The organism is Mucilaginibacter glaciei, from assembly GCF_014773245.1.
In the GTDB taxonomy this organism is placed as follows: domain Bacteria; phylum Bacteroidota; class Bacteroidia; order Sphingobacteriales; family Sphingobacteriaceae; genus Mucilaginibacter; species Mucilaginibacter glaciei.
The window spans coordinates 1-115343 of the sequence record NZ_JACWMX010000006.1 but is presented as its reverse complement, the minus strand read 5'-3'; the positions used below and the strand labels follow the sequence as shown (position 1 = coordinate 115343).

77 protein-coding genes are annotated in these 115343 nt (G+C 44.8%); 57 read left to right on the top strand and 20 right to left on the bottom strand.

All coding sequences use genetic code 11. The annotated features are described in order from the left end of the window. The first annotated feature begins 125 nt into the window (after positions 1 to 125). Complete coding sequence (locus IDJ76_RS15080; protein WP_191164177.1) at positions 126 to 311, top strand: hypothetical protein; 186 nt, start codon at positions 126 to 128, stop codon at positions 309 to 311. A 9-nt stretch (positions 312 to 320) separates the two neighbouring features. On the opposite strand, the gene IDJ76_RS15075 is transcribed toward IDJ76_RS15080, so the two are convergent. Then, positions 321 to 1583, bottom strand: coding sequence for a serine hydrolase domain-containing protein (locus tag IDJ76_RS15075; protein ID WP_191164176.1), 1263 nt, complete (start codon positions 1581 to 1583; stop codon positions 321 to 323). Between the two features lie 16 nt (positions 1584 to 1599). On the opposite strand from IDJ76_RS15075, the gene IDJ76_RS15070 reads away from it, so the two are divergent. The 5 genes from IDJ76_RS15070 (at position 1600) to IDJ76_RS15050 (ending at position 7535) form a co-directional block, all read left to right on the top strand. Further along, entirely contained in the window at positions 1600 to 1782 is a 183-nt protein-coding gene (locus tag IDJ76_RS15070) for a hypothetical protein (protein ID WP_191164175.1), read from the top strand. 96 nt (positions 1783 to 1878) lie between these two features. After that, entirely contained in the window at positions 1879 to 2424 is a 546-nt protein-coding gene (locus IDJ76_RS15065; protein ID WP_191164174.1) for a hypothetical protein, read from the top strand. A gap of 193 nt (positions 2425 to 2617) precedes the next feature. Next, complete coding sequence (locus tag IDJ76_RS15060; RefSeq protein ID WP_191164173.1) at positions 2618 to 5191, top strand: FtsK/SpoIIIE family DNA translocase; 2574 nt, start codon at positions 2618 to 2620, stop codon at positions 5189 to 5191. Between the two features lie 76 nt (positions 5192 to 5267). Next, entirely contained in the window at positions 5268 to 5942 is a 675-nt protein-coding gene (locus IDJ76_RS15055; RefSeq protein WP_191164172.1) for a LolA family protein, read from the top strand. A gap of 714 nt (positions 5943 to 6656) precedes the next feature. Beyond that, positions 6657 to 7535 (top strand): diiron oxygenase, encoded by an 879-nt coding sequence (locus IDJ76_RS15050; protein ID WP_191164171.1) that lies wholly within the window; start codon positions 6657 to 6659, stop codon positions 7533 to 7535. A gap of 174 nt (positions 7536 to 7709) precedes the next feature. Here IDJ76_RS15050 and IDJ76_RS15045 read toward each other — a convergent pair whose 3' ends face one another. Together IDJ76_RS15045 and IDJ76_RS15040 are read right to left on the bottom strand one after the other, a co-directional pair. Further along, positions 7710 to 8567, bottom strand: a complete 858-nt coding sequence (locus IDJ76_RS15045) for a YitT family protein (RefSeq protein WP_191164170.1) — start codon at positions 8565 to 8567, stop codon at positions 7710 to 7712. Positions 8568 to 8643: 76 nt separating this feature from the next. Then, complete coding sequence (locus tag IDJ76_RS15040) at positions 8644 to 9405, bottom strand: NUDIX hydrolase (protein WP_191164169.1); 762 nt, start codon at positions 9403 to 9405, stop codon at positions 8644 to 8646. Between the two features lie 185 nt (positions 9406 to 9590). Here IDJ76_RS15040 and bglX point away from each other — a divergent pair, with 185 nt between their 5' ends. The 8 genes from bglX to IDJ76_RS15000 all read left to right on the top strand — a co-directional run bounded on the left by bglX (position 9591) and on the right by IDJ76_RS15000 (position 26425). Next, positions 9591 to 11897, top strand: coding sequence for a beta-glucosidase BglX (gene bglX / locus IDJ76_RS15035; protein ID WP_191164168.1), 2307 nt, complete (start codon positions 9591 to 9593; stop codon positions 11895 to 11897). A gap of 825 nt (positions 11898 to 12722) precedes the next feature. Continuing rightward, entirely contained in the window at positions 12723 to 15917 is a 3195-nt protein-coding gene (locus IDJ76_RS15030) for a SusC/RagA family TonB-linked outer membrane protein (protein WP_224746347.1), read from the top strand. A gap of 27 nt (positions 15918 to 15944) precedes the next feature. Continuing rightward, positions 15945 to 17762, top strand: a complete 1818-nt coding sequence (locus IDJ76_RS15025; protein ID WP_191164167.1) for a RagB/SusD family nutrient uptake outer membrane protein — start codon at positions 15945 to 15947, stop codon at positions 17760 to 17762. 86 nt (positions 17763 to 17848) lie between these two features. Beyond that, on the top strand, positions 17849 to 21424 hold the full coding sequence (locus IDJ76_RS15020) for an FG-GAP-like repeat-containing protein (RefSeq protein WP_191164166.1): 3576 nt from the start codon (positions 17849 to 17851) through the stop codon (positions 21422 to 21424). A gap of 21 nt (positions 21425 to 21445) precedes the next feature. Beyond that, positions 21446 to 22765, top strand: a complete 1320-nt coding sequence (locus IDJ76_RS15015) for a vanadium-dependent haloperoxidase (protein ID WP_191164165.1) — start codon at positions 21446 to 21448, stop codon at positions 22763 to 22765. Between the two features lie 25 nt (positions 22766 to 22790). Beyond that, positions 22791 to 24356, top strand: a complete 1566-nt coding sequence (locus IDJ76_RS15010; RefSeq protein WP_191164164.1) for an FG-GAP repeat domain-containing protein — start codon at positions 22791 to 22793, stop codon at positions 24354 to 24356. A 13-nt stretch (positions 24357 to 24369) separates the two neighbouring features. Then, positions 24370 to 25917, top strand: a complete 1548-nt coding sequence (locus tag IDJ76_RS15005; RefSeq protein ID WP_191164163.1) for an FG-GAP repeat domain-containing protein — start codon at positions 24370 to 24372, stop codon at positions 25915 to 25917. A 124-nt stretch (positions 25918 to 26041) separates the two neighbouring features. After that, entirely contained in the window at positions 26042 to 26425 is a 384-nt protein-coding gene (locus tag IDJ76_RS15000; RefSeq protein ID WP_191164162.1) for a hypothetical protein, read from the top strand. Here IDJ76_RS15000 and bla read toward each other — a convergent pair. The 3 genes from bla to IDJ76_RS14985 all read right to left on the bottom strand — a co-directional run bounded on the left by bla (position 26422) and on the right by IDJ76_RS14985 (position 28243). Next, complete coding sequence (gene bla / locus IDJ76_RS14995; protein ID WP_191164161.1) at positions 26422 to 27144, bottom strand: subclass B1 metallo-beta-lactamase; 723 nt, start codon at positions 27142 to 27144, stop codon at positions 26422 to 26424. The genes IDJ76_RS15000 and bla overlap by 4 nt on opposite strands. Then, complete coding sequence (gene pgmB / locus IDJ76_RS14990; protein ID WP_191164160.1) at positions 27145 to 27798, bottom strand: beta-phosphoglucomutase; 654 nt, start codon at positions 27796 to 27798, stop codon at positions 27145 to 27147. It abuts the gene before it with no gap. A 190-nt stretch (positions 27799 to 27988) separates the two neighbouring features. Further along, positions 27989 to 28243 carry a (2Fe-2S) ferredoxin domain-containing protein gene (locus IDJ76_RS14985; RefSeq protein ID WP_224746346.1) on the bottom strand — a complete coding sequence of 85 codons (255 nt, stop codon included), beginning with the start codon at positions 28241 to 28243 and terminating at the stop codon, positions 27989 to 27991. A gap of 170 nt (positions 28244 to 28413) precedes the next feature. Here IDJ76_RS14985 and IDJ76_RS14980 point away from each other — a divergent pair, with 170 nt between their 5' ends. The 4 genes from IDJ76_RS14980 (at position 28414) to IDJ76_RS14965 (ending at position 32448) form a co-directional block, all read left to right on the top strand. After that, entirely contained in the window at positions 28414 to 28986 is a 573-nt protein-coding gene (locus IDJ76_RS14980; RefSeq protein ID WP_191164158.1) for a thermonuclease family protein, read from the top strand. Positions 28987 to 29069: 83 nt separating this feature from the next. Next, positions 29070 to 31502, top strand: coding sequence for a penicillin acylase family protein (locus IDJ76_RS14975; protein WP_191164157.1), 2433 nt, complete (start codon positions 29070 to 29072; stop codon positions 31500 to 31502). 3 nt (positions 31503 to 31505) lie between these two features. Then, a complete protein-coding gene (locus IDJ76_RS14970) occupies positions 31506 to 31844 on the top strand; it encodes a hypothetical protein (RefSeq protein ID WP_191164156.1) in 339 nt (112 codons plus the stop codon). 1 nt (position 31845) lies between these two features. Beyond that, positions 31846 to 32448 carry a hypothetical protein gene (locus tag IDJ76_RS14965; protein WP_191164155.1) on the top strand — a complete coding sequence of 201 codons (603 nt, stop codon included), beginning with the start codon at positions 31846 to 31848 and terminating at the stop codon, positions 32446 to 32448. Positions 32449 to 32892: 444 nt separating this feature from the next. Here the strand turns inward: IDJ76_RS14965 and IDJ76_RS14960 are convergent, their stop codons facing one another. Then, on the bottom strand, positions 32893 to 33567 hold the full coding sequence (locus IDJ76_RS14960) for a lipid-binding SYLF domain-containing protein (RefSeq protein ID WP_191164154.1): 675 nt from the start codon (positions 33565 to 33567) through the stop codon (positions 32893 to 32895). A 110-nt stretch (positions 33568 to 33677) separates the two neighbouring features. Between IDJ76_RS14960 and IDJ76_RS14955 the strand changes: the two genes are divergently transcribed. Together IDJ76_RS14955 and IDJ76_RS14950 are read left to right on the top strand one after the other, a co-directional pair. After that, entirely contained in the window at positions 33678 to 34664 is a 987-nt protein-coding gene (locus IDJ76_RS14955; RefSeq protein WP_191164153.1) for a LuxE/PaaK family acyltransferase, read from the top strand. A 58-nt stretch (positions 34665 to 34722) separates the two neighbouring features. Continuing rightward, entirely contained in the window at positions 34723 to 35385 is a 663-nt protein-coding gene (locus IDJ76_RS14950; protein WP_191164152.1) for a PH domain-containing protein, read from the top strand. Positions 35386 to 35454: 69 nt separating this feature from the next. Here IDJ76_RS14950 and IDJ76_RS14945 read toward each other — a convergent pair whose 3' ends face one another. Genes IDJ76_RS14945 through tyrS form a run of 3 tightly spaced genes read right to left on the bottom strand, consistent with a single transcriptional unit; the run spans position 35455 to position 37723 of the window. Then, positions 35455 to 35907, bottom strand: a complete 453-nt coding sequence (locus IDJ76_RS14945) for an RES family NAD+ phosphorylase (protein ID WP_191164151.1) — start codon at positions 35905 to 35907, stop codon at positions 35455 to 35457. Continuing rightward, on the bottom strand, positions 35908 to 36402 hold the full coding sequence (gene parS / locus IDJ76_RS14940; RefSeq protein ID WP_224746345.1) for a type II RES/Xre toxin-antitoxin system antitoxin: 495 nt from the start codon (positions 36400 to 36402) through the stop codon (positions 35908 to 35910). Positions 36403 to 36439: 37 nt separating this feature from the next. Beyond that, positions 36440 to 37723: a tyrosine--tRNA ligase gene (gene tyrS / locus IDJ76_RS14935; protein WP_191164150.1), complete on the bottom strand. Its 1284-nt coding sequence runs from the start codon at positions 37721 to 37723 to the stop codon at positions 36440 to 36442. A gap of 179 nt (positions 37724 to 37902) precedes the next feature. On the opposite strand from tyrS, the gene IDJ76_RS14930 reads away from it, so the two are divergent. Continuing rightward, positions 37903 to 38568 carry a hypothetical protein gene (locus IDJ76_RS14930; RefSeq protein ID WP_191164149.1) on the top strand — a complete coding sequence of 222 codons (666 nt, stop codon included), beginning with the start codon at positions 37903 to 37905 and terminating at the stop codon, positions 38566 to 38568. Positions 38569 to 38929: 361 nt separating this feature from the next. Further along, positions 38930 to 40942: a 30S ribosomal protein S1 gene (gene rpsA / locus IDJ76_RS14925; protein ID WP_191164148.1), complete on the top strand. Its 2013-nt coding sequence runs from the start codon at positions 38930 to 38932 to the stop codon at positions 40940 to 40942. A 66-nt stretch (positions 40943 to 41008) separates the two neighbouring features. Here rpsA and IDJ76_RS14920 read toward each other — a convergent pair whose 3' ends face one another. Continuing rightward, on the bottom strand, positions 41009 to 42634 hold the full coding sequence (locus tag IDJ76_RS14920) for an aminopeptidase P family protein (RefSeq protein ID WP_191164147.1): 1626 nt from the start codon (positions 42632 to 42634) through the stop codon (positions 41009 to 41011). A 173-nt stretch (positions 42635 to 42807) separates the two neighbouring features. Between IDJ76_RS14920 and pyrR the strand changes: the two genes are divergently transcribed. Together pyrR and IDJ76_RS14910 are read left to right on the top strand one after the other, a co-directional pair. Further along, positions 42808 to 43359 (top strand): bifunctional pyr operon transcriptional regulator/uracil phosphoribosyltransferase PyrR, encoded by a 552-nt coding sequence (gene pyrR / locus IDJ76_RS14915; protein WP_191164146.1) that lies wholly within the window; start codon positions 42808 to 42810, stop codon positions 43357 to 43359. A gap of 123 nt (positions 43360 to 43482) precedes the next feature. After that, on the top strand, positions 43483 to 44406 hold the full coding sequence (locus IDJ76_RS14910; protein WP_191164145.1) for an aspartate carbamoyltransferase catalytic subunit: 924 nt from the start codon (positions 43483 to 43485) through the stop codon (positions 44404 to 44406). Positions 44407 to 44632: 226 nt separating this feature from the next. Here IDJ76_RS14910 and IDJ76_RS14905 read toward each other — a convergent pair whose 3' ends face one another. Beyond that, complete coding sequence (locus IDJ76_RS14905) at positions 44633 to 45934, bottom strand: flavin monoamine oxidase family protein (protein WP_191164144.1); 1302 nt, start codon at positions 45932 to 45934, stop codon at positions 44633 to 44635. Between the two features lie 233 nt (positions 45935 to 46167). Here IDJ76_RS14905 and IDJ76_RS14900 point away from each other — a divergent pair, with 233 nt between their 5' ends. Continuing rightward, positions 46168 to 48480 (top strand): glycoside hydrolase family 65 protein, encoded by a 2313-nt coding sequence (locus IDJ76_RS14900; RefSeq protein WP_191164143.1) that lies wholly within the window; start codon positions 46168 to 46170, stop codon positions 48478 to 48480. A 146-nt stretch (positions 48481 to 48626) separates the two neighbouring features. Then, a complete protein-coding gene (locus IDJ76_RS14895) occupies positions 48627 to 50339 on the top strand; it encodes an alpha-amylase family glycosyl hydrolase (protein ID WP_191164142.1) in 1713 nt (570 codons plus the stop codon). Here the strand turns inward: IDJ76_RS14895 and IDJ76_RS14890 are convergent. Further along, positions 50334 to 51053: a class I SAM-dependent methyltransferase gene (locus IDJ76_RS14890; protein WP_191164141.1), complete on the bottom strand. Its 720-nt coding sequence runs from the start codon at positions 51051 to 51053 to the stop codon at positions 50334 to 50336. The genes IDJ76_RS14895 and IDJ76_RS14890 overlap by 6 nt on opposite strands. A 200-nt stretch (positions 51054 to 51253) precedes the next feature. Here IDJ76_RS14890 and IDJ76_RS14885 point away from each other — a divergent pair, with 200 nt between their 5' ends. The 5 genes from IDJ76_RS14885 to IDJ76_RS14865 all read left to right on the top strand — a co-directional run bounded on the left by IDJ76_RS14885 (position 51254) and on the right by IDJ76_RS14865 (position 58149). Continuing rightward, a complete protein-coding gene (locus IDJ76_RS14885; protein WP_191164140.1) occupies positions 51254 to 53731 on the top strand; it encodes a glycoside hydrolase family 31 protein in 2478 nt (825 codons plus the stop codon). A gap of 297 nt (positions 53732 to 54028) precedes the next feature. Beyond that, entirely contained in the window at positions 54029 to 56209 is a 2181-nt protein-coding gene (gene glgB, locus IDJ76_RS14880) for a 1,4-alpha-glucan branching protein GlgB (RefSeq protein ID WP_191164139.1), read from the top strand. Positions 56210 to 56218: 9 nt separating this feature from the next. Next, positions 56219 to 56410, top strand: coding sequence for a hypothetical protein (locus IDJ76_RS14875; RefSeq protein ID WP_191164138.1), 192 nt, complete (start codon positions 56219 to 56221; stop codon positions 56408 to 56410). A 62-nt stretch (positions 56411 to 56472) separates the two neighbouring features. Next, on the top strand, positions 56473 to 57372 hold the full coding sequence (locus tag IDJ76_RS14870) for an AraC family transcriptional regulator (protein WP_191164137.1): 900 nt from the start codon (positions 56473 to 56475) through the stop codon (positions 57370 to 57372). A gap of 51 nt (positions 57373 to 57423) precedes the next feature. Then, positions 57424 to 58149 carry an SDR family NAD(P)-dependent oxidoreductase gene (locus IDJ76_RS14865; RefSeq protein ID WP_191164136.1) on the top strand — a complete coding sequence of 242 codons (726 nt, stop codon included), beginning with the start codon at positions 57424 to 57426 and terminating at the stop codon, positions 58147 to 58149. A gap of 126 nt (positions 58150 to 58275) precedes the next feature. Here IDJ76_RS14865 and IDJ76_RS14860 read toward each other — a convergent pair whose 3' ends face one another. After that, a complete protein-coding gene (locus tag IDJ76_RS14860; RefSeq protein ID WP_191164135.1) occupies positions 58276 to 59658 on the bottom strand; it encodes an alpha-L-fucosidase in 1383 nt (460 codons plus the stop codon). Positions 59659 to 59971: 313 nt separating this feature from the next. On the opposite strand from IDJ76_RS14860, the gene IDJ76_RS14855 reads away from it, so the two are divergent. From IDJ76_RS14855 to IDJ76_RS14845, 3 genes are all read left to right on the top strand, one after another. Next, entirely contained in the window at positions 59972 to 60775 is an 804-nt protein-coding gene (locus IDJ76_RS14855; protein ID WP_191164134.1) for a GH12 family glycosyl hydrolase domain-containing protein, read from the top strand. A gap of 218 nt (positions 60776 to 60993) precedes the next feature. Continuing rightward, a complete protein-coding gene (locus tag IDJ76_RS14850; RefSeq protein WP_191164133.1) occupies positions 60994 to 61431 on the top strand; it encodes a MerC domain-containing protein in 438 nt (145 codons plus the stop codon). Between the two features lie 15 nt (positions 61432 to 61446). Continuing rightward, positions 61447 to 61896 (top strand): Fur family transcriptional regulator, encoded by a 450-nt coding sequence (locus IDJ76_RS14845; RefSeq protein ID WP_191164132.1) that lies wholly within the window; start codon positions 61447 to 61449, stop codon positions 61894 to 61896. Here the strand turns inward: IDJ76_RS14845 and IDJ76_RS14840 are convergent. Further along, on the bottom strand, positions 61893 to 62597 hold the full coding sequence (locus IDJ76_RS14840; RefSeq protein ID WP_191164131.1) for an NUDIX hydrolase: 705 nt from the start codon (positions 62595 to 62597) through the stop codon (positions 61893 to 61895). The two genes, IDJ76_RS14845 and IDJ76_RS14840, sit on opposite strands and share 4 nt — an antisense overlap. Before the next feature lie 126 nt (positions 62598 to 62723). Between IDJ76_RS14840 and pfkA the strand changes: the two genes are divergently transcribed. The 4 genes from pfkA (at position 62724) to IDJ76_RS14820 (ending at position 67046) form a co-directional block, all read left to right on the top strand. After that, positions 62724 to 63710, top strand: a complete 987-nt coding sequence (pfkA, locus tag IDJ76_RS14835) for a 6-phosphofructokinase (RefSeq protein ID WP_191164130.1) — start codon at positions 62724 to 62726, stop codon at positions 63708 to 63710. Beyond that, positions 63711 to 64559: a hypothetical protein gene (locus IDJ76_RS14830; RefSeq protein WP_191164129.1), complete on the top strand. Its 849-nt coding sequence runs from the start codon at positions 63711 to 63713 to the stop codon at positions 64557 to 64559. It abuts the gene before it with no gap. Between the two features lie 6 nt (positions 64560 to 64565). Next, positions 64566 to 65561: a type I glyceraldehyde-3-phosphate dehydrogenase gene (gene gap, locus IDJ76_RS14825; protein ID WP_191164128.1), complete on the top strand. Its 996-nt coding sequence runs from the start codon at positions 64566 to 64568 to the stop codon at positions 65559 to 65561. 153 nt (positions 65562 to 65714) lie between these two features. After that, positions 65715 to 67046, top strand: a complete 1332-nt coding sequence (locus IDJ76_RS14820; protein WP_191164127.1) for a zinc dependent phospholipase C family protein — start codon at positions 65715 to 65717, stop codon at positions 67044 to 67046. On the opposite strand, the gene IDJ76_RS21160 is transcribed toward IDJ76_RS14820, so the two are convergent. The 4 genes from IDJ76_RS21160 to IDJ76_RS14800 form a co-directional block, all read right to left on the bottom strand. Continuing rightward, the gene (locus IDJ76_RS21160; RefSeq protein ID WP_191164126.1) at positions 67002 to 67763 is read right to left on the bottom strand and encodes a 4'-phosphopantetheinyl transferase family protein; all 762 of its coding nucleotides are present in this window, start codon (positions 67761 to 67763) and stop codon (positions 67002 to 67004) included. The two genes, IDJ76_RS14820 and IDJ76_RS21160, sit on opposite strands and share 45 nt — an antisense overlap. Beyond that, the gene (locus IDJ76_RS14810; RefSeq protein ID WP_191164125.1) at positions 67763 to 71809 is read right to left on the bottom strand and encodes a non-ribosomal peptide synthetase; all 4047 of its coding nucleotides are present in this window, start codon (positions 71807 to 71809) and stop codon (positions 67763 to 67765) included. The genes IDJ76_RS21160 and IDJ76_RS14810 overlap by 1 nt, the downstream gene beginning before the upstream one ends. 2 nt (positions 71810 to 71811) lie before the next feature. Continuing rightward, on the bottom strand, positions 71812 to 78816 hold the full coding sequence (locus IDJ76_RS14805; RefSeq protein ID WP_224746344.1) for a polyketide synthase: 7005 nt from the start codon (positions 78814 to 78816) through the stop codon (positions 71812 to 71814). A 307-nt stretch (positions 78817 to 79123) separates the two neighbouring features. After that, positions 79124 to 79465 carry a hypothetical protein gene (locus IDJ76_RS14800; protein ID WP_191164124.1) on the bottom strand — a complete coding sequence of 114 codons (342 nt, stop codon included), beginning with the start codon at positions 79463 to 79465 and terminating at the stop codon, positions 79124 to 79126. A gap of 201 nt (positions 79466 to 79666) precedes the next feature. On the opposite strand from IDJ76_RS14800, the gene IDJ76_RS14795 reads away from it, so the two are divergent. Next, positions 79667 to 81793 carry a tetratricopeptide repeat-containing sensor histidine kinase gene (locus IDJ76_RS14795; RefSeq protein ID WP_191164123.1) on the top strand — a complete coding sequence of 709 codons (2127 nt, stop codon included), beginning with the start codon at positions 79667 to 79669 and terminating at the stop codon, positions 81791 to 81793. A gap of 107 nt (positions 81794 to 81900) precedes the next feature. Here the strand turns inward: IDJ76_RS14795 and IDJ76_RS14790 are convergent, their stop codons facing one another. Continuing rightward, positions 81901 to 82731 carry an alpha/beta fold hydrolase gene (locus tag IDJ76_RS14790; protein WP_191164122.1) on the bottom strand — a complete coding sequence of 277 codons (831 nt, stop codon included), beginning with the start codon at positions 82729 to 82731 and terminating at the stop codon, positions 81901 to 81903. A gap of 234 nt (positions 82732 to 82965) precedes the next feature. Here IDJ76_RS14790 and rhaT point away from each other — a divergent pair, with 234 nt between their 5' ends. The 18 genes from rhaT to IDJ76_RS14700 all read left to right on the top strand — a co-directional run bounded on the left by rhaT (position 82966) and on the right by IDJ76_RS14700 (position 114667). Beyond that, on the top strand, positions 82966 to 84048 hold the full coding sequence (gene rhaT / locus IDJ76_RS14785) for an L-rhamnose/proton symporter RhaT (RefSeq protein ID WP_191164121.1): 1083 nt from the start codon (positions 82966 to 82968) through the stop codon (positions 84046 to 84048). Positions 84049 to 84152: 104 nt separating this feature from the next. After that, complete coding sequence (locus tag IDJ76_RS14780) at positions 84153 to 86273, top strand: bifunctional aldolase/short-chain dehydrogenase (protein ID WP_191164120.1); 2121 nt, start codon at positions 84153 to 84155, stop codon at positions 86271 to 86273. A gap of 54 nt (positions 86274 to 86327) precedes the next feature. Next, positions 86328 to 87602 (top strand): TIM barrel protein, encoded by a 1275-nt coding sequence (locus IDJ76_RS14775; RefSeq protein WP_191164119.1) that lies wholly within the window; start codon positions 86328 to 86330, stop codon positions 87600 to 87602. A 1-nt stretch (position 87603) separates the two neighbouring features. Next, entirely contained in the window at positions 87604 to 88989 is a 1386-nt protein-coding gene (locus IDJ76_RS14770; RefSeq protein WP_317173971.1) for an FGGY-family carbohydrate kinase, read from the top strand. Continuing rightward, positions 88986 to 89720: a (Fe-S)-binding protein gene (locus IDJ76_RS14765; protein ID WP_191164118.1), complete on the top strand. Its 735-nt coding sequence runs from the start codon at positions 88986 to 88988 to the stop codon at positions 89718 to 89720. Before IDJ76_RS14770 ends, IDJ76_RS14765 begins: the two co-directional genes overlap by 4 nt. Position 89721: 1 nt before the next feature. Next, positions 89722 to 91098, top strand: coding sequence for a lactate utilization protein B (locus IDJ76_RS14760; protein WP_224746343.1), 1377 nt, complete (start codon positions 89722 to 89724; stop codon positions 91096 to 91098). A 3-nt stretch (positions 91099 to 91101) separates the two neighbouring features. Continuing rightward, a complete protein-coding gene (locus IDJ76_RS14755) occupies positions 91102 to 91695 on the top strand; it encodes a LutC/YkgG family protein (RefSeq protein WP_191164117.1) in 594 nt (197 codons plus the stop codon). A gap of 66 nt (positions 91696 to 91761) precedes the next feature. Continuing rightward, positions 91762 to 92793, top strand: coding sequence for a GntR family transcriptional regulator (locus IDJ76_RS14750; RefSeq protein ID WP_191164116.1), 1032 nt, complete (start codon positions 91762 to 91764; stop codon positions 92791 to 92793). A 63-nt stretch (positions 92794 to 92856) separates the two neighbouring features. Further along, positions 92857 to 96060, top strand: a complete 3204-nt coding sequence (locus IDJ76_RS14745; protein ID WP_224746342.1) for a glycosyl hydrolase — start codon at positions 92857 to 92859, stop codon at positions 96058 to 96060. Between the two features lie 5 nt (positions 96061 to 96065). Continuing rightward, positions 96066 to 97835 carry an alpha-L-rhamnosidase-related protein gene (locus IDJ76_RS14740; protein WP_191164114.1) on the top strand — a complete coding sequence of 590 codons (1770 nt, stop codon included), beginning with the start codon at positions 96066 to 96068 and terminating at the stop codon, positions 97833 to 97835. A gap of 430 nt (positions 97836 to 98265) precedes the next feature. Beyond that, a complete protein-coding gene (locus IDJ76_RS14735) occupies positions 98266 to 98799 on the top strand; it encodes an RNA polymerase sigma-70 factor (protein WP_191164113.1) in 534 nt (177 codons plus the stop codon). Between the two features lie 87 nt (positions 98800 to 98886). Next, positions 98887 to 99981, top strand: coding sequence for a FecR family protein (locus tag IDJ76_RS14730; protein WP_191164112.1), 1095 nt, complete (start codon positions 98887 to 98889; stop codon positions 99979 to 99981). A 250-nt stretch (positions 99982 to 100231) separates the two neighbouring features. Continuing rightward, positions 100232 to 103531 carry a TonB-dependent receptor gene (locus tag IDJ76_RS14725; RefSeq protein ID WP_191164111.1) on the top strand — a complete coding sequence of 1100 codons (3300 nt, stop codon included), beginning with the start codon at positions 100232 to 100234 and terminating at the stop codon, positions 103529 to 103531. 4 nt (positions 103532 to 103535) lie between these two features. After that, positions 103536 to 105011 (top strand): RagB/SusD family nutrient uptake outer membrane protein, encoded by a 1476-nt coding sequence (locus IDJ76_RS14720; RefSeq protein ID WP_191164110.1) that lies wholly within the window; start codon positions 103536 to 103538, stop codon positions 105009 to 105011. Positions 105012 to 105141: 130 nt separating this feature from the next. Further along, positions 105142 to 107304: an alpha-N-acetylglucosaminidase gene (locus IDJ76_RS14715; protein WP_224746341.1), complete on the top strand. Its 2163-nt coding sequence runs from the start codon at positions 105142 to 105144 to the stop codon at positions 107302 to 107304. 5 nt (positions 107305 to 107309) lie between these two features. Then, complete coding sequence (locus IDJ76_RS14710) at positions 107310 to 110255, top strand: beta-galactosidase (RefSeq protein ID WP_191164108.1); 2946 nt, start codon at positions 107310 to 107312, stop codon at positions 110253 to 110255. 13 nt (positions 110256 to 110268) lie between these two features. Then, the gene (locus IDJ76_RS14705; protein WP_191164107.1) at positions 110269 to 111396 is read left to right on the top strand and encodes an acyltransferase family protein; all 1128 of its coding nucleotides are present in this window, start codon (positions 110269 to 110271) and stop codon (positions 111394 to 111396) included. A 16-nt stretch (positions 111397 to 111412) separates the two neighbouring features. Continuing rightward, positions 111413 to 114667 (top strand): GH92 family glycosyl hydrolase, encoded by a 3255-nt coding sequence (locus IDJ76_RS14700; RefSeq protein WP_191164106.1) that lies wholly within the window; start codon positions 111413 to 111415, stop codon positions 114665 to 114667. The last annotated feature ends 676 nt before the right edge of the window (positions 114668 to 115343 follow it).

The following is a 115343-nucleotide window of genomic DNA, read 5'->3' as shown; positions in this document are numbered from 1 at the left end:
TAAGAGTCATGGTGAGCTTGTCGAACCATATATCTGCCTAAGTCTTCGACAGGCTCAGACTGACAGAGAAAGCAGTAGAAACTTATTCGCCGCTCCCTTGTTAACCCATCATAATTAAAAAACCTATGAAAACTTTAACAGCCCCCGGCGATCCGCATTCTATCACCGTTATCATGGTCCCTAAAACTCTGGAATTTCACGATCATGAGATTGTCCGCATCGATTCTACCGACAGCGATAAAACCGTCGAGAAAAAGATCTTTCGCATTGTTGACGGCGGCGAAGACCATTGGGAACTGCAATTTGAATAACAGTGGGCTTTATTCCCTGGTAAACACAATGATTTTTCCGCGCTGGGTTAAAGTGAACTGCCCTTTAACAGTATTAAATTCCATGTGGATATCGGCCGGCGCATGTTCAAATTTATCTTTAGCAACTGCATCCAACTGAAGCTGGGATTGCCCTGCAGCCTGTCCATATAGTGTATTATCACTATTTTTGCCTACCGTAATTTTGAGCGGGAATGCCGGGCTGGTATATACACCTATGTATTTGTCCAGATCTTCCGCTTTCAACGTTATCAACTTAAAAGTAGGTAACTCAAACGGCTTGTTTAAAACGATATTGGTAACGCCTTTCAGCACTTTATCTGTTAAGTAAATACCACCGTTTGATGTATAGGAAATAGCAAGTTTATGCGCAGGGAAGTAAGAAAGCTCCGCCCGGAAACCATCTATCGCGCCATTATGACCGTAACTTGCTTCATCACCCTCGCCCGATTTTCGCATGGCCAGGCCATACCCAGCCTGAAAGGGCTGCATCTGCGCCAGGCTTGTTTTACTCACTAGTTTCCCGGCAAATAATGCTTCAATAAACTTCACCAGGTCGGCAGGGGTTGAAACCATTGCCCCGGCCCCCGCGGGGATGCTCATATCTGTCTGCGGCAATTGCTTCCATTTATCCGCAAAATCGTAAGATAGTGCCTCATTGTTGGCCGGGTTTATTTGCCCGCCATAGTAGGTGTCATTTAATCCCAATTTATTAACGATTCGTTGTTTAACTAATTCGGGGTAGGGTTTGCCGGTTACCTTTTCTAAAATATAACCCAATAAAATAAAATTGGTGTTGCTGTATTCATATTTAGCGCCCGGCTCAAAAGCAGGTTTAAGGGCGGCCATTTTGGCTACCATTGCCTCATGCGTTTGGGGCAGGGTCATATAGGTACCAAAATCGGGCGCATTTGTAATATTGAATAAGCCCGATTTGTGGCCCATTAACTGGGCTATTGTGATCCTGGCTGCGTTAGGCATCTGCGGGTAAAACTGATCTAAAGTGGTTGCTAAGGATAGTTTCCCTTCTTCTATTAGTTGCATCACCATTACGCCGGTAAACATCTTACTTATAGAGCCTACGCGATACTTAGTTTTAGCGGTCGCCGGTATTTTAAGGTCGTCTTTTAAAGCCGCAAACCCTACAGCTTTTTGATAAACTATTTTGCCGTTTTGCGCTATGGCTAAACTACCCATCGCCTTATTATTAGCTGCTAATACATTTAAAAAGCTATCTAATTTGGCAGTGTTCATTTGCTGTGCGTTGGAGATGCAGTTTATTGAAAGTGTGATCACTAACAAACTGAGTATTTTTTTGATCATGGCGATAACGGGTTTGGTAAAAGTATGTGTTGGACTACTGCCTTACACCGCAGGTTACGGTATAAGAAAAATATATATTCCTTACGATAGCTGCCTGGCAGGTTTTACAGAAATCTGTTCTGAAGTTTAGCCGCCCGGTGTTTAACCATTTTGTTAAATAAAGTTAAACGACACAATTTTTAATTTTTTAGCCGTTTCAGGCTGATAATTTAAAACCAAACACACTATGAACACCCAAAAAAAATTCTTCGCAATCCTTTTGACCGCGTCAGCTTTATTTGTCGGTCTCCAGTCGAATGCGCAATCTATTGAAAAAAGCAAGCTCCGGTTCGGTATCGGCATAGACGGATTATTACCTGTCGGCAGTCTTACTAACACTACTAACTTCGGCTTAGGCATAACGCCCCGACTGCAGTATGGCATTTCAGATCGTTTTGCCTTAACCTTTACGTCGGGTATTTACCACTTTTTCCCAAAGGATGTTCTTATTCAATATGGCTCGCAATCCTATAAAGCACGTTATGATTTAGATGTTATCCCGGTAAAGGTGGGTTTTAAAGCATTTGTAACCTCAAATATTTACGTCGGCGCAGAAGGGGGTATAGGGTTTCAGGTTGATAATGGCGGCGGCGATACAAAATTTTTGGGCTCCGGAGGCATCGGTTATGCATCAAAAAAATGGGACGTAGGAGTGCGTTATGAAAATATACCGGGTAATGGTTATAGAAACGGTATCATAGGCCTACGTTTAGCTTACGGATTCGGCCTGTAATAAAAACACATTTATAATAAAGCCCTTATCGTAACGGTTAAGGGCTTTTTATTTTTTATAGTATTTGTAATACTGTGGTTTGGGAAGTTGCTTTTAAACCCATGAAACATAACACGAGCTCTTCATCAAAAAATTAAAAAATATCTGTTTAATCTAATAACTTTATATTTGCAATCAAACGCCCATACTCAGGATGCCGACTAAAGGAAACCAGTTCAGATCAAATAGTTTTAAGGAAGAGAATATCCCGCGCGAACCTGGTGCCAAACCTAAAAAAGAACGCGCCGCGGTAAAAGATCTGGGCGAGCGCCTGCAGTTATTTGACCTGCGCGACGGCCGCGCCGTTAAAATTGCCGGCTTGTTTTTCCTGGTACTGTCGGTATTTTTCCTGATTGCTTTTACATCGTACCTGTTTACCTGGGAGCAGGACCAAAGCTACGTATCAAAAGCTAACGGTGGTTGGGGCAACCTGTTTAAAACCACTAAAGAATTATTAGAGAACGGCGTTAACAACCCCATGATTGATAACTGGCTGGGCAAATTTGGCGCGCTGCTTTCTAACCAGTTCATCTTCGAGTGGTTTGGTGTGGCATCGTTTGCCTTTGTGTTCATTTTCTTTGTGATAGGTTACCGCCTGTTATTTAAAATAAAATTATTTTCGGTAAGTAAAATGCTGGCATACACGTTGTTCAGCATGGTGTTCGTTTCTATCGCTATCGGCTTTTTTCATGCCTTTATGATAGATTACCCACACTTTTTAGAGGGTGAATTTGGTTTTTGGACCAACCGTTTACTGAGCGCACAAATAGGCCAATCGGGCACGGGCGGCATCCTTATCTTTGCCGGGCTAACCGTTTTGATCATCGCTTACAATATCGATTTTAAGATCCCTAAACTGCGCGACCGTATGGTTGAGCCTGTAGCGGTTGACCAGGTATCGCCCGAGCCGGTTGAACTGGTTGAAGAAGAGATTTCCCTGCCTGTAGAGTGGCCGCGCAACGGCAATCGGGTTAAGGATACCCTTGCCGAAAGGATGGCAAAAGTTGAGCCGGTAAAGCAGGAACCTATCCTGCAAACATCAACCTTTCATGAGCCGGTTGTGCTTACGCCCGAGCCTTATGTAAGTAACGAGCCTGAAGAAGATAACGAGATCCCGCTGACGATTAATGTAGAGCGCCCGCAAGCAATTTTAAGCATTGAAGAAAGCGATGACACCAAGGCTAAAAGCCTGGTTGAACAGTTTGGCACTTATGATCATAAGCTGGAACTGGCATCGTACAAATACCCGACTATCGACCTGTTAGAGAATTACGGCACCAACAAGATCTCGGTAGACTCGACCGAACTGGAAGCAAATAAGAACAAGATTGTGGAGACGCTTAACCACTACAATATTGAGATTGATAAGATCAAAGCCACCATCGGCCCAACTGTTACGCTCTATGAAATTATCCCCGCGCCAGGGGTGCGCATCTCCAAGATCAAGAACCTCGAGGACGATATCGCACTGAGTTTAGCGGCATTGGGTATCCGTATCATTGCCCCTATGCCGGGTAAGGGTACTATCGGTATTGAGGTGCCTAACCAAAACCCCGAGATGGTGTCTATGCGGTCAATCCTCGCTACTGAAAAATGGCGCGATAACACAATGGACTTGCCTATCGCATTAGGTAAAACGATCAGTAACGAGGTCTTTATCGCCGATTTGGCTAAGATGCCCCACTTACTCGTTGCGGGTGCTACTGGGCAGGGTAAATCGGTAGGGATCAACGCTATATTGGTATCGCTACTTTATAAAAAACATCCTGCGGAATTAAAATTTGTACTGGTCGACCCTAAAAAGGTGGAGCTTACACTCTTCCGCAAGATAGAGCGGCACTTCCTGGCTAAACTGCCCGATGAGGCAGATGCTATTATCACCGATACTAAAAAGGTGGTGAACACGCTCAATTCGCTTTGTATAGAGATGGACCAGCGTTATGACTTGCTGAAAGATGCACAGGTACGTAACTTAAAAGAATATAATACCAAGTTTGTAAACCGCAAAATAAGCGACCCGGAGAAGCACCGTTACCTTCCGTTTATTGTACTGGTAATTGACGAGTTTGCCGATTTGATGATGACTGCCGGTAAAGAGGTTGAGCAGCCCATAGCGCGTATAGCCCAACTGGCGCGTGCAGTAGGTATCCACCTGGTTATTGCTACGCAACGGCCATCGGTTAACGTTATTACCGGTACTATTAAGGCCAACTTCCCGGCGCGTTTAGCGTTTAGGGTACTGTCTAAGATAGATTCGCGTACCATATTAGATGCCGGTGGTGCCGATCAGCTGATCGGTCGCGGTGATATGCTGCTCTCAACCGGCAGCGACCTGATCCGCCTGCAGTGTGCCTTTGTTGATACACCGGAGGTAGAGCGCATCTCCGACTTTATCGGCAACCAGCGTGGCTATCCATCGGCCATGTTCCTGCCGGAGTATGTGGGCGAGGGTGAGGCAGGCAGCAGTGCAAAAGATTTTGACCCGGATGACCGCGACCCGATGTTTGAGGATGCCGCGCGATTGATCGTGCTGCACCAACAGGGATCCACCTCTTTAATTCAGCGTAAAATGAAGTTAGGTTATAACCGTGCAGGCAGGATCATTGACCAGCTGGAAGCCGCCGGTATTGTTGGCCCGTTTGAAGGCAGCAAGGCCCGTGAAGTGCTATATCCCGACGAATACAGCCTGGAACGCCACTTGGAAACCCTGCAAAAACCGCGCGATTAAACTAATCAGGGTTAAATTGCTCTAAACTATTACAAGCCATAGCGGTTATTGTTATCACGCTTGAATTAATCTGCACATGAAAAAATTAACACTATTGATACTGGCTTCGGCCCTGACTATTACCGGAGCGTTTGCCCAAAAGGATGGCGATGCTAAAGCGATTCTGAGTAAATTGAGCACCCAATACCGCAGCTATGATGCCGTTAAAACCGATTTTAGCTTAACGATTGATAACCAAATGGCGGGAATACAGCAAAAACAAACAGGTACGCTGATCGCCCGTTCAAAAACGAACAAATATAAGGTGACCATGCTCTCTAATACGGCGAAACCAACCGTTATGCAGGAGATCATCAGCGATGGTAAAAGCCAGTGGACTTACCTTAAAGATGCTAACGAAGTACAGTTAAGCGACGCAGATAACAGCGAAGAGAGCTTTAACCCGGCCAAGATCTTTACGCTATATGAGAAAGGATATAAATACCTGTACACCGGTCAGCAGAAAATTGGTGGCAAGATATATCAGGTGATAGACCTGACACCCGAGGATGCCAAGAAAAGCTTTTTTAAAGTACGGCTGATGGTTGATAAGGTCAAGAACCAACTGTACAGCGCCCAGATCTTTGACAAGAACGGCAGCAAGTACACCTACACGCTGCGCACTTTTACACCAAACTACAAAGCAGCCGAAACTGTATTTGCCTTTGATAAAAAAGCACACCCCGGCGTTGAATTGGTGGATTTAAGGTAATTTCAAATACAACAAATGATATTTTCAGCGATGGGTTTTACTCATCGCTTTTTTTATTTTTAGCATTCGCTCGGCTCCGGCCGAGTGACGATTATCTTACGGCCTCCGGCCGACGAGATATTTAACTGCGGCCAGATGCCTGACAATAAGCCTCACTCGGCTGTGCAGAACGAGTGCAGTAAATATGAGCGCTATCCCCAATATGCTGGTCGCCGACTTTTCTATCGGGGATTGCTTTGTCGCTATCGCTCCGCGCAATGACGTGCATGGTTGGAGTAAACTTTAGCAGTCGCTCGGCTCCGGCCGAGTGACGATTATCTTACGGCCTCCGGCCGACGAGATATTTAACTGCGGCCAGATGCCTGACAATAAGCCTCACTCGGCTGTGCAGAACGAGTGCGGTAGATATGAACGCTATCCCCAATATGCTGGTCGCCGACTTTTCTATCGGGGATTGCTTTGTCGCTATCGTTCCGCGCAATGACGTGCATGGTTGGAGTAAACTTTAGCAGTCGCTCGGCTCCAGCCGAGTGACGAATATCTTACGGCCTCCGGCCGACGAGATATTTAACTGCGGCCAGATGCCTGACAATAAGCCTCACTCGGCTGTGCAGAACGAGTAGGTAGATAATCAACTGAATTTCAAAATCATTTAAATCAGTGGTCAAAACTAAATGGCTGCTGTAATCGTTATTGATGTTGTAAATCAAAACAATGCAGGCAGAAGAGATTGAGCGCTTAATCAAAATAAGTAAGGAACGGCCGCTAATGCCCGAAACTTACGTGCCTTGGGCGGAATTAGCTACGCCCGAAGATCTGTACCTGCCCGAAGTTTTAACATCCTTGCAAGGGCTGCCTATTTACGATACTTTAACCCCTTTACAAAAAGCTGATCTTGGCCGGCACGAGGTAGTGCAGGTGCTCTATTCATACGGGTGGGGCGAAGCGTTGTTCTGCGTTTTCATGGCCAAGTTTGCCTTGGAATTGCCGCCCGAAAGCCCCGAGCACCGTTTCCTGATCCGCGAGATCATTGAAGAATACCGCCACCAGGAAATGTTTGCGCAAGCCATAGCGCAATTGAACGGTAAACCACTTACCCAAACAACGGCTCATCGTTTAAGTGGTAAAATAAGCACCAACCTGCTCCCTGCCGATTACCTTTTTATGGGCAGCGTTGCTGTCGAACTGATTACCGATAAATACGGTAACTACGCCCGCCGCGCACCGGAGATTTACGTGGTTTTAAGAAAGGTTTTCGAACTGCATAACATTGAAGAAGGCCGTCATATCCATTTCACTAAGGGCTTATTGGAACGCTACACAGCAAAAGCCGGGTTTATTAAAAAATCGGCTTACAGCTTTGTGATCCTGATCAATATCCATTTTGTGCGTACCATGTACGTACGTAAAGAAATTTACGAGCGTTTAGGCATCACTAATGCCGATGCGGTTTTTAAAGAAGCGAAGCAAAACTTTCATAAAAAATTCAGTCAGAACTGCCTGGGCGATATCATCAAGTTTGTGGATAGCTGGGGCGGTTTTAATTTTGCCACCCGCTGGGCCTGGCGTTTGTTGCTAGGGGCGAAGGTTTAATATTAAAAGTTTTCCATGTCATTGCGAGAAGCGCAGCGACGCGGCAATCTTAGCATATCCGCTTGTCCTCTGAGATTGCCGCGCTACCGCTCGCAATGACACGTTTTGGAATATCTCGCCCTCTGCTTCACTCTCAGCTCAATCACTCCGCGTAATTTATCGAGGATAAAACCTTTAATGTTCCTTCCGCTTCAATAACCCACCCGTAGTATCATCCACACTGGTTTGTACAATGAACGCGGCGGGGTCTATCCTCAGGATCTCTTTCTTTATCAAGGGTACTTCCAGGCGGGTGGCAACGGTGAAAATGATCTCGCGCGGCGAGTTGATGTGCCCATCTTTACCGTAGCCGCTTTTACCCTGGTAAACGGTAACACCGCGTCCCAGATTTTGGGTGATCGCTTCGCGGATCTCTTCGCCCTTTACCGATACTACCGTCATTCCGGTATATTGCTCCAAACCATTCAGTATCAGGTCGATCATTTTTGAGGCCGACAGATAGGTAAGGATGGAGTACAAACCAGACTCTACACTGATAATAAATATGGCAGCGATGAAAATGAATACGTTTAAGATCAATATCACATCGCTCACACGTACAAATTGTGTTTTTTTATTGACCAGTACTGCGGCGATTTCGGTGCCGTCCAATACTGCCCCGGCACGGATGGCCAGGCCTATACCCGCACCAATAAATACCCCGCCAAATACAGCGGTGAGCAATTTATCGGGTGTAACATCAGGGAAGGTGACAAAGGCTAAGCACAGGGACAGCCCTGCTATGGCCACCGCACTTTTTAAGGCAAATTTCATCCCCAGTTTGCGGTAACCCAATACCAAAAACGGCAGGTTAATAACAAATATTAAAACGGATAATGGCAAATGGGTAACATCGGCAACTAACAGTGAAATCCCGGTTACGCCCCCATCAATAAAATGGCTGGGTAATAAAAAGCCTTTTAAACCAAACGCGGCAGAAAGTATCCCCAGGATGATCATCGTAGAATCGATGATGACAGATCGGAATTTCATAGTGGTATATATTAGGATGCGGCGTTAAGATAACAAAAAATCAACAACCCCGGCTAATCCGATAGCTTGGAGGCGTTTACCATCCGCTCTTTAAACCTTCCTTCAAGGCGGCCTGATAATTGTCCAGATCGAAGGAGTAGAGGTAGGGGGCTTTGTGCGCTCCGCCCTTGCGGGTTGCTTCCAGTTTGTTTAATATGCCGAAGCCCAGCATGCGCCGTTGAAAGTTGCGGCGGTCCAGCTTGGTGCCCAGTATAGTTTCGTAGAGTTTTTGCAATTCGGGCATGGTAAACTCTTTGGGCATCAGGTTGTAACCAATCGGTTGATAGTTAAGTTGCAGGCGCAGGGTATCTAAAGCGGTTTTAAAGATCTGTTCATGGTCCAGCAAAAATGGCGGCAAATCGTCCAGGTCACGCCAGGTGCATAGTTCAGAGAACGCATCAGGGGTAGGGTTAACGTCAATAAAATCTACGAGGGCATAGTAACCGATAGAAATAAACCGATGGCTAAAAAAGTTCTTTTCGGGCGCCACAACCTTGTTATACATTTCGTTATGTTGCCGGTTACGGTCCGCGTCGCCAAAAACATGAAACTGCTTTAAAAATATTTCGTCTATCCCGGTGCGTGTTGCTAATATCCTGGTTGCGGCTACATCAATAGGTTCCTCTTTTTTTACAAAACCACCCGGCAGCTGCCAACCGGCCTCGTTCTTGCTTTTAAGCATCAGTACCTTCATTTGCCCCTCATGGAAACCAAATACCACACAATCGATAGATATATGGTCCAGATATAACAAGTTTGCCTCGGCCGAAAATTCTTCCAGTTCCTGTTTAGTCAGCATTTACGATTCTAATAAAAATTACTTTGAATGTTTAGATTTAATATCTACAATTGTGTACCAATTACACCCGTTGTTAACATATTATTAATAACCAATTATAGTTAATAAGTTTAACATACTTTAATAATGTAAAAAATTACATTTTTAATTGTTGTGGTAACTTTTAAATAAACCCCTTTGCTCTAATGAAAACATTTTTTACCAATAAGCCCGTTTTAAAGTTTGCCGCCGCTGCTTTACTGGTTATGCCTTATGGGGCAATGGCACAACAGCCTGCTGCCGACGCCAAGATGAACACCTTTGTTAGTACACTGATGAAGAAGATGACTATTGACGAAAAGATTGGGCAGCTTAACCTGGTAACCGGCGGTATGGCCATTACCGGCTCTGTTACCAACAGCGGGATAGACAATGGCATAACCAAAGGTAGCATCGGTGGGATATTTGGCTTATACGGAACCGACAACGTACGCAAGGCGCAGGATGCTGCGGTAAAGGGTACCCGCCTGCATATCCCTTTAATATTCGGGTTGGACGTGATCCATGGTCACCGCACTATATTTCCAATTCCGTTGGGCATGTCGGCAACATGGGATTTGGGCCTGATAGAAAATGCCGCTCACATTGCCGCGAAAGAGGCCACTGCCGAAGGGCTGAACTGGGTGTTTTCGCCCATGGTTGATATTGCCCGCGATGCCCGCTGGGGCCGCATCTCTGAAGGCAGCGGTGAAGACCCGTGGCTAGGCGGTAAAATTGCCGGTGCTATGGTACGTGGCTACCAGGGTACTAATATGAAAAATGCTGATGCCGTTATGGCCTGCGTAAAGCACTTTGCATTATACGGCGGTGCCGAAGCCGGCCGGGAGTACAACACCGTTGATATGAGCCGCCTGCGCATGTACCAGGATTATATGCCGCCGTACAAAGCCGCTGTTGATGCGGGTGCAGGGAGTTTCATGAGCTCGTTCAACGTGGTGGATGGTGTGCCCGCTACAGGTAACAGGTGGTTACTAACCGACCTGCTGCGCAATCAATGGGGCTTTAAAGGTTTTGTAGTGTCAGATTATACCGCCGTTAACGAAATGACCAACCATGGCATGGGCGACTTGCAACAGGTATCGGCCCTGGCGTTAAAGGCCGGCTTAGATATGGATATGGTGGGCGAGGGCTTTTTAACGACACTTAAAAAATCACTGAATGAAAAGAAGATAAGCCTTGCCGATATCGACCTGGCTTGCCGCCGCGTGTTAGAGGCTAAATATAAATTAGGGTTGTTTGATAACCCTTACAAATCCATCAACCCGGCAAAAGAAAAAAGCGACGTGTTTAATGACGAGAACCGCAAAGCGGCCCGCATCACTGCCGAGCACTCTTTTGTACTCTTAAAAAACAATAACCAGATCTTGCCACTTAAAAAATCGGGTGGCAGTATTGCGGTGATTGGGCCACTGGGCGATAATAAACGCGACATGCTGGGCACTTGGGTAATTGCCGGCGAATGGGAAAAATCGGTAAGTGTATTAGAAGGTATCAAACATATAGTTGGCGATAATGTAAAATTAAACTACGCCAAAGGAAGCAACATCACCGATGATGCTGAATTTATGAAACGCCTTAACTTCGGCCCGGATATGGTTAGCCTGGATAAAAAGTCGCCCGATGAGATGATAGAAGATGCGGTTAAAGCGGCCAAGAAATCAGACATCGTGTTAGCCGTAGTGGGAGAATCGCAAAGTATGAGTGGCGAATCGTCGAGCCGGTCGGATATCAATATCCCCGAAAGTCAGCGTAAATTATTAAAGGCGTTGTATTTAACCGGCAAGCCCGTGGTGATCGTATTGTTTAACGGCCGCCCGCTTACCTTAACTACCGAGAATGAGAATGCAGCCGCTATATTAGATGTATGGGCACCCGGCACAGAGGCAGGCAACGCCATTGCCGAAGTGTTATTTGGCAACTACAACCCCGCAGGTCGCTTAACAGCCACCTTCCCGCGTAGCGTGGGCCAGATACCAGTTTATTACAACCATTTAAATACAGGCCGACCGTATACCGATGGGCCTACCAAATTCAAATCCAACTACCTGGATATCGCAAACGATCCGTTGTTTCCGTTTGGTTATGGTTTGAGCTACACTAAATTCACTTATAGCGATATTAAACTAAGCAAAACCAATTTAAAGGGTAACGATGCGGTAACCGCTACCGTTACTGTAACCAACGCAGGCCCATACGCCGGCGAAGAAGTGGTACAGTTATACATCAGCGACCCTGTGGCCAGTGTGAGCCGTGCGGTTAAAGAATTGAAGGGCTTTAGAAAAGTGATGTTGCAGGTAGGGGAGGCGAAAGAGGTAAGCTTTACCATTACCCCGGCGCAGCTTAAATTTTATAACAGCCAGTTGAAATATGATTGGGAGCCAGGCGAGTTCGGTATCCAGATAGGAACGAATTCCGCAGATGTGAAAACAGCCAAAGTGCAGTGGACGAAGTAGTAAGTAAGGTGAATTAAATAATAAACCCGGCTAAATTTGCTTTATATAAAACAGATTGTAATATGCCTTAGCGGTTAGCTAAGGCATATTTTTTTTATACAAAAACTAAATTAGCCAAATAAAATCCTCTTAACTTACTGTGTTGATACATAGATTGGCAGTGAATTCTGATGCAATAAATGATAACATAAGGTTAACGTGAGGTTAACACAGCACTTGTTCACTACGTGTTTTTTAGGCAGAAAGTGATGGCAAATTCTAAAATTTTTATGAATGGTTGCTGATATGCAACTTCCATAAAAAATAATGTGGGCTTTTTACTCTAAAAAGTATTGTATAACAACTTTTTTACATTGCTAAGTTTTTATTAAAGAAGGGTATTTGTTAATATTTATTTAATGGACAATTAATTTAATATAAACTATAACGGTTTTTAATTGAAATAATAAATAATTTACAATTCTATTAGCGGTGCTTGTGTAACCTATACACACTATTTATATTAGTGCATTACCATTATAAACTTTTCATCACACGAAAAGAAAACAAACTTAACGAACAACAGCACGATTAATGATCCATCAAAATAGTTGGGTACGTTAGGATGGCGGGCGAAATAAATTTTAACAGGTGATTGCCACTATATGATAAAACTTTTACATTTTTTTCTTTTAAACTTCTCAGCCAAAGGGTATCTCACCCCTTTCTCAAAAGAAAATCATTTAGGTTTTGTCTTGTTGCCCATTCCGGTAAGTGTCAATCGTTTATTCAAGCATTGAACTAAAGTCTTAAATCAAATATATTAATCAACTAAATCTCAATCTCATGTTTAAAAGTTTACTCCTTAAGGGAAGAACGCTATGCCTGCTACTATGCTGCATGGTTTCTTCATTGGTAGTTACAGCCCAAACAAAACGCACAGGCCGTGTTACTGGCAGCGACGACAAGTTGCCGGTAGTTGGCGCCTCGGTGCGTATCAAGGGCACTACTACCGGAACACAAACAGACGTTAACGGGCAATTTACATTAAGTGTAAGCTCGGGCAGCGTACTGGTTGTATCGTACATCGGGTATACCCCGCAAGAAGTTACTGTAGGCTCAGGCGACCAGATCTCAGTGGTTTTACAGGCAGCAAGTAACAGCTTAAATGAAGTAGTGGTAACAGGCTACACTTCGCAACGTAAAAAAGACATCTCTGGTGCGGTTGCAACAGTTGATGTTGCACAAGCCATTAAAGTACCTGCAAGTAGCTCAGACCAATTATTACAAGGTCAGGCATCGGGTGTTACGGTGGTAACACAGGGTGCGCCGGGTGCAGGTGCCCAGATCCTTGTTCGTGGTATCTCTAACTTTGCTAACTCTTCTCCGCTGATCATCATCGATGGTGTACAAGGTGGCGATTTAGGTAACGTTAACCCTAATGATATCGAATCTATCTCGGTATTAAAGGATGCGGGTGCTGCTGCTATCTACGGTATTGCGGGTGGTAACGGTGTTGTTATCGTAACTACTAAAAAAGGTAAACAAGGCAGGTCAACAATAACCTATGATGGTTATTATGGTACGCAAAGGCCTTTAGGTGGTAACCCTTTCAATGTATTAAATGCAAAGGATTATTTGACACTTGTAAAACAGGTTGACCCTAAAAGCAGTTTGTTTTTGCCAAGCGGTGCCATTGCCGATTTTGGTGCACAGGGGCCCGGTGTTAAAGGTGTGTTTGCAGCGGGTGCGCCTGAGGTTGATCCATCTCGTTACAGGTTTGATACCTTTAACCCAAACAATGATTACCTGATCCAGAAATTTGACAACAACCAGGGTACTGATTGGTTCCATGCTGTATTCAAACCTGCATCTATGCAACAGCACACTATCAGTGCGCAAGGTGCTAATGATAAGAATTCTTACTACCTGTCTGCAGGTTACCAAAATACACAGGGTACTCTTATAAATACCTATTTTAAAAGGGCTACTACACGTATTAATACTACATTTAATATTAAAGATCACTTCCGTGTAGGTGAAAATGCTTCGTTATATTACACCTTATCTCCAACAGGTCAGGGTAACATCCCTGGTGGTAACCAAGGCGAGGGTAACTCTATCTCTGAAGTTTACCGTATAGAGCCGCAGATCCCTATCTACGATATCTCTGGCAAACAATATGCCGGTACCTGGGCAGGCCCTACCGCATTAGGTAATGCCGTTAACCCGGTTGCTACACAAGACAGGCAAAAATTCAATACTAATAAAGCCTGGAATATTTCGGGTACAGTATTTGCTGAAGCGGATTTCCTGAAACATTTCACAGCGCGTACAGCGTTTAGCGGTACGGTTAACAACTTCTCTAACTATACCATCAACTACCGCCCTTATGATAGCGGTGAAGGCCACGGTGGTACAGAAAGCTTCAGCGAAAATGCAGGTTACTACAACAACTACAACTGGAGTAACACTGTAGTTTACAACCAGATAATTGGTAAACACAGCATCAATGTTTTAGCCGGTTATGAGCAAAGAGAAGAATTTGGACGCGGTGTTGGTGGTAGTGTTACCAGTTTGCCATCTCTTGATCCTGCATTCGTAACTTTATCAGGCGGTACAGGTTCATTAACTGCTTTCAGTTACAATGCCCAGCCTATTACGCACCAATCTTTTTTTGCTAAGGTAGACTATGTATTCAATGACAAGTATATTTTATCGGGATCAATACGTCGTGACGGTTCTTCAAGATTTGCACCAGGCAAAAACATCGGTTACTTCCCATCAGGGTCAGCTGCATGGCGCGTAACTCAGGAAGAGTTTGCCAAAGGCATCAGCTGGTTAAATTCGTTAAAGATCCGTGGTAGCTACGGTGTTGCCGGTTTTGACAATAACGTATCACCATCGAATGCTTTTTCACTTTATGGTTTGGATAAAGGTGCATCTTTCTATGATATCGGCGGTACAAGCAGCAGCATCCAACAAGGTTTCTACAACCGTACCATTGGGAACGCTGCAACTACCTGGGAAAGGGATTACATCGCTAACGTAGGTTTCGATGCAACCTTGTTCAATAAATTAGATCTATCGGTAGAATATTACCAAAAACGATCTACAAACTTGTTGTTTGCCCCGGCATTGCCTGCAACAACAGGTGGTGCTTCGCCACCGTCAATCAACACTGGTGAGGTGCGTAACAGAGGTATCGACGCGTCGTTAAATTACCGCGATAAAATCGGAAGCGATTTTGGCTTTAACTTAGGCATTCAGTTTACTACTTATAAAAACAAAATTTCCAATATTCCGGCACCTTTCACCGTTGTTGGCAGCCGTATAGGCGATATCTCTCGTCAGCAATCAGGCAACCCGATTGGTTCTTTTTACGGGTATGACGTAGTTGGTTATTTCTCGTCTGCGGCTGATGTTAGTGCTTCTCCTACTCAGGATGGTGCTGCACCGGGCCGTTTCAAATACCGTGACGTTAATGGTGATGGTAAAATTACACCGGATGACCGTACTTTCTTTGGTAACCCAAACCCAGACTTTACTTACGGTATCAACTTAGGTTTTACTTACAAGAATTGGGATCTGAGTACCAACCTGTATGGTTCACAGGGTAACGACAACTTTAACTATGTTAAATACTGGACTAACTTCTACAGTTCATTAACCGGTAACAAAAGTAACGACCTGTTATTTAACTCATGGACACCAACTAACCTTAACCCTAAAGCGCCAATTGCCGAAGCAACAAGCAGCTTTAGTACAAGTGGTGTAGTTAACTCATACTATCTTGAAAATGGTTCATTCCTGAAAATGCGCCAGGTACAGTTAGGTTACACATTTAAAAATGGTATCAAGACAATCGGTGCTGATAGGTTAAATTTATACATCCAGGTAGTTAATCCTTTCGTAATTACTAAATACACCGGTTTAGATCCTGAATTGCAGGCAGTTACTGGTAACAGTAACGGTGTTGATTTTGGTAACTATCCAAGTACCGAACGTAAGTTTATCTTCGGTGTACGCGTAACGTTTTAATTAGAAAGAATTTAAAAAGTTTTAAAGATGAAAATATTAAACAACAAACTAATTATTGTGGGTTCCATAGCCACGCTTGCCTTCTCTATGTCGTGTAAGAAGTTCCTGGAAAAAACGCCTACAGGTTCATTAAACCAAATCGTATTGGCTAACAAAGCCGGTGTTGACGGTTTACTGATAGGAGCCTATTCACTTGTTGATGGTGTGTACAACGGCCAGGCGGGTGCTACATGGTCTACCGGTACAGATAACTGGATCTATGGTAGCGTTGCTGCAGATGATGCGCACAAAGGTTCAACCCCCGGCGATCAGCCAAGTGCTGCGGATATCGAGTCGCGCACTATGACAGGTGTAAACGATTACCTGGATCCAAAATGGAGAATGAACTTTGCAGGTGTACAACGTGCAAATGATGTACTACGTGAGATCCCTTTGGTAAAAGATGGTTCATTATCAGCAGATAATATTGCACAAGCAACTGCCGAAGCGCGTTTCCTGCGTGGTTTTTATCACTTCGAATTAGCCAAATTATGGAGAAATGTGCCCTATGCTGATGAAACCGTTACTTATGATGCAGGTAACTACACCATTGGTAACCCTGGCCCCATTTGGGATAAAATAGAGGCTGATTTTGCAGCAGCAGCTGCTGTATTGCCTGCTACACAACCGCAAGTCGGCCGTGCAAATAAATCTGCTGCAAGAGCTTTTCTTGCCAAGGCTTATATGTATGATCATAAGTACACTGAAGCAAATGCAATCCTGAAAGATTTGATCGCTAACGGTGTTACTGCCGGTGGTGCCAAATATGCCTTGGGTAAATACTCAAATAACTTTAACCCGTCAACCAAAAACGGCCCCGAGGGTGTGTTTGTGGTACAAACATCTGTTAAGGATGGTGCAAACGGTTTAAATGGTAACGCAGGTAGCACACTGAACTTTGGTGCAGGTGGCCCGGCTTCATGCTGTGGTTTCTTCCAGCCGTCATTCAGTTTAGCAAATGCTTTCAAAACTGATGCAGTTACAGGTTTACCTTTGTTAGATACTTATAACAATTCTGATATCAAGAATGACCAGGGTATCAGCGAGGCATCACCGTTTACGCCAGAGACAGGTACTTTAGATTCACGTTTAGACTGGACGATAGGTCGCCGTGGTATCCCTTATCTTGACTGGGGTTTACACCCGGGTAAAGCATGGGCACGTGACCAGGATGACGGTGGACCATACACCGCTATCAAAAACGTTTATTACCAGGCCGCACAGGCTACAACATCAGATACTTATGGCGGTTGGGCTGCAAACCAGGCTACATCTAACAGCTACAATGCTATCCGTTTTGCCGATATTATTTTATGGGCTGCAGAGTGCGAAGTTGAAGTTGGTACGTTAGAGCAGGCACGCGTTTATGTAAACCAGATCCGTACACGTGCTGCTGATGCTACAGGTTGGGTTCATACTTACATCGATGCTACTAAACCTACAGGCGGTTACACCAGCACACCTGCTGCTAACTACAAAGTTGGTTTATATCCTGCTACGGCATTTACAGATAAAGCTACTGCACGTAAGATCGTTTATTTCGAGCGTCGTTTGGAGTTTGGTATGGAAGGCCACCGTTTCTTCGACTTACAGCGTTGGGATGGTGTGACAGGTGGCCCACAAGGTGCCGGTTACATGGGCGCGCAAATCAATGCTTACTTAGCACATGAAAACGCTGTTCCTAACTTCCCTATCTTGTTGATCAAACAAGCTAAATTTACAGTTGGTAAAAACGAGTTATACCCTATCCCGCAAGCGCAGATAGATATCACTCAGGGTAATATCAAACAAAACCCGGGCTACTAATTTTTAGCTTAGGTTCTTATAAAAAAGAGGGGGAGAGTTAATCTCTCCCTCTTTTTTTATTATATATTTGTTTCAGACCTATTATAATGAGAGCTTTAAGATTCCCCATATTAATTGCCATTGCGCTATTTGCGTTCTCCTGTAAAAAAGCCACGCTTTTTGAAAAAGTAGCCTCGTCACATTCCAACATCAAGTTTAATAATAACATTGTAGAGAACGATTCTATCAACCCGCTGGATATGCTCAATATTTATAACGGCGGGGGCGTAGGCGTGGGCGATTTTAACAACGATGGCCTGCAGGATCTTTACTTTGTGGGTAATGCGGTATCAAACAAATTGTATATCAACAAAGGCGATATGGTTTTTGATGATGTGACCGATAAGGCCGGTGTAGGCGGTAAAGGAGGCTGGGGAAGGGGCGTGGCCGTGTTTGACATTAATAACGACGGCTTTAAAGATATTTACGTTTGCAATACGCTTTTAAACAATCCGGTAAAGCGAGTGAACCTGCTGTATATTAACCTGGGCCCGGATAAAGACGGCGTTCCGCATTTTAAGGAGCAGGCGGCAGCATACGGCCTGGATATTAATGTACACTCCACAATGGCTTCGTTTTTTGACTACGATAATGACGGCGACCTGGATATGTACCTCACCGTAAACGAAGCCAAATCGACAGATAATACCAGCGCTTTCAGACCGATAATTACCGATGGCAGCGCCCGCAGCACGGGCAGGCTTTACCGTAACGATTACAACGCCGCGTTAAAACACGCGGTTTACACGAACGTTTCCAAACAAGCGGGCATTCTGATAGAAGGCTACGGACACGCAACCAGCATAGCCGATATTAACCGAGATGGCTGGAAAGATATTTACGTTACCAACGACTTTTTACCCAGCAATATCCTGTACATCAACAATCACGATGGTACTTTTACCGACCGCACACGTGAGTATTTTAAACATACCGCCACCAGTGCTATGGGGCAGGATATACAGGATATTAATAACGACGGACTTGCCGATGTTTTTGAACTGGATATGGACCCCGAGGATAACTATCGTAAAAAGATGTTTATGCCGGGCACGCAATACCAGCTTTATCAAAATTTTGACAACTACGGCTACCAGTATCAGTACAATCACAATACCTTACAACTTAACCAGGGCCCGCGCCTGGGGCAAAATGATTCGATAGGTGCACCTGTTTTTAGCGAAATAGCATTTTTGAGCGGCGTAGCCCAAACAGACTGGAGCTGGGGCCCTATGATAACCGATTTTGATAACGATGGTTTTAGGGATATTGTAGTTACCAACGGATACCCCCGCGATGTTACCGATCATGATTTTATCACCTTCAGGGAAGAGTCGTATGCCGTAGCCACCAAAAAACAAGTGTTGGATCAGATCCCGGTGGTGAAGATCCCTAACTACGCGTTCCGTAATACGGGTACCCTGCAATTTGAGGATGTTTCAAAAAAATGGGGGGTAGACGAGCCGAGTTTTTCTAATGGTGCCACCTACGCTGATTTGGATAATGACGGCGCTATGGATATGATCATCAATAATATTAACAGCGAGGCATCGATATACCGCAACACCCTGCGCGAAAATAATAAAGACGACAGCCACTACCTGCATATTCAATTTAAAGGCGACGAACAAAATAAGGACGGTATAGGTGCCTGGGCCGATATTTATTACAATAATGGCAAGCACCAGGTTTATGAGAATTCGCCTTTCAGGGGATACTTATCAACTATTCAAAACATAGCCAATTTTGGTTTGGGAAAAGTAACCCGGATAGATTCGGTGGTGATCAAATGGCAAAACGGTAAACAGCAAAAATTGCAAAATGTAAAGGTCGACCAAACACTCACTGTTACCATAGCTGATGCAAAAATCGGCTATAGCTTTGATGCGCCGAAGATCAACACACAATCCCTGTTTACCGAAGTAACCAAAAACGCGGGTATTAACTACATCCATAAGTCGGACGATTTTATAGATTTTAACATCCAGAAACTCATTCCACATAAATTATCGGAATATTCGCCGGCCATTGCTGTAGGCGATATCAACGGCGATGGTTTTGATGATATGGTGGTTGGCGGCACTTCCAAATATCCGGCACAGTTGTTTCTACAACAGGCCAGCGGCAAATTTATTCAAAGGGAGATGCTTGCAACGGTACCATCGGGCGGCACCAAATTTAAAGACGAAGGACTGCTGCTATTTGATGCAGACGGCGATGGCGACCTTGACCTTTACGTTGCCAGCGGTGGTTACGAGCAGGAACCAGGGTCTATATCCTACCAGGACAGGGTTTATATGAATAACGGGAAAGGGGATTTTACCTTGCAACCCGACGCTTTGCCCGCTAACTTTACCAGCAAGTTATGTGTGAAGGCAGTTGATTACGACAAGAACGGCAAGCTTGATCTGTTTGTATCGGGCAGGGTGCAACCATGGGAATACCCTAAACCGGTATCGAGTTTGATATTACGGAATGACAGCAAGCCCGGCCAGATAAAATTTACAGACGTAACACCAACCGTTGCCAAAGGCTTAACCAATATAGGCCTGGTATGTGATGCCGCATTTACAGATTATGATAACGATGGCTGGCCAGATCTGGTAATTACCGGCGAGTGGATGCCCGTTAAGTTTTTTAAAAACGACCACGGTATCTTTAAAGATCAAACGGAGGGAACGGGAATTGCTAATCAGTTAGGTTGGTGGAACACCATTACCGGTGCCGATTTTGACCACGATGGTGATATAGACTACATTGTTGGCAACACTGGTTTAAATACTTTTTACAAGGCTACAGATCAGTACCCCATGTATATTACCGCTAAAGACTTTGATAACAACCACAGTTATGATGCCTTCCCATCTGTTTTCCTGAAAGATAAGAAGGGGGTAATGCAGGAGTTCCCGGCACATACGCGCGAGGATATTGTGAAACAGATGATCAGCATGCGGATCAAGTTCCAGAACTTTAAATCGTACGCGGTAGCGACAATGGATAGCGTAATAACGCCCGAAATGCGTAAAGGTGCTATCAGGTTAAAGGCTAACATGTTGCAGTCGTGCTATCTGCGTAATGACGGCAAGGGTAAGTTTACGATGATACCATTGCCTGAAGCCGCGCAGATTTCGCAATTAAGCGGTATGGTGGTTGATGATTTTGACGGCGATGGTAATTTGGACGTAGCCTTAAGCGGAAACGATTTTGGCACCGAGGTAAGCACCGGCCGGTACGATGCCTTTAATGGCTTGTTATTAAAGGGCGATGGCAAAGGCGGTTTCAAGCCACTCACCATTCAGCAAAGCGGGATTTATATCCCCGGCGATGGTAAGGCTTTGGTGAAACTGCGCGGCGCTAAAGGGCAGTATTTACTGGCGGCATCGCAATATAAGGCTGCGTTAAAATTGTTTGAATTGAAAAAGCCGGTAAGCACTGTTAAACTGCAGCCTTTAGATATGTTTGCCACCATTAAATACAAAAATGGTAAGGCTGAAAAAAGAGAGTTTTATAACGGTGGATCGTTCCTGTCGCAATCTGCAAGGTTTTTTAACACCGACAAGTCAATGGCCTCGGTTACGGTGACGGACAATACAGGCCATGCGAGGAGTATTCTGTTAAATTAATATATTGCCTAACCTATTGATATGAAATATTTAAAGATTTTATTTGCCGCTGCTTTCGTTGTGTTCGCCACAGGTTGCAAGCAAAAAGATGAGGCAAAGCTACTAAGCGATGCCGAGGTTTTACACAACAATGTCGACCAGCTTACCCAGGTTATTATTTATGATGTATTTAGTCCGCCGGTTGCAAGCCGCATTTACGGCTACACATCGTTAGCCGCGTATGAAACGATGCGCTTTGCCAACCCAAAATACAACTCGATTGTGAGCCAGTTAAATGGCTTTAAACCCATCCCGCAGCCGCAAAAAGGTAAAAAGTACAATTACGCCCTGGCAGCCACCAAAGCTTACTTTACGGTAGCGCACAAGGTTACCTTTTCAATAGACACACTTAAAAAGTACGAAACAAAGGTATTTGCCATGTACCAGGATAACCTGGACGATTCTACCTACGCCCGGTCGATGGCCTTCGGCGAAAAGGTGGGCAAAGCTATTTTAGGTCGCGCTGCTTTCGATAACTACCCGCAAACAAGGGGTAAACCAAGGTTCTTGGGTGTAGAAGAAGACGGTAAATGGCGCCCCACCGCACCCGACTACCTGGACGGTGTAGAATTTTGCTGGGGTACGATGGAAACCTTCGCGGTAAAATCATCGTCAGACTTTGCGCTGCCGCCGCCACCTCCGTTCAGTAAAGATAAAAACAGTGAATATTTTAAGCAGAATTTATCGGTTTATAACCAAAGCAAAAGCAATACGCCCGAGCAGCTCATCATTGCTAAGTTTTGGGATGATAACCCCTTTGTGATACAGCACAGCGGGCACATGATGTTTGTTAACAAAAAGATCACCCCCGGCGGGCACTGGATAGGGATAACTGCCATCGCGTGCAAAAAAACCAAAGCCGACGCGGTGAAGATTGCGCAGGCTTATGCTTTAACCTCGATAGCCTTGTATGATGCCTTTATTTGCGGCTGGCAGGTTAAATACGCCACGCAATACATCAGGCCGGTAACAGTTATTAATGCCGAGATTGATAACCGCTGGCTGCCCTTGCTGCAAACCCCGCCATTCCCTGAATATCCGAGCGGGCATAGCGATATCAGCGGTGCATCGGCAGTGATCCTGACGCATTTATTTGGTGATGATTTTAGTTATATGGATACCAGCGATTTGCGCTATATAGGGATGCAGCGCCATTTCGATTCGTTTTTAAAAGCAGCGGACGAATGCTCTTTAAGCAGATATTATGGTGGCATCCATTATAAAGTAAGTGTTAATGCGGGCGCTACACAAGGCAGGCAAATTGGCGAATACATCTGGAATAAGTTAAAATTGCAGAACTAACAATAGTAGAAGTATTAAAGGTCTTATGAAACTGAATAGAACATTTTTATTTACATCATCTTTATTATCGGGCATTTTTTTATTGGCGGCCGGCACCTTGTTTAACGGCTGTAAAAGTAAACCGACCCAAGCATACGAACTAACCGGTGATACCATTGCCGATGGTAAGGCCCTGGTACAATTGCATTGTACCAAATGCCATTCGCTGGTACCTGTAAACGCGCTTACAAAAACGGTTTGGACGGTACATAGCCTGCCAGCCATGTCGCAATTTTTAGGTATTTCAACCTATGGTACTGATTATTACAAAGCCGACAAAGACACTGCGGGCCTTTCGCTTTTAGAGTGGCAAAGTATTGTTACCTATTACAAAAAAATGGCACCCGATACCTTAATGCCGGCTAAAGCGCCCTCGCCCTTATTAAACGACTGGGCTGGTTTTAGTATAATAAAGCCTGCTAAGGTTAATGATATTTGTTTTACTACCATGGTGGCATCGAGCCCTAATACAGGCAAATTGTACACAGGCGATGTGGTATCCGGTTACATGACCGGGTGGACAAGGGATTTGAAAGAGAGCGGGCAAACTAAATTACCTTCGGCTGCGGTAAATGCCGAATTTGTAAAGGATTCGACAGGTGCCGAGCAGGCCATCATCTCCTGCATAGGCCGTTTAGACCCGGTTGATTTTCCTAATGGCAGGATCTATAACGTTGCATTAGGTAGTAAAAATCAACAGCCAACCGAGGTGGCATCAGACTTGCCTCGCCCGGTACAAACCCTTAATGCCGATTTTGATAAGGACGGCTCCAATGAAATTATTGTTTTAGGCCAGGGGCATTTACGAGGTGGGATATTTTTACTCAAGCCAACAACCGACCATAAATCATACAAGCAATTTACCATCAGCAGCAGGGCAGGAGCCGTGCAGGCGGTGACCGGCGATTTTAACAAAGATGGCTGGCTGGATTTGATGGTGCTGTTTGGCGAGAATAATGAGGGCTTAGCGCTTTTACTAAACGACCATAAAGGCGGTTTTACATCAAAAGATCTGCTCAATTTCCCGCCAACGAATGGCTCGACCAGTTTTCAACTGGCTGACATGGACCATGACGGTAAGCTTGACCTGATCTATACTTGCGGCTACAACTTTCGCGATTCGCGGATCCTGAAACCGTACCATGGCTTGTATATTTTTAAAAACCTTGGCGATTTTAAATTTAAGCAAACCTTGTTTTACCCCATAAACGGCTGCACTAAAGCCATCGCTACTGATTTTGATAAAGACGGCGACCTGGATATTGCCACCATAGCATTCTTTGCCGATATGAAGAGTAAGCCGGCCGAAGAGTTTATTTATTTTGAACAGGATAAACCAATGAACTTTAAAGCGCATGCCGTACCGGTTAGCCAAAATGGCCGATGGTTGAGCATGGAAGTGACCGATCATGACGGCGACGGTAAACCGGATATTATTTTAGGCAATTACGCGGCAGGTTTTTTGTTTCAGCCTAACTTTACGCCCAATTGGGATGAGCATACTCCGTTCATCATATTGCAAAACAACACAGGTAATAAGCATTACAGGTAGCGGGTGAAGATTGATGCGAAAGAGATATAAGTTGTCTATTAATAAAACGGCCATTTTAATTGCTGCAGTGATCACTGCGGCAATTTTTGTGCTGAACGGTTGCAGTGAAAGTCCCACTCAAAAAGCCGGCCGCGAAGTGACCGAAGGTGGTGACCTATCAAAAAAGTATTGTGTTAGCTGCCACCAATATCCCGAACCTGCACTGTTAGATAAACGCACCTGGGAGCGGGGCGTATTGCCTGCCATGGCTGGTAAATTAGGCCTGCAGCAGGAAATGGGCGCTTATTACATGGATGCCCACTCGCAAATAAACCTCGAAGACTGGCGGAAGATAAACGCCTTTTACCACACCCTTGCCCCACAAAAACTAACCCTGCCCAAGCGTACTGCCGTACATGATTGGGGTATTTTTGAATTGGTGCGGCCCGCGGTTGTAGATACTACCCACGGCCCGGCGATGACCAGTATGGTCAAATTCAATCCTTATGATCATCTAATCTACACAGGTTTGGGTAACGATGTATATAGCTGGGATAGCAAACTAAAAGGTACGCTCGTAAGATCGTTGCCATCGCCCGTTACGGCGGCTAACTTTTTTAAGACAAACGATGGAAAAAATGCTGCGGTGTTTACCTGTATTGGCGTACTGCCGCCAAATGATCTGCTTAAAGGCAGTATGCAGCAAGTCATGCTGGGTTCGAAAGATCCGGCTATGAGGTTGGTTACTGATAGCCTGCCCCGCCCCGTGCAAACCGCCACCGGCGATTTTAACAAGGATGGCTTAACAGACTACATCGTATGCGGTTACGGCAACAATGTTGGCGGCATTTACCTGGTACAGCAGCAGCCCGATCATACTTTCAAAAGAAAGGTTATACGAGCATTACCGGGTGCCATACAACTGGAAACCGGCGACTTTAATAATGATGGCTGGCCTGATGTGCTTTGCCTGTTTGCCCAGGCAGACGAAGGCGTATGGCTGTTTTTAAACGACCGTAAAGGTGGCTTTACTACTAAAAACCTGCTGCGTTTCCCGCCCGTAAATGGTACCAACAGCTTCCAGCTGGTTGATATGAATAACGACGGCAAAAAAGACATTGTTTACACATGCGGCGATAATAACGATTACTCCAGTATATTTAAACCCTATCATGGGGTATATATTTTTACTAACCGGGGCGATTTTACCTTCAGGCAAACTTTTTTTTACCACATTAACGGGGCATCAAAGGCCATGGCTGCCGATTTTGACGGCGATGGCGATATGGACCTGGCCGTTATCGCGTTCTTCCCCGATTTTGTGGATCATCCAGAGGAGGGTTTCACCTACATGGAGCAACTCTCGCCCAATAAGTTTAAACCTCATGAACTCCCTATTAGCCAATACGGACGTTGGCTTACTATGGATGTCGCAGATGTTGACGGCGACGGCGATCAGGATGTTGTGCTGGGCAATTTTTCTATTTACGGCGACAGGCTCATTAACCAAAAGGAGTTTAAGCCAAATTGGGACCTGTATGAGCCTGTAATCTTGCTGAGAAACAAGACAAAGCATCATTAACACATTTTTTATTAAAATTATTTATTTGATTAATAAATAGTTATGATTCAATTCGTTTATTTGATAGTACTATGTATTGCATGATACCATGTTATGTGTATGTTTGTGATATAAATTAAATAATATGAAAAAGTTCATTTACAAACACATTCAAATCATTGCCTTATTTGCCATGATGATCATCAGTGGTGTATCCTGCCGCAGGGGTAACAGCACAACCATATCAATGCGCGATGACAATAATTCGCAAACTATAGAATACTCGGGCAGGGTAGTGTTCGGTACAGATCACAGAAGTATAGAAAGCATCTCTAAAAAGGGTTACGTAAAATTTGAACGCAATGGTAAGAAGGTAGGAGCCGAAGCGGGTACGAACGGTAAGATCAGTTACGAATTTGACGGCGGCAGCCCCGTACAGGTTTTAGATGAAGGCCAAAAGCTTTTTGTAGCAGATGCCGTGCAAACCATCATCAAAGAGCGGAGCAAATTACAGGCAATCAAAAATTAATTGTTTAAGATATTTAGGGTATGCCCTAACTGTTTTTTACCGCCCTGCCATCCCTGGTGGCCGGGAATTATAAATGCTGCCTGCGGATATTTGTCAGCTACATTTTTGATGGTTTGCGGCCATTGCTTTAGGTTGGCATCTCCGGTAAAACCTTTGGTGCTGGCGTCTATGCTTTTAACCAGGCATCCTCCAAAAAGTATCTTACCTTGGGGCAGCCATACCACAATATTATCGCTTGTATGGCCTTCGCCGGGGAAGAAAGTTTTTAAAGTAGTGCCTGCAATAGTAAATGTAGTGTCGTTTGCAAAGGTAAACTGTGGTAACTCGTTATGTTCTTTTTTGGCGAGTAAATAGGTTTGGCGGCTAGCATAGGTTTTGGCTCCCAGCTTTTTTAACACATTAAAACCGCCCACGCAATCGTCATGAAAATGTGTGGCAACGCAAAAGATGATCTTTTTGTTGAAACGTTGCTTAACACTATCTACCAATTGTTGGGTTTGTTCATCACCCCAGGGCGTATTAACCAGTACAATGCCCTTTGGTGTTACTGCAAATAAACTGTTGGCAGGGAAGGGCTCATCATCACCGGGAGGGTAACCGTAAGAGGTGCAGGCGTAAAAGTTTTTAATTAAGTGGCTGATGCTGATCTTGACCGGCTTTTTTTGGCCGAAGCCTGCGGCCGAAATCAACAGGCAAACTATCAAATGAGTTAACTTCATTTACAATTCCTCCAGCATCTCCAGCGTCATTTTATCCAAACCGCTCACCACCAAATTAGCCTGTTTAAGCGTATCGGGTGATCCAATGCCTACTGCTTTCATACCCCCGGCTATCGCGGCTTCTATACCGGCTATGGCATCTTCAAATACTACGCAGTTTGCTGCCGCTACCTGCAATGCTTCGGCTCCTTTGGTGAATACTTCCGGGTCGGGTTTGGGTTTGCTTACGCTGTTGCCATCTATCACGGCATCAAACAGAGGCAATAGCTCCAGTCTGGTCAATATTGTGGGCGTGTTTTTACTGGCAGAGCCGATAGCTGTCTTCAGCCCTGCATCGCGGCAGCTCAATACAAACTCGCGCGCACCGGGTAAGATCTCGGCAGGCGTCATGGTGTTGATCATATCGGTATACCATTCATTCTTTTGGGTAGCCAGCTGCTCTTTCTCGTCGTCGGTTTTGTTAGTAATATTTCCCCAGCCCAGGATCAGGTCGAGCGAGGCCATCCGGCTTACGCCCTTTAGTTGTTCGTTCTGTTGCTCGGTAAAATCGAACCCCATCCCATTGGCCAGCCGTTTCCAGGCTTTGTAGTGGTAAACAGCAGTGTCGACAATAACTCCGTCGAGATCAAAAATGCAGGCTTGGATGTTTTTCATAGTACGGTAAAGGTAAAAGTTGGTTTGGTAATAATCGTTATAAATAGTTATGGAAGCTATTTGTTTAGGTAGTTAGCGTAATACATTCTATTACAATATATACCCTTTTCGTGTAAGCCATCAGGATCAAGCAAACAAAGCATTCATGAATATACATGCGTGCTAATAAAATCAAATACGACAGCGAAGCTTAATTCTTATCGAGCAGCAGCTTTAAAACATCTTTTTCCTCATATTCCTTTAGCCAGATATTACCCGGAGAGAGAGTACATATTGGTGCCCAATCGCAACGGTCTGTGCATTCCATACGAATCACTTCAACATTGCCCTTGCCATCTTTAACAAATTTTCCGGCAGTTTTATATAGGCTTTTGCCGCCGCGTTTAGCGCATTTGCTACCTGTACACACAAACAGCACTTTATCCGGTACAGTAAATTTAGCCATTGCCAAAAACATTTCGTTGTTGGTTGAACTTGCAAAAGTCGGGTTTGTTTTTAAAATAAATTTTAACCGTGATTTTCCTGATTTATGGATTAACAGGATTTCACAACAGTAGTTGGGTCAAGAAAATCCTTTAATCCCATTAATCAAGGTTCAGTTTTGTATCATTGCAAATGCTCAAAAAGTCCTTCGTCTTTTGCCTTTTCTTATTAGCAATTACCACTGCCTGCAATAAAAAGGAGACTTTATACAAAGTGGTAAAGGTAAAAGATGGAGATACTATAGAACTGCTTTCTCCCGATCATCAGAACATCACCGTAAGGCTGGCTGAGATTGATGCCCCCGAAAAAAGCCAGGCATTCGGGCAGGCCGCCAAGCAATTTACCGCCGACCTTTGCTTCGGCAAAATGGTGAAACTCATCGGTAACACTAAAGACCGTTACGGTCGCACGGTGGCAACCATTGAGTTGGAGAACGGAACTAATGTCAATTATGAAATAGTGAAAAACGGTTATGCGTGGCAGTACCTGGCCTACTCGCACAATAATGTAGAACTGGCCGGGCTCGAGCAAAATGCCCGCGAAAGTAAACTTGGGCTTTGGCACGATCTTAACCCCACACCACCCTGGAGCTTTCGGCGGGATGAGAAAACACAACGGTTAAATAAGCCGAAAGTACAATCAACCAAACCAAAAAGACATTATCGAAAAAGAAGAAAAAAACTGCCGGAAGCGGTTAGTTTTTAGTGAAAAAATAGAGATTTTTAGAGATTTACAGCCTTAAAACACTTATGGTTATAAATCGTTATCTTGCCTGAAATCCACCCAGTATGAAGATATTTAAGGCGCTATTTGCTGTACTGCTAACCGGCCTGCTGATATGGGCATTGCAAACTAAGTTTGGCGATATCCCGCCATTAGGGGCTTTCCTAAACCCGGCTACCGGCTTTTGGCAAAATGCTGAAAGTAAGGATGGTGCAAAAGATAAAGAGTTAAATCTTAGCGGCTTACAGGGTAAGGTAACCATCCGTTATGACGAGAACCGTATCCCGCACATCTTTGCGGAAAACGACCACGACCTCTATTACGCGCAAGGCTATGTAACTGCACAGGAGCGCCTTTGGCAAATGGATATCCAAACCCGCAGTGCAGCGGGCAGGCTCTCAGAAGTGGTTGGTGTGAAGGCGTTGGAAGTTGATCGTTACCATCGCCGAATGGGCATGGTTTACGGTGCCGAGAATACCCTGCGCGGCATCATGAAAGACCCGGTTATGGGCAAGGCGATCACCGCTTACAGTGATGGGGTGAACGCCTACATCAAAACCCTTAGCCCTGCTCACTATCCAATTGAATTTAAACTGCTCAACTACGCACCCGAGGAATGGAAACCCATTAACTCGGCTTATTTGCTTAAGTTAATGTCGGAGACTTTGGCAGGTGGATCTAACGAGCTGGCCATGACCAATGTGATGAATAAATTTGGCGCAAAGGTGACCAATGACCTGTTCCCCGACCGCGAGATGCACGAGGACCCTATTATCCCCGCTGGCACTAAATGGGATTTTAAACCCTTACCTGTGCCACAACCACCGGCAGCTTTCAAAGCGCAGCTGTTGGCAAGTATGAAACCTAAGGATAGGGTAGAGGGGATAGGCAGTAATAACTGGGCTATCAGCGGAAGTAAAACGGCTTCGGGCTATCCTATACTGGCTAACGACCCACATTTAAATCTTACTTACCCCTCCATATGGTACCAGGTGCAACTGGCAGGCCCGGGGGTGAATGTTTACGGGGTGAGTTTGCCCGGTGCGCCTTGTGTGGTCATCGGTTATAACCAAAAAATAAGCTGGGGCGTAACCAATGTAGATGCCGATATACTGGACTGGTATCAAATTAAATTTAAAGACAATAGCCGTAACCAATACTGGTACAACAATAAATGGAATAATGTAACTAAACGTGTCGAAGTGATAAAAGTGCATGGCGCCAAGTCTGTTATCGATACGGTATTGTATACCGTGCATGGCCCGGTGGTGTATGATAACGCCGGTATAGCCAAAGGCGGCCGCGAAAACGTACCGGTAGGTAATGCCCTGCGCTGGGTGGCACACGATGAATCGGACGAGTTTAAGACATTCTATTTACTTAACCGTGGTAAAAACTATGCGGATTATCGCGAGGCGCTCAAATACTTTTCGGCACCGGCACAAAACTTTGTCTTTGCATCGTCGGATAAGGATATTGCCATTACGCCAAATGGTAAATTGCCCTTGAAATACAAGGACCAGGGCAAATTTATAATGGACGGCAGCAACCCTGCAAACGACTGGCAGGGCTTTATCCCTAACGAGCAAAACCCAACTGTAAAGAACCCGCCGCGCGGATTTGTGAGCTCGGCCAATCAATCATCTACCGATGCTACCTATCCGTATTACATCAACTGGCAATTTGCGCCTTATGAGCGTGGTAAACGCATTAATGACCGTTTAGGTGCAATGCAGAAGGCAACGGTGGATAGCATGCGCAACCTGCAAACAGATACCTATAGCATCCGCGCGCAGGATATTTTATCCACCATGCTCAAATACATCGACCCGCGGCAGCTGGATAACGAACAGTTGGCTGCGCTGAATGAATTGAAAAAATGGGATAAAAATATTGTAGTGAACTCAGTAGGGGCCAGCATCTTTAACACCTGGTGGCAAAAGTTTTACCGCCAAACCTGGAACGATAGCTTCGGCGGCGATAAAACAGTGCTTAACTTTCCGTCGATGGACAGAACGGAAAAACTTTTAATGGAAGATCCTAATGCTGTTTGGTTTGATGATAAGAAAACACCGTTTAAAGAAACTGCTGCCGATCTGTTAAGTCGTACGTTTAACGCTACCGTGGCTGAGTTAACCACAAAATACGGCAATATGGGCGCGGCATGGCAATGGGGTAAGGTGAAAAAGTTTGAAGTGCGCCACCTGGGCAATGTACCCGGCTTTGGATCGGGTAATTTTGAATCGGCAGGTACAGGGTCAACGGTAAACGCCTTAACCGACGGGCATGGTCCGTCGTGGCGCATGGTGGTGCAAATGGGGCCGCAAACCAAAGGTTACGGCATTATCCCCGGCGGGCAATCCGGCAATCCCGGTAGTTTTTATTATGACGATATGCTGCCCGTTTGGAAGGCGGGCAAATTGAAAGAACTGCTGTTTCTGCAATCGACAACCGAAAAATCAACACGGATCAAATCGACCTTAATCTTAAATAAATAAGCTATGTTATTCCCTGTCATATTGTTTTTAGCCTTTGTTAGCGGTTTTATTTTGCCGTGGTGGGTGGCCTGCATATTTTCATTTGCCGCCGCTATTATCTTCGGTAAAGGCTCGTGGGATGGCTTTTGGTCGGGCTTTGGTGGTTTAGCCATTGCCTGGGCTGCGTTGGCCTTACTAAAAAGTTTCCCTAACGAGCATATCCTGGCCACACGCGTAGCCAGCCTGTTCCATATCCCGCATTGGGGGCTGCTATTGGCTATCACGGTTGTTATCGGCGGCCTGGCAGGAGGGATGTCAGCGTTATCTGGTGTGTTGGTAAAGAGGGTTTTTGAGAAGGGGTAATATGGATGTTAAAGAATTTTGGAATTGGTTTGTTGCCAATCACTTAGATTACGAGCGACTTGACCAGTTGAAAAACGAGTCACGTGACGATTTACTCGACAAATTCGAGATACAACTTCACAAATATTGCGATCAATTGTATTTTGAAATCGGAGGAGAACCAGATGGTAGCATAGAGTTAATCATAACTGCTGAAGGTAATATCGAATATTTTAAGACTGTTGAAAATCTGATAGCTTGTGCTCCAGATGTTCCTAATTGGGAATTTATCGCTTTCAAACCACAAGTTAAAGGGCATTTTAAAGCCGAATGGGGACCGATTGAACTTGATACGAATAGTTTGTGCTTTAATCCATCTAATAAGTCTGATGAATTGGGAATCGCAATTATCGTGTACGTCAAGGATTATAGATCTGAGTATGAAGAAGATTGTTATGACTGTCTGTTCAAAATGTTGGATACCATTTTAGGAGAAAAATCTTTTGCTTTGGATATAAAAAAAGTAATAATCGAATCGTACGATCCAAAGTTAAGTGATGACGATGTGATACCGATTTTGAAACTACCTGACTATGTTAGGTGGTATAAAGCAAAATATAACTGATGCAGTATTTGCTGCGTTGTCGGGTGTGTTGGTAAAGCGGGTTTTTGAAAAGGCGTGATGGTTTCGCAGTGGTAGCGGTGTATAGTTTTAGTTTAACTGGGATTTGGTAGTATGAATAAGCAAACGCTACCGCAAGTGCACCCTACCGCAAGCGTCCTCGCTTGTGGTAAACTACTCAATTTATCGGGAAACTTTACATAGCCTCGCCACAAGCGAGGACGCTTGCGGTAGCGATAGCCAGTAATGGTAAAACAATAAAAGCAGTGTAAACCCACTATTTTTATAATAAATTGATTATCAATATTTTATGTATTAAAATACCTGAAATATGTAAACCTTTGTAAACCTTTTTATCCTATTTGACCATTTACAACGACTCACCTATTTAAACAAAAACGCCCCGGCCAAACAATGGCCGGGGCGTTATATTCAAAGCTGGATTGCCTATAATTCGCTTAAAGTCTTCTTCAACTCCACCACAGCCGCCGAGGTATTCTTCGATGATTCAAAGATTTGGGCAGAGGTTACACCGTTGCCGTAAAATGCCGTATTAGATGTCTTATTAATAGCCAGGTTGGAGCCGTTAACGCTGATACCTGCAAATAAACCCTTACTGCGCGAGTAAGAATAAATTTCCGCTTCCAGGTTCTGATCGGTACTCGCGGTCGAGCTGCGGCCAACAGGTCCTGCTGCTGCAGAGATATCGCCACCTATGGTAAACTCTCCGTTCTTTACTTTGGTCAGTACGCCTTTATGCTTAAATACCAGCACCAGGTCTACCGATTGTACGCCTATCTGCAAACCGAAACTTCCACCGGTCAGGGTAATAAAAACGGGGTCGCTCCACTTGCCATCGGGCAGTTTAACCATTGCCACGCCCTGCCCGCGTTTGCCGCCGATAACAAAACCGCCGTTGATCATCTTCGGGATAATGACGATGCCCTGGTATTCCTCCAGTAACTGGTGAGGGATCTCGTCAGTCATCTTAGTAAACTCCTTTAGTACAGCTGTTGAGTTCTGGATCCTCTCGGTGCCTTTATCGTCGGCAACCTTTGCCGATGCCAGTAAAAAGAATGCGCTTATTAAAAATGGTAATCTGAAATGTTTTAGTGTTTTCATGGGGTAAGTACGTGTATGTATGATTTAAATAATACCCATTTAACTCTGTTTTGTAATATTTGTTGTAGAAAAGGGAGCGGGTAATAATTCCGCATTATCTTTGCAGCAGTATGAATAAGCCCGGTCAGCAGCAGGTTTTCAATATAGGTAGTACCGAATCTTTTAATGAGATTGCGCTGCAAGTGTTTCAATATCAGGCGTCGAATAACGCGGTTTATCAAAAGTTCATTTCAGGTTTGGGTGTCGATCCGGCACAAGTTCAATCGGTAGAAAAAATCCCGTTTTTACCTGTCGAATTATTTAAATCGCATAAAATTATAATCGGGAACGCGGAGGATGAAGTGGTTTTCACCAGTTCGGGCACTACGGGTATGATCACCAGCAGCCACCACGTTACGGATGTAAGCTGGTATGTGCAAAGCTTCCGTAAGGCGTTTGATCTGTTTTACGGCGATATCAAAAACTACACTGTTTTGGCCCTGCTGCCCTCGTATCTGGAACGGAAAGGTTCGTCACTGATCTACATGGCGCAAGACCTGATCATGGAATCTACTAACCCGGCGAGCGGCTTTTTCCTCTACAATCACCAGGAACTGAACGAGATGCTTTTACAGCAAAAGGCAGCCCAAAAGCCGACACTACTAATAGGCGTAACCTTCGCACTGTTAGATTTTGTAGAAGGTTACCGTGTGGATTTTCCAGAACTGATCGTGATGGAAACGGGTGGTATGAAAGGTCGCCGGAAAGAAATAATCCGCGAGGAATTGCATCAAACCCTTTGCGACGGCTTTGGCGTTAATGCCATCCATTCAGAATACGGTATGACGGAGTTATTGTCGCAGGCATACTCAAAAGGTGATGGTGTTTTTAACTGCCCGCCCTGGATGCAGATCATCACCCGCGATACCAATGATCCTTTTACCTTAGTTGGTGAGAATAAAACAGGTGGTGTTAACATTATCGATCTGGCCAATATCAATTCGTGCTCGTTTATTGCCACACAGGATCTCGGCAAAGTTTATGCAGATGGTTCGTTTGAAGTGCTGGGCCGCTTTGATAATTCAGACATCCGCGGCTGTAATTTGCTTATCGCTTAAATAAGTACACTACTCACAGAATTTGTTATTTTTGCACCCAATCAGAATTGTTAATACCATGATAGATAAATTTTTGCGTGACGAACAAGACCCAAAGGCGGTTGAGAAAATATATAGTCGTTTAGTTGATCTTTTAACCACCGGCGAAGAGATCTTGTATATAGCGGTGCAAAAAAAGCCGATTGTGAACTTGTTTCCCGATTGCATCGCCATTACGAACAAACGCATCCTTTTCTTTACGCCGGCCAACCTTGGCCTGTCAATAAAATTTGTTGATTTTGTTTGGAAGGATATTGTTGATGTTTATACTAAAGAAGAAATCATAGGCGCTGTTTTTAGTGCCAAAACAACCGCTGGTGCCGAAATGGGTGTTGATTACCTGCCTAAGGTACAGGCCCGTAAACTTTATCAATACGCACAGGAACGCAAGGAGGCAGAACGCGAATTACGCCGCCAGCGCGAGTTGGAAGAGAAACGTGCCGAGTCTGGTTCACTGAATATAGACCATGCTGCACAAGTAGCCTTCCAGCCATCTGCACCGGTGGTGAACCAGCAGCCTGCTGTCGCGCCAATACCGCCGCCTGCACCTGCCCCGGTTGAAGAGCCTAAAAAGGATGAGCTGACTGAGAAATTAAAACGCTTGAAAACACTGTTCGAAAACGGCCTCATCTCGCAAGAGGAATACAACCACAAAAAGCTGGAGTTACTAAGCGATTTTTAAGGCATATCTAAACCCGCCGCAAGCAGGTTTACTTTTTTTCGGGCAATTCTAAAGGGTATTATGAGCTTTTTACAGAAGTCTTTCATCAAAGTTAAACGGATGGGTGGCCATCACTTTAACTTTATGCATATCCGGATGATGGGGGTTGAGCAGGTAATTAAATTCCTGTGATACGATTGCCGACGGTATTTTTAACATAAGGTATTCGGCATCTTTAATAAATTGATTGCCTATTTCTTTCAGGGAAGCAGGCGGGGGCTGGCTTTTCCAATTGTTGGGCAGGGTGGTTACGTCAACAGTAAGTATGCTGTTGTCGGGTACCTTGACTTCGGCCAGGCAAAAGTTAGCAGGGCTAACAAGTGGCGGGATGTGTACCAATACTTCCAACGCCGCCAGCGCCCTTGATGATGCCATGTAAACTGCAGCAGTGCCCTTACTGTTCCAGCGTGCGCCGTACAGGCGCGCGCCTGTACCGTCAAGGTTGTCAACGTAATCACAGCTGGCAATCCGATAAAGTATCATTTAAACAAAAATACCGTGTTCAATACGGCCTAACTCATTAAAAACCATATCAAACCCTGCCGATGTATCTAAAAAGCTAACCGGGGCCTCACCGTCAAATACCAGGCTTGGTGTTTTTACCCAAAGCTTAAATTTATCTATCGAACCAAATACCTCTTCGCCGCGGGTGTACAGGCGGGCAAGCTCAACGGCCTTTTCGGCATATTCAGTTTTGATGATCGCGTCATCCTCGTAGCGCTGCAAAGTGCGCTCACTAATGTGCAGTATATTGGCTAATTCCTGAATGTTTAGCGAGATTATTTTAGCCAAAGCCAGTAATGACTTTTTAGGGAAACCACGGCGAGCCAGGCTGATAATATCCAGATCTGATGAAGATGTGGCGGACTTTGACGCGCCTAATAAATTATAAAACGGGGTTGATGAAGCCTGAGTAATATACATTGCCATAGGTTCATTAACTTCATTTTTTACCGGATGTTTTATTTTGTACGACATTTATACAAAAATACATACCATTTGTCGTATTTTCAAATTATTCAACAATAATTAAAAAATAATTTTTCTTCCCTTTTTGGGCTACTAAGTATTTGTTATTGATAAGGTTAGTTATTGTAAACATATCTTCGGCAGTAGCTATTTTATTCCGGTTGATGGATACGCCACCGCCCTGGATCATCTTCTTAGCCTCACCCTTTGAAGAGAAAATAGCTGTTTTGCCAGCCAGTAAATCGGCTGCGTTTAAACCGGCTGCCAGTTCTTTTGCATCAATAGTGTAGTTAGGCACGCCGCTAAACAGGGCTGTAACTTCATCATTGCTCAATTCGTTTAAAAATTCGATGCCTGTATTGCCGAACAAGAACTCGGTTGATTTAACTGCCTTTTCAAAACCATCTTCACCATGTACACGGATGGTGATATCCTTTGCTAAAGCTTTTTGCAATACGCGGGTATGCGGCGCAGCATCTTGTTCTGCTTCCATGGCTTCTATCGCATCAAGCTCAAATAAAGTGAATATGCGGATATACGCCTTTGCATCCAGATCGGTTGTATTTAACCAAAACTGGTAAAACTGGTATGGCGACGTGCGTTTAGCATCCAGCCAAACTGCGCCGCTTTCGGTTTTGCCAAATTTGGTACCGTCGGCTTTCTTGATCAATTGTGTAGTTAAGGCATATGCCTCGCCCTGGTCCTTCCGGCGGATCAGCTCGGTACCGGTTACAATATTACCCCATTGATCGCTGCCGCCCATTTGCAGCACGCAGTTGTTATGTTTCCACAGATAGTAAAAATCATAACCCTGTACCAATTGATAAGTGAATTCAGTAAACGACATGCCGGTATCGCCTGCCAGTCGTTTTTTGACTGAATCCTTCGCCATCATATAGTTAACGGTTAGGTGTTTACCTACATCGCGGATGAAATCTAAAAACGTGAAATTCTTAAACCAATCATAATTGTTAACCATTTGGGCACTATTGGCGCCGGTGTTAAAATCAAGGAATTTTTCTAACTGGACCTTAACAGATTGCAGGTTATGCTGCAGCACGTCTTCTGATAATAAATTACGCTCCTGCGATTTGCCCGACGGGTCGCCCACCATACCGGTTGCTCCACCTACCAAAGCATATGGCTTGTGGCCGGCGCGTTGAAAGTGGATCAGCGTCATGATCTGCGTAAGGTGGCCCACATGCAACGAATCGGCAGTGGGGTCGAAACCAATATATCCGGATGCCATGCCTTTACTCAGCAATTCCTCGGTTCCGGGCATAATATCATGCAGCATGCCTCTCCAGCGTAATTCTTCAACAAAATTCATTATCGTATATCTGTTATAAAAGGGGCAAATATAGCACAATAATTTATTGCCGATATAGCCATTATGGTGCCCTGTTCAAACATTCATGTGTCATTGCCGTATAATATCTGCACCGGCGGTTGTTTTTGAACATTCGTTTTTGTAATTTGACAACACAGGTAATCAGTGCCCAACATCTTATGAATTTTCTGTCGCATTATTATTTTGACCGTGATACCAGCAATTGCCACTTTATATTGGGTACTGTGCTGCCCGATCTTTTAAAAAATGCGGATAAATCCATTATACTTCATCCTGAAAAGTTAATACACCCCGACCCCAAAGTAAATGCTATGATAGAGGGTTGGAACAAACACTTGCTGGTTGATAAATATTTCCATTCATCTGAATTTTTCCTGACGCATTCGCACCATTTAAAAAAAGAACTGACGGGCGCTATCATCGGGTCGCCCGTAAAACCTTTCTTTTTAGGGCATATTGCTATCGAATTGATATTAGATAACCTGCTGATCACCTCGCACCAGGTAAGAGTCGATGATTTCTACGACCATCTGGATAAGTGTGAAGAGGCAACCATCCGTGAATTTTTAGTGTTTGCCGGGATGCAAAACCCCGATGTTTTCTTTAAATTTTATGAAGAATTTAAGCGTAGCCGCTATTTGAATACCTATGTTAATATCGACCAGATCACCTATGCACTAAAACGCATCTGTATGCGCGTTTGGCGTAACCCCTTCACGCCACAACAGGAGCAGGACATGACCGGTATTTTGCTGAACTACAGGTTAGGGTTGCTGGAAACCTACCCGGTTATCTACCAGGAGATAACTGACAAATTGACTTAAGTAACCCTTATTAGCTATAAGTTGGGCGGCGATGATAAGTAACCGCGTTAGCGATAGTAGTGAAAACCCCGGAATGAAGCGACGCTTCTATCAGCGGCGCGGAATGAGGAGTTGTAGCGGATAGCGCGGGCCGCAGGCAACGCCATACACCGGCGATAGAAAGTAGTTCATATGCAAATGGTTATAAAAAATTACCAACTGCTCTTTATAAATTCAAAAATCCGATCTGGATTTTTTCACTTCCCTACAAAAACTGCCTAAAAACCAATATTTAACACTAAAAAAGATTTTATCTATAAAAATTATATCCATACCTTTGCAGTCCCAATTAAGTGTTGGGAAAAAGGAGTAAAATTTATTAATGGCAAAAAAACAAGAAGCAGAAAAAGAATTAAAAGCGAAGGAAGCTGAACTGGGTACAGTTACGGCAACCGCTGAAAAAGAAACTATTGAATCAGAAGCTGATTCAATATCAATTGAAGAAATCAAATCAAAAATTGCAGCAGCACCTACACCTGATCAGGATTTTGACTGGGATGCTGACGACAAAAAATTTGGTAACTACAGCGACAGCGATCGCGAGGAATTAGAAAAACTTTATGACGGAACATTCAGCTCTATCACTAAAGGCGAAATTATCTCAGGTATCGTTGTTAACATCAACAACAAAGATGTTGTATTAAACATCGGATTTAAATCTGACGGTTTAGTATCTGTTTCAGAATTCCGTGATACACCAGACCTTAAGGTTGGTGACACAGTTGAAGTATTTGTTGAGTCGCAGGAAGATGCTAACGGTCAGTTGGTATTATCCCGTAAACGTGCAAAAACTCAAAAATCATGGGAGCGCATTAATTCGGCACTGGATAACGATGAGATCATCACAGGTTTTGTTAAGAGCAGAACTAAGGGTGGTTTAATTGTAGACATTATGGGCGTTGAAGCCTTTTTACCGGGTTCACAAATCGATATCAAACCTATCAGGGATTATGATATCTATGTGGGTAAAACAATGGAATTTAAAGTTGTTAAGATAAACCACGAGTTTAAAAACGTAGTGGTATCGCACAAAGTGCTGATTGAAGACGATTTAGAAAACCAAAAAACTGAAATTGTGGCCAAATTAGAAAAAGGCCAGGTATTGGAAGGTACCGTTAAAAACATTACCGACTTTGGTGTATTCATCGATTTAGGTGGTGTTGACGGTTTACTGCACATTACAGATATATCTTGGGGCCGTATCGAGCATCCGAGAGAAGTTTTGGCATTGGATCAGAAGATCAACGTTGTTGTTCTTGATTTTGATGACGAGAAAAAACGTATCGCTTTAGGTTTAAAACAATTAACTCCTCATCCTTGGCAGTCGCTTGATGAGAACCTGCAAATCGGTTCAAAAGTAAAAGGTAAAATTGTTACTGTTGCTGATTATGGTGCTTTCTTAGAGATCATCCCGGGTGTCGAAGGTTTGATCCACGTGTCAGAAATGTCATGGTCTCAAAACCTGCGTAACCCACAGGAATTCCTGAAAGTTGGTGACGAAGTTGAAGCACAGGTTTTAACTTTAGATCGTGACGATCGTAAGATGAGCCTGGGTATTAAACAATTAACACCGGATCCTTGGCAAAACGCTGGCGAGAAATACGCCATCGGCACTACCCACTTAGCTGCTGTTAAAAACATGACCAACTTTGGTGTGTTTGTTGAGCTGGAAGACGGAATTGATGGTTTGATCCACATCTCTGACTTATCATGGTCTAAGAAAGTAAACCACCCTAACGAATTTACTAAGGTTGGCGAAAAATTAGATGTAGTAGTTTTAGAACTTGATATCGATAACCGCAAATTAAGCTTAGGCCACAAGCAATTGGAAGAAAACCCTTGGGATACTTTCGAAAGCATCTTCACTATCGATTCGATACATGAAGGTACTGTGATCAAAGTAACTGATAAAGGTGCTATCGTAGCGTTACCTTACGGTGTTGAAGGCTTCTGCCCAACCAAACACCTGGTAAGAGAAGATGGTAAAAGCGTTAAGGCTGAAGAGACTGCTGAATTCAAGATCATCGAATTCAACAAAGAAAACAAGCGTATCGTAATTTCACACTCACGTATATGGGAAGAAGCCCGTGCTGATGCCCGTGTTCAGGAATTCGAAAACCGTAAGAAAGAAGCAAAATCTGCTAACAGCGCGGTTAAGAAAGTGAAAGAATCAGTAGAAAAATCAACTTTAGGCGACCTTAGCGTTCTTGCTCAGTTAAAAGAGCAAATGGAAGGTGCAGAAAGCAAAGCGGCTAAAAAGCCGGCTGCTCCTGCTGGTAAAAAGGCAGAACCAGAAGCTGAAGCTCCTGCTGCTGAAGAAACTGAAGAAGTTTAATCTTTTAAAGTTCAAATATTCAAAGCCCTTCCGTGAAAACGGAAGGGCTTTTTTGTAAAGCAGCTATTACTTCAAAACCGGAAATTTCCCGGCATCGAACAGGCTTTTTTCTGCGACCATCTTTTCAACATCCTGCCATTTGCGTGGCGCATCTGCAGATAAGTTGGTGCCTTTATCTTTTCCTATTTGGATGTCGTCTTCGATCCGCACGCCTATATTCCACCATTTTTTATCGCAGGGGCTACCGGCAGGGATATAAATACCCGGTTCAACAGTGATCATCATATTCTCCATTAGGTTACCACCATATGCGCCTCTATCATGAACATCAAGCCCCAAATGGTGCGATACGCCGTGAGGGTAATATCTGCTCAGTTCTTTTTCACCAGTAATAATCCCCAACTTAATTAACCCTGCTGTCAGTACTTCACGGGTTTTTGTTTCCAGCGACGTGTAGGGTACACCCTCTTTGCAAAGTTTAAATACTTCTTCCTGTGCATCGTAAACCAGTTGGTAAATGGCTTTTTGCGCTTCGGTAAATTTACCATTTGCCGGGAAAGTGCGGGTAACATCTGCAGAGTAGCCATGGTATTCGGCACCCACATCCATCAGCACCAATTGGTTTTGAACTGCAGTAGCGCTATTTTCTTCATAATGCAATATGCAGCCGTTACCACCTGCACCTACTATTGGCGGGTAGCCTTCATCTTCTGCACCATATCTTTTATGCACATATAACATAATACCTTCCAGTTCGCGTTCGCTCATGGTTGGGGTTACCGCCCGCATTGCTTCTGCATGCGCCAAACTGCTGATAACCACCGATTTTTTTAGAAGCACCATTTCTTCGGCAGTTTTTACACCACGCAATTGCGTAACAAAATCATCATACATGCTCGGGCCGCCTATTTCCGCATTAATCTTGCTTTTTACCACTATTAAGGTAGCGGAGTCGGGTTTGGCTATCAGTTGCTGCAATATTGGATTGTTCTTATACACATCCCGCTCCATCTTTGGTGTAAGGTAAGTTATGAGCCGGTTTATGTTTTTAGGCGTAGCCCTTAGATTAATGAAGTTAAGGTCATCCATTAGTTCCGCGTCAATTGCTTTGATTGAAGCCTTTAACTTAAATTGCTCAACAAGATTGCTCAGGCTGCCTTTTGATGCGTCTGTACCTGTATTAGCCGGAATTCCATTGTATAAAATTTTGCTGAACTTTTTAAGATCGATCGGAAAAGCGGCGAATTCGTCACTGTTGTAAGCCTCCTTGAAGCCCAATGTTGCTTTTGCTCCCTCAACGCCCAGGCGTTTCCCGGTCCATTGTTCACGGGCTGCATCGCGTTTTTGTACAAATAAAACCTCATTGTAAGCGGCGTTTCCGCGGTTTTGCATTTCTTTAAAAATCAACAGTAATGAGTTAGGCTCTTTATACCCCGAAAAGTAATATAGATCGGGATTTTGATGATAAACGTAATTAACGTCGTTCGAAAAAACCTGTTCGGGATAAGCAAAAACTACAGCCACTGAATTAGGGGGCATTTTATCCCTCAACGCCTGGCGGCGGCCCGCATGAAATGATGCGTTAAGGTAATCGGTCGGTAGCTTTTCTTGTAATACTGTTTGGGCGTTTACGGTAAACGCGACAGTAAATACGTGCGCTGTATGTAGTAGAATTTTATTAAAAAGTTTCATGGTTTTAAAATAGTATCTTGAAAGCGTATGGAAGGTAGGCAAAAAAGGTTAAACTTACATTCATATCAAGGGGAAGAAATTTTTTAACAGAAATATTAAATGCCGGCTGGGGTTAACGTTTTAGCTGAGGCAAATTATATTTTTTATTACCTTTGCCCAAATCCACCTATACGATGCAAAATCTAACGCTGCTCGACGGTCAAAAATTCCAAATTACAATTCAGCGTTTATGTCGTCAGTTAATAGAAAATCATAACGATTTTTCCGGTACAGTTCTAATTGGTATACAGCCGCGGGGTATTTACCTGGCCAAACGCGTGGCCGACGAGTTACGCAAGATCTTACCCGAAAGCAATATTCAGCAAGGCGATTTAGACATTACCTTTTACCGCGATGATTTCCGCAGGCAGGGGTCGCCATTGGTGCCTAATCAAACCAAAATAGATTTTATTATAGAAGGTAAAAAAGTGGTAATGATGGACGACGTGCTGTGGACAGGCCGCACCATCCGTGCAGCTATGGATGCCATGCAGGCTTTTGGTAGACCAGAAAAGGTGGAGCTACTTGCATTGGTAGATCGCCGATACTCGCGCCATATACCCGTAGCGGCAGATTATGTGGGCATAGAGGTAGATTCCATTGCATCGCAAAAGGTTGTAGTGAGCTGGAAAGAAACCGACGGCGAGGACAGGATCGTGTTGGTATCTGAAGTGAAGGAAGAATAAGTATTTCGAAATTCGGATTTTCTATTTCGGATTTCAAAAGACTTATGATTACCAGATAGTAAAACAGGCAAAATAAAAATACTAAATCCGATATCGAAAGTCCGATATCCGAAATAAAAAGGAATGGCATTAAGCACACGGCATTTATTAGGTATTAAAGATTTGAATAAGGCAGATATAGAATTGATATTTGAAACTGCCGATAATTTTAAAACGGTGCTGAACAGGCCGATCAAAAAGGTGCCTTCCCTGCGGGATGTGACCATTGCCAATATCTTTTTTGAAAATTCTACCCGTACCCGTTTATCATTTGAACTGGCTGAGAAAAGGCTTTCTGCCGACGTAGTAAACTTTGCGGCTTCTTCTTCATCGGTAAGCAAGGGCGAGACCCTGATAGATACCGTTAACAACATCCTGGCCATGAAGGTAGATATGGTGGTTATGCGCCACCCGTATGCCGGGGCTGGCATATTCCTGTCCAAGCATGTAAAGGCCCAGATCGTAAATGCCGGCGACGGTGCCCATGAGCACCCTACGCAAGCTCTGCTGGATGCTTTTTCTATCCGCGAACGTTATGGCGATGTTGCCGGTAAAAAGGTGGTGATCGTAGGCGATATCCTGCATTCGCGGGTAGCCTTGTCAAACATCCTTTGCCTAAAACAGTTGGGAGCCGAGGTAATGGTTTGCGGCCCTACAACGCTTATCCCAAAGTATATAGGATCGTTGGGGGTGAAGGTGGAGCATAATTTAATCAAAGCCCTCAATTGGTGCGACGTGGCCAATATGCTGCGCATTCAGCTGGAACGCCAGGATATTAAATACTTTCCCTCGTTGCGCGAATACACGATGCTTTACGGCCTGAATAAGCAGATCCTTGACGGGTTGAACAAAGAGATCACCGTAATGCACCCGGGGCCCATCAACCGCGGTGTAGAGATCACCAGTGATGTAGCCGATAGCAAACAATCCATCATCCTTGACCAGGTAGAGAACGGCGTAGCCATCCGTATGGCAGTGCTATATTTATTGGCCGGGCAGGCGGTATAAAACGCGGATAAACTGTGTTTCAAACTTGCTTTTGTTGAACCGGGAATTTATGTAAACCCACCTTTTTTACAAGTATTTGATTGTAAGGTTTTTAACGCCTTGAAGTTGGCGAAAGTGTAAACTTTTGTAAACCCATTTTTACGTTTATTTGAAAATACATAAGTCTAAAACAAGCTTGAAATGGCAAGTTACAAAGGATAAAATGTGTAGTTTCCAATCCCGGTTTTTAGCTTAGAATTCTATTCGCCGCATCCAGTCCATTTGTCAGGGCGGCTTCCACAGTACCCATTGCATTGCCACCATACAAGTACTCGCCCGTAAAAAACAACGTGTTATCTATTGGTGTATTTAATAGTTTTCGCGCTTCGGGTGCGGCAACGGTATCGTAAGCATAGGAGCCGCGGGTGAATGGGTCTGCTGTCCAGTTCATAATTCGGCTGGCCACAAGCATACTTCTCAGCTCATCAATTTCACGGTTAAAGATGTTCGCTAACGATTGCAGGCCTTGTTCTAATAGTTCGGCATCCGGTGTGGCAACCTTTTCCTGCGCTGCCGGTCCGCCTATCCATCCGGTCAATACATTTGATTGATCGGGCGTTTGCGTCCACCAGGTAGGAATCTCTTCATCACTGAACAGGTACCCCATTTTATCAATATTCCGCCCCGCCATTCTCCGCGATTTTTGGTCCAGCCAAAAAACCTCACTAAATTCGAACAAGATCTTTATCACCGCGCCAAAGCCCATTTGCAGTATCGCGATACTGTATTCTGGAATCCCTGGCTCAAAAGTAATGGCGCCCTGTTCGTATTTAGCGGCTTGCAAAACACCAAGCGGCATTGCGATCAATAATTGCTCTGCTATATATTCTGCGCCATCCTCACATATCACTTTAACTTCACCTTTTTGCCAGTGTACCGTTTTTACTACCGAGTTAAGCAGTACTTCGTTTCCATATGCCTTACACTCGTTTACCAGGTAATTGATCATGGTACAGTAGCCGCCATCAACCCGGTGCTGGGCGGCGTTGTCCTCGTGCTGCCATTCGTTACGCAGTGCAAAGGCGCTGGCATTATGAGGATCGGCAGTATCATAGCCCGATACAAATTGCCAGACAGCATCCCTCAAGGTCCTGAATTGTTCCCCCGGAAATTCTTTTGTTAAGAAATCATATATGTTGGTGTCTTCTTTTAATTCGGTCAGCCGGTCGATCAACAGATCCCAATCCTCCATGATCATGCTATTCTCCTTAAATTCGCCGTTTTCAAAGCGCCACATTTCGGCATTGGCGCTTCGGTGAGGGAGGTTGGCTTCCTTGAGCAAGTTGAGGGTAATGGGAAGGTCGCCGTGAACAAACTCAGCACCCAGTTCGGTATTTATAAAAAAAGATCCACCGCTCAAGGTATGGATGCGCCCCCCGGTTCGGTTACGCGCTTCTAATATGGTCACTTTTTTTTTGGCTTTGCACAATGTACGAGCTGCCATTAAACCGGCAGCCCCGGCGCCGATCACCAAAACAGTATTTTTCATAGGTAGCTGCAAGTTAGAGGGAATAGATTTAAGATGCAACTCACCCGTCATCGCTACCGCTCGACTGCCCTCTCTTCGCTGCGCGAAAAGAGGGCAGGAAAATTAAAGAAATAAAACTTTCAAACTCGTTGCCAGGCAAAGTAGGGCAGGGGTAGATTAACCTCGCCGACTTTCAAAAAAACTATTCTATTTTAGCGCAACAAACAACCGCGAACGCTGTATTCTTATAAGATATGAAGGATTATTTTAAAGTTGACGAGTGGAAGATCATCGAAGAGGGTTTCGCCCCTGGATATAATAAAGTTGCCGAAAGCGTTTTTAGCCTGGGTAACGGCCGTATGGGTGGCCGCGCCAATTTTGAAGAGGCTTACAGCGGCGATACTTTGCAGGGTAACTATGTAGCCGGTGTATACTATCCCGACAAAACCCGCGTAGGCTGGTGGAAGAATGGCTACCCCGAATACTTTGCCAAGGTATTGAATGCTGCCAACTGGATAGGCATCGATGTTAAAATCGGCGATGAGCAGCTGGACCTGGCCAAATGTGAGATCATAGATTTTCGACGGGAACTGAATATGAAGGATGGTTACCTAAAACGTGATTTTAAAGCGAAGACCGAATCAGGCAAAGAAGTTGAGGTGGAAGCCACCCGTTTTTGCAGCATAGCTGATGATGAAGCGGGGGCAATAAAATATACCATCAGCCCTATGAATTTTGATGGGGAGATAACCCTGACCCCCTTTATCGATGGTGACATTGTAAATAAGGACAGTAACTACGACGAGAAATTTTGGGATGAAGTAAGCAATGATATCCGGAACGATCGCGGTTATGTTCAACTCCGCACCAAAAAAACGGGTTTCGAAGTTGCCACGGCCATGAAGTTTACTGTTTTGCAGGGCGACAAACCTGTTGAATTCAAATCTGACTCCATTCAAAAAGAAAAATATATAGCAGCAGATATAAAGGTGCAAGCCAGGCAGGGCGAGGTAGTTACGCTTTTAAAATACGCCGCAAATTTATCATCACAAAACTATCAGTCCGATGAACTTTCGGCTAAGGCTTTGGAGATGGTTGAGCGCATCAGCCAAAAAGGCTTTGATACCATGCTGGCCGAACAAGCTGCTGCCTGGGCCGAAAAATGGAAACATAACGACATTGTAATAGAGGGCGATGCTGCCGCACAGCAAGGCATCCGCTTTAATATCTTCCAGCTGAACCAAACCTACACGGGTGAGGATGACCGCCTGAACATCGGCCCCAAAGGCTTTACCGGCGAAAAATATGGTGGCAGTACTTATTGGGATACCGAGGCTTACTGTGTACCGTTCTACTTAGCCACTGCCGAGCCTAAAGTGGCCCGTAACCTGTTATTATACCGCTATAAGCAGTTGGGTAAGGCCATCGATAACGCTAAGCTGCTGGGCTTTAAAGATGGTGCTGCACTATACCCCATGGTAACCATGGACGGAACTGAATGCCACAACGAGTGGGAGATCACGTTCGAGGAGATCCATCGCAACGGGGCTATTGCTTACGCCATTTTTAATTACACCCGCTATACCGGCGACGAAACCTACCTGACAGATTATGGACTGGAAGTACTGATCGCTATTTCCCGTTTCTGGGCGCAGCGGATCACCTGGTCGGCAGAGCGGCAGTTGTATGTAATGCTGGGCGTGACCGGGCCAAACGAGTACGAGAACAACATTAACAACAATTGGTACACCAGCACTATCGCTACCTGGTGCTTAAAATATACTTTGCAGGTTATTGGTAAAGTAAAGGAAGCCAACGCCGCGAAGTATAAAGACCTTGTTAGCAAGATCAGCTTTAACGAGGAGGTGGAGTGCGAAAAATTTTCCGATATCATCAACAAAATGTACTACCCAAATGATGATAAGCTGGGCATCTTTTTACAACAGGACGGCTACATGGATAAGGAGCAGATTCTTGTAAAAGACTTGCCCGCAGCCGACAGGCCATTGGTGAAGAACTGGAGCTGGGACCGAATCCTGCGGTCGGTGTTCATCAAACAGGCTGACGTATTGCAAGGACTTTACTTTTTTGAGGACGACTATGATCTGGAAACCATCCGCCGCAATTATGATTTTTATGAACCGCGCACGGTACATGAGTCGTCGTTATCACCTTGTGTGCATTCCATATTGGCCTGTAAATTAGGCGACATTGACCGTGCATATGAATTTTACCTGCGTACCTCCCGCCTGGATATCGACGATTACAATAATGATACCGACGACGGCTGCCATATTACCTCGATGGCCGGTACCTGGATGAGCGTTGTAGAGGGCTTCGGCGGGATGCGGGTTAAGGATGGCATGTTGTCGTTCAATCCCTTGCTGCCCCATAAATGGGAGGCGTTCTCGTTCCAGGTTGGTTTTAGGGGCGCGTTGCTGCAGGTGATAGTGAGCAGGAAGGCGGTAAGCATTAAAAATATATCGGGCATGGGTGTTACGGTAAAGGTTAATGGTACGGAATATGTAGTTGTGTCCGGGGCCGAAGCATGTTCCGTTCCGCATTGAACGGAACACTGCGGAACACCTTACAAACAAATGGAACAGTCAATGGAACACCCGTCGGTTAACGAACCATGTTAACTGTAATGCAAACTAACGAACACACTGCTGCCCCTCTCAATAGGGAACGAATTTATAAAAAAAAGCAAGTCATGCCTACAGATAACAAACTGATCATTTACCAATTGCTACCACGCTTGTTTGGTAATGCCAATACCACCAATAAAATTTATGGGTCGGTCGCAGAGAACGGTACGGGAAAGCTTAAGGATGTTAACAATACCGCTTTGCAGGAGATTGCCAGAATGGGTTTCAGTCATGTTTGGTATACCGGCATTATAGAACACGCCACCATGACGGATTACTCGGCCAATGGTATCAAGGCCGATGATCCTGATGTGGTAAAGGGTAGGGCAGGGTCGCCGTACGCCATTAAAGATTATTACGACATCGCTACCGATCTGGCCGATGATAAGGAATTTCGCATCAGCGAGTTTAAAGAACTGATAGGCCGCACGCATCAAAACGGCATGAAGGTAATTATCGATTTTGTGCCGAACCATGTGGCTCGTACCTATGAGTCAGACATTAAGCCAAATGGCGTACGCGATATTGGCCAGGACGATGATGACAGCCTCCATTTTTCACCCAATAACGACTTTTACTATATGCCGGGCTATCCGTTTATTGTCCCCGGCGGCTATAACCCCGGCGGGGACGGATTTGCATCGCCCCTAAAGGATGGCAAGTTTGATGAGTTCCCGGCAAAGGCTACGGGGAATGATGTGTTTAACCCGTCGCCATCAATTACCGATTGGTTCGAGACGATCAAACTCAACTATGGGGTTTACTATCTGGACGGGCACAAGCGCCACTTTAGCGGCCCGCCGCCGCTATGGGGTAAAATGCTGCATATATTAAGTTATTGGGCAGATATGGGTGTAGACGGTTTCCGTTGCGATATGATAGAGATGGTGCCGGTAGAATTTTGGGCTTGGCTAATTCCCCAACTAAAGGAAAAATATCCCGGCCTTATTTTCATTGGCGAAGCTTATGATAAAAGCCAGTATTACAATTATATCCAGCAGGGCCAGTTCGATTACCTGTATGATAAAGTGGGCCTTTATGATGCCATCCGCAGGCTGACTTGTAACGAACCCGGCGCTAATACCTGGCAGATAAACGACGTTTGGAATAACCACACCCGCGGTATAGACCAGCACATGCTGCGCTTTATGGAAAACCACGACGAACAACGTATCGCGAGTGTGTCGTTTGCAGGTAATGCCTTATTGGCTGTTCCGGGGATGATCGTTAGCGCTACACTGAACACCGGCCCGGTGATGATCTATTGCGGGCAGGAGGTTGGCGAACCCGCAAAGGGCGAAAGCGGTTTTAGCGGTGACGATGGCCGCACCACTATCTTTGATTATTGGGGTGTACCCGAACATCAAAAATGGATAAACAAAGGCCAATTCGACGGCGGGCAGCTATCGGCACAACAACAGGAGTTACGCGGTTTTTACAGCAAGCTGTTGAATACCGTAAAAAGCAGTGATGCCCTGCGCAATGGTTCCTTTTATGAATTGATGATCGCTAACGAACATCAGCCCGGCTTTGACACTATGCTGTATATCTACGTCCGGTACACGGCTGATGAGCAGGTAGTGGTTATCGTAAACTTTAACCGGCAAGACAAAACTTTGAAACTGCGCTTACCGGACGATCTGCTGAACCAGTTTAATTTGAAAGGCGAGATAACATTTACCGATCTGTTGACTGACAAGATCTTTAAAACAGATGATATTCAATCAGGTGTTGAGATTATGATCGGGGCTTCGGGCGGGCTTTTACTAAAATTATAGTTTTCTGAAATAACCGTGCATATATTGGTTGCCATATAAGGCTATAACCTTTTCTGACTTGTCGGCTAAAAATTCATCACAAGCCATTTTTACACCGGGGGCAATATCGTGTCCCGGGCCGTTCTCGGTAGGGTCGTTATAATCCATTAGCGCGCAGATAGCGCCGGCGCTCATGCGTGGGTAAAGGTTTTCAAGGCAATGCAGCACTACCTTCTTGTGCTCCATTGCGCCGCCGCCAAACCCACAATCGATATGTGCGAATGCGATTTTATCCGGCAGTTGAGATGGTACGGTATCAAAAAAGTTCCCTTTATGGATTATGGGTTGTTTTAAACCCGCAGCATTGAAATTCGCTTTTAAAAGATCCTCAATATCTCCTTTAAGTTTGAAAGACATGCCAAAGGTATCAAAGCCATGCAATTGCTTGTCTGATTGCCGCAGCTCTATAACTTTCTGGAAAATCAGGGAACATTGCCCGGCAAATATGCCCAATTCAACCATATCACCTTCAATATGGTTGGCTATAACACTATCAATTAAATGATAGTAATTGATGCGCTGTTCAATAGTGTTCATGTCAACACTGGTATCCAACTGCTGCACATTATAGCCGGTTTTTAAAAAACGGAGGCCCTTGTTTACGAAGTTTACCAGTGGCGACTTTTTATTTTTACGAACGCCGAAAGGCGGTTGGGTTAGGAAGTAATTATTCATTTTGATAAGGAAGTATTGACTTGTATAAAAGTAACCAATTAATTAGCTGTAATTTTAATTCATGTGATTTTTTTGGCTCAATTATGGCTGATATATTCGTTAATAAATCGTTTATTAGCTGTTATAACAGGCAACTGATATTAACAAATGCAATTATTTAGCCTCATGAGCGAAAGATTGCCGCACATTTTGAATTTTTTATGGAATCAAACGTACCAAATCCAAACCCCGAACTTTTGACAGCCAAGCTTTTAGAAGCCGATGAGTTGATGGAAGATGAAGAGTTTCACCATTTAAATAACCCTGCAGACGGAATAAAGCCGATTGTAAAGAAATATTTGGGCACGCCCAATCATGCAGAACAACTGGGGAATAAATTCTACTTTACCGATGGTGATGCCAGCGTGGAGGTAGTAGTGGTGAGCAGCGAGATCATTCGCATCCGTTTGGCGCCGCACAGTGTTTTTCTGGACGATTTTTCGTACGCGGTACCAAAATTACCGGGTAAACGTGTGGAGTTCACCCTGTTTGAAGATGAAAAAGAATATAGGGTAAGTACATCGGCCATTAATTGCCACATCCGTAAAGCCGATTTCTTTATTTCATTTTCTGACAAGGACAGCACAGTCACCAGTTGCGATGCCGCGCCGATGCACTGGGAAGAGAACACACAGTTTGGCGGTTATTACGTGTTTTGTACCAAAACTTGTGCCGAGCAGGAAAGTATTTTTGGGTTAGGTGATAAAGCTACTGAACTTAATCTTCGGGGTAAACGGTTAACCAACTGGAATACAGATGCTTATTCGTTCGGTTTTAACCAGGATCCTTTATATAGGGCTATCCCGTTTTACATCAGTGTAAATCAGGGCATTGCACACGGTATCTTCTTTGATAATACCTTTAAGGCCCATTTTGATTTTGGTGCCGAGGATGTGACTAAAACCAGTTTTTGGGCAGATGGAGGCGAACTGCAATATTACTACATCCACGGCCCGCACATGATGGATGTGGTGAAAAACTACCATCTGTTAACCGGCACACACCCGATGCCGCCGCTTTGGGCGCTGGGTTACCACCAGTGCCGTTGGAGTTACTATCCCGAAAATAAGGTAAAGGTGATTGCAAACGGTTTCCGCCAGAACAGGATCCCCTGCGACGGGATCTACCTGGATATCGATTATATGGATGGTTACCGCTGCTTTACCTGGAGCCCTAAATATTTCCCAAATCCTAAAAAAATGATAGCCGAGCTGGCCTCGGCCGGTTTTAAAACCGTAGTCATTATCGATCCCGGTATCCGTGTAGACGATAATTATTGGGTATTTAAAGAGGGTAAAGAGAAAAGATACTTTTGCCGCCGCAGCGACGATTACTTTATGGAAGGCCACGTTTGGCCGGGCCGCTGCCAGTTCCCTGATTTTACCAACCCAGAGGTACGCGAATGGTGGGGTGACCTGTTCGACGACCTGGTAGAAACGGGCGTTGCAGGCGTTTGGAACGATATGAATGAGCCCGCTGTGTTTGGCTCGGGCACCTTCCCTGATGATGTGCGCCACCAGTACGATGGTTTCCGCGGGTCGCACCGCAAGGCACACAACGTTTACGGCATGCAAATGGTGCGCGCTACCTATGAAGGTTTGCGCAAGCAGATGAAAAACAAACGCCCCTTTACCATCACCCGCGCGGGCTATGCGGGCGTACAGCGTTACTCGTCTGTTTGGACGGGCGATAACGTAGCCTCATGGGAGCATTTAAAGCTGGGTAATATCCAGTTGCAGCGTTTATCCATGTCGGGCATATCGTTTTGCGGTACAGATATCGGCGGCTTTAGCGGCGAGCCTGATGGCGAGTTGTTTACCCGCTGGATCCAGATGGGTACGTTCTCGCCGTTTATGCGCGCGCACTCTGCCGGCGATACCAAGGAACGCGAGCCCTGGAGCTTTGGCGAGCCGTATACCAGCATCAACCGTACATTTATAGAATTGCGTTACCGGCTGTTGCCTTACTTATATTCCGCTTTTTGGGAGCACCACCGTTACGGTTTCCCTATTTTAAGGCCGGTGGTAATGCAGGAGCAGGATATTATGGCTAACCATTTCCGCCAGGATGAATTTACCTATGGCGACAAGATCTTGATTTGCCCGGTATTAGAATCTGGTCAGCAAAGCCGCAAAGTTTACCTGCCTAAAGGCAAATGGTATAACTGGTGGAGCCTGGAATTGGTAGAAGGCGGCCAGGAGGTAGTCGTACAAACCCCGCTGGATATTATCCCAATTTTTGTAAAAGCAGGATCTGTAATACCAGAGTACCCGGTAATGCAGTACATCAATGAACGGGAAATTGATGAGGTGAAGCTTAATATTTTTTATAGTGACTACGAAGTTAACTCGTTTGTATTTGAAGACTACGGCGAAACATTTGCCTACGAGCAGGATATTTACCTGGAGAAAAAGTTTGTGGTAAAGGGAACTGCCGATAAACTAACCATCCAGCAAAGTTTAGAGGGCTTGTACACGCCACGTTACGACGGGTACCATATTAAGGTTAATGGCCTGCCGTTTATGCCGGCCAGGGTAGTAGCCGATGGTATCAATATTGCTACCATTACATCCAACCCCGATAAAACCTACGAGTTTAAATTCAGTAAGAACTTTAAGCAGATAGAAATTTTTAAATAGCATCAAGGCTCCCTAACCGGAGCCTTTTTTGTTGTGCAATTCACCTCGGATTCGCTGCGCTGTCCGACCCTCTCTTCGCTGAAGCGAAAAAAGGGTGAGGAAATTAGAGGGTGAAGGCAGCTACACCCTCTTTCCGCCGCAGGCGAAGAGGGGGTCGCGCACGAAGTGCCGCGGGGTGAGTACCTTTTTTCTTTTAAATAAACATCTGCCCGTATTGTATGTTCAATAATTATATATTTGAGCAACAGGAATTTTTTCTGATACCAATTAACCTATGCGTTCAAACGCTCCCTTACTATGGCAAAGCAAACCAAAAAGACCGATACTGAACTTACAGCGGCAAAACCTATTTTAGCAAAAAAGGAAACTAAGCCAAAAGTAACTAAAACAGCCTTGCCCGGATCTGAAGATGCCAAAGCAGTGAAAAAGCCGGTTTTAAAAAAGACTGCCGAAAATAAGGCTACAATTAAAAAAGCAGCTGCTCAGAATTCCGCACCGATAGAGATCATCCCGAATAACGAGTTGAAGGCTGTGGAGCCATACAGCCGCTTTACCGACTTTGATATTGATCTGTTTAAATCGGGCAAGCACTATAAGCTGTATGAAAAGTTTGGGTCGCATGTGGTGGAATATAAGGGCGTGGTGGGTACTTACTTTGCCGTTTGGGCACCAAACGCGCAGTATGTATCGTTAATTGGGAATTTTAACGGGTGGAACAAAGGCTCGCATACGTTGAATTACCGCTGGGATGCTTCGGGCATTTGGGAGGGGTTTATCCCGAATATAGGGGTTGGCGAGACTTATAAATACTACATTAAATCATCTACTGGCGAAGACCTGGAAAAGGCCGATCCTTTCGCGTTACGCTGGGAGTTGCCGCCGCACACGGCATCCATAGTTGCCGATACTTTTTACGAGTGGGACGATAAGGCATGGATGGCCGAACGCTATAAATATACCGCTTTGGATAAACCTTATTCGGTTTATGAAATGCACATCGGCTCGTGGGCGCGCAGCCCCGAAAGCCCCGAAGAGTTTTTGAGCTACCGCCAACTGGCAGAGATCCTGGTGCCTTACATAAAAGAAATGGGCTTTACGCATGTAGAGTTTATGCCGATAATGGAGCACCCGTACTATCCAAGCTGGGGCTATCAGATAACGGGCTTCTTTGCCGCATCATGCCGCTATGGCACACCGCAGGATCTGATGTTTTTGATCGAAGAATTTCACAAAGCAGGTATAGGCGTAATATTGGATTGGGTGCCATCTCACTTCCCTGGTGATATGCATGGCTTGTATAATTTTGATGGTACGCATCTTTATGAGCACGCCGACTTAAAAAAAGGCTTCCACCCAGATTGGAAATCATACATATTTAATTACGGACGTAACGAGGTACGCGCCTTTTTGATCAGCAATGCCATATTCTGGTTAGAGCGGTATCATATTGATGGTTTACGCGTAGATGCGGTAGCATCCATGCTTTACCTGGATTACTCGCGTAACCACGGCGAATGGGACCCGAATGAGTTTGGTGGTAACGAAAATTTGGATGCAATATCATTCCTGAAAGAATTCAATGCTACCGTTTACAGTAATTTCCCGGATGTGCAAACCATTGCCGAAGAATCCACATCGTTTAACGGTGTTAGTCGGCCGGTTTATACCGGTGGCCTGGGTTTCGGGATGAAATGGATGATGGGCTGGATGCATGATACCATTGATTATTTTTCTCAGGACCCTATTTATCGCCGGTATCATCAAAACGAATTTACCTTTAGCTTGATCTACGCCTTTACCGAAAACTTTATGCTGCCGTTTTCGCACGATGAGGTAGTGTATGGTAAGAAGTCGATGATAGGTAAAATGCCCGGCGACGACTGGCAGCGTTTTGCTAACCTGCGTTTGCTTTACAGCTATATGTTTACCCATCCGGGTAGTAAGTTATTATTCATGGGCAGCGAATTCGGCCAAAGTGCGGAGTGGGATTTCCAGAAATCGTTAGACTGGCACCTGTTGCAGTACGAGAGCCACCAGGGAATGAAGGAAACCGTTAAGGCACTTAACCATTTGTACAGATCTGAACCGGCGCTATACGAAAAGAGTTTCGACTGGACAGGGTTTGAATGGATAGATGCCAGCAATATGAACGACTCTGTTATTGCCTATAGCCGCAAAGGGATAGATAGCGCGAACGACCTGGTGATTGTATTTAACATGACCCCGGTAGCGCATTATAACTATCGCATAGGCGTACCTGCCGCCGGCGAGTGGCAGGAGATCTTCAATTCCGACCAGACTAAATTCTGGGGCAGTGGCCTGATCAATTACGAGCCGGTAAGATCGGAGCAGGTGGCCTGGCATGGTAAAGAAAACTCCGTCAGCATAACCACGCCGCCGTTGGGTGCCGCTATATTTAAACGGGTAGCAGCCAAAGCTGTTGAAAGCAAGAAAACCAAAACGCTAAAAACCAAATAATCAGCTACTATGAGTGGTAAATTTTTTTATCTATACTTTATCGGTGGCTGTGTCGCGCTTGCCTTATTGGTTTATGAGCTGATAGTTGCCTATCCCAATATCAAAGCCCAGGGCGCGCTATTTTACGCCATACCTACGCTATTGCTGTATTACATGGCTTATAAAACCTACCATGTTAAAAAGGACGGGGAGTTAATGTAAGGGGGAAACGGTGTTCGTAATTGATAGATCTTAACGGCTGTTTCTACTGTATATTTGCACCTATGCCCACGCTAACATCAACCGAAAAAGCAATACTCCCGATTTACCCGTTGATCCAATATAACAGTACTAAACCGTCGATGATCGAGGTGAGGGAATCTGACGGGCAGGATATTACATTGGACCCGGGTTTTTTAGAATCCCACCGCAAGGATTTCTACTTGTTTGTTTTAGTAGAGGAAGGCGCAAGCAGGCACTGGGTTGATTTTGTGTTATACAACACTAAACCAGGACATTTTTATTTCTCTAATCCGCAGCAGGTAATTTTAAAGGAAGAGATAAAGCCTACAAAAGGGTTTGTTACCTGCTTTACCGAAGAATTTTTGATGCTGGAAGAGAACCGGATGCTGCGCCAGCTGCCCGTTATCCAAAACCCGGCAGGTGCACATGAATTGGTTTTGACTGCAGCTGATGCCGCCTACCTGAAAGATGTGATGGGTAAAATGGCAGCTGAATTTAAAAGCGATGAAACCTGGCACAACCAGATGCTTACATCATGGTTGCGTGTGCTGGTGATTTACCTGAGCAGGTTATACACCGAACAATTTGGTGAAGAAATGATCACACAAAACCATTGCTTGTTAAAAAGCTTTCAACAATTAATTGGTGGGCAGTATGCCGATACGCATGATGTTGCCGCATACGCCCGTCAGTTAAATATCAGCCCCGGTTATTTAAACGATGTGATCAAGCAACAGAGCGGTAAAACTGCCATCAGCCATATCCATAACCGCTTAATAGTTGAGGCTAAGCGACGGTTGCTGCATACCGAACTATCTGTAAAACAAATAGCGGACGAGTTGGGGTTTGACGACGCTGCCTACTTTAACCGTTTCTTCAAAAGACTGGTTAACTGCACCCCGGCTGCTTACCGCCTGCAAATCCGCGAAATGTACAGTTAATGCCATGCTTTGTGCAGCTATTTAGAGCGGCTTACGCCATACCTTTGATCTATGAAAAAACAAACCGTATTAATAACCGGTGCCAATAAAGGTATTGGACTGGAAAGTGCCCGGCAATTGCTAAATGCAGGCTGCCATGTGTTTTTAGGATGTCGGGATAAAGTGCGCGGCGATAAGGCTGTCGCGGAATTAAAGGCCGAGGGCCTGGCTGATGTGGAATTGCTGCTAATAGATGTAGTGAGCGAAGAGTCTGTACAAAAGGCTTACGATGAATTGGCCGGAAGGATCGAATATCTGGATGTATTGATCAACAATGCCGGCATCCCCGGTGATTTCCCGCAGATGGCGAGCAATACGCCTGATCAAATTTTTAAAGCTGTTTTTGAGGTAAACCTTTTCGGTGTTGCCCGTACCGTACGGATCTTTGTGCCGCTGATGCACAACTCGCCGAACCCGCGCATCGTCAATGTAACTTCTGATCTTGGTTCGCTTACCCTGCATAACGACCCGAGCTGGGAGCATTACCAGGTGAAAAGTTCGGTGTATGGTCCTTCAAAATCAGCGTTGAATGCCTACACAGTAGCTTTAGCGTACGAATTAAAAGATAAGTTTAAAGTGAACATGATCAACCCCGGCTACACCAACACCGAATTTAATAATAACCAGGGCCCTAAACCGGTAGAGGATGGCGCTAAACCAATTGTTGAGTACGCTATGTTAGATGCCGATGGCCCGACAGGTAAGTATATGAGCGACTATGGCGAATCGCCCTGGTAGTTGTACATTCAAATGTCATTGCGAGGAGCGCATGCGACGCGGCAATCTCATAATATGCTTAGCGGTTATGCATTAGCTAAGAGATTGCCGCGCTATCGTTCGCAATGACATGGATTTTAAACCCTTTTACCTCCGCTCGTTATACACCCCAAACTCCGCTATCGAAACTTGTTTGGCGGCCTTATCTATCCATACACGTACTTTGTTACCGTAAACACGGTTAAAGCGGTTGATCTTAAAGCGGGTTTCATTACTTACCTGGGCTATCGGTTTCCAAACGCCATTTTGCAAGTACTCTAAATGATAACTGCTAATGTTAGGTTTCGACTCGGTTAGGGTTACGGCATTAAAATCCTGGTCCTTACCAAAATCAATCTCGTACCAGGGTTTATCAACCGCCGGGTTACTCACCCACGAGGTGGTAAAATCATCGTCATTGGCGAAATCCATAATTTCAGAATCATCGCTCCAACTCGAATTTGCCATTTTGCCTTTAGCCAGGTTGGTAGATATGATAGGCTCGCCGGTAGGGGCAAGCTTTGGTGCCGGGTCGTCGTTTTTCCACAGCTCACCAATTTGCTTAAGTGCGGCAAGGGCGTTATCATCAATTAACCCATCACGGTTAGGTGCAACGTTCAGGATAAAATTACAATCAACCTTATTTAGCGGGATAATATTTTCGCTTACCATTTTGGCGGCATCCTTAACGGGTGTAGTTGGGAAGCTGGTTTTCCAGAACCAGTTTGCCTGGATAGGCAGGCAAGCCAGGGCCGGCATGCGGTTGGCACCTTTATCTATACGCTGGCCGGCTCCCATCTCATAAGTTTTTATATCGCTGTAATACAAACCTTCGGCAGGGTATTTGGCGCCATTAAGGTCCATCAAAACACACTCCGGCTGGATAGATTTAACCAGGCGGTACACATCTTCAAAAGGTATATCATCATATGAGATCCGTGACCACGGTGCATCCCAGCCGTCAATTATAATCGCCTCTATTTTACCATAGTTGGTGAGCAATTCTGTTAATTGTGCCTTCACCATTTCAAAATGTTTTTTGGTGATAGCGTTAGGGCGCAGGCGATGGTGCGTATCGAGTATCGAATAGTAAAGCATAACCTTTAACCCTTGCGCGCGAAAAGCAGCGGCAAATTCTTTCACCACATCCCGCTTTAACGGGCTGTTCATTACATTATAATCCGTGGTTTTGGTATCCCAGATGCAAAAGCCACTGTGGTGTTTAGTGGTCAAGCAGCCGTAGGTCATATTAGCAGATTTTGCCGCCTTTGCCCATTGTGTGGGGTTCAATTTCTTGGGGTTGAATATAGCCGGCGATGCATCAGGATCCGGCCAATCGGCATTCATATAGGTGGGGATGTTATAATGAATAAACATACCGAATTTAAGGTCGACAAAGTTTTGCTGAAGCTCGGTCAGTGATTTTGTTTGTGCAGATGCCGAAAACAAACAGATTAATAAAAGTGTGCAGGTAAATAGTAGGTTCTTCATAAATAGCAGTTGTAACTGAAGTTAAATACGAGCTAAACTTACGGCTTCTGCCATCTAATCGCTAAAGATTTTTTATTTAATATATCGAATTGATTTCGTTAGCACATTTTGCGGCTTCTATGATATTTCCCCGGCTGTTTTAACTGTAATCGTGGTGGCTGTCTTTGTAGTTAAATGTGCAATCGCTCTACCGATAATTATTTCGCCTGAAATAAACATTTGAACCCCTAAGTATAAACATTTAACGTTGTGTTTATGCCCAACTTTACGTCAATGCCATAAGGCACAAACCTGTTATTAACCAATTATTATTATGAAAAAGAATTTAGCCTTTTTAGCCCTTGGGTTAACCTCATTAATGTTTTTTGCATCCTGCAAGAAAGACAGCACCAATGCCAATCCGGAAACGCTTACCGGAGGCGCTCCGGCATCGGCCGATTTACAATTGGCCACGACCGCATCTTATGTATACAGCAGCAACAATAACTTTGCTTCTTATACAGACAATGGCAGTTACGGGGTGTATAACGATGCTTGGGGTACAGGTACCGATCATACACAAACACTTAATGTTTGGAGCACCACCCATTGGAATGTAGTGACCAACCAGCCTACCGGCGGCAATGCTGTAAAAACTTATCCGCATAGCACCAGGCAGGTAAATAAGTTAATCGGATCATTAAACACTTGTACCAGCAGCTTTAATTATACCGTTCCTTCATCGTGGACGGGCGATAGGGCTTATGACGTATGGGCGGGTAGCAGCGATAAATACGAGATTATGATTTGGATGGGACGCGATAACAACTTTAACCCCCTTGCTGATGCCTACAACGGTAGCGGCGCGGTACCATCTTATACTAATGTAAATGTGGGTGGGCATACCTATAACGTTTACCATAAATATTGGGCAAACACTGGCAAGTACGTATTCTCTTTTGTCCGCACAGCTAATACCAGCTCGGGAACGGTTAACATTAAAGATGTATTGAATTGGATCCGCAATACGCCGAAATGGATGGGAAATGAAAACGTAAACCGTATCGAGTTTGGCTTCGAAATAGGATCTGGCAGCGGCACCTGGACAATGAACAGTTTTTCTGCTACGGTAAACTAATCTGCAACACAGCCTCGTCCGCCATCATCACGGCGGCAACCGCTCATTCAATTAAGCCCTATACTTTTTGTATAGGGCTTTTTTGTGTGTGGGGTAAATTAAGGCAAGCCTAATAAACTCATTGCAACTTTGTTGATTTAATGTAAGAATTTATAATGATACCCTCCTGTTTTAATTTACAAATGAAATATTGTTGCATTTACTATATATTTGCGGCGATGAAATTATTAAAACTGGATAATATCGGGATGACGGCTTCTACACTTTGTGCTATCCATTGCGCAGCGGTGCCGGTTTTCTTTACCAGTTTGCCTATTCTGGGCCTCGGCTTTTTGGCTAATCCCTGGGTAGAGTGGTCGATGATAACTCTGGCGCTGATCATTGGGATATCGGCCATTGGCGGCTCTTATTTCAAATCGCACCGCAGGCCTTTGCCTTTGATGTTATTAGTTATTGGCTTTGCCACCATTATATTGGGCCACATTTTTATCAGGGGCTGGTTAGAAGCCATTGTTGTACCCATTGGGGGCTTTACCATTGCGGTTGCCCACTTCTTTAACTATAAATACGCGGGTACCTGCCCATCGGGAGATAGCTTTTTGCATGTAAAGCATTCGCACCCACACCCGCATAATCATGATAATATAGCCGCTTAACCTTATATTTACAGCATGGCATCAGTGAAAAACAATTACCAATTTGAGGATCTGCTGGATAAGCATCAGCTCAAAAAAACGGCTCCGCGGTTAAGGGTATTGTCAATGATGTACTCCAAAAATACGGCTACATCGCAACCCGACCTGGAAAGCGTGATGAATGATATCGATCGTGTTACACTTTACCGTATCCTGAATGTGTTTGAAGAGAAGGGCATTATCCATAAGGTTTTTGATTTAAATGGCACGGCCAATTACGCGGTTTGCCATTCGGATTGCGGGGCCAACCATCACCACGATGAGCATTTGCATTTTAATTGCACAGGTTGCAAAAACGTTTACTGTTTAAATGAACTTACCTTGCCGGCCATTACGCTCCCCGCAGGTTTTAGAGCCGAAGATTTCACGCTTTATGCGTCGGGTTTATGCCCTAGGTGCGATAAAAAAAATCCTGCAAGGGCTTAAACGCCCGCTTTATCTGCTATCAGATCATTCTGGAAGATCTTGGTGTATTTCCTTCTGTCGAACTTGTACAATTTAGCTGCGCGGTACGATACCCCCTTTTGCTTCTCGTCAAGTTCTTTCAGAAAACCGTAGCTCAGCATCTTTTTACGGAAGTTCCTTTTATCCAATTTCTTGTTCATCACTGCTTCATACAGCGATTGCAACTGCGTAAGGGTGAATTTCTCGGGCAGCAACTCAAACGCTATCGGCTGGTAATTTAAACGGCGTTTTATTTTGTTAAATCCTGTGGTAAAGATCTCGCTGTGGTCAAATGCCAGTTTAGGCAAATCATTAACCGGATGCCAGAATGCGCTTTTAGCATACTGGGTTACCGGCTTTACTTCTTTTTGGCCATTAATACGTATCAGCGCGTAATAGGCAACGGTAATTACCCGGCCCTGCGGGTGGCGGTTAACCTCGCCAAAGGTATGAAACTGCTGCATATGCAGGTCGCGCAGGCCGGTCAGTTCATAAAGTATCCGCTCTGCGGCATTGTCAATACTTTCGTCTTGCTCTACAATGTAGCCGGGCAAAGCCAGCCAATCTTTAAAAGGTTCTTCGTTACGCTCAATAAGCAATATCTTAAGCTCGCCGGCCTCAAATCCAAATATTACACAGTCAATGGAGAATACTGAGTCAAATGTAGGTAACTTTACTTCCAAGAGTTGATAGATTATATAATTCTTTAAATATATACCGTTAAATCTATATCCAAAAAAAAATAAATAAATTTAATGGTGTAAATCTGACACACTATATTCGTGCCTACAAATCTACTTCGCGTAAAGATGCATAAAATTTCAAAAATAGCAGTTCTTACTTCAGGTGGCGATGCACCCGGCATGAACCCATGCATCCGCGCGGTAGTACGTACGGGCATATATAACGGTTTAGAAGTTGTGGGTGTTCGCCAGGGTTACCAGGGGCTTATTGACAATAATATGTACGATATGAGCACCCGCTCGGTAAGTAACATACTAAACCTGGGCGGTACCATACTCAAAACAGCACGTTGTTTACCTTTCAGGAGCGACGAAGGTATGGAGTTAGCTTACCAGAACTTAAAATCACAGGGAATTGATGGCATTGTAGTGATTGGCGGCGACGGCACTTTTACCGGTGCTTTGCGTTTCTCTAAAAAATATCCTGACATTTCTGTACTGGGCGTACCGGGTACTATTGATAACGATCTTTACGGATCAACCTACACACTTGGGTTTGACACCGCTACGAACACCGTTATCGAAGCGATCGATAAGATCCGCGATACGGCCGATGCGCACGATCGTTTGTTTTTCATCGAAGTAATGGGGCGTGATTCGGGGGCGATAGCCTTACGCGCAGGTATCTCTTGCGGTGCCGAAGCTATTTTACTCCCAGAACGCGCTACGGCTATAGAGCATTTAATTGAGAATTTAAAGGCAGGGCAATACAACAAAAAGTCATCAAGCATTGTAATTGTTGCCGAAGGCGATAAAAGCGGCGGTGTGTATGATGTGGCCGAAGCGGTAAAAAAACAGGTTAAGTTTTACGATATAAAAGTTACTATATTAGGCCACCTGCAGCGTGGGGGCAGCCCATCGGCATTTGACAGGATACTGGGCAGCCGCCTGGGTTTTGCAGCCGTAAACGCGCTGATTGCAGGTAAAACACAAATGATGGTAGGGCTCGAAGCCAACCATATAAAATTGACAAGCCTGGAAGAGGCGCTCAATCATCACCAATTTAAGTTAGAGGATGATTTGATGCAGATGTCAGAAATATTGTCAATATAAATGATTGCAGTTGTATATAGTGGATCAAATAATGCGGGTTGGCGGCTGTCTTTTAAAGGCCGTACGGTAGCCTCGTTTAATACAAACGCTATTAATCCCTATTTTAACGACGAAAAATACATTACCCAGATCCTTAATAAAAACATCAATCTTATCCACCATGCCGAAGAGATCAGGCGCATCTATTTTTATGGTGCGGGCGCTTCATCTGATGATTTGCAACAGGTTATTCATAATGCATTTTCCGGTTTCTTTAAATTCGCCAAAGTGACTGTAGGGCATGACATTGAGGCAGCCGCTATTGCTTGCTGCAAAAATAACCCCGGTATAGTGAGCATCTGTGCAAGCGGCTCAAACGCGGCCTGGTACGATGGTAAAAAAGTAACCCCTAATAATTTTGGTTTGGGTTACATCCTCGCCGATGAAGGTAGCGGTAACTGGCTTGGCCGACAGCTGATTAAGAGTTTTATGAGCGAAACCATGCCGCTTAACCTGCGCAAAAAATTTGAGGGGCGTTATGATGCCGACCGCAAAACCCTATTAGAAAAAGTTTACCGCCAAAAACAACCTGCTTTGTTTCTTAGTTCGTTCAGTGATTTTTACCTGGACAATAGAGATGATGTTTACCTTCAAACCATAATTAAAACCGGCTTTGGTAAGCTTATTGATACCTGTATATTACCATTGCAAAAGCAACACCCGGATATGCCCGTGCATTTTGCAGGGTCGGTGGCATTTAATTTTCAGGATTGCCTGCAGGAGAATGCCGAAAGTGCTGGTGTTAAAATAGCGGGGATAATCAAAGAACCTATAAATAACTTACTATCATATTATTCTAATAAAAATTAAAAAATCATGAAAATAGGAATTAACGGCTTTGGCCGTATTGGCCGTTTAGCTTTCAGGGCTGCAATTGAAAGAGAAGGCGTTGAAGTTGTTGGTATTAATGACCTTGTTGAGCCGGATTATATGGCTTACATGTTAAAGTACGATTCAACTCACGGTCCGTTTAAGGGCACTATTGCTGTTGAAGGCGGTCATCTGGTTGTAAACGGTAAAACTATCCGCGTTACTGCCGAAAAAGATCCTGCTAACCTTAAATGGGGTGAAATAGGTGCCGAAGTAATCATCGAATCTACCGGTTTATTTTTGACGTTAGATACTGCCCAAAAACATATTGATGCCGGTGCAAAGAAGGTTGTAATGAGCGCGCCTGCGAAGGATGATACCCCTACATTTGTAATGGGTGTTAATCACAAAGAGTTAAAGGCCGAGCAAACTATCGTTTCTAACGCATCTTGTACTACCAACTGTTTAGCTCCAATCGCTAAAGTGTTGAATGATAACTTCGGTATCGAAGAAGGTTTAATGAGTACTGTACATGCGGTTACTGCAACTCAAAAAACGGTTGATAGCCCGTCTGCAAAAGACTGGAGAGGTGGCCGTGGTGCTTATCAAAACATCATCCCTTCATCAACAGGCGCTGCTAAGGCGGTAACTTTGGTTATCCCTGAGTTGAAAGGCAAATTAACTGGTATGTCTTTCCGCGTGCCGGTTGCCGATGTATCCGTTGTAGACTTAACTGTTAAACTGAAAAAAGGTGCTTCTTATGAAACCATTAAAAAAGCAATGAAAGATGCTTCTGAAGGTGAATTAAAAGGTATTTTAGGTTACACCGAAGATGATGTAGTATCTGAAGATTTTAAAGGCGACCCACGCACATCAATTTTTGATGCTAAAGCGGGTATTGCTTTGAATGACAACTTTGTGAAAGTTGTATCATGGTACGATAACGAGTGGGGTTACTCAAACAAACTGATTGACCTTGTTCAGGAAATTGGTAAATTGTAATTTCAAATACCCTTTTTATATTTGCAGAGCCTCCCGAAACCCGGGAGGCTTTGCTATTTAATGTAGCTTTTTCGTAACATTTTTAAAGGTGTTTATGTAATTTCAAACTTTAACTTTATCATTAGGTTATATCCTAAATTTCTACAGAATTCGATGCAAACGAGCGTTAATTATATTTTCAGATCTATAGTTCTTACAACTTTATTTTTATTTGCAGGCCTTACATCAAACGCCTATTCAATATTAGCGCACGAGGCTATTATAGATGCTTCCTGGAAACAGGTAACCATCCCTTTACTCAAACAAAAATATCCGGATGCTACGCGTGAGGACCTGCTGCTGGCACATTCTTTTGCTTATGGCGGCAGTATTGTAGCAGATATGGGTTACATGCCTTTTGGCAACGCCATTTTTACCGATTTGGTGCACTACGTTCGTAGTGGAGATTTTGTAGAGGCCCTTATAAAGGATGCAAGTAATTTAAACGAATATGCTTTTGCGTTGGGTGCTATGTCGCACTATATGGCCGATAAATACGGCCATTCCATGTCTACGAACTTAAATGTGCCGATCATCTACCCCGAGTTAAAGAAAAAGTTCGGCAATGTAGTTACCTATAACGACGACCACAGTTCGCACAGCCGCATGGAGTTCACCTATGATGTTTTGCAAATTGGCCAGGGCAATTATACATCAGAAGGGTATCATGATTTTATTGGTTTTAATATATCTGTACCGGTTTTGGAACGGGCTTTTTATGAAACCTATGGGTTACAATTGGGCTCGATATTTTCAAATATCAATGGCGATATCAACACCATGCGCTGGGGGGTACGTAATTTATTCCCCCTGTTAACCAAATCGGCCTATAAATCAAATCAAAGCGAAATAGAAAAACTGCACCCTGGTATGACGGCAAAAAAGTTTAAGTATCGCTTAAGTAAGCGTTCATACAATCTGGAGTTTGGCAAAGAACACAAGCAGTCAAAATTCTTTGCCCGCGCTGCCGTTTTTTTAATTAGCATACTGCCTAAAGTTGGCCCGCTTAAGAATCTGAAATTTGTATCGCCGGGCAATGAGGGTTTAAAGCTATTTGCACAAGGATTTATAGCCATATCACAAAACTACCAAGCCGCTCTTGCAGATGTTGGGCAACCGGGCTTTCAATTACCTGATATTGACTTTGATACCGGTAAGCCAACCCATTTAGGCGAGTATCCGCTGGCGGACAATACCTATTCTAAATTATTAGAAAAGCTAAATAAACAGAATTACAAAAACATCACCCCGGATTTAAAAAACAACATCGTTAATTATTTTAACCATGCAGATACGGCTAAGCTAATACTAACAGACCACCCCGAGCGTTGGGCAAAAACAAGTGTTTTTTTAAAGCAGATCAAAAATATTACACCCATGCCGCAGGATACGCTGATTTCTTTAGTAAAAGATAATCCCACTAAAATCGATCCTCCAAAATTGTAACCGGGCGGCATTACCTTCAACTGTGATGCTACCAATATAATTATCTGCCAAGTTGAAGGTTTGGGTTACCCAGTCGGCGTTATTTCCTACAAGTGAAGGGTGGATACCATGTACGCCATCTAAAGCCGGTGTCATCTGTAAGTGCTCACCTAAACCTTGCCCCGTTGCTTTTAATAACGCCTCTTTACGAGTCCACAATTGGTAAAAACGTTTTGTTTTATCCCGTTCGTTGATGTACGATATTTCTTCACTGCTAAAATGCTCGGGCAAGATATCGTCAAAGTGGAACTCAGCGTCGACATATTCAAGATCGGAACCCACATGTAGTTGAGATACTGCTATCAGGATCCAATCACCGGAGTGGGAAACATTAAACTGTAATTGGCTGCCGGCTGGCGTAGCGATGTAAGGTTTTTTGTTTTCGCCCAGGGCAAACTCCATCCGTGCAGCATCTGTGTTTAGGTATTTGGCCAGGATAACCCGCTGCGCCCCACGGCTTATTACAAACCGGTCGCGGTCGCATTGTTGCAGGTACTTGCTACCCCTCTGTTTTTCCGATTGATTGAGCAGAGCGGAAAAATTGTGCAACAGTTCCAGATTTTCGCCAATGCGGATCTGCCAGACGTGTACTTCGTTTTCAGTAAGGGGCGGTGTAACAGGGTGGGCAACCTGCCATAGCACGTCGCCTAAAAAAGTATTATAAACCTTACCGGTCACTACCTGGATTTTTTATTGGCCATCGCATTCAGCCGTTCCTGTAGTATCTCCGCGAAGATCTTATCGTTAGGTGCCTTAAATATCGAGTTATGCTCGCCCGGTATGCGATGAACGTTTACACCTTTTAGCGCGTAAGGTTTCCAGCCCATGTATTCGAAATCATCCAGGTAAAAGGAATGCGTCTCTGCCCTGAAAAGTTCTACCTCTATATTATAAGGCTGGATGCGGTAGTGCATCTGGGCAATATCGTTCATCTCGTCAATCTTATTCGAGTAGCCAAAAAAGCCAATCTGTTCATCTTCCTGTTTGCCAGCCTTTAATTTCCATAATATGCGGGTGGCTATCCGTTGTAAAGATCTGCCGCGGCGTTCGATAGTTTTTTGGAAACCCTCTTTAAACGTAAGCGAATACCATAAACGCCGGGCTACATACATACCGCGTTTGTAATACTGCACCAATGGCGAATCATAAAACGGCGTACGGTAAGCGTAAGTATCAAACATGGCCAGCATCTGCACCTCCAGGTTTAAAGCTTCCATCTGGCGGGCCATTTCAAAGGCTATGATACCACCAAATGAGAACCCGGCCAGTGCATAGGGGCCATTTGGGTTTTGCACCCTTATCGACGAGATGTAGTGCGCTGCAATATCTTCGATCCGGTTAAGCGGTTCATCAACACCGTTCAACCCTTTTGCCTGCATGCCATAAACAGGCTGGTCGGGGTCCATGTGCATGGCCAGCGTGTTAAATAACAACACATTTAAACCGGCCCCATGAACAATATAGATAGGCGTTTTACTGCCTTTAGGCTTAATAGGCACTAAGGAATCCCAAGTTACCGATTTACCATCCATTTGCAGGGTAAGCGACAGCTTTTCGATAGTAGAATTCTCAAAAAGTATAGCCAGCGGTAAACGCCTGCCGGTTTCTTTTTCAATATTGGCCATCACCTTCACAGCAATGAGCGAGTGGCCGCCCAACTCAAAAAAGTTGTCGTAAATACCAATTTTGTCGATACCCAGGTGCTTTTTCCAAATATCGGCCACCATGGTTTCCACATCGGTACGCGGTGCAGTGTACTGGTTAACACTTTCAGTAGGGATCGCGCCGGTTTGAGCAAGTGCTTTTTTATCAACCTTACCATTGGGGGTAAGCGGCATCTCAAAAACCTGGATAAAGTTGTCAGGCACCATGTAGTCGGGCACGCTGCCCCGTAACAAGTTCCGCCAAAAATTAATGCACTCGTTAAAGTCGTGGCCTTTGGTATCGTCGGTTAAAGCAATGTAAGCTACCAACTTATCTACGCCGTTACTATCCGGACGGGCTAATACTACAACCTGTTTTATATCAGGGTCTTTGGCCAGGTTAAACTCAATTTCGCCGGTTTCAATCCGGTAACCGCGAATTTTCACCTGAGCATCTATCCGCGAGATATAATTGAGTTCGCCGTTAGGGGTAAAGGTAGCCAAATCGCCGGTGCGGTACATTTTAGCATTAGGCTGGTTGCCAAATATGTCTATTACAAACTTTTCTTTAGTTAGATCGGGTTGATTTAAGTAGCCTTTACCCACGCCGTCGCCGCTAATGTAAAGTTCGCCTGCTGCACCGGGAGCCATCGGGTTCATAAACTTGTCCAATACATACACACCGGTGTTGGCTATAGGTTTACCAATGCTAATACTTTTATCCCCGGCTTTAATCTCCTTTAAAGTAGACCAGATGGTAGTTTCGGTAGGGCCGTAAACATTCCATAATGATGAAGCCCTGCCAAGTATCCGGGTAGCCAGGTCCATCGGCAACGCCTCGCCACCGCATATCACCTTTATCCGCTCCTGTTCCCAGCCCGACTCCAGCATAATTCGCCAGGTATACGGCGTCGCCTGCATTACGGTAATGTTTTCCTGTTTGATGATATCCAGCAGGGCGTAACCATCTTTAGCCTGTGCCGGGTCGGCTATGACTATTTGCGCGCCGGTTATCAGCGGTAAAAACAACTCCAGCCCGGCTATATCAAAACTGATGGTAGTTACTGCCAAAAGCTTATCGGCGGCGGTCATCCCCGGTTCTTTTTGCATGCTGTACAAAAAGTTGACTACGTTATAATGCGCTATTTGAACACCCTTAGGCATCCCGGTAGAGCCGGAGGTGTAGAGGATATAAATCAGATCATCGCCCGAAACGCTTACCTCGGGGTCGGTAACGGGGTACTGATCTAAAGTTGGCAGTACATCCTCCAACAGGATTTCTTTAGCATTAGACTGATACTGGCCCTTATATTTTTGTGATGTTAACAGCACCACAGCGGCCGAATCGGCCAGCATATAATTGATACGGTTTAGCGGAAAAGCAGGATCGAGCGGGATATAAACCGCCCCCGATTTGATGATCGCCAGTAAAGCCACAACTAACTCGGCATATCGGTCTAAAGAAATACCCACTTTGTCGCCCGGCTTAACACCACTACTGATGAGCAAGGCGGCAAGTTGGTTTGCCTTTTCATTCAGTTGTTTATATGTAAGTTCATCCTGATGGAATTTAATGGCAATGCTACCCGGATTTTTCCCTGCAACTTCGCTGATGATCTGGTGCAGTGGCTTACCTTTCGGATAATCAGCTTTTGTATTATTCCAGGTTTTTAATTTCTCAAAAAGTTCTGCCGAGTGCATTAACGGTAATTTGCCAATCAGTGTTTCGGGCGCTTTTACCAGTTCATGCAGCAAGTGTTTAAACTCGCCCATCATCCGGGCAATGGTGGCCGCCTCAAATAGTTGGCTGTTGTACGACCATTCAAGCGTTAAGGGTCCTTTATTATCGGTAATATTCAGGAAGATCTCGAAAGTTTCGTACTCGCGCGCGTTGTTAATGTATTGGTGCTGTAAGCCCTTGAAGCTTACACCCTCATCCATCCCTATATCTATATTAAAAACGACCGGCACTAAGGGCAACCTAGAGGCATCCCTGGGGATGTTCAGGTTTTTAAGTAACGTACCAAATGTATATTGCTGATTATCATAAGCATCGAGCACCTGGCTCTTGCGAACTTTTAGGTAATCTATAAATGGCTTTTCGCCATCGGGCTGGCTGCGTAAGGCTAGTAAATTTACGCAATGCCCAACCAGGCCATAGTTGCCCATAGCCGATTGCCCTGCGGCAGGCAGGCCAATAATGATCTCTTCCTGTCCCGTAATTTGCTGCAGAAAGATCTCGAAGGCCGTCATCAGCGTAGTAACAAAGCTGGCGCCTGCCTTGCGGCCCATTTTTTTAATCTCGTCAACAAACGGGGCATCCAATCCAAAATCGGCACGCTGGCTTTTAAAGTTACGCAAGGCCGGCCTCGGGTTATCTACCGGTACGTTCAGTAAATGGTTGCTGCCTTTAAAACTGTTTAACCAGTAAGCTTCGGCAGCTTTATATTCTGCTTCTTCGGACAGTTTACTTTCTTCTAAGGCATACTCACTAAAGGCCGGGGCAGGGGGCAGGATGGGTTGCGTACCGATGGCATATGCCGTGTAAAGTTTGCTCAGATCTTGCAGCATTACACCTATCGACCAGCCGTCGCAAACAATATGGTGGGCCAGCAGCGTAACGTAATGCTCTTGCCCGCTTAATTTTAAGATCGACGTTTTAAATAGCGGGCCATTCACCAGGTCCATAGGTGTGATGGCGTTTTGGCGGGCAAAGTTTTTGATGAACAGTTTATTCTGATCAGCATTATACGCCGTCAGGTCATGGTAACCGATGCTGATCTCCGGGTTATGGTACACGCAAATTTGCTTACCATCGGCACTGAAAACCGACCGTAAGGCCTCATGCCGGTCACTTAAGGCCTGCAAAGCCTTCAGCATAGCAGGCTTATCAAAAGGCCCGTTAAGTTGTAACGATACCGATTCATTATAAGCACAGTTTGCATCGCTGCCGCCAATAAGGCACGACGTCCAGATCTCTACCTGCGATTCGGTGGCCGGGGCAACCAAACTAATCCCCGGACCTGCAAACGGATCGAATTCGACGGAGCTTAACTCGTAATTTAAACTATTGCTATCCAAAACTAAATCGCTTTTTGTTTAACCTGTAAGTATTTGCCGGGATTTTTATCATCACTAATGAACCAACCAGGGTTGCCCTCTTTATCGCGGCCAAGTTTTGCCCCCGGTACCGGCGGCTCGCCCATATCATTGGGGGCAGAAGTCGCGGCTACAGGTTTATCCGTATCGGTATCGTAAATAGGGATGAATTCGGTCTCGATCATTTCTGCAATCACCTCTTCAAACCGGGCTATAATAAAATCAACGTCCGCATCGGTGTGCGCATCCGTAATAAAGCAGGGGAACCCATCCATAATATGCAGCCCGCGCAAACGCAGGTTAGTAAAGATCAGTTCACTATAAGGGAATTCCTCATGATACTTAACCTTCCATAACGAGCCGAAATTAGCTACGTACATCGGCGTTTTATGTTTCAGGAGGATCTCGTTCAAGGCGGCAGCTAAACGGGTGGTCTTATCCGTTAAGCCTTGCTGCAAGGCAGGGCCGCGCTCTTTCATGTGCATTAATGAGGCCTTTACCGCCGCTAATGCTAAAGGGTGGCGTACAAAGGTGCCTGCAAAATAGGTAACGCCCGCATCCGGACTGGAGTCGTCGCCAAACTGCCAGGTGCCGCCGTCAAGCGCGTCCATGTACTCTTTTTTGCCGATGATAGCACCTACCGGCAAACCACCACCGATAACTTTACCATAGGTGCCCAGATCGGCACGGATACCGGTAATGGCCTGGATACCGCCCGGGTGCATACGGAAGCCAGTGATCACCTCGTCAAATATTAACGCAGTGTTTGATTCCGTAGTGATCTCTCTTAATTTCTTTAAAAATTCCAGCGGCAGGAATTCGGGGCGGCGGCTTTGTACCACCTCTACCAATACGGCGGCTATTTCGTCTTTACGCTCTTCAATAATGCGTAAAGATTCGTCGGTGCCGTAATCGAGTATCAACATGTTCTGCACATTCTCGGGCATGATGCCGGGGGCTGCAGGCACGGTACGCAGTTTTTTGGTACCACGTACAATTACCTCGTCAATAATACCATGGTAAGACCCGCTAAAGGCTACGATGATAGAGCGTCCGGTAACGGTACGCGCGATACGCATGGCACCCAATATAGCCTCCGACCCTGTGCTGCAAAGCGCGGCGCGATCAAAGCCCGTAAAATCGCAAAGCATTTTACAAACTTCGCCGGCAAGTTCATGTTGCGGGCCAATCTCATACCCTTTTTCAAGCTGCTCGGCAATGGCGTTTTTCAATACATCCGGCTGATAGCCCAGCATGTTGGAACCGAAACCATTTAAGGCGTCAATGTATTCGTTATCGTCTACGTCCCATAAACGGCTGCCTTTAGAACGTTTCACTACTATGGGGTAAACAATCTCTTTAGTTAATGGCTTAAAGCCGCTCACCACCCGCGGGTCTGCCATGTAGGGTCGGTGCTGCTGGGTTTGCGCTTTACTGGTTTTTGTTTTCTCGCTAAAATCAATAATCAGCTGATTTAAAAAGGCCTGTTGTTTTTTATTTAAGCCGGTAATATGTTTGTCTATTTTGGCTGTTGCGCCAAAAGGTTTCTTGATTTCTATTTGTTCCTCGGGCGTTAGGTCGGGCTGTAACGAGGCCGGGGCGACCGGAGCGGTTAGCTTTTCTGTAGTAACAACTGGTGCCTGCATAGGTGGTGGCGGTAAAGTAACCTGCACCTGCCTTACAGGCATACCACTACCCTGTAAAGTTGCTACCTGGCTGGCCAGCAATTGCAATTGCTGTGCTATCATATTTAAGGCGGGGTTGCCGCCATCCGTGTAAACGGTCGGCTGGCCATTTTGATAGATGGGTTGCTGATAAACAGGCTGTTGGTAAACAGGTTGCTGATAGCTTGGCTGCTGATAAACAGGTTGAGCCTGGCCATTTTGGCTGGCCGGTGCCGATAATGGTGCAGCGACTTGCTGATATTTATCGGCCGGTAAAACCTCATCCAGGTAATTGGCAAGCAGGTCAAGCGTGTTATGTTCCTCAAACAGTTTCCTGAAGGTGATAGGCACATTAAATTCTTTTTTCAGGTTGGTTGCTATCTGGGTAAGCAACAGTGAGTCAAACCCGATTTCTACAAAGCTGGTGTTGGTGCTATCAATATCAATGCCTGATGCTACTTCAAAAACCTCTTTAAGCTTCTCTATCAGTGCAGCTTTTCTGTTCGCCATAATGGGTGGTATTTCTTGTGGATAATCAATTAGTGTTTCTGTAGGGGCTTCAAAAGGGGGGGCAAGTACATTTATGGGGGCTACGGGGTCAACCCAGTAGCGTTTACGGTCATAAGCATAAGTGGGCACGTTTACCCGCAGACGCTGCTGACCCGCGTAAAAGGCTTTCCAGTCCGGGTCTATACCGTTTATCCAAAGCATGCCTAAGGCTTTTAAAACAGAGCCATAGGTAGTGCTGTCTTTTGAAGTTTCTATACCGGGTATAGAGGTAACCGTTTTATTACCTGCCTGCTGCTTTACCAGTGTAGCCAGCACTTTGCCGGGGCCAACTTCTAAAGCTAAAAAGTTTTCATCGATCAGCAACGATGCCATATCGGCAAAGCGTACGGTATTGCGGAGGTGGTTTGCCCAATAAGCCGGGTCGGTAGCCTCTGCCTCGCTCATCCATTTACCGGTTATGGTAGATATGATGGGCCTGACCGGTTTATTCAGGGTAGTGGTTTTAACCACCTCCTCAAACGGGGCCACAATTGGGTCCATCATAGCCGAGTGGAAGGCATGGCTGGTTTGCAATACCCGGTTGGCAATGCCCTTATCGGTTAGTATATCAGCAAATTTATTTACCTCGTCATCCGTACCGGCAACTACAGCTGCAACGCTGCCATTTACTACGGCTATAGAAAGCGTATCGGGCATTATGGCTTTCAATTCATTTTCAGCCAAACGTACAGATAGCATACTGCCGGGTGGTGTTTCGCTCACCATTTTAGCACGGGTCGCTATCAGTTTAATGGCATCGGGCAGGGTAAAGATGCCTGCAAAATATCCCGCCACAAATTCGCCGATACTGTGCCCGGTGAATACTGCGGGCTGCACGCCCCAGCTTATCCATAATTTAGCCATCGCATAGCTGATGATGAATAATGCAGGCTGGGTGTACAAAGTATTTTTTAAGGCTTCGCTTGCGACTTCATCCGAGCTATCGTTAAATATTATCTCAAGGATGTTCTCCTGATCGGTGCCCTTTAATAAAACCACGCATTTGTCTACCGCAGCTTTAAACACGGGTTCGCCCTCGTAAAGTTCGCGGCCCATATTCAGATACTGCGCCCCCTGCCCGGGGAACATAAAGGCAATATCAGGCACTTTGCCGCTAATTTTTTTTGATGATGCAGCGTCGGGCTTTGCCTGGAGTTTGGTTATCAATTCCTCTTTGCTCCCGGCAACGGCAAAGCTGCGGTTGGCAAAATCTTTACGGGTGGTTTGCAAAGTATAGGCAACATCGGCTAAGGTGGCGCTATTATAATCGGCTGCATAAGCGGCCAGTTTACCGCGATAGGCACTAACGCTATTTTCGGTTTTAGCCGACCAGGTGAATAACTGCTGATCGCGGCCCGGTGAGCTGACTTTTTCTTCCCTCGGATATTCTTCCAGCACCACGTGAACATTGGTGCCGCCCACACCAAAGGAACTTACACCCGCAATGCGTTTGGTAGATTCCCAATTTACAAGCGCAGTGTTTACGTAAAACGGACTGTTTTTAAAGTCGATATTTGGGTTAGTGTTTTCGTAAAACAATGATGCAGGGATCTTTTGATAATAGACGGCAAGCGTGGTTTTGATAAAGCCTGCTACACCTGCCGCTGCCGTTAAATGGCCCATATTACTTTTGATGGAACCGATAGCGCAATATTGGTTTTTTTCTTGTGGGCCAAAGGCCATAGTGAGGCCTTCCATTTCTATCGGGTCGCCTAATTTGGTGGCGGTACCGTGGGCTTCTATATAACTAATATCAGCAGGGGATACCCCCGAGTTCTGGATAGCCATAGCAATAGCGCCCGCCTGCCCGCCGGCGTTTGGCGCGGTAAAGCTGCCTTTGTCGCCGCCATCATTGTTAACGCCAACGCCTTTAATTACCGAATATATGGTGTCGCCGTCGTGTATCGCTTCTCCTAAAGTCTTCAATAAAACAACACCTGCACCATCGCTGAACACGGTACCGTCAGACCCGGCATCGAACGAGCGGCAATGCCCGTCGACACTCAGCATGGTGCCTTCCTGATATAAATGGCCGCTGTTGATTGGCGAAGTTATCGCCGAGCCTCCCGCAATTGCCACATTACATTGCCCGTTACGCAAACTGGCCACCGCTTCGGCAATGGCTAAAAGCGAAGTTGAACAGGCGGAATGCACGCTTACCGCAGGGCCTTTTAAATCGAGCTCATACGCGGTACGCGATGCCACATAGTCTTTCTCATTCAGCGTAGTTACCAACAGACTGCCTACATTGCTGATGAGTTGCTTGTTGGAGATGACATTGTTGATGAAATAAGTATTGGCCCCTGTGCCGGCAAAAACGCCAACAGAGCCATCGTAACGAGACGGTAAATGGCCTGTGCTTTCCAGTACTTCCCAGGCTATTTCTAAAAAGATCCGCTGTTGCGGGTCCATCAGCTCGGCTGCCTTTGGGTTGATGCCGAAGAACATCGGGTCAAACTCATCGGCCTGATCAATTATCCCCCGGGCCCTTACGTAGTTGGGCGCATATCTGATGTTGGGTGGGATAGCGGGATCAAGTTCGGCATCGGTAAAAAATTTGGTGGTTTCGCGCCCTTCGACCAATACCTGCCAAAGTTCATCAACGGTATTAGCACCCGGGAAACGGCCTGCCATACCTATCACGGCGATATCGCCGCTGTTGGCCTTCACTGCTGACTTTGGCACTAAAGATTTATTCTTTGTATTTAAGCTGCCATCTAAAAACCCGGCAATGCCCGCTATGGTTGGGTACTGGTACAGTTTGGTAATTGGCAGAGTGTAATTCTGAGTTTTTAATTCGGTGACTGTTTTTAAGGCAAGCAATGAATTGCCGCCCATTTTAAAAAAGTTATCGTTTACGCCAACGCGTTCAATGGCCAGCAATTGCTGCCATATGGCGGCCAGCACCTCTTCTGTTTTATTGCGATGCGCTACATAGGCACCATCGGCCATATCGTTATGGTCCGGATCGGGTAGGGCATGGCGGTCTGTTTTGCCATTGCTTGTTAAAGGCATCTGGTTAAGCGCTACCCATAAAGCGGGCACCATGTAATCAGGCAGTTTTTGCTGCATGTAGTCCTGCACCTGTTGTTTACTGGCACCGTCATTCAGTACCATGTAACCAATAAGGCGTTTCATTTTCTGGCTATCGTCGCGGGCTAACACGGCGCCCTGTTTTACCAGGCCGCTTTGCAGCAGCACGCTCTCGATCTCGCCCAATTCAATCCGGTAACCGCGCACCTTCACCTGGTCATCCGTACGGCCTATGTATTCGATATTACCATCGGGCAGCCATTTACCCAGGTCGCCGGTGCGATAAAGCTTTTCGCCGGGTTGGTCACTAAAGGGGTCGACTACAAATTTTTCTGCGGTCAGATCCGGTTTATTCAGGTAGCCGCGGGCAATGCCGTCGCCGCTCAGGTATATTTCGCCGACTGTGCCAATAGGGCATAGCAGGTAATCGGCATTAAGTATATAAGCACCCCGGTTTGCCAATGGCTTGCCAATAGGGATGGGATTACGTAGTTCAGTATCATTGATCTCGTAATTCAACGAGAAAGTCGTATTTTCTGTAGGCCCGTAACCGTTAACGAGTTTAAGGTTTGGATATTTATTGCGGATAATGCCGATATGTTTTTCGGAAAGTTTTTCACCGCCAACAAGGGCTGCAGTTAATCGGGAGAAAACCTCGGGGCTGCTATCGGTTAGTTGGTTAAACCAGCTTGATGTAAACCACATGGTGGTTACCTGATTTGTGGCGATCAGGTTTTGCACCGCAACGCTATCCAGCAAATCTTTTTCCGGGCAAAATATTAGTTTGCCTCCGTTTAGTAATGTGCACCAATATTCGAAGGTTGTAGCATCAAAAGATACCGAACCGGTAACCAGCAATACATCTTTTTCGGTAAGCGATAAGTAACCCATCGCGTCCATCAAACTCACTACGTTACGGTGCGTAACCATTACGCCTTTTGGCCTGCCGGTAGATCCGGAAGTGTAAATGATATAGGCCAGATCGGCAGGAGCGGGGCGGGTTTCTAAATTGTTGACGGGCTGTTTGCCTATCAGATCGCGGTCATTATCAAAATCGATAATTGTAGCTGCCGAATTGGCAAACCTGGCTATGTTGGCTGCACTGCTCACTACGACATTTGCAGACGTATCATCAAGCATATAGCTGATGCGCTCTTCGGGGTATAACGGGTCGATAGGCACATAGGCACCGCCGGCCTTTAAAATCCCTAAAATGGCCACCATTAGTTCTAATGAGCGGCCAATGCATAAGGGAACCAGCGTGTCAGCAGTAATACCTTTTTGCTGCAGGTAATGCGCCAACTGGTTAGCCCGTGCGTTCAGTTCACTGTAGGTAAGCTCTGTTTGTTCAAACACGACAGCAACCGCATCAGGCGTTTGGGCGGCCTGTTGTTCAAAAAGTTCGGTAATGCTTTTATCTTTTGGATAGTTAGCCTTCGTATCATTGAAATCATTTAAGATCTGCCGGCCTTCGGTGGCACTCATCGTGCCTAAATGTTGGATATCATCGCCTTGTAACTTGCGGCACAGCTGGCCGGTTCGCAGCAATTGCTGAGCGTTGAGAACGTTATTATCGTTAAAGCAAAGTTCGCCCGGCATGCCTTCAGCAACAGAGCTAAGCTGATCATCGGTGATTAAAGCAGATAAATTGCCGGCGGCCTTACCGGTAGCAGGAAACAGCGGATATAAAAATGCTTCCGCTGCTTCTTCTGGGGTGTAAAAATTCTTAGTAAGGCTATCCATTAAGCTTATAGTAATAAGGCCGGAATTAGTCGCAGCCTGTTAATTATGCCTTTACTGCGTTATAAAACCGGGTTTAAGATAGAGATTTTTTGAGATTATAATTTTATTACGCAACCAAAAATTTCACAAAAAATTCATTTTAACCATCGCTTAACAACTTTTGTGTTTAAATATGCGGTGGTAACCTTTGGTTAAGTTTTACGCAGAAAAACTATCGCCTTTATAAACAACTGGAAATACGATATCAATGTTGATAGTGTGTTGTACTCCTCGAAAGAGGAGCTTTCAATACAGCTAATGCCAATAATCAGGGGAACTGGATCTGCGCCGGCTCGGCAGCTACAATTTCGGGCCGACCTTTATGCATTTCAAAAACACCGCTAACACAAAGTTTTTTACCTTTTAAGTTAGCCCAGTCCAGCGTTATTTTGGTGCCCTTTACCGCGATGGTATATTTTTGGTTTGGGTATGCCCCGCCCATGTTAATAAGGGTTAGCGTATCGCTAAAAATCTTTATGGATGAAACCTCGTCGCACAGGGTTTTTGATTTGCCCAGGTTGGCTTTAAAATCATCGGCATTAAAAGTTTGGGCAGAAGCCTTTACTGTAAAGGCAGCAGAAATTATAAGAGCGAGCAATAGTTTTTTCATCAGGTAAATATAATTATAGGCGGGTAATATCTGCGCAACCCAAAATATTTTTAAACGTAAAATAGCTAAATTTTATAAATAACTTTTACTTGCAATAATTGCAGTTGCAACATTTAACTATATTTACGCTTGGCTATTGCAGCCTTAAGTTGTATTTGCTTATTACTAAAACCTAATCTACAATAATATAAAACACCGCCAATGTTGCTCAAACTCACCGGCATAAAATTACCTGTAAGGTGCTATTGGTTACTATTGCTTTTTGCTTTTAACCCTTGTTTTGCACAATTAACCAGGGTTACCGAGATACAGCAAAAGCTCGAAAAGAAGATCCCCGATACTACCCGGCTAAACCTGCTTAAAGATCTTGGCATGGCTTACTCAAGTGTAGACCCTGTTAAAAAGTTTTATTATTCTAACGTTTACAAAACGCTTGCCGTTAAGCTAAACAAGCAGGCCAATGTTGCCGATGCGTATATTCAAATGGGCATCTCTTACGGCATCCGCAGTAAAATTGACAGCGCCCTGTTTTATTTTAACCTGGCTTATAATCACGCTAAAAAGCATGGTGCCGCTATGGAAACAGGCCGCGCCCTGGCCAATATGGGTTTTGCATACGGTAGGCTCGATGACGATAAAGAGCAGATCAGCAAGTACTTTGAAGCACTGACGATCTATAAAAACATCAATTACGAACTGGGCCAGGTTCAGTTATACAATAATATAGGTGGTGTATATTTCGACCTGGATAAGTTTGCCATCGCGCAAAGCTATTTTGAGCAATCGCTGGCTGGTTATACAAAAATGAAAAATGAAACCGGTATGGGCAACGCCCTATATTCGGTTGCTAATTGTTACCGGGCGCTTAAGCAAAATGAAAAGGCACTTGAATATTACAACCGTAGCTTAACCATTCATGAACGTTTGGGGGATTTGAACGGTGCAGGCCTTGCAAGAATGGGGCTGGGCCGTACCTACACCCAGCTTAAACAATATAACCAGGCAATAACCAACCTCGACTCGGCACTGGTTAAAGTACGTAAACTGGACGATAAGTACCTGGAGGCAAATGTGTTGAATTCAATGGCGGTTACTTACAATGCCGAAAAAGATTACGATACGGCTATAGGTTATTCTAATTTAGCATTGAAGATAAGCCGGGCAATCAAATCAAAAGGGATGGCTTATGAAACCATTGGTAACCTGGTGGAAGCTTATAAGGGTAAGGGCGACCTGAAGAATGCGCTGGATTATCAAACCCAATATGTATTAACAAAAGATAGCATCCGCGAGGAGCAGCAGTTGAAAGACCTGTCGCTGATAGAGATAAACCGTATCCGTGGCGAGAACGCCAGCCTGGAAAAGAACAACCAGAATATAACCGAACTGAACAGCACTTACCTGGATAAAATAAACCGGTATAGTACGGTTATTATTGTAACACTATTGGTACTGATATCGGCCCTGTTGTTTTTGGCTGTGCTTTACCGGCGCAACATGGCCAAACAGGAAACCAACAGGGCGATAACCCAACACTCTGACGAAATTGGGGCTATCAATGACGAGCTGGAATTGCTGAATGAGGAGATGAACGCGCAAATGGAGCTGACAACGAAGCAAAATGCGGAACTGGAACGGTTGAACGACGTAAAGAATAAATTTTTCTCCATCATATCACATGATCTGCGCAGCCCGCTTAGCACCCTACAAACCTTGCTTGCGGTTTACCGGGAGGGCGAAATTGACGAGCAGGAATTGGGCCCGCTGCTTAACAGGCTCGAAGAAACTATTATAAATACAGGTACTTTTTTGGATAACCTGCTGGAGTGGTCGAAAAATCAGCTGGATGGCATGAAGGTTAGCCCGGTTAATTTCAACATTAGCGAAAGCATAGTAGAGAATATCGAGTTGTTTGCTACACAGATAGGGGAAAAGAAACTGCAAGTGAGCAGTTTGGCAGATGCCCGGGTGGTTACCCATGCCGACCCTGATATGATTAACCTGGTGGTCCGCAACCTGCTATCAAACAGTATTAAGTTTTGCCACCCCGGCGATGCTATTATTTTTAATGCGCAGGTTAACGATAAGTTGGTGATCGTATCTATCAGTGATAATGGCCCCGGCATCAGCAAAGCCGAAAGCGAACGCTTGTTTAGTTTAGACAGCACCATCAGCGCCGGCACGCATGGCGAAAAGGGCAACCACCTGGGGTTGATATTGTGTAAAGATATGGTTGAGCAAAATGGTGGTAAGATTGGCTTTGAAACCAACCCCGGCGAAGGCACTACCTTTTGGTTTGAGCTCCCCGGAGAAGTGGAGGAGGAATAGTTATAAAGTAGTAATAACAAAGGCCGCATTTGCGGCCTCTGTTATTTATTGATAGCATTTATCTTGTTATAATGGCTAAAAAAGCCGATTGCATTTCGGAATAACTATTAGCCTATAAAATTGATCAGGTCACCGTTCAGCCTGTCTTTTGCCGTAAGGAACAAACCATGCGGTTCGCCTTCGTAAACAATAAACTCAGCACCCGGAATTAGCTGTGCAGCTTGTTCGCCGGTTGCTTTGATGGGTACGGTTTCGTCATTATCGCCATGGATCACCAGCGTAGGTACGTTGATCGCTTTGATATCTTCGCGTAAGTCTGTGCTCGAAAAAGATACGGCACAAGCTAAAGTAGATTTCAGCGTAGCTTGCATGGCAACGGTCAAATCCCAGGTTAATTGCTGTGCGCTTACCGGGTTGCTCAACAAGCCGACGCCGTAAAACTGCTTACCGAAATCGCCTAAAAAAGCAGCTCTTTCTGCTTGGATATTTGCGCCTATCTCGTCAATCGCCTCTTGTGGTACACCATCTGGGTTATCATCTGTCTGCAACATATACGGAGCAATGGAACTCACTAAAATTGCTTTGGCTACGCCCTTACCACCATGGCGGCTGAAATATTTAACCACTTCGCCACCACCCATAGAGAAACCTACCAATACGGCGTTTTCTAACTGCAACTGATCGAATAAAGCTTTCAGATCATCGGCAAGTGTATCGTAATCATAACCTGTTAAAGGTTTGTCTGATTTACCGAAGCCCCTGCGGTCGTAAGCAATAACGCGGTAACCGGCATCCGTTAATGCGGCGGTTTGGTAATCCCACATCTGGTGATCCAACGGCCAGCCATGTATTAATACCACAGGCGTGCCCGTCCCGAGGTCTTCATAATATAGGTTCACTTCTGTACCGTCCTGATTTTTTGATTGAATGAATTTCATAAGTAGAATGATGTTTGTTTTACTACCAACCCGTAATACTGTCGAATTGTTCGCTGTGATTAATTATTAATCTTTTGAAGAAAATAAAACAAATTTTAAGAATAGGAATCTCCTGCACGATTATCCCGATCATGATTTTAGATGTATCATCGGTAATATCATAACAGTACATAACAGTTATAAAATTTGAGTTAATTAGCTTAGCCGTGTTATTTACCAATTAACCTAATTTTCATGCAAGCAATTTTTGGGATCATATTCCATTTTATCGGTGGTTTCGCGTCCGGTAGTTTTTATATACCTTATAAAAAAGTTAAAGGCTGGGCCTGGGAAAGCTTCTGGATAGTGGGCGGCATTTTTTCCTGGTTGATTGTTCCGCCACTGGCCGCTTGGTTAACCATCCCCGGTTTTGCCGAAATCATCAAACACACCAGCGGGCAAATTTTATCGCTTACCTATTTCTTTGGCGTGCTTTGGGGCATCGGCGGCCTTACCTACGGGTTAGGCGTGCGTTACCTGGGCGTAGCTTTGGGCAGTTCGATCATATTAGGTCTATGCTCGGTATTCGGTGCGCTCATACCGTCAATATATTATGATTTTGTACCCACGCCAGGTAAAGACTCCATCACTATGTTATTAACGGCCCACTGGGGGCAAATGGTGCTGTTAGGTATTGCCGTTTGCGTGTTGGGTATTATCATTTGCGGCTATGCAGGCGTTTTAAAAGAGCGCGAACTATCTAAGGATAAAGAGGTGGCCATTAATAATAGTGAGTACAAATTCGGCATAGGGATCTTTGTAGCCATCGTATCGGGTGTGTTGAGCGCCTGTTTTGCCTTTGGTATTGATGCCGGTAAAATAATGGCTAACGAAGCTAATACTGCCTGGAAGGCGTTGCACCCCGGCAACGGCGAGTTCCTGTTTCAAAATAATGTTACTTACGTGGTATTACTTTGGGGAGGTTTAACCACTAACTTCATCTGGTGTATGATCTTAAACGCCCGTAATAAAACCTTTGGCGACTATACCAACAACAAAACGCCGCTGAAGGCAAACTACCTGTTTTCGGCCCTGGCCGGGATTACCTGGTTCCTGCAGTTCTTTTTTTACGGGATGGGTGAGAGCCGTTTAGGTAATGGGCCCAGTTCTTGGATCCTGCATATGGCATTCATCATACTGATAGCCAATGCCTGGGGCCTGATATTAAAGGAATGGAAAGGGGTGAGCAAAAAAGCCCTCACTGCCGTTATATTGGGTATAGTCACCATCATCCTATCTGTATTGATAGTTGGGTATGGCAATTCCATCAAACCCTGAATTACTTTATCAATCAACACAGTACATAACGGTTAAATTATATCCGGTAATTACATTCGCAACGTTAGAGATAAGAACAAATTAAAAGAACACAATAGAAATATATGTCTGCAAATACAAAAGAATTTAAGCATGTGAGTTACTTATGGGATGATGCCCGTGCGGCCGAATTGGCCGGTGATGAAGTAGCCTTGTTAATATACAGGTCTAACCTTTTGGGTGCCGATCTGCGCCTGACTAATTACGGTGGCGGTAATACCTCCTGCAAAGTAACGGACAAAGACCCGCTTACGGGTAAAGAGGTAGAGGTAATGTGGATCAAAGGATCGGGCGGCGACATTGGCACGTTGAAAAAAAGCGGGTTGGCCGCATTGTATGTCGACCGTTTAAGAAGCCTGAAAAACGTTTACCGCGGTATCGAATTTGAGGACGAAATGGTTGAATTATTCAATCACAGTATCTTCGACCTCAACTCTAAGGCACCATCGATAGATACCCCGTTACACGGCTTTTTACCTTTTAAGCATATAGATCACCTGCACCCTGATGCGGCCATAGCTATAGCCGCTGCCAAGGACGGAAAGAAAATCACAGAAGAGTTATTTGAAGGTACCGTTGGCTGGGTAGACTGGCAGCGCCCCGGTTTCGACCTGGGCTTGCAACTGAAGGAATGTCTGGATAGTAACCCCGGCATCCGGGGAATAATGCTTGGGTCGCACGGGTTGTTTACCTGGGGCGATACCGCTTATGAAAGCTACATCAACACACTGGAAGTAATTGAAAAGTGTGCGGAATATCTGGAAGAAAACTATGCCAAAAACGGAAGCGTATTTGGCGGTAGAAAGATAGAGAGCCTGCCCGATGCAGACCGTAAAAGGCAGGCGGTAGCACTGGCGCCTATCCTGCGCGGCTTCTGCTCGTCAAAAACACAGATGATCGGGCATTTTACGGATGATGCACGCGTTTTGGAGTACATCAACTCCAACGATCTGGAGCGTTTGGCACCAATGGGTACCAGTTGCCCCGATCACTTTTTACGTACCAAGATCAGTCCGTTGGTTTTGGCGTTAAAGCCGGGCGACGACCTGTCGGACGTTGCCGCCATAAAAGAAAAATTGACCCCTGCTTTTGAAGCCTACCGCAAAATGTATGAGGATTATTACAACACCTGTAAACATCCAAATAGCCCTGGTATCCGCGACGCTAATCCGGTGGTAATACTCTACCCGGGCGTGGGTATGTTCACCTTCGCGAAGGATAAACAAACGGCCAGGGTAGCGGCCGAGTTTTACACCAATGCCATTAATGTGATGAAGGGTGCAGAGGCCATATCCGAATATACCTCACTGCCCCGCCAGGAAGCCTTTGATATAGAGTATTGGTTGCTGGAAGAAGCCAAGTTGCAACGCATGCCCAAGCCTAAAGCCTTATCGGGCCGGATCGCTTTAGTAACAGGCAGTGCCGGAGGTATCGGCAAAGCCATCTCCAAAAAATTTGTGGAGGAAGGCGCGGTAGTGATCCTGAACGATATGAACCAGGAACGTTTATCCGGTGCTTATGACGAATTTGTGAAGCAATATGGTAAAGACGTTTGTGCAACAGCCACACTTGATGTGACTAATGAAGAACAGATCAAACAAGCTATGGCTACTGCGATACTGGCTTTTGGCGGCGTCGACCTGATCGTGAACAACGCGGGCCTGTCTATCTCCAAAACCATCGGCGACCATACGGAAAAAGACTGGGACTTACTTTATGACGTTTTAGTAAAAGGCCAGTTCTTCGTAACCCAAGCCGCTGTTGCTGTAATGAAACAACAAGCCATCGGTGGCGATATCATTAATATAGTGAGCAAAAATGCGCTGGTAAGCGGGCCTAACAACGCCGGTTACGGGAGTGCAAAAGCCGCTCAGTTGCACCTGAGTAGGCTAAATGCAGCCGAGTTGGGTGCCGATCAGATCAGGGTAAATGTAATTAACCCCGACGCGGTAATAAGCGACAGCAACATATGGGCCGGCGGTTGGGCTGAAGGCCGGGCCAAAGCGTACGGCGTTACGGTAGAAGAATTGCCGGCTTACTACGCCAAACGTACTTTATTGAACCAGGTAATATTACCTGTCGATATTGCCAATGCTTGTTTTGCATTAACGGGTGGGTTGTTAAGCAAATCAACAGGTAATGTCATCAATGTTGATGGTGGCGTTGCCGCAGGTTTTGTGAGATAAATTAAATCGAATTTAAAGCCGGCTCACCACCGGCTCAACTAAATTATAACCGGGATGCAAGTAGAGAATTATAAAATAGATGAGGTTAACAATACCGGCATAAGTAAACACCAGCGCCAATTTGAAAGCGTGGCCGAAGATATTGCAGATGTTGAAGCAGTTTTAAAAAAGTTAAGCTCATTTAACATTGCTATCCCAAGCTGGGCGTTAGGCACCGGTGGTACGCGCTTTGGCCGTTTCTCCGGTGGGGGAGAGCCGCGCAGCCTCGAAGAGAAGATAGAAGATGTAGGCGTAATACATGCCTTAAACCAATCAAGCAACTCCATCTCGTTGCACATTCCCTGGGATATCCCGGAGAATGCAGCCGCTGTTAAAGAGTTAGCCGCGCAGTACGGTTTGCATTTTGATGCGGTTAACTCCAATACCTTTCAGGATCAAAGCGGGCAAAAGCACAGCTACAAATTTGGGTCGCTGCACCATACGGATAAAGCGGTGCGCAAGCAGGCTATCGAACATAATATCGAAGTGATCAAATACGGTATTCAGCTCAATTCAAAGGCTTTGTCGGTATGGCTTTCAGACGGGTCGAATTTTCCAGGTCAGCTTAACTTTCGCAATGCGTTTCAAAACACGCTCGAAAGCCTGCAGGAAATTTATGCGGCCCTGCCCGATGACTGGAAGGTTTGGGTGGAATACAAACCTTACGAGCCTAATTTTTACTCAACTACCATCGGCGATTGGGGGCAATCATACCTGCTGGCTTCTAAATTAGGACCGAAGGCAGCTACCCTGGTCGACCTTGGGCACCACTTACAGGGCACCAATATCGAGCAGATCGTGTCGTTATTACTCATGGAAAATAAACTGGCCGGGTTCCATTTTAACGACTCTAAATACGGTGATGACGACCTTACCGTTGGTAGTATCAATCCTTATCAATTGTTTCTGATCTTTAATGAACTGGTGGAGGGTATGGATGCCCGGGGGATGGATCACGCCACTGGTTTAGGCTGGATGATAGATGCATCGCACAATGTAAAAGACCCGATCGAGGATTTGCTGCAATCTGTCCAGGCTATCAAAATAGCTTACGCGCAGGCGTTGATTATTGATAAAACAGCATTAAAAGCCGCGCAATATAACAATGATGTAGCTTTAGCGCAAGAGATACTACAACAGGCATACCGCACGGATGTAAGGCCGTTAGTGGCCGAAGCGAGCCTGAGCAATGGGGGGGCGTTAGACCCGGTGGGCGCATACCGAAAGTTAAAGATAAGGGAACACCTGATCAGCGAACGCGGTTTAAAAACAGTTGCCACCGGCCTGTAGTATGATGAACGCCGTACCTGTGATAGCCGTTTTTGATGTAGGTAAGACCAATAAAAAGCTTTTTTTATTTGACCAGGACTACCGCATTGTATTTGAGCGTACCGCCCGCTTTACAGAAACCGTTGATGAAGACGGCTTTGCTTGCGAAAACCTGCAAAGCCTGCGCTTATCGGTGTTCGATTCGCTTAGTGAAGTGTTTAGGTTAAAGGAGTTTAAGGTAAAAGCGGTAAATTTTTCTGCCTATGGCGCAAGCCTCGTATATCTGGATGAGTCGGGCCAGCCGGTAGCACCGCTTTATAATTATTTAAAGCCTTACCCGCAAAAGCTAAGTGATGATTTCTATACCAAGTACGGCGGCGAATTAAAATTTAGCACCGAAACAGCATCGCCCATATTAGGGAGTTTGAATTCCGGCTTGCAATTATATCGTTTAAAGCACGAACAGCCCGAGCTTTATAAACGCGTAAAATACGCCCTGCACTTACCACAATATTTGAGCTACCTGCTTTCGGGGCAGTGCTGTTCAGATCTGACCAGCATCGGTTGCCATACTGCCATGTGGGATTTTAAGAATGAGCGTTACCACGAGTGGATCCAGCGCGAGGGAATGGCTTTAAAACTCGCCCCGATCTTTGCGGCAGATAAAGCCTTGCCTGCTTTGTTCCCCGGTAATAGTTATAAGGTAGGCATAGGTTTGCACGATAGTTCGGCCGCGTTAATACCTTATTTAGTAAATTTTAGCGAGCCCTTTGTCCTGATCTCTACAGGCACCTGGTGTATCAGCTTAAACCCGTTCAATCAATCGCCATTAACGGCAGATGAACTGGATAAAGACTGCTTGTTTTATATGCAGTATAAGGGTAAGCCTGTTAAGGCATCCCGCTTATTTTCGGGGTTGGAGCATGAACAGCAAACCAAAAGGATTGCAGCACATTTTAATCAGGACGCGATAAAATTCAGGAATTTACCATTCCAACCGGACGTTATAACCAAACTAAATGCCACGCACAGGCAACAAAATAAAGAAGAGTTTGCCAAACAATCTATATTTGCAAAGACGGATTTAGCGACATTTAAGAATGACGTACAAGCTTATCACCAATTGATACTTGATCTGGTTAACTTGCAGGTGGCATCTACACGTCTGCTATTGGGCGATACCCCTGTTAAGCGGATCTTTGTAGATGGCGGCTTTAGCAAGAACAGCATTTATATGCATTTACTTGCTGCGGCATTCTCTGGTATGGAAGTTTTTGCTGCCTCAATGGCGCAAGCCTCGGCAGTGGGTGCCGCATTAAGTATCCATAAAGATTGGAACAGCAAACCTGTACCAAGTGATATCATCGAACTAAAATATTATTCGGCCAACGAGGCAATCAAAATATGACAGTAGGACTTTTTATACCTTGTTACGTTGATCAGTTTTACCCGGGGGCGGCTATTGCCAGCTTACAACTGCTCGAAAAATTGGGTGTAACGGTAGTTTATCCAACCCGGCAAACCTGTTGCGGTCAGCCTATGGCTAATTCGGGGTTTGAGCATTTAACAAGTGGTTGTAATTCGTTATTTATAGAGAATTTTAAAGATTTCGATTACATTGTTGCTCCATCCGGGAGTTGCGTACTGCACATCCGTGATCATTTGCACGATGATAACAGCCCGGAAACGGCAAAGGCGATCAGCGGTAAGATTTATGAGCTTACCTCATTTTTAACAGACATATTGAAAGTGAAAACTCTGCAGGCAAACTTTCCGCACCGGGTTGGGATACATCAAAGCTGCCACGGGCAGCGCGGTTTGCATATCAGTTCGATGACAGAACTGGTAGAACCTGCCTATTCGAAACCCGAGAGTTTGCTGAAGTTAGTTAACGGTATCGATCTGATCAATTTAGGCCGGAAAGATGAGTGTTGTGGCTTTGGCGGTACATTTTGTGTAACGGAAGAGGCGATATCCGCTAAAATGGGAAAAGACCGTGTTGCCGATCATTTAGATCATGGTGCAGAATATATCACGGGAGTGGATATGTCATGCCTGATGCACATGGAAGGGATTTTGAAACGGCAGGGCAGTAAAGTAAAAGTAATTCACATTGCCGAAATTTTAAACGCAGGTTGATATGATAAAGCAAGCAGGAAAAGACCACGCAGAACTTGCAGACGACTTTAACCGCGATGAGGATAGGGTGAACTGGCATGATGAGACACTTTGGTTCATTCGCGAAAAGCGCGACAAGGCAGCTCATAAGATACCCGAGTGGGAAAGCCTGCGGGAGGCTGCCTCGCAGATCAAAAATAACGTACTGTCTAATTTGAACAACTACCTGCTGCAGTTTGAAAAGAATGCGGTAGCCAACGGCATCGAGGTGCATTGGGCGGCAGACGCTGCAGAGCATAACGCTATAGTTCACCGGCTGATCAATGAAGCGAATGTAGTGCGGATGGTTAAAAGTAAGTCGATGCTTACCGAGGAATGCGGCCTCAACGAATATCTGGCTAAACACGGTATCGAGGTAATAGACTCCGACCTGGGCGAACGCATCGTACAATTGGCAGAAGAACCGCCAAGCCATATCGTGCTGCCCTGTATCCACAAAAAGAAGGAAGAGATTGGCGAGATATTCCACAAACACTTAGGGATCGACGCGGGTATTTCCGATCCGCAGTTTTTAACGGAGGCGGCACGGCAGCATCTGCGCGAGATTTTCCTGACCCGTAAAGTTGCCCTTACAGGCGTAAACTTTGCCGTGGCAGAAACCGGCGAGTTTGTAGTTTGTACCAATGAAGGCAACGCCGATATGGGCGCTCACCTGGCCGATGTTCATATTGCCAGCATGGGCATAGAAAAGTTGATACCGGAACGGAAGCACCTTGGGGTATTTCTTCGCCTGCTTACCCGCAGCGCAACCGGGCAGCCCATTACCACCTACAGCAGCCATTTCAAAAAGCCCCGCGCAGGCAAAAAGATGCATATCATATTGGTAGACAACGGGCGTACAGTACAGTTAGGCCGGCAAGATTTTAGGAATTCGTTAAAGTGCATCCGCTGTGCCGCCTGTATGAATACCTGCCCGGTTTATCGCCGTAGCGGTGGGCATAGTTACCATACGGCTATCGCTGGTCCTATTGGCTCCATCCTGGCACCCAACCTGGATATGAAGCAATACGCCGACCTGCCCTTTGCCTCAACTCTTTGCGGCTCCTGCTCAAACGTTTGCCCGGTCAAGATAGATATTCACGAGCAGTTGTATAAATGGCGGCAGGTATTGGTGAAAGAAGGTTATGTTCCCGCAGCAAAAAAGGCCGCTATGCAGGTTATGGCCGGTACATTATCCTCGCCAACCTTGTATAAATTGGCCGGTAAGGCAGGGCGGTTCACCATAAAATATGCACCATTTGCAGTAAGCAACAGCCTTAACCCCTGGTTTAAACAGCGGGATATGCCGGCCGCGCCAAAACAATCATTCGGTGAGTGGTATAAACAAAACAGAGATTAATACATGACCAGCAGGGAAAAGATCTTAGCCGCAGTACAAGCGAACCAGCCCGATTTAACCGCTCTGCCCGACCTTAGTGGTTTTGACGGCCAGGCCTTCGGCTCACTTGCTCAATTTGCAGAAGTGCTAACCGCGGTAGGTGGCAAAATTTTTCATGTCGCAAACTATGCTGCCATCATCAAGATCATACTGGCGCAATATGGCAGCGGCGTAAGGATAGTAACACAACTGGAAGAGCTTAAAAAACTGACCAGGGATAATTTAGAAAGTCTTTCGCAGATCCATGATCTGCATGATGTAGAAGTTGCTATAATAGCCGCGCGCTTTGGCGTTGCCGAAAACGGCGCTGTATGGATCACAGAAGAGGAAATGCAGCATCGGGTAGTACCTTTTATAGCCCAGCACCTGGCGGTGATCATCCATGAAGATGCTATTGTGCCAACCATGCACCAGGCATACGACAGGATCGCCAACACTACCTATAATTTCGGGACATTTATTGCGGGCCCTTCAAAAACTGCGGATATCGAGCAGTCGCTGGTAATTGGTGCCCATGGCCCCCGAAGTATGACCGTATTTGTATTGAAAAATAGTTAAAAATGTCTTTTTTATACGGAAAGAGTTACTTGCAGGCACTTAACCGTTATTAGCTAACTTTATTTAATGAAGCAACTAACCTTTTTTGATTTCATAAAAATTGACGAATACTCGGCCACGCCAAAATATTTACAGTTAGCCAATTCGGTTATTGCGGCACTGCATTCGGGGGCGGTTAAAAAAGACTACCTGCTGCCGTCTATCAATGAGCTAAGTTATCAGTTTGACATTTCGAGGGATACTATCCAGAAAAGCTATCGCCATTTAAAGAAGATAGGTGTGGTCAATTCATTTCCCGGTAAAGGCTATTGCATTTCCAACCTCGATTTCAGGCAAAAATTGAAGGTTTTTCTGCTTTTCAATAAACTAAGCGCACATAAAAAGATCATTTACGATGCTATGGTAGCGGCGCTGGGAGACGATGTGGCGATAGATTTTTACATCTATAATAATGATTTCAACCTGTTTAAAAACCTGCTACAATCAAAAAAAGACGACTACTCGCATTATGTCATTATCCCGCATTTTATAGAGGGCGGCGAAAACGCAAATGAAGTGATCAACGCAATTCCTAAAGATAAACTGATCGTTGTAGATAAAAATATACCCGGCATAACCGGGGATTACAGCGTTGTGTATGAGAACTTTGAAAAGGATATTTATAGTGCGCTTTACCAGGCACGCGTGCAGTTAAGTAAATATCAAACGTTAAAATTGATATTCCCGGAGCAGACCTATTTCCCTGCAGAGATTGTGAGCGGCTTTAAAAGTTTTTGCCAGCAGTATGCTTTCAATCACGAGATAGTCAACGATATCGGTAACGAGCCTATCAATAAAGGCGACGTTTTTATTAACTTGATGGAAGATGATCTGGTAACTTTATTAGAGCGTATACTGGAGTATAAGTTTAAGGCCGGGAAGGATGTTGGTGTGATATCGTACAATGAAACACCGCTGAAGAAAGTGTTGCTGAATGGTATTACCACGATATCGACCGATTTTAAATATATGGGTGCTGTGGCTGCCGAAATGATCTTAGACGATACCAAAAGAAAAGTTGAAGTTCCGTTTTCCTACATCCGCAGGGCTTCTTTATAAAAAGCTGAAATCAGATTACTTATGTCGTTAAAGTATACTTTCTATTGTTTAGTTGCCCTTTGTTTGATCTTTACCAGATCAAGTGCGCAAAGCCCTGCTGTACCTTATCATTCAAACAGTTTTAAAGCCATCGAAACCGGGTTTATAACTATCCCCGATTCTGTACAAACAAGCGTATACTGGTATTGGATCTCGGGAAATATCTCTAAAGATGGGGTAATTAAAGACCTGGAGGCGATGAAAAATGTAGGGATTAACCGCGCTTTTATAGGTAATATTGGTTTGGATGAAGTGCCGTATGGTAAAGTAAAGATATTTTCTGACGAGTGGTGGGATATTTTACACACCGCGTTAAAAACAGCTACCCGGCTAAATATCCAGATAGGGATCTTTAACAGCCCCGGCTGGAGCCAATCGGGCGGGCCCTGGGTAAAACCAAAGCAGGCCATGCGATATTTAACTTCGTCGCAGTTAATCGTAAAAGGTCCCGTGTTATTTAATAAGCTCTTGGTAAAGCCACAAATAAATTTTCAGGATGTGAAAGTGATTGCCTACCCGGTCGCGAATGATTATGAGGGTGATATCAGCTCCCTTAAACCCAGGTTCAATTCCGTTCCGGCGGTTGATTCATTAGCTAATTTGTTTGACGGTAGCGAACAAACAGGCGTCCGTTTAAAGGCGGGGCAAACGTTTTCGGTAGCTATCAACACAACTGCCGCATACACGGTTAGCAGTGTAAGCATTAGCACTAAAAAAAGGCCGGTTTATTTAGAAGGGGAGTTACAAGCTAAAACAGGGGCGGTTTATGTAACGGTTAAGCGCTTTTCGATAGATCGCACTAATCCAGAGTTGAATACAGGCTTTACACCTTATGGCCCGGCAATTATATCGGTACCTGCCACCACCGCTAAAAATTTCAGGGTAATGTTTACCAAAGTTTCGGGCAACTCGGGCATCACCGAGATCAAATTATCAACTGTGCCGATGGTGGAGAACTACATGGAGAAAACACTGTCCAAAATGTGGCCGACACCCCATCCGTTCTGGACAGCTTATCAATGGGCACCGCAGCCCAATGAGGCATCGAAATATGCAATTGACCCTGCTAAAGTTATAGACGTAACAAAATACATGGCGGCAGATGGTACACTCAACTGGAAAGTACCGGCCGGCAACTGGGTGATAGAACGCACGGGCATGACGCCAACCAACGTGATTAACGCTCCCGCACCGCCTGAGGGCCGCGGTTTAGAAGTTGATAAAATGAGTAAGGAGCATGTAGCCGATCATTTTAATGCATTTTTAGGGCAGATTTTAAAACGCGTCCCGGCAGAAGATCGTAAAACCTGGAAGGTGGTAGTAGAAGATAGCTATGAAACAGGCGGCCAAAACTGGACGGACAAACTGATTGCCGAATTTAAACAAGCTTATCGTTACGACCCTGTCCCTTACCTGCCGGTAATACAGGGCAAAGTTGTTGGCAGCCAGGATAGGAGCGACCGCTTTTTGTGGGATTTGAGGCGGCTGATAGCTGATGATGTTTCTTATAAATATGTTGGTGGACTCCGCGAGATAAGCCATCAAAATGGGTTGACCACCTGGCTGGAAAATTACGGTCACTGGGGCTTCCCCGGCGAATTTTTACAGTATGGCGGGCAGTCGGACGAGATAGGGGGCGAATTTTGGAGTGAGGGCGATCTTGGCGATATCGAGAACCGCGCGGCATCGTCATCTGCCCATATTTATGGGAAAATTAAGGTGTCGGCCGAATCTTTTACTGCGTCGGGTAACCCATTCTCCCGCTACCCTGCCATGTTTAAAAAGCGTGGCGACCGCTTCTTTACCGAGGGTATCAATAACTCTTTACTGCATGTTTACATTCAGCAACCCACCGATACTCCGGCTCCCGGTTTAACCGCATGGTTCGGGGTAGAGTTTAACCGGCTCAATACCTGGTTTTATGATATGGATGTGTTGCTGCAATATTTAAAACGCTGTAACATGATGCTACAACAAGGGCAGTACGTTGCAGATGTAGCCTACTTTATTGGCGAGGACGCACCTAAAATGACCGGCGTAACAGATCCTGCCTTGCCCCAAGGTTACTCGTTCGATTATGTTAATGGCGAAGTTATACGAGACAAACTAACCGTTAAAAATGGTAAGCTAATGTTACCAAACGGGATCAGTTATAGCGTATTAGTTTTACCGAAATTAGAAACTATGCGTCCGCAGCTTTTAGCGAAGATAAAAGAACTGGTAAAACAGGGTGCGGTGGTGTTGGGCCCGCGGCCTTTGCGGTCGCCCAGTTTGCAGGACTATTCGTCGGCAGATAAGCTGGTCCAAAGTGTAGCGGCCGAGCTATGGGGCGCTATCGACGGCAAAACGATCAAGGTTAACCACTTTGGAAAAGGGCTGGTAATAAGTGGTATGGAAATGCAGGAGGCACTCAACATGGCAAAAGCAATCCCCGATCTGAAGATCACCAAAAGCGATTCAATTTTATTTATTCATCGTCAATTACAGGACGGTGAAATTTACTTTGTTTCCAATCAAAAAAACGTGCCGGTTAGTATTGATGCGGAGTTTCGTACAGCAGGCAAAAAGCCCGAATTATGGGATGCCATTTCAGGAACTATGCGCGATTTACCGTCATACAAGCAAACATCAGCAACAACAACTATCCCGATGCAATTGGCCCCGTTAGAAAGTGCCTTTGTTATATTCAGAAAGCCGGCCGGCGGCCAGGTCGATGTTGCGAAAACCAATTATCCGCAGCCATCGGCAACAATAAATATTACCCAACTCTGGATGGTGGGTTTTGATAAGACGATGCGCGGGCCATCAAAACCGGTAAAGTTTGACAGGTTAACCGATTGGTCAAAAAGTACCGTCGACAGCATCAAATACTACTCGGGTACGGCATGGTATCGTACGGAATTTAAAGTTGCCGGGGTGGAGAAAGGCGCTAATTATATGATAGATTTAGGGGTAGCTAAATCAATTGCTAAAGTTTTTGTTAATGGAGAGGAAATGGGCGGCGCGTGGACACCACCATACCGTGTTGATATCACAAAGGCATTAAAACAGGGAAAGAATAAATTGGAAATTAAAGTGGTAAATAACTGGGTAAACAGGTTGGTTGGTGATAGTTTTATACTGGCAAATAAACGGCCTACATCAGTTATCTTCGGTCCCGACCCCAAAAATGGATTACTATCATCTGGTTTGTTAGGGCCGGTAAAAATTGATGTGATCAAATATTAAGATACATGGATAAATTAAAGATCTGCTTATTGCTTTTCGCTGTTGTCTTTTTAACAGATAGCTACGCCCAGTTACCACCTGTTTTTGCCGGTACACATTCAAAAGATGTGCAAACAGAACCTACTGTGCGGCGATACCTGTCGCCGGTAAGGTTACTTTGGCAAACAACCAAGGATGAGGCCAACATTCGCAATACGGACAAACTTTTAAAACCAGGGATAGGGCAGGCTGATCTTGCAGGAAGGGATTACTGCCTGATGCGCAATACCGCTCAGAATAAAGCGGGCATTTTGCTTGATTTTGGCCGGGAACTGCACGGTGGGCTGCAGTTGATAACCGATCAATCGCGCGGGGGCAAACCCGTGAGGGTGCGTATCCGTTTTGGGGAATCGGCAAGTGAGGCCATGAGTAATATCGATACCATTAAAGGCGCCACAAACGACCACGCCATGCGCGATTTTGAGATCTCGTTACCCTGGTTAGGTAAACTGGAGGTGGGTAATACCGGCTTTCGGTTTGTAAGGATCGACTTGCTGGATGATAACGCCGAACTCAAGTTAAAGGAAGCACGGGCTATTTTTATCTTTAGGGATATCCCTTATCTGGGCTCATTCAAAAGCAGCGATACGTTGCTGAACAAGATCTGGATGACAGGCGCCTACACGGTACACCTGAATATGCAGGATTACTTGTGGGACGGCATCAAACGCGACCGCCTGGTTTGGGTAGGAGATATGCACCCCGAAACATCGACCATAGCAGCTGTATTTGGTAATAGCGATGTAGTAACTAAAAGCCTCGATCTGGCGCGGGATATAACCCCCTTGCCAGAATATATGAACGGAATGGTCTCGTACTCGATGTGGTGGGTGCTTATCCAGCACGATTGGTATATGCATAACGGCGATCTGAAGTATTTAACGCAGCAGAAAACCTATATGATGGCACTGCTTAATCAATATGTTAAACAGATAGATGCCAATAACAGCGAAGACCTGAAAGATGGGCAACGGTTTTTAGACTGGCCCTCCAGTACAGATCCTAAAGCTATTCATGCGGGTTTACAAGGTATGCTGGCCATGACGCTAACCGCGGGTGCAGATTTGGCTACGATATTAAAAGACCCCGTTACCGCCGCAAGGTGTAAGGAGGCTGTCGCCCGGTTAAAAAAAAATGTGCCCGACCCGGCAAAGTCAAAACAGGCGGCTGCGCTTCTATCGCTGTCGGGTTTGATGCCTGCAGATAAGGCGAACGCGGTACTTTCTGACAGGGGCGTGCATGATTACTCTACATTTTTTGGCTATTATATGTTGCTGGCCAAAGCAAAAGCCGGCGATTACCAGGGATCTATTGATGCTATCCGTAATTATTGGGGGCCGATGCTCTCCTTAGGAGCAACTACCTTTTGGGAAGATTTTAATATCGACTGGCTGTCCAACGCATCGCGGATAGATGAATTGGTGCCAGCCGGTAAAAAGGATATCCATGGCGATTATGGAGCGTTTTGTTATAAAGGTTTCCGCCATAGTTTAAGTCATGGCTGGGCATCGGGCCCTACACCCTGGTTAACGCAATATGTTTTAGGTGTTAACGTAATGGCCCCCGGTTGCAAAGTGCTCAAAATTGAGCCCCACCTGGGCGATTTGAGCTATGTAGAAGGGACTTTCCCTACACCGCTGGGTACAGTAACCATAAAGAATACCAGGCTGGCTAATGGGAGCGTAAAGATTGATGTGCAGGCACCAAAGGGTGTTACCATCATTAAAATGGGTTGATTTGGCCTATAATCGTAAATCAAAAAAGCCGCTCTGATTGCAAATCTTCGCTGCGATAGAATATGATACGAGTTTTGTACCCTAGGGTTATTAAAGAGAACGAGATTCCAAAGGATTATTTTCGAACAACTTATAATAGAATTTAATGTAGTTGCTATTTTAAATGGTTAATGGTTAGCCTCCCGCCGGGATTAGAATAAATTTTTAGCCTTATTTAATCGTGTAAAGAAAACATCATTGTTTTTTAATTTATTTGGCACTTTGAACCATTTAAGAAATCTCAGTCAAGATTTTAAATTCCGTTTATTTGGATGCTACCCAAATAAGTTTATTTGATATAAATGTGCGATGTTTTGCAGCATTTTGTAGTTTAGATGTGTTTGATTTTCATTTTTAGCACTATTTTAAATGTTGTATAAACAAAAATCACTTGGCAATAGCAGACTTACTACATCGTATACAGCATAATAGCGATGAATCGGCTTTTAACGACTTGTATAAGCAACAGTACTTTAATTTGTACCGTTATGCGTTTTCATTTTTAGGTGATAAGGAAGCGGCTGAAGAAGTTGTGCAGGATGTTTTGCTGAAGATTTGGTTGGGGCGCCATAAATTACCGGTAATTAAAAATGTACAAGGGTATTTATATGTGGCGGTTAAAAACGCATGCCTAAATAATATCCGCAGTCAAAATTCAAAGCAATTGAAAGAGGAGCATATAAACAACGCCTACTATTTTCAGCTGATTGCAGATCCGGCTCAATTGCTCATATCCAAGCAGCTGCACAGCAACATACTGCGTGCGGTAGCTGCTTTGCCCCCAAAATGTAAAATGATATTTAAGATGGTAAAAGAGGATGGCTTATCCTGCAACGAGGTTGCTCAGATACTTGAGCTATCGCCCAAAACCGTTTTTGCCCAATTAGCCATAGCCATTAAAAAGTTGGAAAGCACCATAAAATAGCCCCGCCCGGCGGCTATTAAAATTTATTAAAAAATCTTTTAGGAAAAAGCGGTTGGTTGTGTGTCTTTACAAACAGAAGGACGAACCATGGCAAAATCAAGGTTTATTGAATTAATGTCCAAATGCCTGGACAAATCGGCCAGTGCAGAGGAACTGAAAGAGCTGGAAGGTTTTTTAGATGCGCATCCGCATTTAAAAAAAGTACATCATGTAGCCTTTGCGCTTAAAACCGGGTTAGCGCCCGCTGATGCAAACTTACAGGATGAGGATATTAACAGCAAGCTTGATGCCTTGTGGGTAAATATCAAAAACATTGAAAACGCTCCACAACCCAACGAAATAAAGATCGTACCTATCCGCAAATACCTTAAACGGATTGCCGGGGCTGCTGCTATATTAGTAATTGGTTTAGTTGGCATAACACTTTACACCCGTACAGCAACTGAAGATAAAATACCATTGGCTGCTGTTGATCAAAAAATAGACGTGCCTTACGGCCAAACGTTTAAACTTACCCTTTCTGACGGAACTAAGGTACGGCTGAATGCCGGCAGCCATTTTGGGTATCCCGCAACTTTTACCGGCACCCGCCGGGACGTTACACTTGATGGCGAAGGTTTTTTTGAAGTGACTAAAGACGACAAAAAACCTTTTTTGGTACATACTGCCGGCCTTACCGTTAAAGTATTAGGTACAGTGTTTAATGTAAGGGCTTATAAACAGGATAAAAAAACCGAAACAACGCTATTTAAAGGCAAAGTGCAAATAGAGTTAAAGGGCGACGCCGACAGGAAAATAGTTTTAGCCCCTCGCGAAAAACTTACGGTATTAAACGATGCCGCACCCGCAAACCATACGGTTAATGCGCCCAAAGAGGTGGCTAAGTTAAAGTACGAGCTATCAGTACTGCCGGTGGTGGATAATGATGAATATCAGGAAAACGCCTGGCTGGATAATAAACTGGTTTTCGCCAATACCGAATTTGAGGATGTAGCAGCAAGTATGGAGCGCAAATACAAAGTACACATTGTATTTAAAGATAACGCACTTAAAAAAGAACAGTTAAGCGGTGTGCTTAAAGACGAGAACCTGGAGAGTGCGCTGCTTATCCTAAAACAGATCACTTCTTTTCAATCGAGGGGGGCCGGCGATACGGTTTACATTAGCCGTTTAAACAAATAAAACTATAAACAATTTAAACTAAACGTATGCAGAAAAACAATTACCTACCAGATTCCTGATCGATCCGTATATAACAAGCAAGGGAAGAGTTGGCGCTCTTCCCCGCAAAAATTCTGGGATCTATTATTAAGAGTAAGGAGTTTAAGAGCACTTACTCTATCCATTAATTTTCAAAACAAATATAATGAAAAAAACAAGAAGGGCATTTTCGTGTCACGGTGCCCCCGCATGCCTTAAAGTAATTTTGCTAATGAAAGCGGTATTTTTTCTTATTCTGGTTACATGTATGCAGGTATCTGCCAAGGTGTACTCGCAGCAAAAATTTACGCTTAACATTAAGCAGTCTGATGTAAGTAACATTCTTACCAAAATTCAAAAACAAAGCGATTACCGTTTTTTTTACAACTACGCATCCGTAAAAAAACTGGGCAAGGTTGATCTGAATGTTAAAGATGCTTCTATCAGCCAGGTACTGGCTACCCTGATGGATAACAAACTGTCGTACAAACTGGCCGACAACAATGTGGTGATCATCACCTCGCAGGATGAAGTCAATAGCCAGATAATTGTGAAGGGCAAAGTAGTTGATAAAGCAGGCCAGCCATTGATTGGCGTAAGTGTTAAGATCCAGGGGACTACCATTGGTATCATAACAGATGTTAACGGTAATTTTACCCTGAACGCACCCGATAATAGCGTATTGGAACTAACTTACATCGGCTATGTAAAAAAAGTGGTTACGATAACCGGGAGCGAGCCTCTCACCATTACTATGGAAGAATTACCATCAGCACTTAAGGAGGTTGTGGTAGTAGGTTACGGTACCAGTAAAAAAATTGATATCACAGGTTCTGTTGCCAGCGTAAAAGGCAGCGATTTTCAAAACCTGCCGGTAAGCTCGGCTGCACAGGCCTTAGAAGGCCGCGCAAGCGGTGTAAATATTGTACGTAACGATGGTTCGCCGGGTGCCGCACCCAGCATCCGGATTCGTGGTACCGGTACTTTAAACGATGCCAACCCGCTAATTGTTATTGATGGCGTGCCAACCAGCAATCCGGATGCATTAAATGATGTTAACCCGAATGATATAGCATCGGTAGACATATTGAAGGATGCCTCCTCGGCGGCTATTTATGGTACACGTGCTGCAAACGGCGTAGTATTGGTTACTACTAAAAAAGGCAGCTACAACCAAAAGCTAAACACCACCGTTAATTTTTATAAAGGGTTCTCTAATACCACCAAATACCTTGACCTGCTAAAAGCGCCCGATCTATATACCTTAAAACGCGAACGCTATACTAATGATGGTGTTCCTATTAATGATTTATGGAATAATAGTTATTATGCCACGCAGCGTACAGACTGGCAGCGCGCCATTCTCAATACGGGCCAGGTTACCAATGGCGATGTAAATATACAGGGCGGTAACGAGGTGTCTAACTACTATCTTTCTACCTCCATTTATAATGAGAAAGGTACTATTGATAAATCAGATTTTAAACGGGTGAGTACACGTATCAATTCAGAGCATAAGATTAAACCATGGTTTAAACTGGGCGAAAACATCCAGTTATCTTATGCCGAACTGAATGGGTTTGATAATAACAACTCACAAACCGGCCTTATCTTTTCGGCCCTGCGCTTTAATCCGGCTATACCGCTTATTAATGATGACGGAACCTACGGGACAGCTAAAGCCAACTCAGAATTAGGGGACATTAACAGCCCTTATTCTACCATTCAGCAGGCAGACAGGTACACCAAAAAATACCGTGTGCTGGCCAATGCATTTGCAGAGGTAACCTTTGTTAAAGAACTTAAATTACGTGTTAATTATGCCTTTGACGGTGCGTTGAACCGCGGCTATAATTTCGGCATTGCCGATGTGAACCAGGTAAGGCAAACCCCCTCATCTACATTAACACAAACAGAAGAAGAAATTTCATCGCAGCTGTTGGAAGCCTTTTTAACCTACGATAAGGTGTTTGGTAGAAGCCACGTTACATTTACTGGCGGTTATTCATATCAGAACTTTAAAGATTACGGCTTTACCGCTTCCCGTATCGGGTACGATGATACCGACCCTTCCCAGCGCGTGCTCGGCACAGGTAATGCACAGTTTAACTCCAGTATCCAACCCCAGCCCTCTGCGTTACAATCAGGCTTTGCCAGGTTATTTTATGATTTCGACAGCCGCTTTCTGGCCACAGTAACTTTCAGGGCAGACGGTTCGTCCAGGTTTGCCAAAGGAAATCAATGGGGTTACTTCCCCGCGTTTTCGTTAGGGTGGAGATTGTCCAACGAACAGTTCATTAAAGATATCACCTGGATAAGCAACCTGAAACTAACAGGCGGATATGGTGAGTTAGGCAACCAAAGCGTTCCGCCTTATCAATATTTAAGCTTAATTAAAACCGGTACAACCTACCAAAATGGTGGCTATGCATTTGGCGGCACAGGTGTAAGTGGTGCAGCAGTTACTACAATTGCCAACCCGGATATTTCCTGGGAAAGAACAGCAATGACCAACATCAGCTTAGAAGCCGGGTTTTTGAACAACAAGTTAAACACAACAATAACCTGGTTTAATAAAAACACCAAAGACATGCTGATAGCCCCTCCTGTAGTTGGCTCAGCAGGTTCGGTTACTATCCCTACCCAAAATATTGGCGCCATGAATAATAAGGGCGTCGAGATCGACCTGAATTACCAGGGCGGCGATAAGGTACGTTATTCGGTAGGTGCAAATGCATCATTCATTAAAAATAAGGTAACGAAGCTTAACGGCGAAGGCACATTTGTAGGCTCAACGGTTTATGGCAGATCGAGCCAGGAAATTTCCCGTACTTACCAGGGGCAGCCGATAGCATCCTTTTATGGCTGGAAAACCAACGGTTTATACCAAACCCAGGCTGAAATTAACAGCGATCCTGCTTTAACAAACGATTCCCGTAAAGGGAACATCAAACCCGGCGATGTGCGCTTTTTGGACCTAAACGGCGACGGCTTGATAGATGGTAATGACCGTACCATCCTGGGCAACCCAAACCCAAATGCGGTTGTAGGGTTACAGGGCAGCGTATCATACAAAGGTTTTGACATTGCGGCAAATTTCACCGGCGTATTTGGTGTAAGTTTATACAATGCCGATAGGATGCAGGGTATCGACCCAACCTACCCGTTCAACATGTATGCCGAAACTTTAAACAGGTGGACGGGCCCGGGAACCAGCAACTCCATCCCGCGGATGTCTTTAGACCGCTCTAACGATAACTATCGCACTTCAGACCTGTTTGTAGAAAGCGGTAATTATTTCAGCCTTAAAAACGTAACACTTGGCTACACGCTTCCGGTAGGATTGAGCAAAAAAGCTTCGCTTAACAGTGTCCGGGTTTATGCATCCGGCCAAAATGTGTTTATGATTACTAATTACAAAGGTTACACACCAGAACTGGGTTATACTAACGGAAACGTGCAGCGTGGAGTTGATGTAGCGCAATACCCTGCGGTACGGACAATTACATTCGGTTTAACAGTTAAATTATAAAATCATGAAATCGAAAAAAATTATATATACGATAATGGCGCTTGTAATATTAAACAGCGCTTGTAAAAAAGCACTCGACCTGGAGCAACAGGGTGTTTACACCTCAGACAACTATTTTAGAAACGAAAAGGATGCGGTTAACGCTGTATCAGGTATCTACAGTTTATTAGAAGAGGAAGATTATATAGGCCATGCCGAAACTACTTTTGATACCCCATCTGATGATTACTGGCGCTCGGGCGACCATGGTGAAGACGAAGGGATTGAAAATTTAACGTACGATGCATCAAACGCAGCTATCCGTTATCCTTGGAAATGGCGCTACGAAGAGATCAACCGTTCTACCAATTGCATCATTAATATCCCCAAGATCACTGCTATTTCTGAGGCTGTTAAAAACCGCAGTATGGGCGAAGCCTACTTTTTACGTGCTTTTGGTTACTGGCGTTTAATGGTTATCCATGGCGATGTGCCTATTATTACTGATGCTGATTACAGCAAGCAAAACTTTAACGTGCCAAAATCATCTGTTGAAGAAGTGCGTAAGCAAATAGAAGCCGACCTGCTAAAAGCGGTTGACCTTTTACCGGAAAGCTACAGCAGTACAGACCGTGGCCGTGTAAGCAAAGGGACCGCTTTGGGCTTGCTTACCAAGTTGTATATGTATTGGGAAAAGTTGCCGCAGGCCATTGCAACCGGCCAAAAAGTTATTGCCAACAGCAATTACGCACTGGCTGCAAACTACCAGGATAACTTTACCCGCGCTAACGAAAGCAGCACCGAACTGCTGTTTTCTATCCAGGCGGTACAGAATGTCGTACAAAACGACTTTACAATTTACTACATACCAAGGGCATGGGGCGGTTATGGCTTCAGCCAGCCGTTGCAAGGCTTATCTAATGAATTTGAAGCCAACGACCCGCGTAAGAAAGCTACCCTATTAACCATTGGCGACCAGGTTGACCTGGGTGATGGCAATGGTTTAACCACCTTTACGGCCGACCTATCGGCAACCGGCTTTGCCTTTAAAAAGTATGCGGTATTTAATACGGCGGCAGCGGGCGGCGGTGTAGACCACACTTTTGCTGTACCGTTAATGCGCTCCGCAGATATCTATTTATTGGTAGCCGAGGCACTGATACGTACACAGGGTGCAGGTGCCGGTGATGCCATTATTAACCAGATAAGGCGCCGTGCCTCGGCTGCTTTACCGCGGGTTACAGGTGCAGGCATGAAAGAATTGATTCACGAACGCCGCGTTGAACTGGCGGGTGAAGACCAGCGCCACCAGGACCTGATGCGTTGGGATAAAGCCAAAATTGTTGATATTGCTGCTATTTACAACCTGCCAGTTTCAAAGGCACCTATCGACCAAAATAAAACCGTAACATTTGTACGCCCTAAAAATTACTATTTCCCTATCCCACAGGTAGAGATAGATAAGAGTAAAGGTGTTTTGATTCAAAACGCTAATTTCTAAATATACAATTCCAAGAAGCCGGCAACCTGTTTATAATACTATTACCAATAGCTTTAACAGGTTACCGGCTTTGTTATTAATAAAGTACTGATTAATGAGAAAGTGGTTATTTGTTTTTATAGGGATCATAATGAGCTTAAACGCCGCCGCACAGGTTGATGAGCAGGCGTCGAGAGCATTTATAAACCGGGTGATACCCGGCGACAGGGCTGATGCTTTTATTATAGAAAGTATCCCGCAGCAAAACGGTAAGGATGTATTTGAGCTGGCCGGCCGTAATGGTAAAATTGTATTACGTGGCAACAACGGTTTATCTGTTGCATCGGCCTTAAATTACTATCTTAAAAATTATTGCCTGGTAGAGATCAGCTGGAATACGGATGTGAAAATACCGGCAAACCTGCCACAGGTTACTGGCACCATCCATAAAACCACCCCTTATCAATACCGCTACTACCTTAATTATTGCACCTTTAACTACTCCATGTCGTGGTGGGATTGGGAGCGTTGGCAAAAAGAAATTGACTGGATGGCCCTGAATGGCATAAACATGCCTTTAGCTATTACCGGCGAAGAGGCCGTTTGGCAGGATGTATACAAAAGCATGGGGTTCAGCAACAAACAGTTGGACGATTTTTTTAGCGGCCCGGCTTATTTCTCATGGTTTTGGATGGGTAACATTGATGCATGGGGCGGCCCGCTGCCACAGCATTGGATGGATAGCCATAGAGACCTGCAGAAAAAGATCCTGGGGCGCGAGCGTTCATTCGGGATGAAACCGGTATTGTCATCTTTTACCGGGCATGTGCCACCGTCGTTTAAAGACAAGTTCCCTGGAGCTAAAGTGAAAAAGACCAACTGGGATGCCGGTTTCCCAGATGTTTATATCCTTGACCCGGATGACCCGATGTTTGAAACCATCGGTAAGAAATATATTGAGGCCCAAACCAGAGAGTTTGGCACCGACCATCTTTACTCTGCAGATACCTTTAACGAAAATGTGCCGCCCACCAATGATTCTACCTACCTGGATGGAATGAGCAAGAAAGTATTTAATTCTATGGCCGCTGCCGACCCGCAGGCTATTTGGGTAATGCAGGGATGGATGTTTCATTACAACAATAAATTCTGGCAGCCGCAGCAAATAAAAGCGTTGCTTAATGCTGTACCTAACGAGCAGATGATTGTGCTTGATCTGTACAGCGATGCCCACCCGGTTTGGAACCGCACCGATGCTTATTACGGCAAACCCTGGATCTGGAGCATGCTGCAAAACTTTGGCGGGAACATTAGTTTATTTGGCCGTATGCGACATGTCGCCGCCGACCCGGCCATTGCCCTGCACGACCCCGAATCTAACAACATGCGCGGTATCGGTATCACACCCGAAGGGATAGAGCAAAACCCTGCCCTTTTTGCCCTGATGCTGGAAAACGTTTGGCGCGATACACCGATAGATGCCGATGCCTGGCTAAAAGATTATGCACACAGGCGCTATGGCAGCATAAACCGGCAAGCAAATGAGGCCTGGCATATTCTACTGAATACGGTTTATAGCGGCGGCCTTACCGAAGGCGGCCCTGAATCGATCATTATCGCGCGCCCAACTTTAAAGAAAACCATAGATCGCGTTTTAACCAAACTAAATTACGATCCGTCCCGATTGATAACCGCCTGGGGGCATTTGATACAGGCTGCAGATAGCCTGAACGAAAGCGACGGTTTTAAATATGACCTGGTAGATGTAACCCGCCAGGTGCTGGCCAATTATGCCACACCGCTGCAACAGCAAATGGCGGCGGCAGTTGATAATAAAGACCGTGTTGCCTTTAAAAAACACAGTATGGATTTTTTAAAGTTGATGGATGATATGGATGTGCTGCTGGCTACCCGTAAAGATTTTTTATTAGGTAAATGGATAAATGAAGCCCGTGCCAATGGCATCACTGCACGCGAGCAAAATTTGTACGAATTGAATGCGCGTAACCTGGTTACCCTATGGGGCGATAAGGAAAGCGGCCTTAGCGAATATTCTAACAGGCAATGGGCAGGTTTAATTAAAGGCTATTACAAACAACGCTGGGCAATGTATTTTACTCAAATGGATAAAGCTTTAGCATCCGGGGTGCCGTTTGATGCAAAAAGTTTTGATAAGCAGGTAAAAAACTGGGAATGGCAATGGGTAAATACCCACAATAACGCTTATACCAACGTTGCTACAGGTAACGAAACTATGGTGGCTAAAAAGATGTTTGCTAAATATAGCGCTCTGGCGCAAAAAGCTAACTATTAGTAAGGATGAGTAAGCGACTGTATCTGGTTCTCGCGATAGTTTTATCAGTTTTTAATATCAAGGCTGTTTATAGCCAGGCCATAAATGATCATATGTTTGCGGCATCTGCAGCTGCCAAACCGTTTATAGATTTTGACAGTAAAGGTATTCTTGTAAATGGCAAACGCACCTTTATCGTTTCGGCAGGGCTGGAATATGCCCGTGTACCGCGCGAGTTATGGTACGATAGGTTACTGCGTATTAAACGTGCAGGTTTCAACTGCGTAGAGATCTATACCATCTGGAATTTTCACGAAGCGCAGGAAGGTAAATTTGACTTTACCGGCGACCATAACCTGGGTGCTTTTCTTGATCTGACAAATAAATTGGGGCTATACGCTATAGTACGTGTTGGCCCCTATTACTGCGCCGAATGGGATAGCGGCGGTTACCCCATATGGTTAAAATTTAAAACCGGCCTGCGGGTAAGGGAGCACAACGCACCTTTTGAAAAGTATGTAGATCGTTTTTTTGATCATCTTTTGCCTATCGTGTTTAACAGGCAGATCAATAGAGGCGGCCCCGTAATAATGGTGCAACTGGAAAACGAACACAACAACGGCTGGGGAACCGTAATACCTGATGGATATTTTAAACATTTGCAAACTAAGGCGTTGCATATGGGGCTCCAGGTGCCCTATTTTTTCAGCGGGCTGCATCACGCAACCGACCCGGCCATAAACGGAAATTTTAACGACCCCAAAAGGCCAAACCCCTGGTTCTCTACCGAGTTTTGGAGCGTGTGGTATTCCCAATACGGTGCCAAAGCGGGAGACGATTCATTATACGACCGCCGCACCTGGAAGATTATCGCCAATGGCGGCAACGGGTACAATTATTACATGGCACATGGCGGCACCAACTTTGGTTACACCAACAATGATGAAGACGCCGCCTCCTATGATTATGGCGCGGCAATTGGGCAGGCGGGTGATATAAGGCCTGTTTATCATGTCTTTAAACGTGCAGCCTGGTTTGCCCGCAGTTTTCAGGATGTGCTGGAAAACAGCACAAATGATAGTATTACGTACCGTAATTTAGTTGCGGATACTACCGTAAAGATCACTGCACGCAAAAGCCCGGATGGCGATATTGTTTTTATTGATAACCCCGGTAAAAAAGCATTACCTGTAAGGCTGCAGGGGATGGACGGCACCTTGTTATTAAACCCTGGCGAGATTTATCCGCTTGTGCATCACTTTAATATTACGCCGTTTGTAATGCTCAATTGGGCTTATACGCGCATCTTTGCAATTGTAAAACAGGATAATACAACTACCCTGATTGCCGATGCAGAACCGGGCAGCCCCCTTTCATTACAGTTTTCAACCAAAGGGAACGTTACAGCGGTTACGCAATCATCGCTGTTGAAAATTAACGGTAACCAGGTAAATTTAACAGGGCTTGCACCGGTAAGTAATAAACCATCAGCATACAGCTTCAGAACCGGTAACCATACCATCCGCATTTTGGTAATGAGCCGTAGCCAGACAGACCATACCTGGATAGCAGATTACAAGGGGCAAACTTATATTGTTAGTGGTGCCGCTTACACCGGGGATGTTGTTGTAATGGGTAAAAACATCAGTATAACAACAGAACAACCCTTAACCGCGCAAACTACAGCTGATACCTGGCTTTATACCGATAAGGAGGCTGTTTTACTAAATAAAAACAATAGCGCTGGCACACAACAACCCGCGGGTTTGGCATTAAGTAAATGGGAATATAAAACGGGCGCAGGTGCTGCCGATAAAAACGCAGCTACAAATAACTGGCTTAAAAGCAAATTCCCTCTACAAATGGGAGCCGATGGCGATATAACTGCTGATGCCTGGTACCGGACTAATTTACACATTTCCAAAACGGGCAAGTACACTTTACAAGCAAAAGGCGGCGGCAGGGCGCGGGCTTATATTGATGGCAACCCGGCCGCCACATGGCAATTGAGTGCCGGCGAAATTACCCTCAACATAAAAAAAGGGAAGCACACACTGGCTGTATTTACTGCACACGACGGCCGTGATAAACTGGCAGCTTACGTGGGCCCAATAAATAACGTGGATAGAAAGGGAATTTACGGCGCCGTATATCTAAAAAAAGGCGGCCCTTACCTCAGCAACGTTAACAACTGGTATTATTCGAAAGCGTCAAACCGCGATGCACTCAAAAATGGAGCGCCCCGGTTTGATACGGTATCATTTAAAAAATATAAAATTGGTGCCGATGCGTTTAACTTAAAACAAGGTTTTGGTTGGTTTACAACACTTATACCAAAGCTTGCAACAGGTACATCCAAAGTAACGCTGTCATTTAAAAGCGTTGATGAAAATGCAACCGTATTTGTAAACGGCCAACAGGTTAAACGCCATGAAGGCTGGAACATCCCTTTTGAGATAACCATTAGCGATACTGCCGTACTAAAGCGACCTATCAGGATAACACTTTTTATAGAGAACTATTCTAACGAAGGCGGTATTGACCAGCCGATTAGTTTAAATACTATTGGCAATGCAGCCACTGTAAGCGGTTGGGCAATGCAAGGCGGCCCCGGTAAACTTAATCAAACAATCGGTTGGCAAAAATTAAGTGCCCAATCGCGGATTGCTACCGGACCATGCTTTTATCGCTCGGCCTTTATTACCAACCTGGTTGCAGGGCAAACTTTGATATGGCGGGTTGATCCAAAAAATCTGGGGCATGGCTCGATATGGGTGAACGGGCACAACCTGGGCCGCTATCCCGAAAAGATTGCAGTTACCGGGCTGTATATACCCGAGTGCTGGTTAAACAAAGGCGGCAACCAGCTGGTGATTTATGATGAAGACGGCAAACAACCAACAGCTGTGCGGGTAATTGCCGAGCCGGCTGCAGGCAGGGTTAAACATATATTATCATCAGAAATTAAATAATATATATATAAGCATGGCTATAGCTGCAGAACGATTTACCGCGCTTGATGTGTTCCGTGGTATTACTATTTGTTTTATGATCATTGTAAATGCGCCCGGTTCGGGAGCAACGGTATGGGCCCCGTTGGACCACGCCGCATGGTTTGGTTTCACCCCAACAGACCTGGTATTCCCCTCATTTTTATTTGCCGTTGGCAACGCCTTAAGCTTTTCTAAAAAGAAACTGGAAACTGATGCGGCCTTTATCGGTAAGATCCTGAAACGGACTGTTATTATATTCCTGCTGGGTTACGTCATGTACTGGTTCCCATTCTTTCACCGGGTTAGTGAGGGTTGGGAGTTTAATGCTTTAGGAAACACCCGCATTATGGGGGTTTTGCAGCGTATTGCGCTTTGCTATATTTTCGGGGCGCTTATTGTGCATTACTGCTCACTAAGAACGGTGGTAATCATAACCGCTTTACTTTTGATAGGCTACTGGGTATTTTTGATTCAATTTGGTGAGCCGGGTAATATCTACACCATGCTTGGTAATGCAGGCACAAAACTCGATATCGTAATTTTAGGGAACAATCATTTATACCATGATAAAGGAGGCCCCATTGCATTCGATCCCGAAGGGTTACTAAGTACACTTACCGGAATCGTAAATGTGATAGGCGGTTACTTGGCGGGGGCTTTTATCCAGCGGAAAGGTAAAAACTATGAAGCTGTTGCCAAACTCTTCATTTACGGTGCCTTACTAATTGCATTGGCTTTGTTTTGGGGGCAGTTTTTTCCAATAGCCAAGAAATTATGGACCAGTTCGTTCACACTGCTAACCATCGGGATAGACTTATGTATATTAGGCTTGTTGATATACGTTATAGAGGTAGAAAAGGTAAAACGAGGTACGGGCTTCTTCCTAACCTTTGGTAAAAATTCACTGGCTATTTATCTTTTATCCGAGTTGTTATTAACCACATTACAGATGTTATGGGTAGCACCGGGTTTAAGCTTTTACGAATGGATAAACCGGGTGTTTTATCAGCGTTTGTTCCCGGGAGCGTTAGGCACATTAGTATTTGCCATTTGCTATATGCTACTATGCTGGCTGGTAGCCTATGCTATGGATAAGAAGAAAATTTACATTAAAATATAGCAACGTTATTTAGAATATGCGACGATTTGCTGCACGAACCCTGTTGATTATTACAGCTGCTTTAACGTGGTTTATTAATGCCGATGCCCAGCAAGGTAATCACCTGCAATATGTAAACCCACTCATAGGCACAACAAAAAGTAATGTACTTACCAAATGGGGTAACAACGGCGGCACTTACCCCGGGGCGGTTGCACCATCCGGCGCGCTGCAACTAAGTCCCGAAACCCGTGTTACCGCTGCAAAAGGGTATGACTATGCTGATAGCGCGATTTACTATTTTAGCTGCTTTGGGCACCTGAGCGGTTACCCCGAAGGATCTGCAGGGCGGTTTTGGGTTATGCCGGTAGCTGATGAGGGCTTTTTTGAAGCCGGCAAAAGCAGCAGGCATTTTTCACATCAGGAGGAAACAGCTACACCTGGTTATTATAAAGTTACCTTTAATGATAACCATACCACGGCAGAAGCTACAGTTACTGCAAGGGCAGGATTGTTTCGTTTTAGTTTTACAGATGGCCGTGCGCCGCAGCTTTTTATTGGCGATGCGGGCGAAGTAAGTACCCCCTCTAAAAGTATAGTACATGCTTCACATCGCAATACGGTTATTAATTTCAGCGCGGCTTACCAGGATAAAAAAGAGGTAAAGGGAGGTTGGCTTTTCACATTTAAACCTGCCGATAAAGTTATTGTGCTAAAAATGAGCACCTCATCTATCAGTTTGAACGGAGCTCAAAAAAATATCGATCATGAAATTGGTATTTTATCGTTTGATGAAATTCATCGGCATACCTCCGCCAATTGGATGAATGCATTGGCTGTTGCCGATGTAGCGGATAAAAGCACGCAGCATAAAACCAACTTTTACACGGCGTTATACCATTCGCTCTTAATCCCCTGGGTAATTGATGATGCCGACGGTCGCTATAAAGGTGCCGACGGACTGGTGCATCAAAAAAGTGGCAATAGCCAATACGGTGGTTTCTCGCCCTGGGATACCTTTCGTTCGCTGCATCCGCTTTTAACATTGCTTTATCCGGATAAACAAAAGGATGTTATACTGTCTATGCTGGATATTTACAAGCAAACAGGGCACCTGCCAACCGAATCCATGACGGGTAACCACGCCATCCCCATTATTGTCGACAGCTATTTAAAAGGCATAACCGGGTTTGATAAGCAGCTGGCTTACACCGCCATGAAAAAAAGTGTTTTAGAACCCCCATTTATCCAGCCGGATCTGGAGCTGTATAACGAGATGGGATATATTCCTTTCACCCGGTCGGAGTCGGTGACCCGTACGGTTGAATATGCATATGACAACTGGGCGTTGGGCGAATTTGCAGGGCAAGTTGCAAACCAACCAGCGGACTGTACCCGGCTATCGAAAATGGGCTACAATTACCGCAATTTGTTTAATAAAGATGCCCTTTTCATGCTTCCGCGCAGCGGTAACCAGTGGAAAATGGAACCGGGCATGTCGGGCTATAAAGAGGGCGATAAATGGGTGTACTCGTATTTCGTGCCACAAAACACCCGGGATTTAATTAACCTGAGCGGTGGTGCAAAGGCCTTTGTCGCCCGGTTAGATTCTGCATTAACCAATAACGTTATATTGTTTGATAACGAAACTGTTTTTCATTTACCCTACCTATTTAACCAGGCGGGGTATCCAAATTTAACCCAAAAATGGTGCAGGCAATTTATGCTGAACAGGTTTAGTGATACACCGGGCGGACTGCCCGGTAATGACGACCTCGGTTCTACATCAAGTTGGTATGTTTTCAGTGTCATGGGTATCTACCCGGTTTGCCCCGGCAGGCCGTATTATGCGATAGGCGCGCCGATTTTTGATCAGGTAACGCTTCACCTATCTAACGGAAAAAACCTTGTTATAAGAACGGATAATGCTGCTGCCGATAATTATATACAGTCGGTAAAAGTGAACGGTAAACCATGGCAGCAATTGGTTTTACCACATACTATGCTGACGAATGGCAGCAATCTCCATTTTACCATGAGCAGGCACGTAAGTAATTGGCCCATTAACAAAAACGCTTACATGTTATCAGAAACCAAAAGCAGCCCTGTTATTAAATTGCTGAATTATAAAGTAAGTACCCAATCTGTTGCGCCTAATCAGCCTTTAACAGTAAAATTTACGCTGCTAAATAGCGGCAGTATGGGCACAAAAAAAATAACTGTATTTGTAAATGGTAAGAACTACGCGTTTAAAACCTGTTTACTAAAGGCCGGTCAAAAAATAACTGATTCTATTGCACTTCGTTTATATCCAATTGGTAAAACTATTTTACAATTGGAACATTTGAGCAAGGTAACGATAATGGTAAAGCAACCGGTGATACCAAATTCCCACCCGTTTGTGATAAGTGGTTTAACGGCAAAGGCTATTGTTAAAATAAACGGGGAGCAACAGCTAACTTATACTATCCAAAATACAGGGGGAGTAACATGCTCTTTTAATGTACCCTTAATGGTTAATACTGCCGTATTATTTAAGGACAGTTTTGTGCTTGCCCCGGGAGAAAAAAAGGTTGTTAGTCATAAGTGGCCGGCACCTGATGGTGGTTTTAAGTATGTAAGCGTAGATAGCGCCGCGGTTACTTTTAAAGTTTATCAAAGTTCAAAAGAATCCTTATTACTTAATTTATCGCCGTTGGAAAACGTATCGGGTGATAAGGTTACAGATAAATCGGGCTTTCACAACGATGGGTATATCCTGCCTGATACAGGTATGCCAGTTGTTGAAAATAAGGGCTTTGTTTTTGGCGAACACAGCTTTATAGAAGTGCATAATTCACCCGGATTGGATGTAATGGACCAAACCATCACCATGATGGCCTGGGTAAAGCCGGTAGGGGAAGAAAAAGGGCTGGTAGATATATTTACAAAAGGCGACAGCCACGTATTGCAGGTCAGCGATAGCAAGACACTCTCTTTTTTTGCAGGCGGCTGGGGCCGAGGCGATTGTACCGTGCCGCTCCCGGCCAACTGGCGGAACGAATGGCACCATATTGCCGGCGTTTGCAATGGCAAAACCCTGTGTGTTTATATAGATGGTGTTTTAAAAGGCACAACAGCAATGGATGAAGCTGTAAATCTATCTAACAGCAACAAATGGACACTCGGCCGTAACGAGGAGTTCCCCTCCGAACGGATCTATCATGGGAATATTAATAAGGCAATGGTATTTAAAGAAGCATTATCCGCCGAAGAAATTACGGATATCTACAACACATCAAAGCAAAATTAGACAGAACTGAAACGTTCTTTGATGTAAGCGCATATAGGTATTGGCTAAGGTTTTCTGGCAAGTGCTAATAACTTTCGGTTCCCCCCGCAAAATCGGCATCCTTATCATGACCTGGTAATACATTGCTTTATATCGTCAAAAATGCCTTGGGCCAGTAAACCTTCAAATTAAATTCCTTTTTGGCGCGGTAAATGATCATCACCAAATAAATCGCGTTGGTCTTGTAGGCGCGGGTACCTTAAAACCGATAGCCTGGTCAAATTCGCTATTGCTCATTTGCTTTTGTGAAACAGTGTGAATATTTTGTGAAACAAATTGCGAAACACCGACCGTTTGCGGAAATAAAACAGGTTTTATGAAACAAAAAAATAGCCTTAATGATACCGTAAAAGCAAACGGAAACTGATTGGTTCGATATACCCTGAAAAGTTCACATTTGAGGATTTGAAAGTTAGAACCGCGAAAATAGGGGAGATATTTAATTTTATTTACCTGGTAAACAGCAAGTTAATAGGAAAAAAAATGGGACAACGACCAGGAATTCTGTGTTGTCCCAAGAGGTGAACCCTATTGGACTTTTTTCGAACCAATTTTTAAATGAATTAAAGAGTATCACTGATTTGGAATAACTAGTTTAAGCCAGCCTCAGGAACCAAATTGCGCAAGCACGTTTTAC

What these genes read in the sequence shown, in the direction of transcription:
- IDJ76_RS15080 (WP_191164177.1), top strand. Translation starts at nt 126, where the DNA reads ATGAAAACTTTAACAGCCCCCGGCGATCCGCATTCTATCACCGTTATC.
- IDJ76_RS15075 (WP_191164176.1), bottom strand. Translation starts at nt 1,583, where the DNA reads ATGAACACTGCCAAATTAGATAGCTTTTTAAATGTATTAGCAGCTAAT.
- IDJ76_RS15070 (WP_191164175.1), top strand. Translation starts at nt 1,600, where the DNA reads ATGCAGTTTATTGAAAGTGTGATCACTAACAAACTGAGTATTTTTTTG.
- IDJ76_RS15065 (WP_191164174.1), top strand. Translation starts at nt 1,879, where the DNA reads ATGAACACCCAAAAAAAATTCTTCGCAATCCTTTTGACCGCGTCAGCT.
- IDJ76_RS15060 (WP_191164173.1), top strand. Translation starts at nt 2,618, where the DNA reads ATGCCGACTAAAGGAAACCAGTTCAGATCAAATAGTTTTAAGGAAGAG.
- IDJ76_RS15055 (WP_191164172.1), top strand. Translation starts at nt 5,268, where the DNA reads ATGAAAAAATTAACACTATTGATACTGGCTTCGGCCCTGACTATTACC.
- IDJ76_RS15050 (WP_191164171.1), top strand. Translation starts at nt 6,657, where the DNA reads ATGCAGGCAGAAGAGATTGAGCGCTTAATCAAAATAAGTAAGGAACGG.
- IDJ76_RS15045 (WP_191164170.1), bottom strand. Translation starts at nt 8,567, where the DNA reads ATGAAATTCCGATCTGTCATCATCGATTCTACGATGATCATCCTGGGG.
- IDJ76_RS15040 (WP_191164169.1), bottom strand. Translation starts at nt 9,405, where the DNA reads ATGCTGACTAAACAGGAACTGGAAGAATTTTCGGCCGAGGCAAACTTG.
- bglX (WP_191164168.1), top strand. Translation starts at nt 9,591, where the DNA reads ATGAAAACATTTTTTACCAATAAGCCCGTTTTAAAGTTTGCCGCCGCT.
- IDJ76_RS15030 (WP_224746347.1), top strand. Translation starts at nt 12,723, where the DNA reads ATGTTTAAAAGTTTACTCCTTAAGGGAAGAACGCTATGCCTGCTACTA.
- IDJ76_RS15025 (WP_191164167.1), top strand. Translation starts at nt 15,945, where the DNA reads ATGAAAATATTAAACAACAAACTAATTATTGTGGGTTCCATAGCCACG.
- IDJ76_RS15020 (WP_191164166.1), top strand. Translation starts at nt 17,849, where the DNA reads ATGAGAGCTTTAAGATTCCCCATATTAATTGCCATTGCGCTATTTGCG.
- IDJ76_RS15015 (WP_191164165.1), top strand. Translation starts at nt 21,446, where the DNA reads ATGAAATATTTAAAGATTTTATTTGCCGCTGCTTTCGTTGTGTTCGCC.
- IDJ76_RS15010 (WP_191164164.1), top strand. Translation starts at nt 22,791, where the DNA reads ATGAAACTGAATAGAACATTTTTATTTACATCATCTTTATTATCGGGC.
- IDJ76_RS15005 (WP_191164163.1), top strand. Translation starts at nt 24,370, where the DNA reads ATGCGAAAGAGATATAAGTTGTCTATTAATAAAACGGCCATTTTAATT.
- IDJ76_RS15000 (WP_191164162.1), top strand. Translation starts at nt 26,042, where the DNA reads ATGAAAAAGTTCATTTACAAACACATTCAAATCATTGCCTTATTTGCC.
- bla (WP_191164161.1), bottom strand. Translation starts at nt 27,144, where the DNA reads ATGAAGTTAACTCATTTGATAGTTTGCCTGTTGATTTCGGCCGCAGGC.
- pgmB (WP_191164160.1), bottom strand. Translation starts at nt 27,798, where the DNA reads ATGAAAAACATCCAAGCCTGCATTTTTGATCTCGACGGAGTTATTGTC.
- IDJ76_RS14985 (WP_224746346.1), bottom strand. Translation starts at nt 28,243, where the DNA reads ATGGCTAAATTTACTGTACCGGATAAAGTGCTGTTTGTGTGTACAGGT.
- IDJ76_RS14980 (WP_191164158.1), top strand. Translation starts at nt 28,414, where the DNA reads ATGCTCAAAAAGTCCTTCGTCTTTTGCCTTTTCTTATTAGCAATTACC.
- IDJ76_RS14975 (WP_191164157.1), top strand. Translation starts at nt 29,070, where the DNA reads ATGAAGATATTTAAGGCGCTATTTGCTGTACTGCTAACCGGCCTGCTG.
- IDJ76_RS14970 (WP_191164156.1), top strand. Translation starts at nt 31,506, where the DNA reads ATGTTATTCCCTGTCATATTGTTTTTAGCCTTTGTTAGCGGTTTTATT.
- IDJ76_RS14965 (WP_191164155.1), top strand. Translation starts at nt 31,846, where the DNA reads ATGGATGTTAAAGAATTTTGGAATTGGTTTGTTGCCAATCACTTAGAT.
- IDJ76_RS14960 (WP_191164154.1), bottom strand. Translation starts at nt 33,567, where the DNA reads ATGAAAACACTAAAACATTTCAGATTACCATTTTTAATAAGCGCATTC.
- IDJ76_RS14955 (WP_191164153.1), top strand. Translation starts at nt 33,678, where the DNA reads ATGAATAAGCCCGGTCAGCAGCAGGTTTTCAATATAGGTAGTACCGAA.
- IDJ76_RS14950 (WP_191164152.1), top strand. Translation starts at nt 34,723, where the DNA reads ATGATAGATAAATTTTTGCGTGACGAACAAGACCCAAAGGCGGTTGAG.
- IDJ76_RS14945 (WP_191164151.1), bottom strand. Translation starts at nt 35,907, where the DNA reads ATGATACTTTATCGGATTGCCAGCTGTGATTACGTTGACAACCTTGAC.
- parS (WP_224746345.1), bottom strand. Translation starts at nt 36,402, where the DNA reads ATGTCGTACAAAATAAAACATCCGGTAAAAAATGAAGTTAATGAACCT.
- tyrS (WP_191164150.1), bottom strand. Translation starts at nt 37,723, where the DNA reads ATGAATTTTGTTGAAGAATTACGCTGGAGAGGCATGCTGCATGATATT.
- IDJ76_RS14930 (WP_191164149.1), top strand. Translation starts at nt 37,903, where the DNA reads ATGAATTTTCTGTCGCATTATTATTTTGACCGTGATACCAGCAATTGC.
- rpsA (WP_191164148.1), top strand. Translation starts at nt 38,930, where the DNA reads ATGGCAAAAAAACAAGAAGCAGAAAAAGAATTAAAAGCGAAGGAAGCT.
- IDJ76_RS14920 (WP_191164147.1), bottom strand. Translation starts at nt 42,634, where the DNA reads ATGAAACTTTTTAATAAAATTCTACTACATACAGCGCACGTATTTACT.
- pyrR (WP_191164146.1), top strand. Translation starts at nt 42,808, where the DNA reads ATGCAAAATCTAACGCTGCTCGACGGTCAAAAATTCCAAATTACAATT.
- IDJ76_RS14910 (WP_191164145.1), top strand. Translation starts at nt 43,483, where the DNA reads ATGGCATTAAGCACACGGCATTTATTAGGTATTAAAGATTTGAATAAG.
- IDJ76_RS14905 (WP_191164144.1), bottom strand. Translation starts at nt 45,934, where the DNA reads ATGAAAAATACTGTTTTGGTGATCGGCGCCGGGGCTGCCGGTTTAATG.
- IDJ76_RS14900 (WP_191164143.1), top strand. Translation starts at nt 46,168, where the DNA reads ATGAAGGATTATTTTAAAGTTGACGAGTGGAAGATCATCGAAGAGGGT.
- IDJ76_RS14895 (WP_191164142.1), top strand. Translation starts at nt 48,627, where the DNA reads ATGCCTACAGATAACAAACTGATCATTTACCAATTGCTACCACGCTTG.
- IDJ76_RS14890 (WP_191164141.1), bottom strand. Translation starts at nt 51,053, where the DNA reads ATGAATAATTACTTCCTAACCCAACCGCCTTTCGGCGTTCGTAAAAAT.
- IDJ76_RS14885 (WP_191164140.1), top strand. Translation starts at nt 51,254, where the DNA reads ATGGAATCAAACGTACCAAATCCAAACCCCGAACTTTTGACAGCCAAG.
- glgB (WP_191164139.1), top strand. Translation starts at nt 54,029, where the DNA reads ATGGCAAAGCAAACCAAAAAGACCGATACTGAACTTACAGCGGCAAAA.
- IDJ76_RS14875 (WP_191164138.1), top strand. Translation starts at nt 56,219, where the DNA reads ATGAGTGGTAAATTTTTTTATCTATACTTTATCGGTGGCTGTGTCGCG.
- IDJ76_RS14870 (WP_191164137.1), top strand. Translation starts at nt 56,473, where the DNA reads ATGCCCACGCTAACATCAACCGAAAAAGCAATACTCCCGATTTACCCG.
- IDJ76_RS14865 (WP_191164136.1), top strand. Translation starts at nt 57,424, where the DNA reads ATGAAAAAACAAACCGTATTAATAACCGGTGCCAATAAAGGTATTGGA.
- IDJ76_RS14860 (WP_191164135.1), bottom strand. Translation starts at nt 59,658, where the DNA reads ATGAAGAACCTACTATTTACCTGCACACTTTTATTAATCTGTTTGTTT.
- IDJ76_RS14855 (WP_191164134.1), top strand. Translation starts at nt 59,972, where the DNA reads ATGAAAAAGAATTTAGCCTTTTTAGCCCTTGGGTTAACCTCATTAATG.
- IDJ76_RS14850 (WP_191164133.1), top strand. Translation starts at nt 60,994, where the DNA reads ATGAAATTATTAAAACTGGATAATATCGGGATGACGGCTTCTACACTT.
- IDJ76_RS14845 (WP_191164132.1), top strand. Translation starts at nt 61,447, where the DNA reads ATGGCATCAGTGAAAAACAATTACCAATTTGAGGATCTGCTGGATAAG.
- pfkA (WP_191164130.1), top strand. Translation starts at nt 62,724, where the DNA reads ATGCATAAAATTTCAAAAATAGCAGTTCTTACTTCAGGTGGCGATGCA.
- IDJ76_RS14830 (WP_191164129.1), top strand. Translation starts at nt 63,711, where the DNA reads ATGATTGCAGTTGTATATAGTGGATCAAATAATGCGGGTTGGCGGCTG.
- gap (WP_191164128.1), top strand. Translation starts at nt 64,566, where the DNA reads ATGAAAATAGGAATTAACGGCTTTGGCCGTATTGGCCGTTTAGCTTTC.
- IDJ76_RS14820 (WP_191164127.1), top strand. Translation starts at nt 65,715, where the DNA reads ATGCAAACGAGCGTTAATTATATTTTCAGATCTATAGTTCTTACAACT.
- IDJ76_RS14805 (WP_224746344.1), bottom strand. Translation starts at nt 78,816, where the DNA reads ATGGATAGCCTTACTAAGAATTTTTACACCCCAGAAGAAGCAGCGGAA.
- IDJ76_RS14800 (WP_191164124.1), bottom strand. Translation starts at nt 79,465, where the DNA reads ATGAAAAAACTATTGCTCGCTCTTATAATTTCTGCTGCCTTTACAGTA.
- IDJ76_RS14795 (WP_191164123.1), top strand. Translation starts at nt 79,667, where the DNA reads ATGTTGCTCAAACTCACCGGCATAAAATTACCTGTAAGGTGCTATTGG.
- IDJ76_RS14790 (WP_191164122.1), bottom strand. Translation starts at nt 82,731, where the DNA reads ATGAAATTCATTCAATCAAAAAATCAGGACGGTACAGAAGTGAACCTA.
- rhaT (WP_191164121.1), top strand. Translation starts at nt 82,966, where the DNA reads ATGCAAGCAATTTTTGGGATCATATTCCATTTTATCGGTGGTTTCGCG.
- IDJ76_RS14780 (WP_191164120.1), top strand. Translation starts at nt 84,153, where the DNA reads ATGTCTGCAAATACAAAAGAATTTAAGCATGTGAGTTACTTATGGGAT.
- IDJ76_RS14775 (WP_191164119.1), top strand. Translation starts at nt 86,328, where the DNA reads ATGCAAGTAGAGAATTATAAAATAGATGAGGTTAACAATACCGGCATA.
- IDJ76_RS14770 (WP_317173971.1), top strand. Translation starts at nt 87,604, where the DNA reads ATGATGAACGCCGTACCTGTGATAGCCGTTTTTGATGTAGGTAAGACC.
- IDJ76_RS14765 (WP_191164118.1), top strand. Translation starts at nt 88,986, where the DNA reads ATGACAGTAGGACTTTTTATACCTTGTTACGTTGATCAGTTTTACCCG.
- IDJ76_RS14760 (WP_224746343.1), top strand. Translation starts at nt 89,722, where the DNA reads ATGATAAAGCAAGCAGGAAAAGACCACGCAGAACTTGCAGACGACTTT.
- IDJ76_RS14755 (WP_191164117.1), top strand. Translation starts at nt 91,102, where the DNA reads ATGACCAGCAGGGAAAAGATCTTAGCCGCAGTACAAGCGAACCAGCCC.
- IDJ76_RS14750 (WP_191164116.1), top strand. Translation starts at nt 91,762, where the DNA reads ATGAAGCAACTAACCTTTTTTGATTTCATAAAAATTGACGAATACTCG.
- IDJ76_RS14740 (WP_191164114.1), top strand. Translation starts at nt 96,066, where the DNA reads ATGGATAAATTAAAGATCTGCTTATTGCTTTTCGCTGTTGTCTTTTTA.
- IDJ76_RS14730 (WP_191164112.1), top strand. Translation starts at nt 98,887, where the DNA reads ATGGCAAAATCAAGGTTTATTGAATTAATGTCCAAATGCCTGGACAAA.
- IDJ76_RS14725 (WP_191164111.1), top strand. Translation starts at nt 100,232, where the DNA reads ATGAAAGCGGTATTTTTTCTTATTCTGGTTACATGTATGCAGGTATCT.
- IDJ76_RS14720 (WP_191164110.1), top strand. Translation starts at nt 103,536, where the DNA reads ATGAAATCGAAAAAAATTATATATACGATAATGGCGCTTGTAATATTA.
- IDJ76_RS14715 (WP_224746341.1), top strand. Translation starts at nt 105,142, where the DNA reads ATGAGCTTAAACGCCGCCGCACAGGTTGATGAGCAGGCGTCGAGAGCA.
- IDJ76_RS14710 (WP_191164108.1), top strand. Translation starts at nt 107,310, where the DNA reads ATGAGTAAGCGACTGTATCTGGTTCTCGCGATAGTTTTATCAGTTTTT.
- IDJ76_RS14705 (WP_191164107.1), top strand. Translation starts at nt 110,269, where the DNA reads ATGGCTATAGCTGCAGAACGATTTACCGCGCTTGATGTGTTCCGTGGT.
- IDJ76_RS14700 (WP_191164106.1), top strand. Translation starts at nt 111,413, where the DNA reads ATGCGACGATTTGCTGCACGAACCCTGTTGATTATTACAGCTGCTTTA.